Here is a 108,680-nt window from a genome sequence, read left to right on the forward strand (position 1 = left end):
GAAGCCGCGGCCGTCGCCGCCAAGTCCGCCGCCACCCAGGGCGCCTTCTACGGCGCGCTCGCCCTCATCCTGGGCGCCCTCGCTGGCTTCCTCGGTGGCCGCCTCGGCGCTCCCAAGGCCGCCACCGTCGTGGCCGGTTACGACGCCCGCCGCGTCTGAGCCCATCCCGGCCGGTCCCCGCGACCGGCCGGATCCCCGAACAGCAGGAGACCTGCCATGAACGGCGATCATTTCCGCGGCGCCTCGCGCCATCTCAAGGGCCGTGCCCAGACCGTGGTCGGCGGCCTCACCGGTGACCCGGCGCGCCAGGTGCGCGGCGCCGTGAACCAGGTGGCCGGCGGCGCCCAGTACGCCTACGGCCGCGCCCGCGACCGGGCCGAGGATCTCGTCGATGACGGCCGCCACCTCGCCCACGAAGTACGCGACCGCGCCGGCCACTGGATCGAGGAAGGCCGCGACCGCGCCGATCACCTGATCGACGAGGGCCGCGCCTTCACCCGTCACGCCCGCAAGCGCGGATCGACCTACGGCCGACGGGCCGTGCGCTACGCCGACGACAACCGCGCCTCCGCGCTCCTTGGCCTCGCCGCCGTCGCCTTCGCGGTCGGGTGGTTCGCCCGGCCCCGGCGTTGATCCGCAAGCCGATTCCCGGGCTTGGCTTGCCGGACGCGAAAGGCTCCGGGAAGCCGCCCTGGAACGGAGCGTGGGATCCGTCGGTGCCCCATCCCCGTTCTCTAACCTACGCGCGCCGCCTCGGCCGATCGCGATCCTGCCGACAGGCGAGCGATCACCCTCGGATCGTACCGTTTCTCCCAGACCTCGGACCACAGGATCGACGATGAGCAAGGGCTACCCCTCGATGACCGCGCTGCTGGGCCTTCTGGCCGTGGCCGGCTACCAGAACCGCGACAAGCTCGCCGAGCTGCTGAAGGGCCACGAGCCCACCGCACCCCAACGCACCGTCCCACCGATCCCGAACACAGCCTCCACCGGCACGGCCACCGGCAGCGGCGGCCTCGGCAATCTAGCCGGGCTTCTGGGCGGCGTCGGCACCGCCGGGGTCGGCGGCCTGATCGCCAGCGGCCTGAGCGAGCTCGTCGACCACTTCACCAAGGGCGGCCACGGCGAGACCGCGAACTCCTGGGTCAGCCATGGCCCCAACCGCGACATCCCCGAGGCGGATCTCGAGCGGGCCATCGGCTCGGACACCCTCGACCACCTCACCCAGCAGACCGGCCTGAGCCGCGGCGCGCTCCTCTCCCGGCTCTCGCGCGAGCTGCCCTCGGCCATCGACCGCTACGCCGCCGACGGCCGTCGCCCGGCCTGAGGTCCAGCAGGGATACGGCCGGCGTCGCCCGAGGGCGCCGGTCGCCCCATCGGTGCGGGGTGGGGCGAGGATCGGTGTGCCGGTTCCTCCGCCGGGTCAGCTGTCGGCGCGGCCTTTCGCACCCTTGCCCCGGCTCGGCGTCGCAGACCGCCCGCCACCGGTCCGGCGCCTCACCACCTGGCGCAGGATGGCGGAGACCTGATCAGCCGAGTAGGGCTTCTGCAGCAACGCGAATCCATGCGCGCCTTCCTCGGCCAGCACGTGGCTGTAGCCGGAGGCCAGGACCACGGGCAGGTGCGGCAGACGCCGCCGCAACAGCTTGGCGAGCTCTATCCCGCCCATGCCCGGCATGACCACGTCGGAGAACACAACGTCGAAACCGCCGCCATCCGGCCCGATGCGGTCCAACGCCTCCTCCGCGTTGGCCGCCCAGGTCGTCGCGTAGCCGAGGTCCTGCAGGATCTGGGTCGCGAACCGCCCGACCTCGATATTGTCCTCGACCACCAGGACGCGCTGGCCGGCGCCGCCCGGCTCCAGAGCCGCCGTTTCGGAACCGTCCTCGGCCACGACGAAGTCCATCTCCGCCTCGGGCAGGTAGAGTGTGAACGTCGTGCCCCGGCCCGGCTCGCTCGCGACGGCCACGTCGCCACCCGACTGCTTGGCGAAGCCGAACACCTGGGACAAGCCGAGGCCCGTACCCTTACCGACCGCCTTCGTGGTGAAGAACGGCTCGAAGATCCGGGTGAGGACGTCGGCGGCGATGCCCGTGCCCGTGTCGGTGAGCGAGACCGCTGCGAAGGGCCCGGGGGCCCCGGCATGGCCGCGAATAGACGGGAGCGGCACGCCGCAATCCAGCCGCAGGGTCAGGGTTCCTTCGCCCTCCATCGCGTCCCGGGCGTTGACCGCCATGTTCACGAGGGCGGTCTCGAACTGACTGACGTCCACCCGCACGCAGCAGGGATGGTCGGGCAGCTCCGTCCGGACCGCGATGCGCGCCCCCGTCACGGTATCGAGCAGGTCCGCGACGCTGCGCAGCCGGCTGCCGACGTCCACCGTCTCCGGCTTCAGGGTCTGGCGCCGCGCGAAGGCGAGGAGCTGTCCCGTCAGCTTGGCCGCTCGGTCCACCGTGTCGGATACTGCGTTGAGGTAGCGGGCCCTGCGCGCCTCCGCGAGATCCGGCCGGCGCAGGAAGTCGACCGAGGACCGGATGATGGTCAGCAGGTTGTTGAAATCGTGCGCGACCCCTCCGGTCAATTGCCCGATTGCCTCCAGCTTCTGGGACTGGCGCAAGGCTTCCTCGGCCTGCTGCAGCGCCTGGCCCTGGGTCTTCTCCGCGGTGACGTCCCGCCCATAGGCGTAGACGAGCCCCCCCTCCACGGAGGTCCGCCAAGAGATCCAGCGCGCGGTGCCGTCCGCGTGGCGGTAGCGATTCTCGAAGTTGTTGAGGTGGTCGGCAGCCGCGGTCTGAGACAAAGCCGCCTCGGTAAAGACCGCATCCTCCGGCCAGACGAACGCCAGGAAGCTGCGCCCGACCACGTCCGACGGATGCTGGCCCAGGATCGCCTCCCAGGCCGGGTTCACCGCCCAGAAGACACCGTCGGACCCGATGACGACGAGGAGGTCGCGCGAGTTGCGCCAGACCCGGTCGCGCTCGGCAGTGCGTTCGGCGACCCGCTGCTCCAGGGCCTCGTTGAAGCCGACGAGTTCGGCCATCACCCGCTTCTGGTCGTCGATGTCGGTGCTGGTGCCGACCCAGCGCAGGACGGTGCCGTCGCCGGCCAGCACCGGCTGCGCCCGCGCCAGGAACCAGCGATAGGCCCTGTCCCCGCGCCGGAGACGATATTCGCACTGGTATTCCGACAGAGAGGCGACGGTCTCGCCCCATCGCTTGGCCACGCGGGCCTGGTCGTCTGGATGGATGATGGCGAGCCATCCCGCCGCGTCGAGGGTTCCGGGCCGCAACGCGCTGTAGGCGACCCGCTCGTTGAACCAGTCGGCGGCGCCGGCCGCATCGGTGGTCCAGACGAGGTTGGGCAGCACCTGCGACAGGACGCGAAACTGCTCTTCGCTGGCGCGCAGGGCCTCCTCGGACCGCTTGCGGGCGGTGATCTCGAGGGCGGTCCCGAGCACGCGCACGCAGCGGTCGCCCTCGAAGAGGCCGCGCCCCTTGGCGGCGACCCAGCGGACCAGTCCGTCCGCCTGGCCCACGGTCCGGTACTCGACATCGTAGACGGCGCGGCGCGCAGGATCGAGCGCAGCGGTGAAGGCCGCCATCGTCGCCTCGCGGTCGTCGGGATGCAGGCCGGCGAGAAACTCCGCGCCCGAGACCGGGGCGTCGGACGACATGCCGAACATCGCCTTCACCCGCTGCGGCCAGAAGGCCGTGTCGTTCACGACGTCCACGTCCCAGAAGCCGATGTGGGAAGCCTCGCTCGCAAGGCGCAGGCGCGCTTCCGTCTCGCCGAGGTCCGCCTGCGCCGCGATCTGCGCCGTCGTCTCGGCGCAGGCGCAGAACACACCGACGACCCTGTCCGCGTCGTCCCGCAGGGGCGAGTAGGAGACCGTGAAGGACGCCGACTCCGCGTCGCCGCCCCGCTCGATCACGAACGGCATGTTCTCGGACAAGGTCGCTTCGCCGGCGAGGGCGCGCGCGACCATGGGCTCAACCTCGCTCCACACACCCGAAAAGACCTCGCGAAAAGACCGGCCGAGGGCGGCCGGATGCCGGAGCCCGAGAATCTCGGCAAAGGCGTCGTTGTAGAGGACGGCAAGTTCGGTCCCGACGGCCGCGAACATCGGAAAGCGCGAGCCCAGCATCAGGCTCACGGTCGCGCGCAGACCGGCCGGCCAGGTCTCCTGTCGTCCGAGGGAGGAACCGGACCAGTCGTGCGTGCGCAGCCTCGCCGCCATCTCGCCGCCCCCGGCGAGACAGGCCGGTGCCGCCTCGGGCCCTGCGGCGGGCCCGTCCTCCTCCGATCCGCCCTGCACGACCCACACCTCTCCGCGACGCCTTTGCCCACCCGCTTCCGAAGAGTCCTCCGCGCGCCGTGCCGCAGGCACCGCTGGACGGCACCGGTCCGCGCGCGACGAACGCTTGCCGGCCTACGCGGCGATGGAAACGGCGCGCCACCGCTTCGGGGGCTCTTCATGCCAGGTTTCGTCCTGCGTATCCGGCACGTCGTCGTCGCACCGCCCCGTACGCACAAGCGGGTTCGCGACGCGGCGTCCGCCAGGGATCAACGCGCGAGACCGGTCGGACGGCTATGCCGCTCACCCGGATCGGCATGCCCCGGTGGCGGGTCCGCAGGACACGAGGGCGCGCCGAAGTTCCCGTCCTCAGGCCGTCCGGCCGACGCCCGACGCGTTGCCGACCCGCTCCGCCGCGAAGCGCTCGCGCAGCCAGGCCGCGGCCGGTCCGCAGGGGCGCTGCTTGTGCCAGACCAGTTCCAGGGCGATGGGCCAGTCGCCCTGATCGAATTGCAGATCCGGCGTGACGAGATCGGGCGCCGTCTGCGATGCGGCGATGACGTGGTCCGTGACGAAGGCCCAACCGATCCCGTGCTTGACCATCTCGAGGATGACCCAGTGGCTCTCCACCCACCACACCTCGGCGGCCACCCGCAGGCGGCGCTTTTCGGGCCCGTCGCTGCGCGCGGCGACGAGGATCTGGCGATGCCGTTTCAACTCCTCCCACGCCACCCGCGCCTTCGCCAGGGGATGGTCGCGCCCGCAGACGAGCTTGAGGGGCACCCAGCCGATGGTCTGGAAGCCGAGTTCCGTGGGCAGCACCTCCTGGCGCCACATCACGCCGAGGTCGGCCGCCCCCGATTGCACCATGCGGCTGACATCCTCCATTAGCGGGAAGAGCAGTTCCAGCTCGACGAAGGGGAAGTGCCGCGCGAAGTCCGCGAACAGCGCGCCGAGGGCGTGCTCGGGATAGAGTTCGTCGATGGCGACCACGAGCCGGTTCTCCACCCCCTGCTCCAGACTGCGCGCCACGCCGACGAGGTGCTCGCGCCGCTCGAGCACCACGCGGGCCTCCAGCAACAGCCGCTCGCCTGCCGGGGTCAATACCGGATTGCGGCCCGCTCGGCTGAACAGGACGACACCGAGATCGGCCTCCAGGTTCGCCACCTGGGTGCTGACGGCCGACTGGGCTTTCCGCAGCACGCGGGCCGCGCCCGAGAAAGATCCGGCCTCGGCCGCCGCCACGAATGCCTGAAGTTGATCGAGCGAGACCATGATCCATCCGGTTTTCCGATACGTTCTAACTTGCGGATCGGTGTATGGCAGATAGAAGACGCCGGACCAAAGGGACCGTTTTCGGGAAACATCATGCGCACGACTCGCGATCGCATCCGCCACGCCATCCTGTTCGAGGTGCTGGGGCTCGCCCTGATCATCCCGCTCGGGACGTTGCTGTTCGGGCTGCAGGCCTCGGCCATGGGCGTGATCGGCGTAGGCAGCGCCCTGGCTGCGATGGTGTGGAACTACCTCTACAACCTCGGCTTCGACCGGACGATGCAGCGCGTCGTCGGGCATACCCGCAAGAGCCTCATGCTGCGGGTGGCGCATGCGGTGCTGTTCGAGTCGGGGCTTCTCGTGATCCTGTTGCCGCCGATCGCTTGGTATCTCGGCATCGGCTTCACCGAAGCCTTCTTCATGGATCTCGCGATCGCAGCCTTCTATGTGGCCTACGCCTTCGTCTTCAACCTGGCCTACGACGTGACCTTCCCGGTGAAGACCTGGGGCGACCCGGCGCCGGCGCCGTCTCTCTGAGCGCACCGCCGCCGATGCCCTTCATCGGTTCGGCGGACAGGGGGGGCACCCTGTCCGCCGCATGGAGCCGGGGTCGATCCCGGGCGGAAACCGACGCGCGATTGGTCCGCGGTGGGGAGCGGATGCGGGCCGTTGCACCGCCCTCGGCCGGACCGCGACCCACCTCGCGCGCGAACGCTCCCGCCAAGTGCGCTCAGCGCTTGAACTTGCCGTCGTACTTGAACTCGGGGGCGGCCTTCAGGGCGTCCTTGCTGGCATTCACCGAGGCCTTCCACTTCTTCGCCCCGGCATCGTAGGTCAGCGCCACTGAGGACGGATCGACCACCACGTAGCGTTCGCCCACACCGAGGAAGCCGCCGACGGACATAATGTAGCCGGTGAGCCTGCCCTTCTCGATGACGAGATCCTTGATCTCGCCGACATTGCTGTTGGTGCCGTCGACGACGTTGAGGCCGATGAGGTTGTAGCTCAGCACGGCGTCCTGTGGGACGGGGGCAAACTTCACGGTGGCCGGCGGCGTGGGAGCCTCGTCCTTGGCGAGAACGGGACCAGTCAGCGCCGTAACGGCGGCGAGGGCGAGAACGAGGCGACGCATGGGGAACTCCTGTTTCCCGGAACGGGGACCGGAAATAGCTGGACGCGACGAAGCGTTCCGAATCGCGGATGGGATTTTGTCCTGGAACTGAATCGGATCGGCCGCTCGCCAAAACCCCGGACGCTCCGCTGGGCGGAAAGTGACCCACGCTCGAGCCGAACAGCCCTTCCCGATGTTGGGCGGCGCCGACGAAGCCGCGCCGTCCTGGTCCGGCGGCACGGTCACGACCGTGCAGGCGAGAATGTCCAACCGCCGGCCGGGCCGCAGCGTAAGTATCGGCCACCCTCGGTGAGGCCGCAACACGCCCGTTCCTCCAACGAGGGAACCCGGAGGCCCTCCGCCCCTGGGGTCCGCGTGATTCGCGCGATCATCGAACCTGCCCACGTCAGCACAAACGCTCCGGGCCGATACCGTCCACGGCGTGAACACACGTGAACACTGTGCCGCATCCGGCATCGATCGCGGATCACCGGTCCGACTCTACGGACGGTCCTGATCGGTCCAACGAATTATTGAGCGACTTCTGTCAGCATGAGGGGCCACGCCAAAAGATGAGCCTGAATACACAGACCATCAAATCGCCGTGATAGCGTGTCCGTTCTTTGCAGGCCCGCTATAATTCCTTGGGTTATTGCCTCCAATAGCGCGGAGCGCTCCGGGGGCGTTTCCGGGCAAGCGCTTTTCGAGCAGACGCTCCCGACGACGAGGAAGAGGACGCCGCGTTGACCATCGCCGATTCCAAAAATTTGAACACCAAGACCTTCGAAATGCAGGGGAAATGCCCCTTCGGCGGCGACCGGATCGGCGGCGCCCTGGGCAGTCCGCCGACGCTCTCGGATTGGTATCCCAACCGTCTGAAGGTCGAGCTCCTTCATCAGAACGGCCCGCAGGCCAATCCCCTGGGCGAGGACTTCGATTACAAGGCGGCGTTCGAGGCACTGGATCTCGATGCGGTGAAGCAGGACATCAAGGCCTTCCTCACGACATCCGTCGCGTGGTGGCCGTCCGACTACGGCAATTACGGCCCGCAGATGATCCGCATGGCCTGGCATGCGGCGGGCACCTACCGGATCGCGGACGGTCGAGGCGGAGCCGGCGAGGCGCTCCAGCGCTTCGCGCCGATCAACAGCTGGTGGGACAACGGCAACACCGACAAGTCTCGGCGCCTGATCTGGCCGATCAAGCAGAAGTACGGAAGCGCCCTGTCGTGGGGCGACCTGATGGTCCTGACCGGCAATTGCGCCCTGGAGATCATGGGCTTCCCGACCTACGGCTTTGCCGGCGGACGTCAGGACGCGTGGGAAGCCGACAACGCGACCTACTGGGGACCCGAGATCTGGGACCCGAACGACGTCGCGTCGTTCGACAGCATGGTGAGCCGCGACAAGCGCTGGCGTGGCCAGAACGGCGATACGGATTACGATCTCGAAAATCCGTTGGCCGCGTCGCACCAGGCGCTGATCTACGTCAATCCCGAAGGCCCCTACGCGAACGGAGACCCGATGGGGTCCGCGCGCGACATCCGCACGACCTTCACCCGCATGGCGATGAACGACGAGGAGACCGTGGCGCTGATCGCCGGCGGCCATGCCTTCGGGAAGAGCCACGGAATGGTGTCGGCCGATCAGGTCGGCCCACCGCCGGAAATTGCTCCGATGGAGGCGATGGGCCTGGGCTGGCACAACCCCAAGGGCACGGGTTTCGCCCAGTACACGATGACCAACGGCATCGAGGGCAGCTGGACGCCGAACCCGACCCAGTGGGACAACGCCTACTTGGAGAACCTCTTCAAGTTCGAATGGGTGCAGACCAAGAGTCCGGCCGGTGCGTCGCAATGGACGCCGGCCGATCCGGACGCGCCCAAGACCCCGGACGCGCATGTGCCGGGCCAGATGCATGGTCTGATGATGATGACCAGCGACATCGCCCTGAAGGTCGACCCGGACTACCGCAAGGTGTGCGAGAAGTTTCTCAATGACTTCGATGCGTTCACCCTGGCCTTCTCGAAGGCTTGGTACAAGCTGACCCACCGCGACATGGGTCCGAAGGAGCGCTACCTCGGCCCCGAGGTCAAGATCGAGGACGATCTGCTTTGGCAGGATCCGATCCCGCCCCGCGATCACGACCTCATCGACGACGGCGACATCGCCGCGCTGAAGCGTGAGATCCTGGCGACGGGCCTGTCGGTCTCCGATCTCGCGTTCACGGCCTTCTCGGCGGCATCGACCTATCGCGACAGCGACAAGCGCGGCGGCGCCAATGGCGGTCGGCTGGCGCTCGCCCCGCAGAAGGATTGGTCGATCAACCGTCGGACCGTGCCGGTGGTGGCCGCCCTGCGGCAGATCGCCGACGCCTTCAACGGGCATCAGGCCGGCAAGCGGGTGTCGCTGGCCGATCTCATCGTGCTCGGCGGATGTGCCGCCGTCGAGAAGGCGCTCGCCGACGGTGGCCACCCCGCGACGGTGCCGTTCACGCCGGGTCGCGTCGACACCCGGCAGGAGCTGACCGATATCGAGATGTTCACGTGGCTCAAGCCCGTCGTCGACGGCTTCCGCAACTACGTGGCGGAGGACTTCGCGGCGGTCGCACCGCGCGTCTCGCCCGAGGAGCTCTTCCTGGACAAGGCGTACCTGCTGTCCCTCACGGCCCCCGAATGGGTGGCCCTGGTGGGCGGCCTCCGGGCCCTCGGAGCCAATCACGACGGCTCGCGGCACGGCATCTTCACCGATCGGGTCGGCGTGCTGTCGAACGACTTCTTCGCGAACCTGACGAGCGTCGATCTCGAATGGCGCAAGACCGACCCGAAGGGCATGACCTTCGAGCTGGTCGACCGGGCGAGCGGAGCGGCGAAGTTCACCGCGACGCGCTGCGACTTGGTGTTCGGGTCGAACGCGCAGCTCCGCTCCGTCGCCGAGGTCTATGCGGGCAGCGACGGCGAGGCACGGTTCACGAAGGATTTCGTGAAGGTCTGGGACAAGGTGATGATGCTCGACCGCTACGACGTCCGGACGCGGTAACCCGCCCCCCCGGCGTCTCGTGAGGGGAGGAGGGGCCGGGACATCCCCGTACGGATGTCCCGGCCCCGGCCGCCGTCACGACCGCAAGGTGGACTCCCCGGACCCTCTCGGCTCGCGAACCCATCGCACGGGCGCTGGCACGACGGCATTCTGCGTCGTATCCTGCCGCGCGCGCACCGCGCCAACCCGACCCGGAGGCACTGACTGCCATGCGCCGGTCCCATGCCGAGAGCCACCTGATCGACCGGATCGGCTGGCTCCGCGCCGCGGTCCTCGGTGCCAATGACGGGCTCGTCTCCACCGCGAGCCTGATCGTCGGCGTGGCGGCCTCCACGGCCGCCACCGGCGAGATCCTGGTCGCCGGCACGGCCGGGCTGGTCGCTGGCGCGATGTCGATGGCGGCCGGCGAGTACGTCTCGGTCAGCTCCCAGTCCGACACCGAGCAGGCCGATCTCAGCCGTGAGCGCCGCGAGCTGGAGCAGGACCCTGCGGCCGAGCGCGCGGAACTGGCGGCGATCTACGTCGGCCGCGGCGTCGACCACGAACTCGCGCTGAAGGTGGCCGACCAGCTCATGGCCAAGGACGCGCTGGGCGCCCATGCCCGGGACGAGCTCGGCATCTCGGAGTTCACGACGGCGCGCCCGATCCAGGCCGCGCTGACCTCGGCGGCGACCTTCTCGGCCGGGGCGGCACTGCCGCTGCTCGTGGCTGCGATCTCGCCGGCGAACCTCGTGGTCACCCTCGTCTCCGCCGCCTCACTGATGTTCCTCGCCGTTCTCGGGGCGCTCGGCGCGAAGGTCGGCGGCGCGAAGGTCCTGCGGGCGACGGCCCGCGTGGCGTTCTGGGGCGCCCTGGCGATGGCCGTCACGGCCGGCATCGGTCACCTCGTCGGCAAGGCCGTCTGATCGGCCATCGGCTTGAACCGGCCCCTGATCCGGCGACGAAAGATCGACCGCAGGGCGTCGCTGCCAGGACCGGTTTCGGTGTCGGAAACGCCGATGCGATTCGCCCGCTTCCAGCTCCAGCCGGACTCCGACGTCACGCGGACCATCGAGGCGGCCTGCCGCGCCGCCGGCATCGCGAACGGACCGATTTCCTCCAGGGGTCGCCAGCCTGCCCACCCCGCAAGCCGGGGGGACGTCCGGCCGGCGTTCACCGAGAGAAATTTCCTCTCTCGAGGCGGAGGTGGAGAACGACGGACTGCGCGGAACGGTATGCGAAACTGAGCCGTTCCCTGAGCCCGGCCGGCGTCAGCCCCGATGCCGCGCCGGCAAAAACCCCCCTGTGAGGACGCCCATGAGGAAGTCTCTGTTCGCCGCCGCCATCCTGGCAACCCTGGGCGCCATCGCGGCCGCCCCGGCCTCTGCCGCCCCCGGCGTGATCGGAGCGGTCGACGCGCCGACCGCCGTCACCGAGGTCCGGATGGACGGCATGCATGGCCATCGCGGCCATGGTCGCATGATGGGTCACCACCACATGCGCGGCCACATGATGCGTCACCACCACCGCCATCACCGGATGGGCCACCGTCACCATCGCGGCCACATGATGGGACACCACCGCGGCCACCGGATGTAAGCGAGCCCCCTGCGGATTCCGATCGATCTGGATATGAGCGCGGACGAGAGGGTCACGGCACGCGACTGCGTGGGTGACGCTCTCGTCTCCGACGGCGGAAATGAAGCTCCCCCGGTGCTTGTTGCGCCCGTGATGCCGGGTCGGCGCTCGATGAACCGTTAAGACAGACAGCCTTGGCGGGCAAACTGGCCAATCCCAGCCTCGATCCCGACAGCTGGGCAGCCCGTGATCCGAAGGACCCGGATCGCCGGTGCCGCACCGACCCCAGTGGGGGAGGTTTTTAACGGGAGAGGTGGTGGGCCCGGCAGGACTCGAACCTGCAACCAGACCGTTATGAGCGGTCGGCTCTAACCATTGAGCTACAGGCCCCACGCCCATTTCCGTAGAGGGAAACGCCCTAGTCCGTCCAGCCCCGTCGAGGGCCATTCCCCCCGATTTCCGCCCGTTTCCGCCCACTCCGGTCCCGCATCGGTCCCGCGTTCCCGGCGCGTTCGGGACCCGTTCTAAGCCGCCCGCCCGATCCTGGCGACGTTCTCCCGCGACCGCAGCGACCGCAGCGGCAGGCCGAGCCGGGCGAGCCTCTCGACCTGCCGGGCGTGGGCGCCCTCCACGTCGTGGTCCTTGTGGTAGTGGAGCGAGAAGATGTCGTGCAGGCCCGGTGCGGCGCGCGCCTTCGCCCGGCCGCCGGCGATGCCCGCCTGGTAGTCCTGGGCATGGTGACCGTAGACGCGCTGGAGCATCGCCTCGGTCATGCCGAGGTAGTGCGCCGCGCCCCATGCGTTCGCCCCGCGCTGCATCAGCCATGTCGCGCAGGTGTGCCGGAGGACGTGCGGCGTGACGTCCGGACCGAGGCCGGCGTTGCGGGCGGCGGTGGCGAATCCCTTGTTGACCTCCTTAACCGGCTGGTTGCGCCACTCGACGACGAACTCGGGCATCGTCCCGTCCGGGCGCGGGATGGAGGCCCATCGGCGGATGTGGGCGACGAGCCTGTCCGGGAGGCGGACGGGGGGCTGGCGCTTCTTCGTCTCCGCGGCCCCGATGGCGCGCCGGTGGAACACGCCGCGCTTCAGGTCTATCCACCCGTGTCCCGGTGTCGGTTGGAACGCCGCGCCGCAGATCGCCGCCGCGCGGGTTCCGGTGTAGATCCCCACGAGCGTGAAGCGGGCGAGGTGCCTGTGGGACATCTTGCCCGTGGGCAGGACCTCCCCGGCGGCGGCGCCCCGGTGCCGGCGCTGCATCTCGCGATAGCGCCACGCCGTCCAGATCATCTGAGCCGCCTCGACGCGCTCCAAGTACCGATCCTTAGACGCCCCCTTGTCCGGCAAGGGGACCTCGATGACCTGCCGACAGTAGCCCTCATGGCGGTGATAGTTCACGGCCGCCCGCAGGTCCTCAAGCTCGCGCCGGACGCCCTGCTCGGAAACCATGCGGGGGGGCACGCCGGTGACGTCCGGCCTTGCGGACTTCCACGCCTGGCCGCAGCGCCACTTCGTGTAGGCCCGGCAGGACCGGCCATTGATCTCCGCGAGGGCCTTGCCCTCCCACCACTCCCCGAGTTGGAGGAGGCGCTGCATGGTCTTGTCGGCGCGGGCGTGCTTGGCCGCCTTGTCGGCGGCGTAGATCGCCAGGACGTCGGTGACGAGGATGTGGCGCGGGTCCTGGTCCTGGTCACGGCCGGGCTGGTGCTTGGCCGCGATGTACTCGGCTAGCTGGACCTCGGCGCCCGCGCGATCCGCCTGAGCGCATCCAGTGACGATGCGGACGCCGCCGTCGTCCTTGATGACCCAGACGGCGGCTTTGCCTGTCCTTGTTTTGCTGGGCTTCTCGGCCGGCTTGAGCCAGAGCCTCGGTCCTTGTCTGCGTGCCGGCATCGTTCGCGCCACTCCTGGATGATCCTTCGAGTGACCACGATCCGCCGCCCGTGCCGCTCCGGCCGGAGATCGCCCCGGTCAATGGCCTCGCGCATCTGGCGCACGGTGAGCGCCGGCCACCAGCCAGTCCCCTCGATTCCCCGCACGTGCCAGGGGACGAGGAGCTCGGGCAGCCACACGGCCGTCTCGACGTCGAGCGGCGTATCGTCGAGGGCCGCCGCGGCGGTTGCCTGGCGTCCTTCGAAAATGTCGACGCTGACGAGGAGTTGGAACGCGGTCATGATCTACAGTCCAGGCTCTCGCGGGACCGGTCAACGGCCGACCGCGCACGTTGACCGTCTAGGGTTAATGTCGTGGTCCTGTCGGTCCCGGGACGCCCCGATCAAACGGCCTACGGGACGGCGGCGTCGAGACGCTGGGCGAAGGTCCGAAGCCGTGCGGCGCCTGGCTCCTGCTCGGTGGCCGCCGCCTTGCCCTCGCACCATGCTGCCAGCGCCGCCGGGTCGCACCGAAGCGCAGAGCCGTAACCCTCGTGGGGGCACCCCGTCATCGTCCATGCTCGGACGGTCCAGTACGTCGCCGGCGGGCCGAGGATCTCGGCGATCTCCTGCAGCGGCAGCGACCCAGGCGTCACCGGGTCGATGGGGGCCATGCCGTCGGCGATGGCCCGCGCCCGATCTAGGAGGGCCTCACGCTCGGCATCCGATGAGACGTCGTGCATGTCGCCGAGCGCCTCGATGGCAAAATCCTCGCCGCCGATGCGGAGGGCGTGGACGAGGGTGCGCACGTGGTCTGGCCGGGCGTCCGAGGCGGTCTGCTCGGCGATGGCGGCGTTGGTCTCGGTCCGAGTCATCACAGGTCTCCCAAGGTTGCGAACGCATCGTCGTCGGCGAGGATTTGGGCCTCCAGCGCCTCGGTCTCTTCCTTCCGGACGGCGGCGCGGACTAAGGCATCCCGGCGCTCCTCCCTTACGCGCTCGACCCAGCGCGCCTGCAGGCCCCGGTCCCAGTCCCGGTGCAGATCCACGAGGATGCCCATGGCGTCCCCGATGCGGGGCCACTGCTCCCGGATGTCGGCGGGGACGTACACGCCCCACCCCTCCGGGATGCGTGCGCCGGTGTCGGCGAGGACGATGTCGGCGAGGAGTTGCCGGATTTCCGGCGCGACCTTTTCGGAATGCCGCGCATCAAGCGTCGCGTTCAACTTGGCCTGGGCCCGCAACTTCCTCTCGATGCGTGCCTGCGCCTCCGGCTCCAGGTCCCGGACTTGAACGGCGCGGCCCCCGAGGACGCCGTACCGCATCTCGCGGCTGCGCAGCGTCCATACGGGTGACCCCGCTGGGTCCTGGGTTTCCAGGAGGATGCCGAGGTGTACCCCCCAACCGATCAGGTTGCCGATGAAGTCGAGGGTGAACTCGGTGCTCCATCTCCGGGCGCCTCGGGCGACGTCTATCCCTGCGCGCAGGTCTGCCATGGAGAGGCTCGCGCGGCTGCCGTACAGGTCGAGGAGTGAGCGGTTAGCCTCGAAGGGATACAGGCGCAGACCCTGGCCGTAAGGCCGAGACCGGATCGCGCAATTCAGGATCAAATCGGGCGATGTACCGTAGAGATGCCCATACTCGGGCCGAGATTTGAACTTGTTCCAGCGACGTGCCATCCCAATCCTTCTCTCCAATCGAGTGCCACAACACGATGAGTTTGGCGCGCCCCCAAATCCGCGCGCACGCGGCCTGGTCGGTGACCCCCTCGACGGCCCGGGCCGCGGCGGGCCCGTCACCGGCGATGAGGGCGTCCGCCTGGGCGTCGACGACGCGGGTCTCCTCCCGCCAGTCAGCGAAAGCGATCACTGCCGCGTCCTCGGCTCATCCGTGAGCATGAGTGTTTGATGGGGTGGCGTCCGCTCGTAAGTAACCCTCTTTCTGAACCCGATCGCGTCGAGGACGCTCTCTCCTAGAGCGCGTCGGCCTCGGACGACGTCCGACACATATTGCGGTGATACCCCGGCGCGGCCGGCCCACACCTTCGCGTTCCCACTCTCTTTTATGGCGGCGCGCAGGTGCTCCAACACCTCGCATTCTGTCAGCTCAGCATGCCCGGTCATGTATCGCTCCTGTCGCACCACAGTAAAACGAATCTGCCGATCCGCCTCAGAACATGATGGGAAGTCACCATCCGAACGCAAGAGACATTTTTTCGGCTTGTAAGGCGTGTTCTGGCACGAGAATTGTCCAAGCGTAGTGAACTACTGTTAGGTACGCATCATTTTGCGCTGCATCATGCCGAATTAGTCTTGCAGCCTATTTTGGTCGGGGGGTATTATCTGCTTATCCGCCGACAAGCTGCAGGCTCGACGACATGATCACGCTCGCCCTCCTCCTCCTCGGCCTCGCCATCGTGGCGGCGCAGGCCTACGCCTCGGCCGGGAGGCCGCTCCCGGTCGCCGAGGCGATCCCCCTCTCCGCGCTGGGCTTGACGTGGCGCAGGGAGAAAGACGTCGTGACGAGGCGGGGCCCTCGAAGCCTCTGGTTTGGCCTCGGAGATCCGGCCGCATACCGCCGGGCATTTGAACTGTCGCGCGAGGCGATGGGCGCTGCGGGCTACTCGTGGACGGACGGCATCATTGACGGGCGGGCTGTCGGCCGGACGCCGTGCTGCTGGGCGCCCGTCCCGGCCGACGAGGCGGCCGCCGAGGCCGCTGTCGTCGTCGCCGAGGCCGCCCTCGTGCGCGACGCGGCTGAGGTTGAGGCGCTCGGCATCGAGCACGCGGCCTGCCTCGACAGGCTGCGAGTGAGCCTCGACACGCTGTACTGGGCGTGGCCCCCGAAGAAAAAGGTCATCGCCGAGGCGCTGCTGGCGGCGCCGCTGGGCTCCAACGGTTACCCCACCGCCGAAGTCTCCCAGGTGGCATGGGCCCTCTTCCGGCAAGTCAAGGAATCCGTCGAGAAGGTCCGCGAGCGGCTGGCCCGGGACCCGGCACACGATTGGGTCGCACGGGCGCAGTTGCCCGGCGTCCCGGCGGCCGTCCACGACGCCGTCCGATTGATCACCTCGCACGACGTGGATCGGGCAAGCGTTCAAAATGGCATCGGGTGGGGCAAGAGCCACACGCACACAGGGCACATCTTGGCAGCCCTGCCGGAGCTCTCCGTCATCCAGGCGAGCTCGGCCCTGTCCGCCGTCTGGAGGCACAGGAGGCAAGTACCCGCGCAGTTGCGCCAGGCGTGCTTCGGCTCGGCGGAGGCATAAGCGTGACCCAACTGTTTTTCTGGCACCTGATCGACGCCGCGGGTCCGCACCCGGACTGCATCCGGCCCCCTCACGTGCGCTGGACGGAGACGTGGCGCCCCGGTGACGTCATCCCCCCAGGAATTTCGCCCCCGGTCGACGATGGGGTGCCGTGGCGGCGCTGGGTCCACGGACCAGAGTACGACGGGCAGGTCGCCTCGGATATCTGGGAGGCCGTCTATGCGAGCCTCCCCCTGGAGACCCCTGCGATCCCGTTCCCGTTCTACGGGTTTGTAGAGACGAAGCGGCTCCCGGACGGGGCTGCGTGGGGATGCCTGGAGGCCGTGCATGACGGCGGCCTGTCGTTTGTGATGCTTCGGGATGGGGTCTTGGAGTGGGAGGACACGCCCGGAGCGGGGGCCCTGGAGTATGACGAGGGCACCGGAACTTGGACGCGCCTCCCGGCCAAGGAACGCTGGGACGAGGAGGCACAGGACTGGGTCCCGATAACTCTTGCGCCGGAGATGCCGACGCAGGAGGCCTTCCTGGCCGACCTCCGTGCCCGCCAGGTCGCGGCCCGGGCCGTCGAGATCGACTGCGAGACCGCCCTTGTCGAGGCCGGGCTGGCGACTTGGGACGCTTCCGGCACCCGGGTCGTCATCCGCGATCCGGACGCGCCCGACCTGCCTGTCGCGCTACATCATCCGGTCCGCCTACGCCGAGGCACTATCGCGACGGCGTACAGCTACAGTCTACGGCTGACGACACCGGCATGTGCCGACTTGCCATTCGTCCGGAGGGTCGAGGCCGTCACTGGCCTCCGAGCCCGGGCGAGCGCGGTCACACGCGATTCGGTCGCGCGCAGCATCGCCGTTGATCTTGCGACGGACACGCACTGGGAACGCCTCGACGAACTCCTGCCGCACACGTCCGTCGTGGCGGTCGAGAGGGTCCTGCGGCACCATATCCTGTGGGGGATAATCTCGGCGTCGAACGCCCGCAAAGTCCTGGACGGCACCGGGTGCTGGGAGCCCGAGGGCCGGAACAGGGAGGTGCTCGCCCGGATGAAGGCGGCGGCGGGAGAGGCGCCCGACGAGTTGGTGTCCTCGACGGCATGGACAGCCGTTCATGCCGTCGAGGACGGCTGGGTCGTGCCGGGGAAGGCCGACCGGTCCACCTTCCCGAAGGTGACCAGGCTCGGTCGCGCGCGGTGCTTGTTCGCCGCGACGGAGCCCTGAACGCTACACGACGGAAGGGGCAGACCCCGCGACGGGAACGAAGCGGATCTCCGCATTGAGACCCCGTAAGCGAGGCTGTGTCCTACGCCTACTGACTTGCGAGTGCCTGCGTGGCCGAGGCGCACCCGTCTGTGCGGAGTTTATCTCGCGTCGGGCCGCTTGTAGCGCCAACACATAACTCAAGCGCTTACGCCTCGACATCGCCTTCGGCTTTTCCACAAGCCCAAGTCCATTTCCGCTCGTGCACGACAAAAGTTTGTGTGTCGTGCACATTCGTGTATAGGAGGATGATGGCTGCCAGAAAACGAGCCCGTCCCACTATTTCCCTCACTCTGAACGAAAGAACCCTCACAATGCTCGACGCTTATGCCAGCAAGCATCTCGGCAATCGGAGCGAGGCAGCAGATTGCATCGTCGGCCGATACACCTACCTCACTCAAGAGGCCGATCTTTCGAGCGTCTCGTTTGATGCCTTCGTCATGTTGTGCCAGATCAATGGGGGTCTGATTACGACAAAAATGGTTGAGCCGCGCGGGACTTTACTCGCGGGTGCTTATCAGAAGCTTGCCGATCAGAATGATTTCCGTCGTACCCTTGACGCTAAGCCGCCCGGTTTCTTTCGTGACGACTCTCAAGAAAGTCGATCAGCTTTTATCGACAAGTTAAACATTGAGCGCGAGCATCTCAATTCTGTTGTAAATCTAGTAAAGTCGCTCGATCAAACTCAGAGCATGGCTTTGCTGGAGTACGTTGAGCAAGTGCTGTGCGGAGACGATGACACGCATATCCGTGAGCATTGCGCAAATGTTTACGAGCAAATGCAAATCCGTACACGCGATATTTAAATTCCGCTGGCCGCCTGTTCCCCCACGCTAGACACGCAAAACCGGCAGCGGCGCCACACTCAAGGCCTCCTTGGACAAGGCGAACGGCTTCTTCGAGCAGGCCGTCACCAGCGCATTCGAACACGTCTTCGAGTACCTGGAGCCGCTCAGTTCCCACGCATCCGTCGGTGGCCCAAACGGGGAGGACCGCCACCGGAGCCGCGTGAGACGGGAACCCTGAGGTAGGGGCGCGAGAAGCCCGGAGGTCATCGCAGTCCCCGTACCGCTTTTCTGGGGCACGGGGACTGCGCTGTCACGACGTCACCTCGTGTCGAAGCGGATGCCGAACAGGCCGCCGGTCTCGTCGTCAGACAGGCGCGGCCGGAGCACGGCCGCGTCAAGGTCGATCTCGCTTCCCAGGTCGAGGACGTCGAGCACCTCCGAGTTCAGGGCGATGATGTATTGCCCGCCCCGAGACACGGTCGTTCGGTGGCCGAGGGCGATGGCGGTGCGAACCTGGCGGGGGTCAACGCCGTCGAAAAGGTGGCTGTCGTGGACGAGGAGCCCAGGGCCTCCGTTGAACCGTTCCGCGGCGGTCTCGTAGAGCATCAGGTCGAAGCAGAAGATCTCCATGCGGTCGATCCCGCCCCGGTTCCCGTCGCCCTGGATGCTGATGCGGAACTCAGGCCCCTTGGGCGTCGCCTCGACGATGAGGTTGCCGTACCGGTCGTCGTAGAGCTCGGTGATCGAGCGGTCGATCATGAGGGTGGCCGAACGAAGGGCATCGCCCCGCTCCCGATGATCGGCCTGAAGACGTTGCAGGAGGGATGCGCGCTCCTGCAGCAAGAGGGACTTTTTGCCTTCGAGGATTTCCGCGTTCCTGAGCTTTTCGCGCAGGAGCTCGACCTCGCTGCCGAGGGTGCCGATCTCCTCGGCCATCATCGTGAAATCTTCCAGAGCGCCCTTGCCGGCTATTTCGGCCATGATCGCGCTCTGGCTCTCGTCCAGGGCGGTCATCTCGGCGTCGACCAAGGCCAAGCTCGCGCGGGTTTCCGAGATCTGCCCCCCGAGATGGACGCGTCGATTCTCGGAAACCGACCTCTGGAAGCTGGCGACGTCGTCCATCTTGGCCAGGACGATGCCGGGCAACTGGACGTCGGCGGCGCGGTAGAGGCGTTCGAGGGCGGCGTATTCCGGGGCCCTTTCCTCGGCGACCGCCGCCTCAAGGTGGGCGATGGTCTGAAGTGCGCGCATACGCTCGAAGCCGAGCGACTGGATGCGGCGTCGGGCGGTCGCGGCTTCCGCGGCGCGTTCCCGGTAATTCTCGGCGACCTCGAACGCGGCGATGGCGGCCCTGAGGCGTTCGATCCTGGCCTCGATCCTCTGGATCTCGGGCCGGATCTCCCCGACGCTTCCAAACAGCTTGCCGAAGGCGCCTTCCTTGATCGCCTTCCGTAGGTCGGCCAGGGCGGCGGTGGAAACCTTGAGCTGTTCGATGGCCCGCGGGATGCGCCAGTCCAGGCCGATGAGGTAGGACAGGTTGACTTGCCAGTCGTAGGCGTTCTGCTTCTCGTGCTGGCGTACCGGCACAGCGAACGCGCCTCCGGCGTTGCGTCGGATGAAGTAGCTTACGAGCGAGCGGAAGCCCGGCACAAAGGATTGCTCGAACTCGGTGCCCTTAGGGTCCCTGGGCAGGCCAAACCAGTAGTGGCCGAGGATCTCGCGCCACCGCTCAACGGTAAGGTAGGCCGCCTCCGACTTGTCCCGCGTCAGCGGGGCGGCGATCTTGGCGGCATCCTCCTCCAGGAGAAGCATCCGGTTTGCGTCGGCACCGCTGCGCGACACGGTGATCTCGTGAGGACCGAGCCGGAGTCTGGCGTGGAATGTGAACGCGAACAGGGCGGGCGACTGGAAGATCGACGACTTTCCGGCGGCCGAGCCAAGCAGGAAGTGCATGACCTCGATCACGCTGGTCTTGCCGGCGCTGTTGCGGGTCTGCCTTTCCGTGGACGCGTCGGTACGGTCGGCGAGGACGACGTTGAGACCTTCGTGGAAGGTGAGCCCCTTGAAGCCCGGCAGGTCGCTGGTGAGGGATAGGATCATGGCTTGCGCTCGGCCCGCACGAGCAGGCCCTCGTCGTTCAGGTCGAGGGCGCCAAGGGCCCTGAGCAGGCACATGGCCAGCACGAACCAGTCGAACGGCAGCACGGCGCTGTCGGGGCGCGACGCGCGGTTCTTCCGTACCCCGTCCCACGCCTCGGAAACGGTCATCGGTCGGGTAAGGATTTCGAGGATGTCCGCGCCGACGCCGATGAGGGCCCGATCCTGGCTGAGGTGTTTGCTCGGCAGGATCATCCGAACACCCCTTCGTCGGCAACTTTGTCTTTGAAGATGGTGCACCGGACGAAGAGGTAGGAGAGCAAGCTCCAGGCGGCCACGTCCATCTCGACCGCGACCGGACCGTGGCCGACGATGTTGCTGTAAAGCTTCATCATGATGTCATCGGGTTCGAGGCCCTGGAGGTCGAGATCGACGTACTGTCGCCTGAACTCGTTGGCGATGGTCATCGCCATAAGCGGGACCGGGTGGCCCTCGATCTCCCTCTTTACGATGCGCTCGTTCAGGCCGCCCATGGCGATCTTACGCTGGATGGCTCCCGACAAGCCGTTCGTCCGGAGCTTGCCTACCGGTACGTCGCGTCGCTCGTCGTCTTCCGGCAGTTCCTCAAGGGTACCCTGGGCGATGGCATCGATGACGGCTACCACTTCAGGAGCCTGGATATTGCGGAAGTCCTCGGCCGTAACCTCGCGTCCGAGCAGGCCGGTCACCTGGTAGGACTCCAAGGACATGATGTGGGCCTCGAAGGTCGCCCAGCCGAAGACTGCGATACGGTGATGCGGGTTGGCGGCCTGCAGCGCGTCGATCCGGGCAAGCGGCGTCGTGCCCATCCCGAGGATGAAGTTGTTGACGATGTGCCAGACCTTCATGTCGGGCCAGTGCCCTGCCGCTCCGACGTAGTCCTCGTCGATCTTGGCCGCCAGTCGGGCATTCACGGCCTTGACCTTCGCACCGCCGTTCTCAGCCCCGTAGCACTGGAAGATCTCGTGCCCGGGGCGAAGGTAACCATCGCACTTCCGATCACCGAGCGAGCCCTCAAGCGCGGGCCTCATGAAGGCGTCGGGGTGACGGAGTTCCATCATTCGACAGAAGAACTCCTGGAAGTGGTTGCCGGTCAGGCGCCGCAGCGTGAGCTCCAGCATGTCCGAGAGGGCGAGCCGTTGCTCAGGAGGGATCGGCATGGCTGCGTTCGTACAATCACGGGCGGATTCGTTGGGGGTCAAGCGTAGCAGCCGGCGTTGAAACCCGCGAGCGCCAGAAACACCGACGGGCGGGATGACGGTCATTCCCGTGGATCCCGTTGGGCGAACCCTTGCGAGGGGACGCAAGCGGTGCGATCGACACTGCGCAACAGGAGCGCCGAGCCGATGAAAACCAGGGACGTCCACCCTTCCCGCTAACTTCGGAGCGCTGCGTCCCGTACGAGGCCTCCGTCATTTCGGAGGCAAAGAATGCCAAGGACGCTCTTCTGCGCGGACACCCATTTCGGACACCGCGGGATTCTCGGTCCACGGATGGCCCGACCGCGTCCGTTCGAGACCATCGAGGCGCACGACGAGGCCCTGGTCGCCGCCTGGAACAAGGCCGTTCGACCTGACGACATCGTCTGGCTCCTCGGGGACTTCGCCTACAAGTGCAGCCTCGACTACGCCGCATCCATCCAGGCGCGACTGAACGGACGCATCCACCTCGTTCGGGGCAACCACGACCACGGCCTGGGCGAACGTCTCGAATGGGCGGGACCCGTCGTCGACGTCCAAAGGGTCTTCGTCCAGGACCCGGGCATGCCCCGGCGGGTCGCCCTGTGGGTCAGCCACTATTCGCACGTGACGTGGCCCCATGCCTGGCACGGCGACCTTCACGTCTACGGCCATTCCCACGGTGCCATTCCGGCCACCCGGACAAGCCTCGACGTCGGCGTCGATTGCTGGGAGTTGGCTCCGGTCACGTTGATCCGGATCATGGAAAGGATGGCGGAAGCCCCGGCATCCCGCCCGTCAGGCTGATGTCACGCACGAGATAGGCGGCCCATCCGTCCAACCCGGTCACGAAGGTCGTTTTACGAACCCGATGTCGACCGCCACGGCCTTGAGGCGCTCAGGCTCGCGCTCTTTCCGTTCGGAGTAGCGGTCGACGAGATAGGAGGAACGCTCGCGGGTCAGGAGCGTGAACCTGACCAGTTCCTCACAGACGTCGACCACCCGGTCGTAGAGCGGCCCCGGCTTCATCCGACCGGCGTCATCGAACTCCTTGTAGGCCATGGGCACCGAGGACTGGTTGGGGATGGTGATCATCCGCATCCAGCGCCCGAGGATGCGTAGGCCGTTGACGGCGTTGAACGACTGCGAACCGCCGGAGACCTGCATCACCGCTAGGGTCCGGCCTTGTGTCGGGCGCACCGAGCCCTCCGACAGGGGGAGCCAGTCGATCTGGCTCTTGATCACCCCGGTCATGTTGCCGTGACGCTCGGGACTGACCCAGACATGCCCCTCGGACCAGATCGAGAGGTCGCGCAGTTCCTGGACCTTGGGGTGGTCAGCGGTCGCGTCGTCCGGCAACGGCAGGCCGTGCGCGTCGTAGATCCGCACCTCGCCGCCCATCGCCTCCAGGAGGCGTGCGGCCTCGTAGGCTAGGAAGCGGCTGAACGACCGCTCCCGGAGCGAGCCATACAGGATCAGGAAGCGTGGGGCGTGGGTGAACGGTGCCTGCACCTGCAGGTCGGTCGCCGTCGGCACTACGAAGTGCCCCTCGCTGATGTTGGGCATTCCGTCGGCGAAGAGCTGTTGCGGCTTGTCCAAGACGTTTCGTTCCTCTACATTTCAATGATGGTTGAGATATTGACATCATGATGGACGAACGGCAAGCCGTCGCCGCCTTTGCAGCCCTCGGCCAGGAGCACCGCCTGCGCGTCGTACGCCAACTCGTGACCGCCGGCCCCGAAGGCATGGCGGCCGGCGCGCTGGCCGAGGCGGTCGGCGTGTCAGGGACCAACCTGTCGTTCCACCTCAAGGAGCTCTCGCATTCCGGGCTGGTCACGTCCCGGCGCGAGGGTCGCTCGATCATCTACAGCGCGGCCTACCCGGACCTGTCCGAGCTCATCCAATTCCTGATGCGCGATTGCTGCCAGGGCCGACCCGAGGTCTGCGCCCCCGCCGTCGCGGCCCTCGCCGCCTGTTGCCTGCCTACCGGAGACACCGCCCATGCCTGACCACGTCTACAACGTCCTGTTTCTCTGCACCGGCAACTCCGCTCGCTCGATCCTGGCGGAGTCCATGCTCAACAAGGAGGGCCAGGGACGCTTCCGGGCCTTCTCCGCTGGCAGCCAGCCCAAGGCGGACGTGAACCCGCTCGCCGTTCAGGTTCTGAGCGAGACGGAATACCCGACCGAGGGGCTGCGCTCGAAGTCCTGGGACGAGTTCGCCGGCCCCGATGCGCCGGTCATGGATTTCGTCTTTACGGTCTGTGACAACGCCGCCGGCGAGGCCTGCCCCTACTGGCCCGGCCAGCCGGTGACGGCTCACTGGGGCATCGAAGACCCCGCCTCGGTCGAGGGTACGGACCTGGAGCGCAAGACGGCCTTCGTGACCGCGCAGCGCTACCTCAAGAACCGCATCTCGGCCTTCGTGGCGTTGCCGCTGGCCAGCCTCGATGGGGTCGCCCTGTCCGCTAAGGTGCGCGAGATCGGCCAGCAGGCCGGCGCCACCTCGCCCCGCGCGGAGGTCGCGTGATGGACGTCGTCATCTACCACAACCCGGATTGCGGCACGTCCCGCAACACCCTGGCCTTCATCCGCAACGCCGGCATCGAGCCGCACGTGGTCGAGTACCTGAAGACGCCGCCGAACCGGCTCCTGGTGCGACAGCTTGCCGAACGCGCCGGCGTCACGGTCCGCGATCTCCTCCGCGAGAAGGGAACGCCCTACGCCGATCTCGGGCTCTCGGACCCGAGCCTGACGGACGATCAGCTTCTCGACGCCATCGCCGAGCACCCGATCCTGCTGAACCGCCCCCTGGTGGTGAGCCAGAAGGGCGTCGCCCTGTGCCGGCCCTCGGAGAAGGTCCTCGACCTCCTGCCGGCCCAGCAGGGCGAGTTCGTCAAGGAGGACGGCGAGCGCGTCGTCGACGCGCACGGGCGCCGCGTCGCCACCGCCTGATCCGCTCCACGTACCCAAGAACAAGAAACGGTCCCGATGCTCGCGCTCGCCATCTTCGTGGTCACCCTCGTCTTCGTCATCTGGCAGCCGAAGGGTTTCGGGATCGGATGGAGCGCCCTCATCGGGGCCGCTGTGGCGCTCGCCACCGGGGTCATCAGCCCCGGTGACATCCCTGTGGTCTGGCACATCGTCTGGGACGCCACCTTCACCTTCGTGGCGCTGATCATCATCTCGCTGCTCCTCGACGAAGCCGGCTTCTTCCATTGGGCGGCGCTCCACATCGCCCGCTGGGGCGGCGGCCGGGGACGCCTGCTGTTCCCACTGGTCATCCTGCTCGGGGCGGCCATCGCGGCGGTGTTCGCCAATGACGGGGCGGCCCTCTTGCTCACCCCCATCGTGCTCGCGATCCTGCTCCGGCTGGACTTCAAGCCGGCGGCGGCGCTGGCCTTCATCGTCGCCTGCGGGTTCGTGGCAGACTCGACAAGCCTACCGTTGGTGATCTCGAACCTCGTCAACATCGTCTCGGCAAACTTCTTCGACATCACCTTCAGCCGTTATGCGGCCGTGATGGTGCCTGTGAACCTGGTCTCGCTCGCCGCGACCCTGGTGGTGCTGTGGCTGTTCTACCGGCGCGACCTTCCAGCCACCTACCCGGTGGCCGAGCTCGAAGCGCCGCGCCACGCGATCAAGGACCCACTGGTCTTCCGAGCGGCCTTCCCGCTCCTTGGTCTGCTTCTGGTCGCCTACTTCGTGACGGCACCGTTCGGCGTGCCGGTCTCGGTCGTCACCTGCGCGGGGGCGCTCGTCCTCCTGGCGCTGGCCAACCGCAGCCGGGTCATCCCCATCCGCAAGGTCCTGACCGGGGCCCCCTGGCAGATCGTCCTGTTCAGCCTCGGCATGTACCTCGTGGTCTACGGCCTGAAGAATGCCGGGCTGACCGACTACCTGGCGCAGGGGCTTGTCTGGCTCTCGGGCTTTGGCCCATTCGTCGCCACCATCGGGACCGGGTTCGCCGCCGCCATCCTATCCTCAGTGATGAACAACATGCCGAGCGTGCTCGTGGGTGCGCTCTCCATCCAGCAGGCTCCAGATCTCTCGCCCCTGATGCGCGAGCTCATGGTCTACGCCAACGTCATTGGCTGCGACCTCGGCCCGAAGTTCACCCCCATCGGGAGTCTGGCGACCCTGCTCTGGCTGCACGTGCTCGACACCAAGGGCCAGCACATCACCTGGGGCCAGTACATGCGGGTGGGTCTGGTCATCACGCCACCGGTGCTACTCGTCACACTGGCCGCCCTGGCGCTCTGGCTCCCCATGCTCGGGGCTCGGTAGCGCGCCGATGGCCTCGGCTCGCCGCTGGCCCGTGATCTCGGCTCTGGGCGTCGTCCAGATCCTGACCTGGGGCTCTTCGTTCTACCTGCTTTCGGTGCTGGCCGCTCCGATGACGCAGGACACGGGATGGCCCTTTGGATGGGTCATCGGCGGCCTGTCCCTTGGGCTCCTCGTCGCGGGCTTGGTCTCGCCACGGGTCGGAGCGTTCATCGGGGAGCACGGCGGCCGGCCGGTGCTGGCCTTCGCCGCCATTGCCCTGGCGCTGGGCCTGACGGGCCTTGCACTGGCCCCGAACGTTGCGGCTTACCTGGCGGCTTGGCTTCTCGTCGGTCTGGGCATGGGCACCGGACTCTACGATCCGGCCTTCGCCACCCTCGGGCGTCTCTACGGTGCCGAGGCCAGGCCAGCCATCACCACGCTTACCCTGTGGGGCGGTTTCGCCAGTACGGTATGCTGGCCGCTCTCGGCGTTCCTGATCGAGCAGGTGGGTTGGCGGGGGACCTGCCTCGCCTATGCCGGGCTGCACCTCTCGGTCACGTTGCCCCTCGTTCTGCTCGTGATCCCCAAGCCGCCCATACGTATCGTCACACGACTGGCAGGCGCGAACCCCGCCATCCGGCTTGAGGGACGGGAGCGTCGTGCATTCCTCCTCATGGCAGGGGTGCTGACCCTCGGGGGCACGGTGATGGCCATGGTCTCGGTGCACCTCATCACCCTGCTCCAGGCCCGTGGTGTGGCTCTCACCTCGGCCGTTGCCTACGGCGCCCTGATCGGACCGGCACAGGTAGGCGCGCGCATCGTCGAGATGGCTGGCAAGGGCCGGCACCATCCCCTCTGGACCCTGACCGCCGCCATGATCCTGGTGGTCTTGGGGGTCGCGATGCTGACGGCCGGCCTACCCTTGGTCGGGCTGGCGCTGGTCCTCTACGGGGCCGGCAACGGGATCTATTCGATTGCACGGGGTACGGTCCCCCTGGCCCTGTTCGGTCCCGAGCGCTACGCCGCGCTCGTCGGCCGGCTCGCCCGTCCAGGGCTGGTGGCGCAGGCGCTGGCACCCTCCGTCGGAGCCGTGGTCCTGGCCCAAGGTGGCGCGAACGCCACCTACGCCCTGCTCAGCGTCCTCGCCGTAGCGAACGTCGCGCTTGCCCTATCCCTCTGGCGCGTCCGGCCCCGAACCTAGCAAGCCGACGGTTGCCGTGACCCAGTCCCCGATCAAATCCTTGCCTTCGAACCGGTTCATGCCTATCGACGCTTAAACGATTCCACAAAGGTTTAAGTGTCGTGCAAGAGAAGCAAGCGCTCGATGGCTTCGCCGCCATCGCGCAGGAGACCCGCCTACGCATCATCCGCCTGTTGGTCACCGCCGGCGCGGACGGCATGGCGGCCGGTGCCATCACCGAGGCCATCGCGGGCGCCTCGGCGCCGCGCATCTCGTTCCATCTCAGCCACCTTGAGAACGCCGGCCTCGTGGTCGGCCGACGGGAGGGGCGGTCGATCATCTACAGCGCGGTGTTCACGGCCCTGTCCGACCTGGTGGCCTTCCTGATGCGCGATTGCTGCGAGGGACACTGCGAGGTCTGCGACCGAGCCATCGCCCTGTTCGCCCGGTGCACGGGCCGGCCGCAAACGATGTCCGGGTCCCCCAGGATCGCTTGCGAGGAACCATGAGCAACCTGCGTGATACCCTCGAAGGCAACCAGATCGGGATCTACTTCGCGGCCATCGGCGCCGCTGCGCTGATCGCCCTGACGCTGCCCGGCACCACGGCCCTTGAGGTCGGGATCAACCCGGCGCTGGCGCTGATGCTGTTCGTCACCTTCCTTCAGGTGCCGTTGCCTGAACTCGGAAAGGCTTTTGCGCGAGTCCGTTTCCTGGCGGCGCTCCTCGCCACGAACTTCATCGTGGTGCCCTTGCTGGTGGCCGGCCTGATCCGGTTCCTGCCCGAAGCCCCCATGCTGCGGCTGGGCGTGCTCATGGTCCTCCTCACGCCGTGCATCGACTACGTCGTGACCTTCGCCCATCTTGGTCGGGCCGACGCCAAGGTGCTGCTGGCCTCCACCCCGGCGTTGCTGATCGCGCAGATGCTGCTGCTGCCGGTCTACCTGAATGTCTTCCTCGGCGAGGACGCCGCCAGGTTCGTCCAGGTCGGTCCGTTCGTGCATGCCTTCTTCTGGTTGATCGCCGTCCCTCTTGGGCTCGCCGCCGCCGTGCAGCTCTGGGCCGGACGCAGCCCTGCCGGGCAACGGATGGCTACGGGCCTCGGACTCCTGCCGGTGCCGGCGACCGCGCTGGTCCTGTTCGTGGTGATCGCGTCCGTCCTGCCCCAGCTCGGACCCGCCCTCGACGATGCCCTACGAGTGGTCCCCGTCTACGTCGCCTTCGCCGTGGCTGCCCCGCTGCTGGGTTGGGCTGTCGGGCGCGCGTTCCGCCTGGATGCCCCCACCGTCCGCACGCTGGCCTTCAGCGCCGCCACCCGAAACTCCCTGGTGGTCCTGCCGCTGGCGTTTGCGGTTCCGGGTGCCGTGCCACTCCTGCCCGCCGTCATCGTCACGCAGACGCTGGTCGAACTCCTCAGCGAACTCGCCTACGTCCGCCTGATGCCCAGGCTCGGCCCAACGGCGGCGTCGCCGGTCCCGGCCGTCTAGGTCGACCCCGATGAGACGGCGGAGCGTACCCGTGATCCCACATCGCCACCGTCTCGTGGTGATCTCGGCCCTTGGCTCGATCCAATTCCTGACCTGGGGGGCCTCGTTCTACCTGCTGTGCGTGCTCGCCAACCTGATATCGGAGGACACGCGGTGGCCTCTGAGATGGGTCATCGGGGGCCTGTCCCTCGGCTTCCTCGTCGCGGGTTTGGTCCCTCCGCGGGTGGGGCTTTCGTCAGGTAGTCCCTGTCCCTTCCGCGCCGACACGCGATGTGGCATCGTCCGTTCGTGACCTTTTGGCTCGCCCTTCGGCGGTTGCTACCGCTCCTGGCGGTACTCGGCCTCGCCCTTGCGCCGGTGACCGCATCTGCGGCCGCCGCGGGCATGCGCGCTCCGAAGGCCGATCAGCGTCACGCCATGGCGATGCCCGACGAGGCCATGGACGAGATGCCGTGCTGTCCCAAGGAGCGGTTAAACATGCCCGATTGCTCCAAGGGCTGCCCCCTGATGGCGCTCTGCCTGGCGAAGGTCGCCACCGGGCTGCCGGTCGCCGTCGGACTTCCGGGCCGCGTTGCCGGCGTCGAGGGGCCGACCTGGGGCGTCACTGCCTCCTTCGACAGCCTGTCGCAAGGGCCGCCCACCGAGCCTCCCCGAGCCTGAACCCGATGCCGCCGGCGCCTGCGCCGGCAGATCCCGCGCGCCTGAAGGCCCGGGTCCCATCGTTTTCAGGAGATCATCCACCGTGTCCAAGACATCGTTTTCGCGCGCCCTCACGGCTGCGCTGCTCGGCCTCGCCCTCACCGCCGCCGCCCGGGCCGACACCCAGGACTACGAGTTCCAACTCGTGAAGGACGAGGCGAAGCAGGGTGAGGCCATCCTCGACGTCCGCCTCGTCGACAAGCGCACGTCCAAGCCCGTGCCGAACGCCGTCATCTTCGCCAAGCGCATCGACATGGCGCCCGACAGCATGGAGGAGATGACCTCCAAGATCGAGCAGCTCCCCTCGCCGGAGCCCGGCATCTACCGGTTCAAGGCGAAGCTGACGATGGCCGGCGGCTGGCGTCTCTCGCTCGGAGCCAAGGTTCAGGGCGAGACCGGCACCGTCGAGAACAAGCTGGTGTTCAAGGCCACCAAGTGAGCCGGTCGGCATGGGCAGCCGGGACCCTCGCCGCGCTCGCGGCGGGGGTTTTGGGGTATGGCGCGGGGCATGAGGGCAGTCCCGTGCCGGCGCTCGTCCAGCAGGCGCGGACCGGGTTCGCCCATTGGCTGCCGGGAACCCGGCAGCCCTCTTCGGTGCCCGCTCGGGTCCCGGCCAGGGCGACGGGACCAGTCGTCTACTACCAGGACCCGGACGGGAAGCCGGACTACGCCGCGGAGCCCAAGCGCACGGCGGACGGTCGAGACTATCGCGCCGTCCACGCCAGCGAGGACGTGCGCTTCGACGAACCCGACGAGGCGGAGGCAATGCCCGACGCCGGGCACGGCGACATGGCCATGGCTCAGGCCACGCCCCCTGCAAGCGCCCGCAAGGTGCGCTTCTACCGGAACCCGATGGGCCTTCCGGACACCTCGCCGATTCCGAAGAAGGACTCGATGGGAATGGACTACCTCCCCGTCTACGAGGAGGAGGACACCGACGACGGCACCGTGAAAATCTCGCCCGGTAAGCTCCAGCGCACCGGGGTCCGGACGGCGGTCGCCGAGCGACGCGTCCTGTCGATGCCGGTGCGCGCGCCCGGCGCCATCGAGGAGGACGAGCGCCGGATCTCGGTGATCGCGATGCGCACCGACGCCTTCATCGAGAAGGTCGAGGCCGTCACCACGGGCGACCACGTCCGCAAGGGCCAGCCGCTCCTGCGCCTGTTCTCGCCGGAGATGAACGCGGCCGCCGCGCAGTACCTCACCGGCATCGGCTACGAGGGCGCCCGTCGGCGCCTGGAGAACCTCGGCATCCCGCCCGAGGTCATCGACGAGATCGAGCGATCCCGAAAAGTGCCCTCGACTATCACGTGGTCGGCGCCCCGCGACGGCGTCGTGGTCGAGCGCAACGTCTCGGACGGGATGCGCGCCAAGTCCGGCGACACACTGTTCAAGCTCGTCGACCATTCCCGGGTCTGGGTCCTGGCCGACGTGACCGAACGCGACCTGGCGGCCGTGGCGGAGGGCCAGACGGCGACCGTGCGCGCCCGGACGTTTCCGGATCGCGTCTTCACCGGCGCGGTGACCCGGATCTACCCGCACCTCGCCATGGGGACCCGGACCGCCCGCCTGCGCATCGAGCTGCCCAACCCGAACGGCGACCTGCGCCCGGGCATGTTCGCCGATGTGACGATCGCCACGGGCAGCGACAAGCCGGTGGTGGCGGTGCCCGACGACGCGGTCATCGACACCGGCACGAAACAAGTCGTCCTGCTCGACAGGGGCGAGGGCCGCTTCGAGCCGAGACCGGTCAGGCTCGGCACCCGTGGCGACGGCTACGTCGAGATCCGCGACGGCATCGCCGCGGGCGAGCGGGTGGTGACGTCGGCCAACTTCCTCATTGATGCCGAGAGCAACCTGAAGGCGGCCCTCCAAGGTCTTTCCGAGCCGAAGCCCGATCCCGGGCCGCAAGCCGCCGCCGAGGGGAAGGCGCCATGATCGCCCGTCTCATCGCCTGGTCGGCGAGGAATCTGGTGCTCGTCCTGATCGGGACCGTTTTTGCCGTCGGAGCGGGGCTCTACGCCCTGAAAACCCTGCCGCTCGACGCGATCCCGGACCTCTCGGACGTCCAGACCATCGTCTACACCGAGTACCCCGGGCAGGCGCCCCAGGTCATTGAGGACCAGGTCACCTACCCGCTGACCACCGCCATGCTGACGGTGCCCCGGTCGAAGGTCGTGCGCGGCTTCTCGTTCTTCGGGGTGTCGTTCGTCTACGTCATTTTCGAGGACGGCACCGACCCGTACTGGGCCCGCAGCCGGGTGCTCGAATACCTGAACACCGTGGCCAAGCGCCTTCCGGCCGGCGTGACCCCGACCCTGGGACCGGACGCGACTGGGGTCGGCTGGGTCTACCAGTACGTCGTGGTGGCTAAGGAACGGACGCTGGCCGAGCTCCGCTCGCTCCAGGACTGGGTCGTGCGCTTCGGGGCGTCGCGTGCCGAGGGCGTGGCGGAGGTCGCGGGCGTCGGCGGCTTCGTGAAACAGTACAACGTCGTCGTGGACCCGAGCCGGCTCCGGGCGCAGGGCATCACCCTGTCGAAGCTCCGGGACGCGATCCGGTCGAGCAACGCCGACGTCGGCGGCCGCACCGTCGAGCTCTCCGAGTTCGAGTTCGTTGTCCGTGGCCGCGGGTATCTCAAGACCGTCGCCGACATCGAGAGCATCGTCCTGAAGACCGAGGCGGGCACCCCGCTGCGGGTGAAGGACGTGGCTCGGGTCGAGCTCGGTCCCGACGAGCGCCGCGGCATCACCGAGATGAACGGCGACGGCGAGGTCGCCGGCGGGATCGTCCTGCAGCGGTTCGGGGCCAACGCTCTGAACGTCATCGAGAACGTGAAGGCGCGCCTTTCCGAAGTCGCCGCCAGCCTGCCCAAGGGCACGGAGATCCTGCCGGTCTACGACCGCTCGCACCTGATCGAGGCGGCCATCGAGACCCTAAAGGGCACGCTGATCGAGGAGAGCGTCATCGTCGCCCTCGTCTGCGTCGTGTTCCTGCTCCACGTCCGCAGCGCGCTGGTTGCGATCCTGATGCTGCCGGTCGGCATCCTAATGGCGTTCGCGGGCATGAAGGCCCTGGGGCTCGGGGCCAACATCATGAGCCTGGGCGGCATCGCCATCGCGGTCGGCGCCATGATCGACGCCGCCATCGTGATGATCGAGAACGCCCACAAGCACCTGGAGCGGGCGCCGCCGGACAAGCCCCGGGTCGAGATCCTGATCGAGGCCGCGGGCGAGGTGGGGCCGTCGCTGTTCTTTAGTCTCCTCATCATCACGGTGAGCTTCCTGCCGATCTTCACCCTGGAGAGCCAGGAGGGGCGCCTGTTCGGGCCGCTGGCCTTCACCAAGACGTTCGCGATGGCGGCGGCGGCGGTGCTGTCCCTGACCCTCGTCCCGGCGCTGATGGTCCTGTTCGTCCGCGGCCGGATCATCCCCGAGCGCCGCAACCCGGTGAACAGGCTCCTGATCTGGCTCTACCGGCCCCTCATCGCAGGCGTCCTGCGGGCACGGGTGCTCACCATCCTGCTGGCCGTGGTCGTCCTGGCGGCGACGGCGTGGCCGGCGAGCCGGCTCGGCTCCGAGTTCATGCCCGACCTCGACGAGGGCACCTTGATGTACATGCCCACCACGCTGCCGGGCATCTCGGTGACCAAGGCCGGTGACCTGCTCGCCACCCAGGGCCGCATCATCAAGTCCTTCCCCGAGGTGGCCTCGGTCTACGGCAAGGCCGGTCGGGCCAACACCGCGACCGACCCGGCGCCGTCCGAGATGTTCGAGACCATCGTCAACCTGAAGCCGAAGGCGGAGTGGCGACCCGGCGTCACGACGGTGAGCCTGAAGGCCGAGATGGACGCCGCGCTCCAATTTCCCGGGGTCTCGAATGCCTGGACCCAGCCCATCCGCGCCCGCATCGACATGCTCTCGACCGGCATCCGTACGCCGGTCGGGATCAAGGTGCTGGGGACGGACCTCACCGAGATGGAGAAGGTCGCCCGCCAAGTCGAGGCGGTGGTGAAGGCGGTCCCGGGCACGTCGAGCGCCTACGCCGAGCGCGTCCAGGGCGGCTACTTCCTCGACATCACCCCCGACCGCGAGGCGCTGGGCCGGTACGGCCTGACCGTCGGCGACGTGCAGGACGTGATCGGGATGGCGCTCGGCGGCGAGAGCGTGACCAACACGGTCGAGGGACGTGAGCGCTACACCGTCAACGTGCGCTACCCGCGCGCCTTCCGCTCCGACCCGCGGTCCATCGCCTCCGAGGTTCAGGTGTCGATCCCGAGCGGGGGGACGGTGCCCCTCGGCGAGGTCGCCAAGGTGCAGTTGAACCGCGGCCCGACGCAGATCCGAACCGAGAACGGGCAACTCGCGGTCTTCATCTACGTGGACGTCGCCGGTCGCGATCTCGGGGGCTACGTCGCCGAGGCGCGGGCGGCGGTGGCCAACGAGGTCAGGCTCCCCCAAGGCACCCTGGTGCAGTGGAGCGGTCAGGTCGAGTACCTCGACCGAGCGACGGCCCGGCTCAAGGTCGTGGTGCCGCTGACGCTGCTAATCGTGTTCCTGCTGCTCTACCTCAACTTCCGTCGGCTCACCGAGACGCTCATCGTCATGCTGTCGTTGCCCTTCGCCCTCGTCGGCGGGGTCTGGCTGATGTGGTGGATGGGCTTCAACCTGTCGGTGGCGGTGGCGGTGGGTTTCATCGCGCTGGCCGGCGTCGCCGCGGAGACCGGCGTGATCATGCTGGTCTACCTCGACCACGCGCTCGCCGAGGTGCGCGCCGATTGCGAACGCGACGGGCGGACGTTCACCCGCGACGACCTGCGGCGGGCGATCATGGTCGGCGCGGTCGAGCGGGTGCGCCCGAAGATGATGACGGTGGTGGCCATCATGGCCGGCCTCCTGCCCATCCTGTGGAGCATCGGCTCCGGCTCGGAGGTGATGCAGCGGATCGCGGTTCCCATGATCGGCGGCATGGTATCGTCGACCATCCTGACCCTCCTGGTGATCCCGGCGGTCTACGGGCTGGTGAAGGGATGGGGACTGCCGAGATCCGACATGCGGCCGGAATCCGTCGAAGGGCACACGATGTTCCTGGCCGCCGAATGAGAGGGGAAATCCAAATGATGAACGGGACGACGATAACATCGCGACGCGCCCTGGTGCTGGGCCTGGCGGCGTCGGTAGTCTTCGGGCGCCACGCCACGGCGCAGGACCTTCCGACCGTGGCCGTGACCAAGGACCCGACCTGCGGCTGTTGCGAGAAGTGGGTCGCCCACCTTCGCGAGAACGGTTTCACGGTGACCGTCACGGAAGGACCGGTGAACCCGCTCAAGGTCCGCCTCGGGGTGCCACGGGACCTCGCTTCCTGCCACACCGCCCAGGTCGGCGGCTATGTCGTGGAGGGGCACGTCCCGGCCGGGGCGATCAAGCGGCTCCTGGCGGAGAGGCCCCAGGGCACGGGACTGGCCGTTCCCGGCATGCCTGTCGGCTCCCCTGGGATGGAGGTCGAGGGCATGGAGCCCGATACCTACGAGGTGGTGCTGTTCGGGCCGGCAGCACGCAGCACCTTCGCGCGGTACAGCGGCGGCACTGCCATCTGAGACGCGGCTACAGCCTCTGAATGGGAAGGGGCGGCCTGATGCCGAGCCAACGATTTACGAAGATGTCGTCGACCACGTCCGCATCGACGACCATCACGCCACCCACCGCGTCGACGAGCGGCAGCATGAACACCTGACCGTCGCTGGTGAACCACCCGGAGCCGTTCACGTAGGTGTCGCCCGCGAACTCGCAGCCGACGGACATGAGGAAGGCGACGAGATCGGTCTCGCGGTAGGAGGCCATCAGCAGTGGGCGAGGCGTTCCTTGACCACGCGCATGCTTGCCCGCCGGTCCTTCATTCGCTCGATCATGTCGAGGGCGTCGGGGACGCCGGCCAGGGCCCTGTCCGGGTCGGGGTGCGAGACATGCAGTTCCGGCACGTCGGGAGAGGTGATCACGAACTCCGTCCCGACCTTCCGCTGAACGAGTTTGATGCCCTCGGCGCGCATTGCCGCTCACGCTCCCTGCTGCGTTCGTAAGATGCGCCTCAACGGCCGGTATATCAATCCGCAAAGGCCCATGCCGGTTCGCCAAGCTCCAGCAAGGTCCTAACACATCGCTTCATCTGAAACGATGAGGGGCCCGGGAGGATCCCTGGTAGTCACATGAGGGGATTCACCGCCCAAGCGACACGCCAAGCCTCGGCGCCGCTTGCCCGTTCGACTTCGCGGGCGACTTCGGTCGCTCGTCCCACATGACGTAGCCGGGCGGTGGGTCGTACTCGTGCGGGCGCAGGACGGCGGCCTGCCCCTCGACGGAGACCAACCCGGGAAACAGCGCCCGCTCGATGTGGTCCCGGTTAAGCGCGATCTTGTGCGCCGTGTGCGAGAGGATGTGCTGTGAGTGCGTCCGGCCCGGAGGGCTCACGCTGACGAGCCTCTTTCCCGGGAAACGCCTGGCGAAGAGCTGGGCGGTCGCAGCCTGGTCCGTATCCGCGGTCAGCAGGTAGGCGGTATCCATGACGTCGTGGACCGCATCGTCGTAGACGCTCAGGGCCAGGTTGATGTCCGTCGCCTTCTCGGTCGGCTTCTGCCAGGTGGAGCCGCAGTCCCTGCACCTGGCGTCCTCACGGCTGAAGTGTCCGAGGATGGTCTCGACGCCGACGAGTTTCAGGGCCTTGACCAGGCGTTCGTGGCGGACCTTCTTGCTGTGGTCCCCGGGGTAGTAGGCCGTGCAGAACACGACGCGGACGAGCGTCTCGGTCTGGCGCGGCAGGATGGTTTCCCCCAACTTCCAGAAGTTGCACCACTTCAGGAACGGCTCTCCTAAGTCATTGACGGAGTGGTATAAATTGAAACCATCGATGTAGAGTGCGGCCCGGATCTTGGATTTTTCGGCTTGACTATCCGACCCCATGCACTCATATCCGATCCGTCAACGCTGAACGGTGCGCCGCCAGCAACCCACGGGCTCCGGCCCGTGTGAAGCCCACAGGTTCCAACCTGTGGGCTTCTTTGTTCCCGATGTCTTTCTATGGTTCCTTCGCCTCTCATGGAACCTGTTTTTATCTGGCGCGTGACCGCTCCGGCGGACCAGGTTCCGAGGCTGGAACGGTCATGATCGTAGGTGCCGTCGCCATCCCGCTTCATGCGGTGGGAAGCTCCGGGGTGCCCCCCGGCTGCAGTCTCTCTTACGGACCCCTCGGCCCTGACATCGTCCCCTTGACCTTCCCACCATGGGAAGCCCCATATCGGCGTGACGTCACTCCAAAGAGGGGAACCGTCATGATCCGGCTCAAGGTCACTCGAATGAACTGCGGCGGCTGCGCCAGGTCCGTCACGCGAGCGGTCCTGGGCGTCGACCCGAATGCCACCGTCGACATCGACCTGGGCGGCGGCATCGTCTCCATCGCGTCGGCCTCGGATGCGACGCGGTTCGCCGACGCTGTCCGTTCCGCGGGCTATGGCGCCGAGCCGCTGAACGCCGCGGCTTGAACGAAGGACAAGTGGAAACAATATCGGCGCTCGGCCATTTGTGTCCCGGGGCGAGTATTCCTCGGCCCATCGAAACGGTGTAAGCAATCTTGATGAGACCCGACCGGCAACTCGTGCGCCTGATGGCGGCGATGATCGTGATGATCATCGCCTACGTCGCGCCGTCTGCCGTCCAGGCTCACGAAGGCCATCATCACGGTGGCCATGACCATGCCGCCATGACGCGGGCGGCCAAGGCGTCGGTCGCGCCGCTGGCGGCCCCCGCACCGCGCGACGTCGGTCGGTCGGCGGCTGCCGTCGATGCCACGCCCGTGCTGCTCAAGGCCGCGGTTCCCGCCCGGGTCGCCATCCTCCAGTCCGAGGACGCGGGTCGGGGTTGCTGCCCCGGTCCCTGCAAGGGCACATGCTGCGGGACGATGTCCTGCTGCGTTCCCGGCATCCTCTCAGCTCCAATGACCATGCCGACCCTTGCCTTCGGGCACGTCGTCCTGGTCACGCACGACGTCGACGGCCGCTCCGGCCTCGGCCCCGAGGCCCTGCCCAGGCCCCCACGAACCCTCGCGTAACGAACGGCGCGCCAAGGGCGCGCAACGGTCGGATTCCGTCCGCAAGCCGCGGATGTGCGTCCGGTGTTCGAACGCGAGGATGCCTCTTCCATGTCTTTTCGTATTGCCGCCGCCCTTGGCGCGGCGTGGCTGGCCGTCGCTTCGCTGGCGGGTCCCGCACGTGCCCATGAGGGGCACGACCACGGCGCACCGCCCCCGCCCGTCTCGAAGTCCATCGCCCCGCGCGGCGAGGCCGCGTCGGACGCGTTCGAGCTGACCGCCATCCCACGGGACGGGAAGGTCACGTTCTACCTCGACCACTTCCGGACCAACGAACCCGTCCGGGGTGCAGTCCTGGAGGTGGAGACGCCCGAGGGGCAGAGGACCGCCACCGAGACCGCCGAGGCGGCCTACGTGCTTCCCGCGCCCTGGCTCGCGCAGGCGGGATCGCACGACCTCCTGGTGACCGTCACCGCCGGAGAAGCGGTCGACGTCCTCACCGTCCCGCTGTCCATCCCGCAGACCCAGGCGCCCGTCGCCGCCCCGGCCGCAGCGCCGGCCGGCACCGCCATGGCCAAGGCGTCCGCCGCCGTCGCCGACCTGAAGGCCCGCCTCGTGGCCAAGGACCCCGTCCTGATGCTGACCGCGGCGGCCGCCTTCCTCCTCGGCATGCTGCTCACCGTGCTCACGCGGGGCCGGCGCAGCCTTCCCGCCGTGGCCATCATGGCGGTCGTCGTGACGCTGGCGCTCGGGAGCGTGGCCTTTGCCCATGGCGACGAGGACCACGGCGCCCCGGCCAAGGGCGAACCGGTTCAAGGCGCGGCCCTGCTCGACCCCGCGCAGCCGTCGTCCGACCTCGCCCAGCGCCTGCCCGACGGTTCGGTGTTCGTGCCCAAGCCGACCCAGCGCCTCCTGGTCCTGCGCACCACGATGACGGAGCAGGCGACGTTCCATCGGACGGTCGAGTTGCCTGGGCGCGTGATCCCGGACCCGAACGCCAGCGGCGTCGTGCAATCCTCCGTCGGCGGCCGGCTCTCGCCGCCGTCCTCGGGCCTGTTCCCGCGCCTTGGGACGACGGTGAGGAAGGGTGACGTGCTGGCCTACGTGACGCCGCCGGTGCAGGCGGTCGACGTCTCCGACATGCGCCAGCGCCAGGGCGAGCTCGACCAGCAGATCGACGTCTTCGAGCGTCGGGTGGACCGCTACCGCAAGCTCGCGACCACCGGCGCCGTCGCCCAGACGCAGCTCGACGACGCCCTCTCGGAGCTGAAGGGCCTGCAGGACCGCCGCGCAGCCCTCGACAAGGTCCGCCAGCAGCCGGAAGCCCTGGTCGCACCCGTGGACGGCGTGATCGCGCAGGCGTCCGCGGTGGCGGGCCAGATGGCCACGGCCGGCGGCATGGTCTTCCAGATCGTCGACCCGGCCCGACTCTGGGTCGAGGCCCTGAGCTTCGATGCCCTCACGCCGGCCGGGAACGCCACGGCGCGCTTCGCCGACGGGCGCACCCTGTCCCTCGTCTACCAGGGCACTGGCCTCGCCGACCGCAACCAGGCCATCCCGGTCCAGTTCGCGGTCAAGGGCAACACTTCCGGCCTGCGGGTCGGGCAGTTCCTCACCGTGCTCGCCGGCACGGACGCCGAGCAGTCCGGCCTCGCCTTGCCGCGTGCGGCCGTGGTCCGCTCCGGCAACGGGCAGGCCATCGTCTACGAGCACGTCGCCGCCGAGCGCTTCGAAGCCCGGCAGGTCCGCGTCGAGCCCCTCGACGGGACCAACGTGCTGGTCGCCGAGGGGGTGGGTGCGGGCAAGCGCATCGTCATTGAGGGCGCCGAGCTCCTCGATCAGGTCCGGTGAGGGGGCGCCGCCATGTTCAACGTCCTCGTCACGCAGTCCCTGCGCAACCGCCTGCTCGTCCTCGCGGTCGCCGCCGTCCTGATCCTGTACGGCGCCTTCACCGCCACCAAGCTGCCGGTGGACGTGTTTCCCGACCTGAACAAGCCCACGGTCACCATCATGACCGAGGCCGAGGGGCTCGCGCCGCCCGAGGTCGAGCAGCTCGTCACCTACCCCATCGAGACCCGGATGAACGGCCTGCCCGGCGTCAGCCGGGTGCGCTCGGTCTCCGGCGTCGGGCTGTCCATCGTCTACGTCGAGTTCGACTGGGGCACCGACATCTACCGGAATCGGCAGCAGATCGCCGAGCGCCTGACCCTGGTCCGCGACCAGCTTCCCCCGAACGTGACTCCGCAGATGGGTCCGATCTCCTCCATCATGGGCCAGATCCTTCTGGTGGCGGTGACCGGCGACAACGCCACCCCGATGGAGGTGCGCGAGGCCGCCGACTTCATCCTGCGGCCGCGCCTCCTCACGATCCCGGGCGTCGCCCAGGTCATTCCCATCGGCGGGGAGGTGCGCCAGTTCCGCGTCAGTCCCAACGTCGCGGCCATGCGGGCGCTGGGCGTCACGAACGCCCAGCTTGAGGCGTCGCTGACCCAGTTCGGCACCAACGCCGGCGGAGGGTTCACCGACCAGTACGCCCGCGAGTACCTCATCCGGAACATCGGCCGGACGATGAGCCTCGACGATTTGCGCAGCGTCGTGGTCGCCAACGTCGGCGACGCGCCGGTCTACCTGCGCCAGGTGGCGGACGTCTCCTTCGCCCCCAGGGTCAAGCGCGGCGACGGCGGCTACATGGGCAAGCCCGCGGTCATCGTCTCTGTCGAGAAGCAGCCCGACGTCGACACCGTCAAGCTCACGCGCGAGATCGAGGCGGCCCTGAAGGAGGTCACCGCGACCCTGCCGAACGGCATCAAGGCCGACCAGATCCTGTTCCGCCAGGCGAACTTCATCGAGACCTCCATTGCCAACGTCGAGCGCGTGCTCGTCGAGGCCATCGTGGTGGTGGCCATCGTGCTGTTCGCGTTCCTGCTGAACGTGCGCACCACGGTCATCTCGCTGACCGCCATCCCGGTCTCGATCCTGGCGACCGCCATCGCCTTCCACCTCGCCGGCCTGTCGATCAACACGATGACGCTGGGCGGGCTGGCCATCGCCATCGGCGAGCTCGTCGACGACGCCGTGGTCGACGTCGAGAACATTTTTCGACGGCTCGGCGAGAACCGGGCGGCCGGCTCGCCGCGCTCGACCTTCGAGGTCGTGGTCGCTGCGTCCTCGGAGGTGCGTTCCGGCATCGTCTACGCGACGATGATCATCGTCCTCGTGTTCGTGCCCCTGTTCGCCCTGTCCGGGATCGAGGGGCGGCTGTTCGCGCCCCTGGGGCAGGCCTACATCATCTCGATCCTGGCGAGTCTGCTGGTGTCGGTCACCTTGACGCCAGTGCTGGCCTATTACCTGCTGCCGGGGCTCAAGAGCCTTGCCGAGCACGACAGCGCCCTCCTGCGATGGTTGAAGCGTGGCAACGCCCGGCTGCTCGGGATCGCCTTCCGGCACCAGCGGGTGCTCGTTGCCACGGTGGCCATCGCGGTCGTCGCGGCCGGCATCGCCGCCTGGAACCTGCCGCGGGCCTTCCTGCCGCCCTTCAACGAGGGCTCGTTCACCGTCAACACGACGTTCAATCCGGGCATCTCGCTCGCCGAGAGCAATCGCGTCGGGTTGATCGCCGAGAAGCTGCTCCTCGACATCCCGGAGGTCGCCTCGGTCGGACGCCGCACCGGCCGGGCCGAGCTCGACGAGCACGCCGAGGGCGTCCATTCCTCCGAGATCGAGGTGGAGCTCAAGGGCGGTGGCCGGCCGAAGGACGCCGTGGTGGCCGACATCCGGCAGCGCCTGTCCCGGCTGCCGCTCTCGGTGAACGTCGGCCAGCCGATCTCGCACCGCCTCGACCACATGCTGTCCGGGGTCCGGGCGGAGCTCGCCCTGAAGATCTTCGGCGAGGACCTCGACGCCCTGCGCAGCGTGGCCAACGACCTGCGCGACCGCATGGCAAAAATCCCGGGTCTGGCCGACCTGCAGGTCGAGAAGCAGGTCCGAATCCCGCAATTGGAGATCCGGGTCGACTACACCCGGGCGGCCCTCTACGGGGTCCAGCCCTCGGCGGTGGTCGAGCAACTCAGCCGCCTCTCCAACGGGCGCGTCGTCTCGACCGTGGCCGACGGCTACAAGCGCTTCGACGTGCTCCTTCGCCTGCCGGAGCGCCAGCGCACGACGCAGGGGCTGAAGGACCTGCTGATCGAGACCCCGTCGGGGTGGGTGCCGGCACGCCAGGTCGCCGACATCCGCGAGACGGACGGGCCGAACCAGATCCTGCGGGAGAACAGCCGGCGCCGCCTCGTCGTCCAGGCCAACACCGACGGTACGAGCGACATGGCCACCATCGTGGCGGCCATCCGGCATCAGGTGTCCGAGGCCAAGCTCCCCCCGGGCTTCTTTGCAAGCCTGGAGGGGACGTTCCAGGCACAGGAGGAGGCGAGCCGGACCATCGCGGCCCTGTCCACCCTGTCCCTCGCCCTGGTCTTCGCCATCCTCTACAGCCGCTACCGCTCGGCCGTGCTGGCGCTGATCATCATGGGCAACGTGCCGCTCGCCCTCATCGGCAGCGTGCTCGCGCTGTGGCTGGTGGGGCAGCCGCTCTCGGTGGCGTCGATGATCGGGTTCATCACCCTGACGGGCATCAGCGCCCGCAACGGCATCCTGAAGATCAGCCACTACCTGAACCTGTCGCTGCACGAGGGCATGCCGTTCGGGCGCGACCTCGTGGTGCGGGGCAGCCTGGAGCGCCTGACGCCGGTGCTGATGACCGCCCTGTCGGCCGGCGTGGCCCTGGTGCCGCTGCTCTACGACGCCGCGACCCCGGGCAAGGAGATCCTGCACCCGGTCGCGGTGACCATCTTCGGCGGCCTGATCAGCGCGACCCTCCTCGACACGGTGCTGACGCCGGTCCTGTTCCTGCGCTTCGGGCGGGCGCCGTTGGAGCGCCTGCGCGCCGCGCAGGCCGAAACCCCCGATGCCCCCCGTCCGGACGGCGCGAAACCGCGTCCGGTCGAGGCGTTCTGATCCACCCCACGAAGGAGAGTACCGATGATCCCCTGGAGAATGGCCCTGATGGCCGGGGCGCTGGTCGCGATGCCGGCCTGCGCGCACGAGACGGCCGGCCAGCACGGCGGCCGCGTCACGGATGCCGGCAAGTACCACGTCGAGCTCGTCGCCAAGGGCGAGACGGTCGACGTGTTCGTGTCGGACGGAAGCCAGAAACCGGTCCCGGCGACCGGTTTCAAGGGCACCGCCATCCTCGTCGTCGGCGGCAAGCCGGCCCGCGTGCCGCTGGAGCCGACAGACGGCAACCGCCTCTCGGGCAAGGCGTCCGTGGCGCTCGGCGACAGCCCGAAGGGCGCCGTCCAGCTCACCGCCCCCGACGGCGCGACCGCCAGCGGCAAGTTCAACTGATCCACCCGTTCGATCCCGACCCAAGAAGGAAACGCACCATGGCCACCTCGACCACCACGACCCTGTTCGCCGCCCTCGTCTCCCTCGGGCTCGCCGGTCCGGCCATCGCCCAAGCCACGCACGACCACGGTTCCATGCCGGGCATGGGTGCCGGGGACTCGATGAAGCCCGACCCGAAGGACAACGCCTCGACCAAGGAATTCAAGGCTGCCGACATGACGATGATGAAGGACATGGACGTGGCCTACACGGGCGACACGGACGTCGACTTCCGCACGCACATGATCCCGCACCACAAGGGTGCGATGGCCATGGCCGAGGTGGCGCTGAGGCACGCCAAGGACCCGGCGACCAAGGCGATGGCCCAGAAAATCATCGATGACCAGAAGAAGGAGGTTGCAGATATGGAGGCATGGCTGAAGAAGAATGCCAAGTGACCGCATGCAAAAATAGGGATCAATTATCGTTGAGTTCTATTTCGACGGAATAATTGAACCTTAGTCGGAGTGCTTGGTTGTGATACTAACAAGATCAGGTGTCTAATGTGCTTGATATTGTTAGTCAATGACATCATTTTGCCAATTGATGGAGTGGATATCATGCACAACATGTCGAGCGAGATGCAGTCGTGCATCGATGAGTGCCTACGCTGTTATCAAACCTGCCTCGGGATGGCCTCAAACCACTGCCTGCCGGCCGGGGGCAAGCACGTTGAGCCGGAGCATCTTCGCCTGATGCTGGCCTGCGCGGAGATCTGTCGGACCTCCGCCCACTTCATGCTGCTCGGGACCCCCGAGCACAGGCACACCTGCCGGGCCTGCGCGGAGGTCTGCGAGGCCTGCGCGAAGAGTTGCGAGCAGGTGGGCGACATGCAGGACTGCGTCGAGCAGTGCCGCCGCTGCGCCGAGAGCTGCCGCAAGATGGCGGCCTGAGCCCCGGGGACGGCCTCCGGGGCCGTTCCTCACGTTTCCGAACCACCCAGGAGAAAACGATGAAGCAGATGATGTTGGCCGCGGCCGCGATGCTCGCCCTCTCGCTGACCCCGGCCCTGGCGGCCGGGTGCTGCGGAAAGGGCGCCAAAGGAATGTGCGCCAAGCCGATGGCCTCGATGTCGATGAAAAGCGGGAAGAAGGGCTGCTGCTGCGACGGCATGGGCAAGAAGGTGGCCATGTGATGCGGCGCGCCGGGCGTCGGGAGCGACCGATCCGTTCGCTTCAGCGCTTGGCGACGGCCTTCCTGCGAGGTGTGGGAGGCCGCGCCGGCCCCGGGGACGCGCCCGGACGGCTGGCTGAGACGTCGGCCCCGGTCTCCAGGCTGGCGATGATCGGACAATCCGGCCGACCGTCGCCGTCGCAGGCGTCGGCCAGGGACCGCAGGGCGTCGGCCATCTCGTTTAATTGGCGGGCCCGCTGTTCGAGTTCCTTCACGTGGGCCCTCGCGATGGCCTTCACGTCGGCGTTGCTGCGGTCGGGATCGCTCCAGAGTCCTAGCAGCACCCGGATGCGGTCCAGCGAGAAGCCCAGGTCCCGGGCGTGCCGGACGAAGCCGAGCCGGTGCAGGTCGGCGGTTCCGTAATCGCGATAGCCGCTGTCGCGCCGGTCCGCCGGGGGCACGAGCCCGATGCTTTCGTAGTGCCGGATCATCTTGGCCGAGACCCCGGAGGCCCGGCTCGCCTCGCCGATATTCATCGTAGGAGCCCCTCAGTTGACCTTCCCATAATGGGAAGGTGCAGGAAGGTCCGCAAGCCCAATCGGCCGCTGCCCGCACCCTGCTTCCACTTCGAAGCCCGGACGGCATCCCGGCCAGACAACCCACGGAGTTTCCGATGCAAGCCACCGCGTCCCGCAAGGCGGTCCTGTACCGCATGATGATGCCGCAGCACACGTGTCCGTACGGCCTCAAGGCGAAGGATCTCCTCGAACGCCAGGGCTTCCAGGTGGAAGACCACTGGCTGACCACCCGCGAGGAGACCGACCGCTTCAAGGCCGAGCACGGGGTCAAGTCGACGCCCCAGACCTTCATCAACGGCGAGCGCGTCGGGGGCTTCGACGATCTCAGGCGGCATTTCGGACGGGCCGCCAACGACCCGAACGCGACGACCTATACGCCGGTCGTGGCGGTGTTCTCGATGACGGCGCTGATGGCGCTCGCGGCGAGCTACGCCGTGTACGGCACGCCGCTGACCGTCCGGGCGGCCGAGTGGTTCATCGCCTTCAGCATGTGCGTGTTGGCCCTCCTCAAGCTGCAGGACGTCGAGACCTTTTCCTCAATGTTCCTCGGGTACGACCTGCTGGCCAAGCGCTGGGTGCGTTACGCCTACGCCTACCCGCTCCTGGAGGGCATCGCCGGCGTCCTGATGGTGGCCGGCGCCCTGAACTGGCTGTCGATCCCCGTGGCCCTGTTCATCGGCACCGTCGGCGCGGTCTCGGTGTTCAAGGCGGTCTACGTCGACAAACGCGAGATCAAGTGCGCCTGCGTCGGCGGGTCGAGCAAGGTGCCGCTCGGCTTCGTCTCGCTGACCGAGAACGTGATGATGGTCGCCATGGCGATCTGGATGCTGGCGATGGGGCATTGAGCGGCATGGCCACGATGTTCCCCGCCTGGCTCCATGCGCTCTCCATCCTGGCCCTGCTGCTCGGGGCCGCCTGCTCGATCCTTCTGTCGGTGCAGGTGATCCGGCATCCGCAGCACATGACCGTGATGAACGTGGTCTGGCCGGTCAGCGCCCTGTTCGGCACGGTGGTCGTGGTCTGGGCCTACTTTCGCTATGGCCGCCTCGCGACCATGGAGGCGCATCACCGCGCGATGGAGCGGGACGAGAAGCCTCCGAACATGACGCAAACGCCGTTTCCGGTGATGGTGGGCAAGGGCGCGCTCCACTGCGGCAGCGGCTGCATGCTCGGCGACGTCGCCGCCGAGTGGCTCGCCTTCCTCGTGCCGGCGGTGGCGGTCTGGTTCGGCTGGCACTCGCTCTTCGAGGAGAAGATGTACGCGGTCTGGGTGCTGGACTTCGTGTTCGCCTTCGGGCTTGGGATCGTGTTCCAGTATTACGCCATCGTGCCGATGCGCGGGCTCTCCCCGGGCCAGGGCATCGTCGCAGCCCTCAAGGCCGACACCCTGTCGCTGATCGCCTGGCAGGTCGGCATGTACGGCTTCATGGCGTTCGCCCAATTCGCCGTGTTCCCGCACCTCGCGGGGCAGCCAGCGCCGGTGAACTCGGTCGAGTTCTGGTTCGCCATGCAGGTGGCCATGGTGGCAGGGTTCCTGACCAGCTACCCGGTGAACTGGTGGCTCGTCTCCACCGGGATCAAGGAGCGGATGTGACAGGATTTCGTGCCCCTGACCGCCCTCCAGCATGTGACGCATCCCCAGGTGCCTGCCACCACAAGGGCTAGGTGCGAACGCAGCCCTTCCGTTGGGACGCCGCTTCCGAAACCCGCCCATGAGGATATGCAGGGTCATGCGCCGCTTCCCGCCCGAACGCATCGTGTGTCTGACGGAGGAGACCGTCGAGACCCTCTATCTCCTCGGCGTGGAGGACCGCATCGTCGGAGTCTCCGGCTATGCCGTCCGTCCGCCGCAGGTCCGCCGCGAGAAGCCGCGGGTTTCCGCCTTCACCAGCGCCGACATTCCGAAGGTTCTCGCCCTCGCCCCCGACCTGGTGCTCACCTTTTCGGACCTTCAGGCCGGCATCGTCGCCGACCTCGTCAGGGCCGGCGTTGCCGTGCACGCGTTCAACCACCGCGACGTCGCCGGCATCCTCGCCATGATCCGCACGGTGGGCGCCCTGGTCGACGTCCGCGACAAGGCGGAGGCACTGGTCCGTGGCTACGAGGCCAGACTCGCGCGCGTAGCGGAGCAGGCCAACGAACGGCCGCGGCCGCGGGTCTATTTCGAGGAATGGGACGAGCCCCTGATCTCGGGCATCGGCTGGGTCTCCGAGCTCGTGGCAATCGCCGGCGGCGACGACATCTTCCCGGAGCTTTCCCGGCAGGGGGCCGCCAAGGATCGCATCGTGGCGCCGGAAGCGGTGATCTCGGCTGCGCCCGAAGTCATCCTGGCGTCCTGGTGCGGGAAGAAGGTCGTGCCCTCCCGCATCGCCGGCCGGCCGGGCTGGGCCGCAATCCCCGCCGTCGCGCAGGGTCGCATCGTCGAGATCAAGTCGCCCCTGATCCTGCAGCCCGGACCTGCGGCCCTTACGGATGGCCTGGACGCCATCCTGCAGGCGCTCGGGCATCCGATCCCGCACGCCGAGGCCCCTTGGCAGGTGCCCGTCCCGGCCCCATCGCCGTGGCGCCTGACCGAACGCCATCGCGCCCAGCTTCTCAAGGTCCCGGACGACGGCTGGATCGAGGCCACGCGCCTCGACGCGCGCTCGCTGGAGGTCCTCGTCCGGCGAGGCTGGATACGGCGCGTGCATGCCGACCCGCTCGGACGACCGCGCCATGACGGCTACCGGCGAACCGATGCGGCCAGGATCGCACTGAACGGTACGGTGAGCGCAGCCTGACGCTACGGAACCGGCACGGCCGCCCCGGCGGGCAGTCCTGCCGCATCTCGGATCTACGCCTCAGAAGTGGTGATTGTGCCGACGATGGTGGTGATGATGGTGGCCCCAGTGGTGCTGATGCCGCCGGTAGTGATGATGGTGCCCCCAGCCATGATGGTGGTGTCCCCAGCCATGGTGATGATGGTGGCGCCGGTGATGGTGGTGGCCCCCATGGTGATGGTGGTGGCCCCCATGGTGATGGTGGCCCCAGTGCTGCACGGTCTGCACCGGACTTCCGATGGGGTCGACGAGGCCGGGGCTCGTCGCAAGGGGGGCTGCCTTCGCCGGGGTGAGCTGAAGGGTCACTGCCAAGATCACAGCGCCGATCATCGCAAAAAGACGTCCAACCATTGTCGCCTCCTGGATCACGGAAATGTCTCCGTATTCAGGATGCTAGGCGTCGCAAGCTGAATGTACAGTGACGAAGGGCGACCGGACCTTCAGGTCAGGGTGAAATCTCGGTCCGTCATTGCGTTGCGACCAAACTTGGCCGACGAATACAGAACAGACACACCCGGGTGAGCCGCGTCCAAAGTGAGCCGGTAACCGTCGGCCTTGCAAACCGCCCCCGCCGTCACAAACTGGATGTTGGCTTCGGCCGCGTGTGATAGAGTTCGCGACGTGATGACCCTGACCCGACAAACATGGCGCTGTCTGGCCGCGATCCTGATGATCGTGGCCTTCGTCATGCCGTCGGTGGTCCACGCTCACGTCGGCCATACGCACGGCCCGACGCTGGTGGCGGCAGTCGACGATGGCCAAACGGCGGTCTCCGAGGGCTCGCAGGTCGGCCACGATCATGCCGGGGACACCAACAAGTCCAAGGCGCATGCGGCCTGCTGTGCGGCGTGTGCCTGCCATGGCGGGTTGACGGTTACGGAAGCCGCCGCGGTCGGGCGCGTCTGGCGCTCGCTGCGCCTGGCGCTCGGACCCGCGGATCTCGCACCCCCGAGCCGAGCGCCAGAGGCGCTGCCCGAGCCCCCTCGATCCTTCGCCTGAACCTGGCGCGCTGAGGCGCGCCTGTAGCGGCATGCCGTCTTGAGGGACGGCGGCCGGTGTTTTGGTGCGAAGGAATTCCTGATGATGCGTCGTAATCCGTTGGCCGCTGCCCTGAGCGCGGCGGCGCTGCTGCTTTGCCTATGGGGCGGAGCCGCCCCTGCCCATGAGGGCCACGACCATGGAGAGGAGGCGAAGTCCGCTCCCGCGGTCACCGCTCCCCGCGGCGTATCGAGTTCGGACGCCTTCGAGGTCGTGGTCGTGGCCCGCAACGGCGCGCTGATGGTCTACGTCGACCGCACCGGCAGCAACGAGCCCGTGACCGGGGCCACCGTCCAGGCGGAAACGCCCGAGGGCGCCGTAACCGCGACCGCGACGCCGGACGGGGCCTACCTGGTCGACGCCCATTGGAGCGAGAAGCCGGGCGCCTACGACCTGACCTTCACCGTGACCCTGGCCGACGGCACGAGCGATGTTTTTCCCGTGGAGCTTGAGGTGCCCGAGCCTCCCGCCGCCACGGCAGGTCCGCCCACCGCCTGGACGAGCGGCCTCGCCATCGCCCACGATTTCCAGCACCACCTGACCCAGGCTGATCCGATGGCGTTCGTCATCGGCGGTACCGGCTTCGTGCTCGGCGTCGGCCTCACGCTCCTGCTCGGACGACGCCGCTCGGCACCGGCCGTGGCGGTCCTGGTTCTGGCGGCGGGCGTCGTGTTGGCGCCGAGGGCCAACGCCCACGAGGGCCACGACCACGGGAACGAGCCCAAGACCCTGATGGCGGCGCCGAACGGCGCCAGCCGGGACGTGGCCCAGCGCCTGCCGGACGGCAGCGTATTCATGCCCAAGCCGACCCAGCGCCTCCTGACCATCCGCACGGTGGTGACGGCCACGAGCGCCTTGGCCCGCACCACCGAGATGCCGGGCCGGGTCATCACCGACCCGAATGCGAGCGGAGTCGTGCAGTCTTCCGTCGGCGGGCGCCTGTCGCCGCCGCCCTCGGGGGTGTTCCCGCGGCTGGGCACACCTGTCGCCAAGGGCGACGTGCTCGCCTTCGTCACCCCTCCAATCCAGGCGGTGGACGCCTCGGACATGCGCCAGCGTCAGGGCGAGCTCGACCAGCAGATCGCCATCGTGCAGCGGCGCGTCGAACGCTTCCAGAAGTTGGCCCCGGGCGGTGCGGTCTCGCAGGTCCAGCTCGACGAGGCCAACGCCGAACTGTCCGGGCTTAAGGACAGGCGCACCGCCCTCGACAAGATCCGCCTTCAGCCCGAACCGTTGATCGCACCCGTCTCCGGCGTCATCGCCGAGGCCAACGCCATGGCCGGCCAGATGGCGAGCCCGGGTACGATGGTCTTCCAGATCACCGACCCTGCGAAGCTATGGGTCGAGGCCCTCAGCTTCGAGGCCCTGGCGCCGGCCCAGAACGCCTCGGCTCGGTTGGCCGACGGACGCACCCTGACCCTGAACTACCGCGGCGCCGGATTGGCCGACCGCAGCCAGGCCGTACCCGTTCAATTCGCCATCGAGGGCGAGCAACCCGACCTGCGCACCGGCCAGTTCGTGACGGTGCACGCCAGCAGCAGCGCCCCCCTGCAAGGTCTCGCGCTCCCTCGGGCAAGCGTCGTGCGCTCCGCCAACGGGCAGGCCCTCGTCTACGAACACACGCAGGCGGAACGTTTCGAGCCGCGCGAGGTGCAGGTCGAGCCCCTCGATGCCGCCCGGGTGCTGGTGGTCTCCGGCATTGGGAACGGCAAGCGGGTCGTGACCCAAGGCGCCGAACTCATCAACCAGGTTCGGTGAGGGCAGGCGTATGTTCACGTTCCTCGTCTCGCGGTCCCTCGGGAACCGCACTCTGGTCCTCGCCATCGCGGCGGTGCTGGTGCTCTACGGCGCCTTCACCGTCACCAAGCTGCCGGTCGACGTCTTCCCCGACCTGAACAGGCCCACCGTCACGGTCATGACGGAGGCCGAGGGCCTCGCCCCGCAGGAGGTGGAGCAACTCGTCTCCTTCCCCATCGAGACCCAGATGAACGGCCTTCCTGGGGTGAGCCGCGTGCGCTCGGTCTCGGGCGTCGGCCTGTCGGTGATCTACGTCGAGTTCGACTGGGGCACCGACATCTATCGCAACCGCCAGCAGGTGGGCGAGCGCCTCGCGATGGTGCGGCCCCAGCTTCCGGCCAATGTCAGCCCGATGATGGGCCCGATCTCCTCCATCATGGGGCAGATCGTGATGGTGGCCGTCACCGGCGACACCGTTTCGGCCATGGAGCTGCGCGAGATCGCGGACTTCACGATCCGCCCGCGCCTCCTCTCGATTCCCGGCGTGGCGCAGGTCATCCCGATGGGCGGCGAGGTCCGACAGTTCCGGATCGCACCCCAGCCCACCGCCATGCGGGCGCTGGGCGTCACCTACGAGCAGGTGGAGAAGGCCCTCCAGCAGTTCGGGACCAACACCGGCGGCGGCTTCACCGACCAGTACGCCCGCGAGTACCTGATCCGGAACGTCGCCCGGACCATGAACCTCGACGACCTTCGCAACATGGTCGTGGCGACCGTCGACAAGCGCCCGGTCTATCTTCGCCAGGTCGCGGACGTCTCCTTCGGGGCCAAGACCAAGCGCGGCGACAGCGGCTACATGGGCGCTCCGGCCGTGGTTGTCTCGGTGGAGAAGCAGCCCGGCGTCGACACCGTCCGCCTGACCGAGACCATCGAGGCCGCGCTCAAGGAGATCGGCACGAGCCTGCCCAAGGGCGTCCAGGCGGACCGGCTCATCTTCCGGCAGGCCAACTTCATCGAGACCTCGATCCATAACGTCGAGAAGGTGCTGCTGGAGGCCGTCGCCGTGGTGGCGGTGGTGCTCTTCGCCTTCCTCCTCAACGTGCGCACCACGGTGATCTCGCTGACCGCGATCCCAGTCTCCATCCTGACCACGGCGGTGATCTTCCACTTCCTCGGGCTGTCCATCAACACGATGACGCTCGGCGGCCTTGCCATCGCCATCGGCGAGCTCGTCGACGACGCCGTGGTGGACGTCGAGAACATCTTCCGCAGGCTTCGCGAGAACCGGGCAGTGGGGAACCCGCGTTCCGTGTTCGACGTGGTTGTGTCGGCCTCGCAGGAGGTGCGCTCGGGCATCGTCTACGCCACGATGGTCATCGTCCTGGTGTTCGTGCCGCTGTTCGCCCTGTCGGGCATCGAGGGCCGCCTCTTCGCGCCGCTGGGTCAGGCCTACATCATCTCGATCCTGGCAAGCCTCGTCGTCTCCATCACCCTCACGCCGGTGATGGCCTACTACCTGCTGCCCGGCCTCAAGCGGTTGGACGAGCACGAGAGCGGCCTGGTGCGCGTGCTCAAGCGCTTCAACGGCTGGCTCCTGCTGCGTGCCTTCGCCCATGGGCGGCTCGTGATGGCCACGGTCGCCGCCGCCGTGATCCTCGCCGGCACGGCCGCGGTGTTCCTGCCACGCGCCTTCCTGCCGCCCTTCAACGAGGGCTCGTTCACGGTCACCGCCGCCTTCAGCCCCGGGATATCGCTCTCCGAGAGCGACCGGGTCGGCCTCATCGCCGAGAAGCTGGTCCTTGAGATCCCGGAGGTCCGCTCCGTCGGCCGCCGCACCGGCCGGGCCGAGCTCGACGAACATGCCGAGGGGGTGCATTCCTCCGACCTGGAGATCGACCTTAAGCCCGGCGGCCGGCCCAAGGCCGAACTGGTGGCCGACATCCGGGAGCGCCTGAAGGTGCTGCCGGTCTCCATCAACGTCGGCCAGCCGATCTCGCACCGCCTCGACCACATGCTCTCGGGCGTCCGCGCCGAGATTGCCCTAAAAGTGTTCGGCGAGGACCTCGACACCCTGCGCAGCCTCGCCGAGGATTTGCGGCGGCGCATGGCCAATATCCCGGGCATCGCCGACCTCCAGGTCGAGAAGCTGGTCCGAATCCCGCAATTGGAAATCCGGGTCGACTACACCCGGGCGGCCCTCTACGGCGTCCAGCCGGCGGCGCTCGTCGAGCAACTCAGCCGCCTGTCCAATGGCCAGGTCGTGTCCCGCGTGGTGGACGGCTACCGCCGCTTCGACGTGGTGATGCGGCTGCCCGACACCATGCGCACTACGCAGCGCCTGGGCGACCTCCTGATCGAGACGCCCTCGGGATGGGTCCCCGCCCGCCAGATCGCCGATATCCGCGAGACTGACGGACCGAACCAGATCCTGCGCGAGAATGCCCGCCGCCGGATCGTGGTCCAGGCCAACACCGACGGCAAGACCGACATGACCGGGATCGTGGCGGCCATCCAGCGGGAGATGGCGGCGACCAAGCTACCCAACGGCTACACGACGAACCTGGAAGGGTCGTTCCAGGCGCAGTCCGAGGCGAGCCGAACCATCGGCACGCTCTCGCTCCTGTCGCTGGGGATGATCTTCGCCTTGCTCTACAGCCGGTACCGGTCGGTCGTGTTCACGCTGATCATCCTCGGCAGCATCCCCCTGGCGCTCATCGGTTCGGTGCTGGCCCTTTGGCTGGCGGGTCAGCCCTTGTCGGTCGCGTCGATGATCGGGTTCATCACGCTGACGGGCATCGCCACGCGCAACGGCATCCTGAAGATCAGCCACTACCTCAACCTCGCCCTGCACGAGGGGCTGCCGTTCGGGCGCGACCTGGTCATCCGGGGTACCCTGGAGCGCCTGACGCCGGTACTGATGACGGCGCTCTCGGCGGGCGTGGCCCTGGTCCCGCTGATGATCGGGGCCGAGGAGCCGGGCAAGGAGATCCTGCACCCCGTGGCGGTGACGATCTTCGGCGGCTTGGTCAGCGCCACCCTGCTCGACACGGTGCTGACGCCGCTCCTGTTCCTCACCTTCGGACGGAAAGCCTTGGAGCGGTTGCGAACCGCCTCCGTCCGCAGCCCCGCCGCCCCGGCCGGTATCGAGCCCCGTCCGGTCGAGGCGTTCTAGTCACCTGGCACGACTGCTTATCTGAACCCTCAAGGAGACGTCCCATGCGCAAGACCTTTCCGATCCTCGCCGCCCTCCTGATGTCCTCGACCCTGGCGACCGCCGCGGCCGCCCAGGTACCCTCGGCGGCAAAGGTCGGTCCCAACGGCGGTCAAATCACCGTGGCCGACGGCCACCCCATCGAGTTCGTCGGCACGGATAAGGAGATGGTGTTCTTCCTGAAGGACGAGGAAGGTAAGCCCCTCGACACCAAGGGGGTTAGCGCCCGTGCAGTCATCCAGTCCGGGGGCAAGACCGAGACCGTCACGCTTAACGCCTCAGCGCCCAACAAGCTGGTCGGGCCCCTGAGCGCCCCGTTAGGAGCGGGCGCCAAGGTGGTGCTGTCGACCAAGGTCCATGGCCACAGCCTGCAGGCACGCTTCTCGAAGTAGGCCTCACGCCTGGCAGTCGGGAGGGCCCGCCAAGCACACCGATGCACCCACGATGACCGCGTCGGTCGAGCGGGGCGACCCTGCATCGGCGTAAGGTTGCCGGAAACGAGAAGGGGCCCCGAAGGGCCCCTGGAAGATCACATGCGGTGGTGGCGATGGCCGTGACCGTGGCGCATCATGTGGCCGCGGTGATGGTGGTGATGGCGCATGCCGTGACCGCGATGGTGGTGATGGCGCATGCCATGGCCGCGGTGGCCGTGGCTGTCGTGCATGCGGACGTCGACGATGTTGGTCTGGGCATCGACGGCACCGACCATGCCGGGGGCGGCGGAGGCGGGGGCGGCGATGCCGATGGCGCCGAGCGCGGCCAGGGCGGCGACGGCGAACAGGGACTTCCTCATGGGGGCTTCCTCGTTGGTTGTTGGTGGCTCGTCCTGGCGCCGAGCCGGACCGGCGAACGGCCCGGCCGATCGGGAGCGACGAGGAACGGCTCCGCTTCGAAGAGGGTTCCGAGGATGCGCAGTCTCCCGATGGGCATGGATAAGGAAGGCTTGTCCCGCTAACCGCCAAATCAACGGTGTTCATCCTCAAGGCGGCCCGGGTTTGGAAGGAGTCGCCATGCGCATGCGACCGTGTTACCTATTGGGTAACGGAGTGCGGAGCATTACCTTGCAGGTAACGGATTGGTGCGATGCAGATCCGTTTCCGGTCTAAGCGCCTCGGGAAGGCGCTGTCGGACCCGAAGGAAATGGCGAAGGCCTACGGGGACAGAGCGAAACCGATACGGAGGCGGTTGGACGTTTTGGGGCAGGCAGCCTGCCTCTCGGACGTCCCGACGGAGCCACCCGACCGCCGGCATCAACTCGGCGGTAACCGGGACGGCCAACTCTCGGTCACGATCAAGGACAACTGGCGTATCGTCTTCGTGCCCGACCACGACCCGTTGCCCTGCCTGCCTGACGGCGGCCTCGACACGGGTCAGGTCACGGCGGTCGAGATCATCGAAATCGTCGACTACCATGGCAACTGAACGGCGGAGACCAAGGGGATGACGACGCAGGAAGCCTGGACGCCGCAATGGGCGACCCATCCCGGCGAACACCTCGAAGAGTACATCCAGGAGCGCGGCTGGTCCCAGGCCGAGTTCGCCCGCATTGCCGACATGACGCCCAAGCTCGTCAGCACGATCATTAACGGCTCCAACCCGGTCACTCCCGAGACTGCACTGAAGCTGGAGCACGTGCTCGGCCTCAAGGCCTACATCTGGACCGGCCTCCAGGCGAACTGGGACCTGTTTCAGGCACGGCTGCGGGAGCAGGAGGCGGCCGTGCGAGAGGCCGAATGGCTCAAGGGGTTCCCTATCCGGGAACTGAAGGCCTGCGGTCGCCTTCCCCAGACCAACGACCTCGGCAGGATCATGGACGGGCTGCTGAGCCTCCTCGGGATCGGGGGACCCCACGCCTACGAGGCGAAGCTCGGTTCCCTGGCCGTGCACCACCGCAAGGCGAGGACCGGCACCACCTCGCCTCACCACATGCTGTGCTGGCTGATGCTGGGCGAGGAGAAGGCGCGCCGGCTCAGCCTGCCTGCCTACGATCCGGGGCGGTTCAAGCAGGGATGCGCAGAGATCCGTTCGCTGACCGTGGCAAGGCCTGAGACCTTCGAGCCGCGCATGCTCGAAATCTGCCATGCGTCCGGCGTCGCCCTGGTGTTCCAGAAGCCCCTAAGCAAGACCTGCGTCTTCGGGTCGGCGCGGTGGCTGAACGACGAGCGTCCCCTGATCCAGATGTCGCTGCGCATGAAGAGCAACGACCATTTCTGGTGGACCTTTTTCCACGAGGCAGCGCACATCAGCCTGCATCGAGGAATGAATTTCGTCGACGACAAGAACGGCGAAGACAACGACGTCGAGGCCGAGGCGGATGCCTGGGCCGAGGAGATGCTGGTCGGGCGCGAGCGGATCGACGCTTTCGCCACCACGTGCCCGCGGACGAAACAGGAGGTGGTGGCCTTCGCCGACGAGGTCGGGCTTCATCCGGGCATCGTGCTCGGGATGCTGCAGCATCGTCGCGTCGTTCCCTTCAGCCACATGAACGACCTCAAGGCGCGCCTGGGATGGGCGGACGAGGTCGCCGCGGCCTGACGAACGCGGGGCATCAGCGAGGCCCCTCGGTCATGTCGTCGCCTGTCCCCGACGTTGCATCACTTCCGCCCGTCCCCAGCCGCGGCGAAGGTCTCAAGCAGGCGCCGACGTTCCGCCTCCGTCACGCCGGTCCCCGGAAGCTTGGGTGCCGCCGTGCTCCGCACTGGCTCACGCTTTCCGACGGTGGCGCCCGGCCCCTGAGCGGGCATCGCGACTTCGCGCGGCCCTGCCGCCAGGGCTTCGGGGCGGCTAACCTCGCCAAGACCGTATCCGGCCGCCATCATGGTCTCGCGGAATGCCCGGTGCTGACCGCCGTCCTCGTACACCAGGCGGACGGCCGGCGTTCCGTTCGCCACCAGGGCAGCGACCTGCCGCTCGTCGTCCGCCTGCTTCCGTGCGACCGCGTCGGCGGTGGGGCCGTCGCCGTTCACATCGAAGACGTAGCGCCCGCCCGATACCTCGACGACCGGTTCGGCCTTCGTGACCTCGAACCGGTCGGCGCCTTCCTTGATGTTCTTCCAGAAGGCCATGTTCGGGTCCACCCGGTGTCGGGCCAGGTTCTCCGGGGTCATGCGGAACGGGTAGGACTGGAACTGGACGGCACGCTGGCCGCCAGCGAACGCCTCGCGAACCACGGCATAGAGCTCCGAGATCGCCTCGTCCGTCATCGCGAAGCAGCCCTGGGACGAGCAGGAGCCGTGGACCATCAGGTGCGTACCGGTGCGTCCCAGGGAGCGGTCGTACGCGTTCGGGTAGCCGAGGTTGAACGAGAGGTAGAGGCTGGAATTCGGGTTCATGGATTCCGGCGTGATCGCGTAGAAGCCCTCCGGGGCCTGTCGGTCGCCCTCACGTGTCTTGGGCCCGAGCTGACCTGACCACCGGCACATCGGATACGTCTTCAGCAAGATGTACCTGCCGTCTGCGCCACGCTTCCAGAGCTCGATCTCGGACTCCTTCTTGTAGGCTCGCATCAGGATCGGGTCGCTGGGAGACACCCCCACCGTCGACATCAGCGCCAGGGTCGCCGGCGGGATCGGCGCGAAGTGGCGTGTGGAGCCCGCGTACCGTCCATCCTGGCAGGCGGACAGCGCCAGCAGGAGCGCCAACCCAAGCATGATCTTCTTCAGCATGTCGGCCTCGACGGTATCGGTGTCCGAGCCTGGGCCCGGGAGGGGCATGACGGGTTGCCGTGGCCACGGTTCGGCGGGATCGGGGCTATCATGAGGTCAATCCTCCGGCATCTGAATGCCGCCGGCGCGCTCGGAAGCCGTCGACGAGCAGCAGGACGACGCCCAGGGAGATCCAGGCATCCGCCAGGTTGAAGGTGAACCAGCGCATGCCGCCCGTGTGCAAGTCGAGGTAGTCGGTGACGGCCCCGTCCACGAACCGGTCGATGAGATTTCCCGCGGCGCCGCCGGCCATCATGGCGAGCCCGAGGCGTTCGAGCCCGCTTCCCGCCGCCACCGCCCAGACGGCAATGAGGCAGGTGAGCGTGCCCTGGATGCCGAGGAGAAGGGTCAGGGACGATGGATCGCGTGCCGGGAACAGGCTGAAGCTGATGCCGTGGTTGAACGACATGGTCAGGTCGACGAAGGGCAGGAAGCCCCGGACACTACCCTCGTCCAGCCAAGCCTCGGCCGCCGCCTTCGCGGCAAGGTCGATGGCAGCGGCGGCCACCATGACGGCTCCCACCACTGCGATACGGCGGGCTCGTCCGTGCGGTCGGGACCCCATCATGCCCTTAGGAGGCGGAGCGCGTTGGCCGTCACCAGGACGGTCGCGCCGGTATCCGCCAGGATGGCAGGCCAAAGCCCGGTGACGCCCGCAAGTGTGGTGACGAGGAACACCGCCTTCAGCCCAAGCGAGATGGCCACGTTCTGGTGGATGTTGCCGAGCGTCGCCCGGGATAGCGCGACGAGCGCCGCCACGTCGGCCACCCGGTCGTTGAGGACAGCGGCATCAGCCGTCTCCAGCGCCGCGTCGGTGCCGCCGCCCATGGCGATGCCGACGTTGGCAGCTGCAAGCGCGGGGGCGTCGTTGATGCCGTCGCCGACCATGGCGACGGTGCCAAGCTCCTTCAGGGCCCCAATCTCGGCGAGCTTGTCCGCAGGGAGGAGATCCGCCCGGACCGATAGCCCCAGGCCCTTGGCGATGGCCTCGCCCGTGCGCCTGTTGTCGCCCGTCAGCATCACGCATTCGACGCCGAGCCCGCGCAGGGACGCGATGCCGACGGCCGCGTCCTTACGGGGCTCGTCCCGGACCGCGATGGCACCGAGGGCCTCGCCGTCCCTGACCACGATGACGGCGGTCTTGCCCGCCTCCTCCAGGGCCTGCACCGTCGCTTCCGCTTCCGGCGAGAGGCTGGCCAGCGTCGCGGCGTGGCGCGGGGATGCCACCACGACCGTGCGACCGGCGACCGTGGCCTGGACGGCCTTGCCGGGAACCGCGCGGGCATCGCGCACTGGGCGCAGAGGGATGCCGTCCGCCTCCGTACGTTCGAGGATCGCACGAGCGATGGGGTGGCTCGACCCAGCCTCCACAGCCGCCGCCAGACCAAGCATGGCGCGGTCCGTCATGTCGGGGGCGAACGGCAGGACATCCGTGACGAGCGGCTGACCGACCGTCAGCGTCCCCGTCTTGTCGAAGGCGACCGTACGCACCCGACCGATGGTCTCCAGGGCAGCGCCGCCCTTCACCAGGAGTCCGCGGCGCGCACCGGCGGCCAGCCCCGAGGCGATGGCGGCGGGGGTCGAGAGCACCAGGGCGCAGGGGCAGGCGATGAGAAGCAGCGCCAGCCCGCGATAGATCCAGGTGCCCCAGTCGGCTCCAAGCAGCAGCGGCGGACCGAGCGCCGCCAGGGCGGCGATGGCAAAGGCGACCGGGGTGTATACGGCGCTGAAGCGGTCGATGAACCGGGCGGTTGGCGACTTCGACGCCTGCGCCTCCTCGACCATGTGGAGGATGCGGGCGACGGTGTTGTCGGACGGCATCCGGGTGACCCTGACCTGCAGGGCACCGTCAGCGTTGACGCTGCCGGCGTAGACCGCGTCACCGACCTCCTTCGGCCGAGGCACGGATTCACCCGTGATGGGGGACTCGTCGAGGCTCGATGAGCCGTCCGTGACCTCGCCGTCGGCGGGGACCCGGTCGCCGGGACGGACCAGCACGGTCTGGCCGATCAGCAAGGCGGCGGCCGGTACCTCGCGCACGACGCCGTCCTCCTCGATGAGGCGCGCCGTCTTCGGCACCAGTCCAACCAGCGCCTTGATGCCGGCCCGGGACCGGCCAGCCGCGAAGCCTTCGAGCATCTCGCCAACGGTGAAGAGGAGGACCACGACAGCGGCTTCCTCCGCGGCATGGATGGCCAGAGCTCCTACGGTCGCAACCGACATCAGCATCTCGATGGAGAACGGCGAGCCGTTGCGCGCCGCGGCGATGGCCCGGCGTCCGTAGAAGGCGAGCCCAAGGAGCGCGCCGGGCCAGTAGGCGTACTCGCCGACCAACTCCGGACGGACCCGGTCGATCAGGAAGCCCAAGGCGAACAGGATTGCGATGGCCAGGGCGAGCAGCCCCTTGCGACTTCGCCAGACCGGCGGCTCCGCCTTCTCGTCCTCAATGGCGGGGATCTCGGCCCCGGTCGCGTGCGCGCGTGCAAGGTCCGCGGCCGTGGGTAGGGTGGCGACGCCGTAACCAAGCCCGGTGATCCTCTCCTCCAGGACCGCCCGGGGCGTGGCGGCCTCGTTGAGGGTGAGGTCGAGGACCTGGGCCGTGTAGTTCACGCGTACGTCCCCGACGCCCGGCAGCCGGGTCACGGCCGTCTCGATCTTGGACGCGCAGCTTGGGCAATCCATGCCCTTCACGCGGTAGCGCAGGGCGGCTGTGGGGATATCCTCGATGGTTCCTGTCCCAGGCATGGCACGCTCCGTTGGCCCGGGCGTCGCGCCAGGCGGTGGGACGCCCTATATGCACCCTGTAGCAACTACAGGGTCAAGGCCGTGGCGAACGCATCCCCCATGACCATCGGCGACCTCGCTGCGGCGACCGATACAAGCGTCGAGACGGTTCGCTGGTACGAGAAGGTCAAGCTCCTGCCGGCCCCGGCCCGGTCGGCGGGCAACTACCGTCTTTACGGTCGTGAGCACCTACGCCGCCTGAGCTTCATCCGGCGTGGGCGGGATCTGGGCTTCACGGTCGATCAGATCCGGGAGCTCCTTGCCCTTGCCGATGACAGAGACCGATCCTGCGCCGAGGTCGACACCATCGCCCGCTCTCATCTCGCCCAGGTCGAGCGCAAGCTCTCCGACCTGACCCGGCTCGCCCAGGAATTGCGCGACGTCATCGGTCAGTGCGGGTGTGGCTCGGTCGCCGACTGTCGCATCATCGAAGCCTTGTCCCCCCATGGCGAGCCGTCCTGAGGATGGGTCGGCGCCATCGGCATCAGGTGGAAGTGCGTCTTCCCGCCGATGTTGCAGAGGCAGTAGAGCAGATAGACGCAGGCCGGGATTGCGATGAGGGCCAGTCCGAAAGTCCGGCTGGCCGCCCGCCGGACATGGGGCCTGACGCGCCGTCGGCGACGTGCGCCCCCGCCCCAGTCGGGGATGGTTCGGGCGACTTTCTTACTCATTCCGACCCTCCTACTCGGCGGCGCGGAGATGTGGTTGGACCGACATGGGCTGATCCTTTCTTTCGGGGGCGACCGCACCGGCGAACCTGGCATAGAGGGCCGGCAGGACGACGAGGGTCAGCAGGGTCGCCGAGATAAGGCCGCCGATGACTACGGTCGCCAGGGGACGCTGGATCTCGGCACCGGTTTCGGTCGCCAAAGCCATCGGCACGAACCCGAGGGACGCCACCAGGGCGGTCATCGCCACCGGACGTAGCCGGGTCATGGCGCCCTCCATGATGGCCTCGCGCCGCGGACGACCCTCGGCGATGAGTTGCTTGACGTACGTCAGCATCACCAGGCCGTTAAGCACTGCCACCCCGGACAGGGCGATGAACCCGACGGCAGCTGGCACGGAGAACGGCATCCCGCGCAGCCACAGGGCCGCGATGCCGCCGGTCAGCGCCAGGGGCACGGCGCTGAACACCAGCAGGGCGTCGCGGGCCGAGTTCAGGGCCGAGAACAGCAGCAGGAAGATCAGGAAGAAGCATACGGGAACGACCACCATCAGGCGCTGTCGGGCGGAAGCAAGGTTCTCGAACTGCCCGCCCCAGGTCACGTAATACCCGGTGGGTAGCGATATATCGGACGCGACCTTGGCCTGTGCCTCGGCGACGAGCGAGCCGATATCGCGACCGCGCACGTTGGCGGTGACCACGACCCGACGCCGCCCGTTCTCCCGCGAGATTTGGTTCGGGCCCTCCGTCACCGAGAAGCTCGCCACCTGCTTCAGGAGAACGGACGCGGTGCGCCCGTTCGGCCCGGGAGGCAACGGGACCGGGATGTTCTCCAGGGCCTCGCGGTCCTCGCGCACCTTGTCGTTCAGGCGCACTACGATGGGGAAGCGCCGGTCGCCCTCGAAGACGGCGCCGGACTCGCGGCCGCCGATGGCCGCCCCAATGACCTCCTGGATGGCCGAGGTGCTCAAGCCGAGGCGCGCGGCTTCCCGCTTGTTGATCTTGATGTCCAGGAACGGCAGTCCTGCCGTCTGCTCGACCTTCACGTCATCGGCACCCTCGACACCCCGCAGGATCGCGGCGACTTGGTTCGCGGCCGCGGTCATCGGGCCAAGCTCGTCGCCGAAGACCTTCACGGCGAGGTCGCCTCGCGTACCGGCCAAGAGTTCGTTGAAACGAAGCTGGATCGGCTGGGAGAACTCGTAGACGTTGCCTGCAAGGCCCCCCAATTCCTTCTCGATCTCCTCCTGCAGCTCGGCCTTCGGCAGGCCGGGGTCTGGCCATTCGGCCTGCGGCTTGAGGATGACGAAGGTGTCCGACGAGCTCGGCGGCATCGGGTCCGAGGCGACCTCCGCGGTGCCGGTTTTGGAGAAGACGTAGGCGACCTGGGGGAATCGTCCGATGGCTTGCTCGATCTTCAACTGCATCGCCTGGGACTGGCTCAGCGAGGTCGAGGGGATGCGCTGGGCGTTGAGCGCGATGCTCTTCTCGTCGAGCTGCGGGATGAACTCTTGGCCCAGCCCCTTGAACAGGAACCCGGCGCCCACGAGCAGGACGAGCGCGACCGCAACGAACAGCATGGGCACGCGCAGGGCGGCCCCGAGGACCGGGCGGTAAGCGGCCTTGATCGCACGGACGAAGAGGTTGTCGGTCTCAGTGACCTTGCCGGTGATGACGATGGCGATCATCGCCGGTACGAAGGTCAGCGACAGGACGAAGGCCGCGATCAGGGCGATGATGACGGTGAGCGCCATCGGCTCGAACATCTTACCCTCGACCCCTGTGAAGGTCAGGAGCGGCACGTAGACGAGGATGATGATGGCCTGCCCGTACAGGGACGGCTTGATCATTTCCTCGGCCGAGGCCCGGACGGTGGCGAGGCGCTCATTCAGGTCGAGCTTGCGCCCGAGTTGGGCCTGCCTCTCGGCTACGTGCCTCAAGGCGTTCTCCGCGATAATGACGGCGCCGTCGACGATGAGGCCGAAGTCGAGGGCGCCGAGGCTCATCAGGTTGGCGCTGATGCGCCCCTGGACCATGCCGGTCATGGTCATCAGCATCGCCACCGGGATGACCAGGGCCGTGACGATGGCCGCGCGGATGTTGCCGAGCAGCAGGAACAGTACGACGATGACGAGGGCGGCGCCCTCGGCCAGGTTCTTCGCCACCGTCCGGATGGTGGCCTCGACGAGGACGGTGCGGTTAAGGACGGTCCGGACCTCGACGCCGGGCGGTAGCGTACGCCGTATCTCGCCCATGCGGGCGTCGACGGCGGCGGCCACGGTACGGCTGTTCTCGCCGATGAGCATCAGGGCGGTGCCGATGACGACCTCCTGCCCGTCCTCGCTGCCCGAACCGGTTCGTAGGTCGCGTCCGATGCGGACCTCGGCGATGTCGGAGATGCGCACGGGCACGCCGCCGCGCGTGGTCACGACAACCGAACCGATGTCCTCCATGCTCTCAAGGCGCCCCGCGGCGCGTACGACGTAGCCCTCGCCGTTGTCCTCCAGGTAGCGCGCGCCCTGATTTGCGTTGTTGGCCTCCAGTGCCCGGCCGATGTCGACAAACGACAGGTCAAGGGCCGTCAGTCGCATCGGGTCCGGCTGGACGTGGTACTGCTTCTCGAAGCCGCCGATGCCGTCGACGCCGGCCACACCAGGGACGGTCCTCACCTGGGGACGGATGATCCAATCCTGGACCGTTCGCAGGTAGGCCGTGCGTTCGAGCTCCGTTGAGAGCCTCTGGCCCTCGGGGGTCAGGTAGCTCCCGTCGGATTGCCAACCGGGCTTGCCCACGCGGGCGAGCTTGCGCTCCCCGGGCTTCGCGTAATGCACCGACCACATGTAGATCTCGCCGAGGCCCGTGGAGATCGGCCCCATGCGCGGCTCGGTCCCGGACGGCATCGCGGCCTCGGCCTCCCGCAGGCGCTCGGCGACCTGCTGGCGAGCGAAGTAGACGTCGGTCGCCTCCGAGAAGACGGCGGTGACCTGGGAGAACCCGTTCCGGGAGAGCGAGCGGGTGTATTCCAGGCCCTTGATGCCCGCGAGCGAGGTCTCGATGGCGAACGTGACCTGCCGCTCGATGTCCGAGGGGCTCAGGGACGGCGCCGTCGTGTTGATCTGAACTTGGTTGTTGGTGATGTCGGGAACGGCGTCGATGGGCAGTTTGGTCAGCGAGAACGCGCCGAAACCGGCCGCCAGGAGCGACAGGAGCACCACGAGGTAACGTTGCCGGACGGAGAAGTTGAGTACGGAGGAAATCATGACCGTTTCTTCCGCTCAATCGTCGTCGCCGGCTTCGGCCTTGCCGAGCTCGGCCTTGAGGACGAAGGAGTTGGCCACCGCCACCTCGTCGCCGGGCTCCAGCCCGGACAGGATCTCGTAGGCGTCGTCGTCCGCCTTCCCGATGGTCACCTCCCGCTTCGAGAAGCCCTCCTCGGTCCGGACGAACACGACCTTCTCAGCCCCAATGTTCTGGATGGCTGACTTCGGCAGGCGAACCTCGACCTTGTCCTGTGCGATCTCGATCTCGGTCGTGACGAAGGTGCCCGGGCGCCAGGCCATGTCCTTGTTGGGCAGGGCGACGATGACCCGGGCCGAGCGCGTCTCGGGGTTGAGGATCGGGCTGACGAAGACGACCTTGCCCTCGGGGCGTGGGGTCTCCTCGCCGCCGACGATGGTCACCCTGGCTCCCTCGCGGACCTTCGATAGCTCGGTGGTGGGAACGGAAATCTCGATCCACAGCGAGGAGAGGTCGGCGACCGTGTAGACGTCGGCCGGGTCGCCCTCGCTGCCCACCTTCGTGCCGACGTCGACCTTGCGTTCCACGATCCGACCGGCGAGGGGCGAGCGCAGTTCGTAACGGCGCAGGGTCGACAGGTTCGGGGTGGTCTCGTCCTTCTTGGCCGCGGCGGCGACCTCGGTCGCGTTCAGCCCCAAGGCCGACAGCTTCTGGCGGGAGAGGTCGATGCGCAGGGTTGCCTCGGAGTAGGCGGCCCTCGCGTTCAGGAACGCCGATTCCGCCGAGATCCGCTTGTCCCAGAGAGCCTTCTGGCGGTCGAAGTTGGTCTTCTCCAAGTCCGCCTTGACCGTCGCGGTGAGGAAGTCGCTTTTTGCCTCGGCGACCTCGCGGCTGTCGAGGACGGCGACGACCTCGCCCTTGGCGACGTCCTCGCCGAGGCGCTTGCGCATCTCCGCAACGGTGCCGGCGACCCGCGCAGGCACGCGGGCGATGCGGTCGGCGTCCTGGGCGATGGTGCCGGGCACGAGAAGGTGACGCGAGAGGACGCCGCCCTCGACCTTGGCCAGCTTGATGTCCTGCCGCTCGGCCTGCTCGGCGGTCATCCTGATCTTGCCCTCGCCCTCCTCGTCGTGGCCGTGCGCCCCGCCCTCGGCGTGTTTGTGGCCTCCGGGCTCGGGATTGCCTTCGTCGTCCGAATGCTTCCGCTCGCCGGCAGGCTTGGGCTCGCCGGCAGGCTTGGGCTCGCCGGCAGGCTTGGGCTCGCCCTTGGCGTGCTCTTGGTCGTCGTCATCATCCGCCTTGGAGGCCGGTGGCCTGGTCAAAGCCACATGGGTCGCCGGCGTCTTGCCCGCGGTCGAGAGGCCGGCTGCGGCCAGCGCCCCCTGCACGGTCTCGGACACGCGGGGGAAAGCACCGCCGATGGCGATGCCGAGGGCCAGGAAGGCCACGGACAGGAATGCACGCATGGGAAGGAGGGCCGTTCACCTGGGACCCGGACGCCGCGTCGGGCGATCTGGTAGGTCCGTTGCTTGTCACGCTTGGTCTGCAGACCGGCCTCCGCTGGGAGGGCCGGCCGGGCACGCGCCACGGGCGTGGCGGTCCCGCCTCAGGCGCGAGGGGGCCTTGGAAGCCTGCCGGACGAAATGGAGGCGAGGGCCACGTCCACAGTGGCGTAGGATGGACGCCCGGTCGCGGCGGACGGGAGCCAGGCAGAACCTTCCGGGGTGACCGCGAGGTGGCAGCCGCAGGTGGCGTGGCAGGCTGGGCAGCCGTCGGGCTGGCCCGACGTTGCCTGTGCCGTGTAGGCCGACAGCGAGGCTTCCGTGCCGGGAAGGCGCTGGGCCTCGGCGGACGGGACGGCTCCGGGGACGACGAGCGCCAGGACCAGGACGAACGACAGCGCGCGGACGGCGGTCACCCACCAGCCGCGCATCGCCTCGTAGGCCCTGATCGGGGATACTGCGCTCATGGCCGCCTTATGAACCATTCCGGGCCACCCGTACATGCCGGATGGCCCGCGAAAGGGGGCAAGCCTCAATAGTCGTGATGGTGGTGGTGGTGGTAACGACGCTCGTAGTAGACTGGCCGCTCCTCGTAGTGGCGGCGATGGCGATGCACGACGATGTCGTCATGGTCTCCGTGGTGGTAGCGGTCGACATGGACGTCGCGGCCGCGCCTGTCGAAGTCGCCGCCGTAATACTGGGCGGACGCCGCGGCGGGGGCGAGGATCAGGGTCGCGGCGAGTAGGGCTAAAACGCGGGCTCGCATGGCTCTTTCCTCTGCAGGTGATGCCAGCAGCATGTCGTCGGCGACTTGAACGAGACCTGAAGTCTCCGTTCACCCATCAGGCGGACGGGACAGGGAAGCCCGGGTATCAAGGGGATGTCCCCGTAATGCCCGGGCTCGTCCATGGTCAGTGGCGCTCGATGACCGTGGTGCGGCGCTCACCGCCGTGGTGGTCGTCGTGATGGTCGTCGTGGTGATGATGCTCGCGCACGACCTCTCGGTGCTCATGGCGGTCGCCGTGGTGGCCGTCGCCGTGACGCTCCCCATGGCTGTCGCCATGGACGCGGACGCCGCCCGGACCGACATCGATGTGCTGTGCCACGGCAACGGCCGGCGTGAGGGCCAGGGTCGCGATGGCCGCGAATGCGAACAGTTTGCGCTTCATCTTGGTGCTCCCAGAAACATTGTATGGGCAGCAACGCATCTCCCTCGAAAACCGATCCGAGATTATTTCATGACCACAAACGTATCGACCTGTCGGGACTATGTTGGGCCCAATGGAATTGGGGGGTCATTGTAGCGTTAAGCTGGTGTTCATCATAGCGAAGGCGTCCGGTATCTAGTTTGGCGGACGAACGGGGCCGGACGGCTACTTGCCCGGCGTGCCGCCGTCATCTTCCCACTGGGCCCTGACATCGGCGGCCGTGGCCGTGAGGTGAACGCGCTCGTCGACATGGTCGACCCAGGCCAGGGGAAGCAGGTGGTGCCGACCATGGGCGGCCGGGTCCGTCCGCGTCAGCTTGATGAGCTGGTCGCCCTCCATGTGGTCGACCGTTCCAACATGGAGCCCGTCCGCGGACAGGACCTCCATGTGCGCCGTGATGTCCGTCGGCTCGACCATGCCCGCTCTCCTCCCGTGAACCAGGACCTGCAAACGAACCTTCCGGCCGATGGTTCGTAATCCGGCTGGTATCTATGGAACGTCTCAGAGCCCGTCCGATAAGGGGCTGAGGCAGGGTTGAGTGGCCGGGATGGCAGTGATTCCAAGAGGGTGCTGAAACCTGACCTGGATCTGCCATGTGGACCCCGACCACCCGGCGGCAGCATAGCCGTGCGGGCCTGCGCTATGAAACCGACCTGACAGATGCCGAGTGGGCGGTGATCGCACCTCTGATGCCGGAGCCGGCGCCATGTGGCCGCCCGCCAGTCTGGACGACGCGGGAGGTCCTGAACGCCATCTTCTACGTGCTGCGAGGCGGTATCGCCTGGCGGCTGATCCCGAAGGACCTGCCTCCACGCAGCACGACGTTCGGCTACTTCGCGCGCTGGCGCGACGACGGGTTGTTCGGCCGGATCAACCACACGCTCGTCATGGCCGACCGCGAGCGGGCTGGTCGGCATGCCTCACCCACCGCCGCGGTACTCGACAGCCAGAGCGTGAAGACCACCGAGAGCGGTGGCCCCCGGGGCTACGACGCCGGAAAGAAGATCAAAGGCCGCAAGCGTCAGGCCCTGGTCGACACGGACGGGCGCGCGCTCGTGCTCGATCCGCAGGCCGCCGACGTACAGGATCGCGATGGGGCCGGACCGGTGCTGCGCCTGTCGCGGCGGACCTTCCCGTTCATCGCCAAGGCCTTCGCCGATGCAGGCTATGCGGGCGACAGGCCCGCGACTGCAACGATCATCACCGTCCACATCGTGCGCAAACCCAAGGATCAAGTCGGCTTTGCCGTGCACCCGCGCAGATGGGTGGTCGAACGCTTCTTTGGCTGGATCAGCCGCAACCGCCGCCTTTGAAAAGACCCGGAGGCGACCCTCGCCTCGGCCCAAGCCTTCCTCTACGCCGCTGCCGTCATGATCCTCGTTCGACGGCTGGGACGCGCCTCATGACTTATCGGACGGACTCTCAGACCACTTCGGCGGGGGCCAGGGAGCAGGACGTTCCCGAGCCGGTCTCGACCTGAAGGGTGATGGGTCCGATCCCGAAGCGCTCCAGCATCCCGTTGGCGGCTTCCATCAGGAAGGCGTCGCCGGGATGCTCGCCGGCCGTGACGAGGTGCGCGGTGACGCAGACCTCCGTGGTGCTCATCTGCCAGATATGGAGGCCGTGCAGCTTTGTGACCCCTGGCAGGGCTTCGAGGTGGCTTCGTACCGCCGAGGGATCGATGCCGGTGGGCACCGCGGCCAGAGACATCGCGAGGCTCTCGTGCCGGAGTCCCTAGGTGCTCCACACGATGACTGCGGCGATGCCGAGGCTCACGACGGGGTCGAGCCAGGTCCAGCCGGTGTAGAGGATCACCAGGCCGGCGAGCACCACGCCAGCGGAAACGGCGAAGTCCGCAGCCATGCCGGGCCGTGCATGGCCCGATCTAGGTGACGGGCTGGCGGGTCAGAATGGCGCTTCCTGCGCTTCCCGGGAGGCTTGGCGAAAGGATTGATAAAGCCCATCCGTGACTCCTGGGCATGATTGCCCGCGAATGAGGCGGCCAAGTGCGAGGTTGCCTAATATTCATGCAGTTCGTTATATCGAACGGATTTTCTGGGATGGGCCGCTGGGGAGGCTCGGGACGCTATTCCGGATGCCGAATAGGTATTTGCCGTCGTCATCGACGAACGAACCGACAGGCCCCCTGGCGATGGCTGTCCATTGTTGAGTGCATCCCATCACCTAGGTCTGTCTCCTGGGGCGAAGAGGCCTTTCCGGGGCCCGTCAAAGCTTAGGTCTGGCAGATTTCCGGAGTCGGTGGGATCATTCCTGGGTCGCGTCGGGTCGTGCTGCCCCGCTGCGACGTCACTGGACCGTCGCCGCCTTGTTCCACTTCCCTACCATCGCTCCCGCACGCCTCGATCCGTTCGCACCGATGCTGCGTCCAGAGGCCGAGCTCGTTGCCATGCGCGGCGAGTACCAGACCCGAGTCAACGCCTCCCCCCGCGCAGCCCACGCCCGCGTGCTCCACCCCGACCTGCCCGGCGTCAAGGGTAAGGTCAGCCTCATGCGGGTGTCCCAGGGCAGCGACGGTGAGCATCGGTGGGAGACGCGTGTCGTCACCGTCTCCGAGCTCGCCACCTCGGACGCCCTGCTTTGGGCGACGCATCTTTCGATGCAGAGGTTCCATGGCGCCCGGGGTTCGACCTCGCTCGTCCAGTTGCAGTCACTGATCGCGGACTGCGACTGCCACGACCAGGCCGAGTTCCGTGGGCTCGACCCGGAGGAGATGGCAGGCATCCTGATCGAGCGCCTGCGCGCCGCCGGGAAGCCGCTTCCCAGCTACATCTTGTTCAGCGGACGAGGCCTGCATCTCGTGTGGCTTCATCAGCCGCTCATGGCGGCAAAGGGGGTCACCGGACGGCATCGGGCGGTCCAGCGGTGGATGCTCGGTCCCGCCGGCGGCAAGGCGGCTGAGGTCGTACGGACATCCGGCGGAACCCGTCGGCAGGACCCCGAGGTCGTGGCCCACGAGGAGCAGATGGCGGCGGTCTGGCGCGGGACCGGCCTCGACCGCGCCGCGACGGACACGGCCCGCGTCCTGCGCCTGGCCGGGAGCTACAATGGCAAGAGCGGCAAGGTCGCCCGGCTGGTCTGGCCGGCGAGTTGGGCGGACGTCGAGCGGCACGACTTCGAGGATCTCGCCTCGGCGTTCCTCCCCTTCACCCGCGATGAGATGGCCGCCCTCCAGGCCGAGCGCCAGGCGGAGTACGAGATCCGCGAGGCCGGTCGCCAGGCCCGCCGCGCCGAGGCCGAGGCCGCCGGCCTTCCCGTCGACGAGGATCGGCAGCCGACCCGCCGGATTTCCGGCGGATACTGGCCGGGCATCGTCCAGGCCCTCGACGCCGTGCGCATCATGTGGGGCGGGACCCCGGATGTCGGGAAGCGAGACCTGTGGGCGTTCCTGAGCGCCTGCGCCCTCGCCCAGGCCGAGGGCGGGACCGCCGCCTCGTGGGCGGAGCGTCTGGCCGGTCCCGCGGGCCTGCCCGAGGGCGAGCTCCGGACCAGCCTCGGCGCCCTGGAGCGGGTTCTGCGGCGCCATGAGAACGGCGAGACCCGTGACCACGAGGGTGTCGAGCGTCCGGTCATGTACGAATACTCCAAGTCGAAGATGCTGAGCCTGCTCGGCCTGTCCGACGTCTCCGATGACGTCCTGCGCGCAGCCGGTGCCGGGGCCCTTCTCCTGGGTGGCGTGGTGCGGTCGGAGAGGCAGCGTTCGGCGGATCGCCGGGCCGAGGCCGGCGCCACGCCCCTCGCCGTCACGGTATCCGCCAGACTCGCCGACGGTCGCGAGGCCCTCGCCCTGCAGGCGGCCGGCAGGTCCATGCGCGAGATCGTCCAGGCGTTCGTCGGGCGCCGGGGCGAGACAAGCCTGCGCCGGGCCATGGCCGAGGCCGCCGAGGTTCCCGCCGAGACCGTGGCCGAGACCGTGACGGAGGCCGCCGTCGAAACCGCTTGCGAGACCTCGGAGGACGGGTCCGTCTCCTCTCCTCACGGTTCGACCACTTCTATAGTGGCAGTGCCGGGGCCCTTGCCCCCCTCGGGCGAACCGACCGCCTCGGACCCCCCCCTCGACGCCATTCCGGCCCGTCCCGCTGCCATCTCGATCCTGTCCCAGACCCTCGATCCCCAGGGAAGCCCGAGAATGGCATCCGGGACAGGGATGGACGCGGGTAGCGGACCTCGCAGCGGAGGTGCCGTGGCGGCCTTCCCTGGGCTCCGTTCCGCCCCGCGCGCCTCGTCCATCCCGGTCCCGCTACCCGACTTCCTGGCCCGTCTCCTGGATGCCGGAACCTCCACCGTCGCCCTCGTATCCGCTTGAAACGCCAGGGATAACGGGAGTATAATCGCCCTCGCCGACAGGTCCTAGATGCAGCACATCTCAGGGGAGCCCCGCCCGACCGAAAGGTTTGGCGGGGCTTCGTCGTTCTGGTTCCCTCGATCAGGGACCATCGGGCCAATGACCTGCCGCCCGGTCCCTATCCGAATAGGGCCCGCTGCCTGACGCTCTCCCTGCCACCAGGGACCGTCACCGTGTCATTGAACTACCGCTCACTGTTCATCTACCTGCCCCGCGTCCGCCGCATCTGGGCCGCGTGACGCCATGGAGCAACGCCGCAATCCTACCGGCATCTTGGCTCGCGTCACCGACCACGCCGTCCGCCGGTATGCCGAGCGCGCCCTGGGCGTGACCGTCGCGGGCGACGACGACGGGGCGGCCATGACGGCGCTGCGGACGCGCTCCGTCAACGTCGGCCGCATCCGCCGGCACCTCGCCATCCTCGGCGGCCTGGGGGTCGCCAACGCGGCCGGGGCCGTCGTCGCCGAGGGGCTCAAGCTGGTCCTCGTGGACGGGGCCGTCGTCACCGTCCTCGCGACGAAGGTGCGCGTCGACATGGCGCCGGCCGGTCCCTCCTCGCCCGTCCCGCGCCGCCAGCGGACGTGCCTCGACGCGGAGTACGCGCCATGACCAACCAGCCCTTCCCCTTCGATGCCTGCAAGGATCTCCCGGCCTGCAGGGCCGGCATGGCGCCCCTGATCGCCCCGGGGATGACATGGAGCGAGGTCCACTGCGGCCGGTGCGGCAAGACCGGCATCGTCGTGCATGCCGACCATGTGCCCGTCCCGGCGCCCGAGCCCGCCCCCGAGGTCGAGGCGCCTTCCGAGCCCGAGACCGAGTCTGTGGCCGAGGCCGAGGCACCCCGGGCTTCCGGCAAGGGGAGCGGTCGATGACCCGGTACGGCTTGCCTTTCCAGGGGCACCACGAGCGGCGCGAGGCCGAGTGGGTCGGCGCCCTCGTCCTCTTCGGCGTCGCGGTCGCCCTGCTGCTGCCGGGCGCCACGTTCTTGCGTCCGACGTTCGACGCCTGGTCCGCCATCGCCCCCGAGGGCACCTGGGGCGCCACGCTCCTCGGCGTCGCCCTTATCCGGATGATCGGCCTCTGGGTGAACGGGTCGAAGCGCCACTCACCCTCGCTCCAGTTCGTCACCGCCACCGTCGGCGCCTGCGTCTGGTCCGGGATGGCATTCCTCCTGGCCCGTGACGGGTACCCCGGCTGGAACACGGGCTGCGGAGCCTACGGCATCCTCGCCCTCGTCGACACCTACTGCGCGCTCCGGGCCATCTGGGACCAGGGCCGCAACGACGCGCGCGCGCATCATTTCGAGGGCTGCCCGTGACTGAGTGGCTCACCACGTTCATCGGCCTGCCGGCCAACGCCCTCAAGGCCATCGGGACCATCGCCGTAGGCGGCCTCCTCGCGGGCGGAACGTACGTCGTCAGCCGCATCAAGGAGGCGCGCCGGCCGGTCGATCAGGTTCCCGGCCTTCCGCGCATCGCCCTCGACCCGGTCGACCGGGACCTCGGCTTCAGCCTGATCCGGACCGGCACCGACCTGACCCGGGCGCTCCACGACCACGGCGAGATCCTGCGCGCGGCATTCCCGCTCCCCCCGGCGCCTCCCCCGGCGCCGACCCGAACCCGCATCCGGAGGTCCTCGCCGTGAGGAAGCCCAAGCTCGTCTCCAACGCCAAGACCGTTGCCAAGCGGTCCTGGTCCTTCCGGCTCAACGCCGTCAGGGCCGTCCTCGGGGCGGTGGAGCTCGGCATGTCCGTATTCTCGGCAAGCCCCCCCGATCACGCCGGCGGTATTCGCGACCGTCTACGCCGCCGTCAACCTCGGCGGCATGGCCGCCCGGCTGGTCGCCCAGACCTGCCTCTCCGGAGAGGACGCCTGATGTTCGCCTGGCTCAACCGCAAGCCGGCCATCGCCGGCGCGTCCGCGATCCCGGACGTCCGCGCCGACGTCCGCAAGCCCGGACGCGGACCGTCCCGCACGAAGCGGAACGCCACCCTCGGCGCCGCCTGCATCAGCGTGGTCGGCACCTTCGAGGGCCTGCGCCAGACGGCCTATCCCGATCCGGCCACGCGCGGGAAGCCTTGGACCGTCTGCTACGGCGAGACGGCCGGGGTGAAGCCGGGCGACAGCTACTCGGTGGCCGAGTGCAAGGCGATGCTGGCGACGTCGCTGGAGAAGTACGCCGTGGCCGTCGAGGGGTGCGTCACGTCCGCGATCACGGACGGCGCGTACGCCGCCTACGTGAGCCTCGCCTACAACATCGGCACGAACGGGTTCTGCAAGAGCTCGGTCGCCCGCCTCGCGAACGCCGGCCAGCCTCGCGCCGCCTGCGACGCCATCCTCCGCTTCAACCGCGCCGGCGGCGTCGTCTCCCCGGCCTGACCCGCCGGCGCGAAGCCGAGCGCGCCCTCTGCCTGAAGGGGATCTGATCATGTCGACGTTCGCAATTGTCCTGCTCGCCGCCCTCGCCCTAATGGCATAGCTTGCCCTCCTCGAAGCCGCGAAGGAGGCGCTCGCCATCCGGGCGAAGGCCGCGGCCTGCCCGTGCCGGGACATCCACTCCCTGACGCTGACCCCGGGTTCGACCTTCGAGCTCCCGGCCGGGACGGTGCTCTCGTCGGGGACCGATGCCGACCGCAGGGGCGTGTCCATCACCGAAGTGCCGATCCAGGTCTCAGGCAATCCGAACTTCACCTACATGTTCTCCACCGAGGGCACCGTTGAGGTCAGGAAGGCATTCGCGGATGTCGCCTCCAGCCTGAACCCGAAGAAGGGGCACTGACCGTGTCCCAGACTCCCGCCACCGTCCGAGAGACCCTGACCGAGGAGCGCGTCCGCTTCATCCTCGGCGGCGACGGGACGCTGGGCGAGCCCTGGCCGACCGGGCGCACAATCCGGCTCCGGACCGTCGAGATCGCTGGCCGGCTGCCCGAGGTCCTCTCCATCGAGATCCAGGACGTCCCGGGCGGTGACTGGGCGCGCCAGGCCGTCCCGGTCGCGTCCGAATCGGGCGTTGTCCGATGATCGGCCTCGCGCTCGCCCTGGTGTGGACGGTCCCCGGCATCGCGGCGCTTGTCTCCATGGGGGCGGCCGCCCTGGCGTTCGCCTACCTGCCGCGCCTGGCGGTGCCCCTCATCTGCCTCGCGGTCATCCTCTACGGCGTCGCCTTCGTGTCCCGAATTCGGGACGAGATCGACACCGCCCGCCGGGACCTGGCGACGGCGAAGGCCACCGTCGAGACGCAGAAGCTCTCCATCGCCGCGCTGGAGCGGACCTCGGCCGCCGCGGCGACGCGGGCCAAGGCCAACGCGGCCGCCCGTGTCCGGATCGGGAACGCTCCGGCCTCGGACGACGGGCCCGTGGCACCGGTCCTCGGGCAGACGCTGCAGAGGTTCCGATGACCCGCCTCGTCCTCCTCGTGTTGATCGCCGCCTCGCTCTCCGGATGCCATGCCGGGAAGCCGAACATGTCCGGCTTCCCGGACTCGTTGCTCACATGCTCGGGCGCGCCCCGTTGGAAGGGCGGCACCCAGCGCGACGTCGCCGGGTTCGTCGAGGATCTAGGCGACGCCCACGCCGACTGCGCCGGCAAGCTCGGCGAGGTCAGGGGCATCGTCCGCGGGGGGAAGCGATGACGGTCCCCGCCGCCCCGGCGCCCCTCGTCGGTTCCGACGTCCACCGGGCCCTGAGGGGCGAACCCGTCCCCGGGGCCGTCCCGCCCCAGGCCGTCGCCGCCGCCGTCCGTGGCGCCGCGTCCCGCCATCCCCGGAGGCACCTGTGAGCGTGACCGTGGCATTCGTCGTGGGCATGCTGATCGGGCTGTGCCTGGCCGACCCGCCCCGTCGGCCGCCGTGGAGAGCGGCATGACCCCGGCCGCCCTCGCAGTCGTCGAGGCCGCCCGCGAGCTCGTCCGAACCCGGCGCTGGTTCCTTGACCTCCCGCCGGACCGGCCCCTGCCTGCCCGCCTGGAGGACACCCTCGACCGGGCCGTGCGTGCCCTCGACGCCGAGGAGGCCGACCGTGCCCGAGGCTGACCCCTGCCGCCGGGCCCTGACTCCCGTCGAGGAGGCCAACCTGTTCGCCGGGGACGCGCTGCGGGCCGCGCACGCCGTAATGTCCGGGAAACCGGACACTCGCGAGGGGACCGCCTACCTCGCCGTTTACGTGATCCTCGCCGCGGCCGCCCTCGGGCAGGGATGCGTTCCCGACCCGGCGGAAGGGGACGCGCACGGCGCGTAGCCTTGGAGGTACTCAGATTGTGAGGAGGGGCGGTTGAGGCGACACCCTTGGCGTCAATCCCCGCCGCCGATTTTTCGGCGAATTCCCTATTCGTTGGTAAACGAATCGGTACTTTGGGGTGTGACCCGCTGAAGGGTTGGCCACCGGCGAGTGCGGGAAACACCCGACGGCGGCCTAACGTCAGACCGGAGCACACCGTGTCCAACGCCGTCACGAGAGTTAACACGAGCCAGCCCCCCCGTCCCGTGGTCGCCATCATCGACGGCACGGCGAGGGCGGACACCCACGACATCGCGGCCTACTTCTCCAAGGCCCACAAGTCGGTACTGGTCGCGGTTCGCACCGCCCTGGCCCGCAGCCCCGAAATGCTTGGGCACGAAATCGTGCCGACGTTCGAGGCGGTCGCAACGGGCAACGGCGCCAAGCGGGACGTCATGTCCTACCGTCTCGACCGGGACGCATTCGCCCTCGTCGTCTTCGGGTTCACCGGCGAGCGGGCGCACCAGTGGAAGCGCGACTACATCGCCGCATTCAACGCCATGGAGAAGGAGCTCAGCCGCCGCTCCGCCTCGGCGCCGGTGCAGATCGACGTCCGGGACATCGGTCAGATGCAGACCATCGCCCTGCAGCTGCTCCAGTTGACCCAGGAGCGGGCGGCCGAGCTCGTAGTCGCCAAGGGCGAGATCGAGGCGGCCAAGCCGATGATCGACGCCTACCTCGCCTTCCTCGACGACGACGGCCTCTGCCACCTCTCGACGGCGGCTCGCGTGATCGGGGCGCCGGAGAAGCTCTTCTTCGCCTGGCTCCGCGACAAGCGGTACTGCTTCGACGCCGACGGATTCTTACAGCCCCGGGCGGACCTCAGGAAAGACGGGCACCTCAAGGTCAAGCTGAAGCCCAACGGCTACCATGGCACGAGCCCCCAGACGATGGTGACCCGGAGCGGGCTGGCTTGGCTCCGCCAGCGGTGGGCCATCGGTCCCGGTAAGACCATCGCCCTCCAGGCCGCCGTCGCCGCCAAGCAGGGCTCGTTCCCCGGCCTCTGAGGCCGTGCAAGTAAAGCGAACCTAATTCTCCCCCGCTTCCGATAGGCCGGCCCGCCCCCAGCGCGGCCGGCCCCGTGCCCCTCGATCCAGGAGGCCCGCCGTGGCCGAAGTCACCACCGACACCGACACCGACCTCATCCCCGCCCAGTCCCAGCCGTCCGGCGGGAATGGCGGCCCCGTCCTCGATGAGGCGCCTTCCTACGCCGCCCTTGCCCGCATCGGCCGGGCGATCCACGGCCAACATTGGGAAGGCAAGATCGCCGACCGCATCGGCGAGAACCCGCGTAAACTTTCACGCTGGCGCATCGGCGAGGGCGCGCCCAGCGCCGGGACGATGGCGTGGGCGAGGGAGATGGCGCTGCGCACGGCGGCCGACGTCCTGGCCGCGGCCGGCGAGCAGGATCTCGCCGACGGCGTCCGCGCCCGCCATCAGGCGATCCGCCACCGGGCCGCCGAGCAAGGCAAGGTGGCATTCGCGGCCGCAATGGCCGCCCGGGGCGCGGCCTCAGTCCCCGGTTGAGATCTGCCCCAGGCCCGAGGCGCAGCGGGCGTCCGTGAACTCGGACGTGAGGTCGAGGGCGTCGGACCCCGGTTCCTGGCCGATCAGGAAGGACAGCCTCGTCCCGTCCGGGAAGGCGGCCGCCCCGCCGATGGCCGGCATCCGCCCCCGCCCAGCGGTTCCCCTTGCGACGTGGCGCGACGTCTCCCGTCCCGTCCGGGCGTCGTGCTCCCCGCAGGCCACCGTCACCGTCCAGCCGGCATGCCCGTCCGGGACGGCGTCGACGTAGGTGTAACGCGTCCGACCCGGCCCCGCGGGAGTCTGTACGGCATAGTAGAAGCGGTCCCCGGCGCGGGGCCACTGGTCGCCCGTCGAGTAGGGAGGCGGGGCGGATCTCGGACCTGTCTGGGCTGATGCCGCTGAGAAGACCGCCAGCGCGGCCGCGAGGATGACGACCCGTCTCATGCTGCCAGGACCTCCGCCCGTGCCTGGGCCGCCTCGGCCGCCCGGGCACGCTCGGCGCCGGCCTTCGTCCTGTGTTGCTCGCCCCGCCAGTACCACCGGCTGAAAAACCAGCCGCGGATCTCGACGGGCGTCCTCAGGACCTCCGCCTCCGCCCGAACCGCATACTCCTCCCGCGTCAGGGCGCGTTCGCACAGGGGCACGCCCTCCCGCCGGGCCTTCTCGTCATGTGCCTCGTAGTAGACCCGCCGGATGCCGACCTCGGCCGTCCCGTCTCTGAAGATGCGCCCCGTCTCGGCGACGAGGGGATGCCCGGGGCAGGCCTTCTCCAGCGCCGCGACGAGCGCATGGACCTGGGCCGTCCGGCCGCGCAACGCGGCGTTCCCGATGCAGATCTGCCGGTTGCACTCCTCGATGGTCCCGGTCGCTTGAGCCTTGATCAGCCGGACGTCCCGGGCGTAGCCCATGGCCATCCCCATCGACTCGTAGTCGAGCCCCCGTCCCTGCAGCATGTCGGCCTCCTCGCGCGCGTTCTAAATACCCCGCATCCTAACTCGGACCGCCTGAACGCGAACCCCACGCCGGCCTCGACGCACCGACTTTCTTCGAGGCATGGTAATTAAATCGATCCCACTCTCTTGCACCGGATTGGGGCTGAAATTATGTTCTGATCGTTCCCGTCCGCATATCATTTGATTCCCACCATTAGAGGCACCCGACATGGCCACTAAGACTTTCATCCCCGCCGCGGACGAGTACCTCACCAGGGCCGAGGCCATCGCCCAGATCCGCCAGATGGACATCACGTGCGCTCCGCTCGGCATGGACCAGTACCGGCTCGACTATCGCAGCAACGATCCCCGCCGTGTCCTCGGTGACGAGGGGACCGCATACTTCGCGGACAGCATTCGCGAGGCCTACGACGTCGCCCTGTTCATGCGCGACCGCCCGCTTATCATCGACGCCGGCGTGCACATCGCCATGCATCGCGAGGCCCTTGCCGCGCACGTCAAGCGCTGAGCGGAACGCCGGGGCCACGCGCCTCGGCCCTCCTCCGGACGCCCCGAGGGACGTCTCGATGAGGGCCGCCACACCCGCCCGATCCCTGCGGGCACTACCAGGACCACCGCCATGTCCGCCAAGACCTACAACGTCGCCGCCCTGCGCGAGAACCTGATCGCCAACCTCGGCGAACTGGAGATGCTGACCCCCGGCCTGCCGTTCGACGCCGCGGAACTGTCTAAGGCCACCAAGGCCTGCATCAAGGCGCTCGCCGATGGCTCCGATCTGCACCTGGGCGACGCGGCCCACTGCATCGAGCTTCTGTCCCGCTACCGGGGCACCTGCGAGGTGCTGGCGGCGAGCGAGGACGGTACCCGATACGGCAGCGCGGCGACCGTCGCCAACGGCGCCATGGTCAACGCCTACCCCCTCGTCGACGCCCGTCGAGCCGCCTGATCAGGAGCCCGCGGTGCCCATCGTCTACCGCCGCTCCACCCCGCCTGCTCAGCAGCCTCTTCCCGAGGGCGCCATTCTAGTGCCCCTCGACGACCCATCCGTCACTGAGAACGGCGCGCTCCTCAACCGCGAGCGCGCCCTCGTGCAGCTACGCCGCGCCAGACTCCAGATCGGCCTCGCAACACCGAAGGGATCGACCGATGTCCTCAACTAGAGAACAGCAAGCGCGCCGGTGGCTCGTGTCCTACGTGGGGCCGCGCGCATACGGCGAGAGGTGGATCGCCCCCTTGGCGGCGGCCCTGTCACAGGCCACGGGCCGCTCGGTCCGAGGGCCTCAGATATCGCACTGGATCGCCGAGATCCGCCCGGTCCCTGAATGGGTCGAGGCCGCCCTGCTGACTGTCCTCAATGCGCGTATCTCGGAGCTCCTCGCCAATGCCGGCGAGCTTCGGAAGGTCGCCAACGGCCTCGAAAGGCGGGCCGCTGCGCGCATCGCGGCGGATGCCGAGCTCGTGCCGGATGCGGAGCCTGAGCCCGAGGAAAACAACGCCCCCTCGATGGGGATGTGACGCCGTGATCATCCCCAGGTGGCTCCCCATTCCCAAGCGCAAGCGCCTTCCGCCGCTCTTCGGACCGCCTCGCGAGCGCAAAGTCGACCCCCGGCAGGTCGACCTGGTCGCGTACTTGGAGGCGCATCCGCCGGCCGCGGCGCCCCCACCGGCCGGACTGAGGGCGCTCCGGCCGTCCCTCAATATCGATGACGTGCCGGAGCATGAGATCCCCCAGCGTCCGGCACCTCGGACGTCGGGCGCCCGATGGCGGCCGAAGATGCCCGTCATCGCGCAGATCGTGCTGCTCGCCAAAGTGACCTTCGGCCAGAACTGGATCGTACGCGCCGCTGACGCCTTGGGTGTTTCCGAGCGCACTCTCCTGCGGTGGCGTGCGCTCGGGAACCCGGAGTACAAGCCTCGGCCGTCGCCGGACCATCTCGAATACATGCGCGACGCCGCCGAAGCGCATGAGTCCGAGATGTCGGACGCCCTGCGGATCGCGGGGCGCCTGCCACCGGCGAAGGAGCCCCTAAAGGCGCCCAACGCCCCACATGTCCGTCGTGGCCAGGCCATTGCCGAGGCGCTTGCGCTCCATATCAAGGAGCGCCAGGCGGCGCTGATCGAACGCTCGAAGGCGACGCGCAAGGGCCCGCAAGTCGACGAGCCCTAGGCCCTGGAGACGACGGATCGCAGGCAGCGGATCTCCTCGCCCTGCATTTCGACCGCCGTCGTCAGGGATTGCAGGGCCTCGATCAGATCCTCCAGACCCGGCCCCTCCGGCTCCCCCGACGGAGCCAAAGCCGACAGGATCGCCTGCAGCAGTCGCTCCTGCGCGGACAGCCTTTCCATGATCTCGTCCATCGGCCTGTTCTCCTGCCTGCGTGAGGGACACGTCTTCGAGGCGCGCCCGGACGGCGGCCGCCGGAACTCTTTGGCCGTCGGCAGCCTTGCTCGCCGCTCCGATCAGCCGGGTGAGCAAGCGCGCCTGGCCAGCCTCGTCGAAGACGACAGGCCCGGATCTCCCGGCATGGAGCCGGAGGCCCCGCTCGCGCAGCGCGTCCCGGAGGCCTTCGCCATCCTCCGATGCGTGCCAGGCGGAAAGGGCGGCCGCCCGGACAGACGCCAGCGCGATGCCGGTGCGCTCCTCAATGAGGCGCTCCTGCGGGCTGAGGGGCGCCACAGGGCGCTCGATGTCGAGCATTCCGGCGGCCTCAAGCCAGTCGGCGACGTCGGCGCGTCCCTCCTCGCGGAGGGCCCGGGCGATTGCGCGGGCATGCTTGGAGGGAACGGGCGCCAGCCCGTACTCGTACTCGACGATTCGAGAGACCTTCTCCCTCCTCGCGTAGTCCCATGCCAGGTCGACGACGCCCCCGTCCCGGCGGACGAGGCCGTACACGCGGTGTTCGTGCTCCCTTCCGTATTTGACATGGACGGCCCCGCAATAGGGCTGCGACGCGAGGCGGAATTCCCTCTCGAAGAGAGCCCACCACCTCCGGCGCGCGCCCGCGTTGTCCGAGATTTCGATCTCGGGGTCCACGTGCGCGTGATAGATCGGCTGGTCGGTGCGGCCCCCCAAGCTTAAAGCGACGAGCTCTCTGATCTGGCCGATCAAGTCGGGCGAACCAAGGCCCCGCGGGGCGAGGAAGATGACCTCGTCGTTCTCGGCCTTGAGCAGGTGCTTGGCGAGGGCGTCTCCGAGCCCCTTGCCGCGCATGGCGCCGCTGATCACGCGCGCCTCCCGAAGAGGCTGTCGATGGCCCGACCGATCTCGCGTCCGGTGTTCAGGACGGCGACGGCGATGGACGCGCCCTGAAAAGCCGCACGAGTTGCCTGTGAGTCGCCAGGGAGCTCGAATGACGGGCGACCGTATCCGGCGGCTGCAAGGGCGGCCGCGAGACGCCGGGCCTCGCGACGGCGGACGTGAGCCGGAAGGCGACCGCCATGGCGAAGCTCCCGGTCCAGCGTGTTGCGCACGCTCATGGCGCCCTCCGCTCGAAGCCGATCACGACCGGAACGAGGACCTGCCGCGCCCGCTCCAAGGCCTCGACGGCCTCGGAGGTTCTCCCGGCTTGCGCCGACAGCGTGGCCTCGCCGATCTCGCGGATGACCCCTGCCAGGGCCGCCTGGTCCTCCGGTGCGACCCGGACGCGCCGGCCTGAGGCTGCATCCTCGGGGCTCTCGACGCCGAGGGCATCGAGGGCGACTTGCCGGAGCCATGCGCTGTCCGAGGAACCGGACGCCGTGGCCGCCTCGGCGACGCGGGCTCTCAGGTCTGGCGTCAGGCGGATGCCCAACACCTGCCCAAGGGCGGTCCGCACCGTCGGCGTCGGAGGAAGCCGCCTTGCCGGAGGCCTCTTGGCTGAGGGGTCCACGGGGCGGAGCCACTGGGAAGCCACCGCCGGGACGGGGGTGCTGGGGGCACACTGTTGTGCACCCATGGCTGGCTCAACTCTACTTTCCGTCTGACTGCACAACGTGTCGTGCGCAACGTCGATAGTGGTCATGGCGGAATACTTCTTCACTTGGGGCCAGCGGGGACGGACGGGGCTTCCTCCGCCTTTGCGACCTCGGCCGAGGGGAGGCGAACCACGTTCGCGCCTCCTTTCCCGGTGGCGCCCCCCGCACTCTCCGACCGCCTCTTGAGCAGGGCGGCGGCGGCGGCGGCCTTCCGGGCGATGACGGCTTCGACTTCGGCGGGGATGCGCAACGCGTCCGGCGGGGCGATCCCAGCCTCCTGAGCCTCGGCACGCTGGCGGTCTCGGGCAATAGCGGTCGATTCCCAGAGTTCGACGTCATCCAGCATCGCCCGTCTCAGGCGGACGCGGTAAACGGCGTCGTTCTGGTGTTCGAGCGCCGGGCTGATGCTTGGGAGGGGCTGCCGCTCCCGGAGGCACAGTGCGACGTACGAATGGAGATCTGGCCCGAGGGCGAGCTCGACTTCGGCGCGGGTGACGCCGGGCAGGCCGACATCGGACGGTGCGCAACAGGCCTCGTGCTGCAAGTAGCGCACGGCGCGACCCGCGGGGATCTTGCGGACCAGGCCAGTCGTCCTGACGCCCATCTGATGCGCCGTCTCGCGTGCCGCCCCGGGCTGCACAACGAGCCGGGTAGCCTGCGCAACGGGCTGCACAACGGGCTGCGCAACGCGGGGAGACGGGGTGCGGTGGATCGCATGCCTCCGTCCGCCGGGACCGGGACCAGTCGCTGTCGCACTGGTCACCTTGGGGGCTGGCAGAACGGCATGACGGCGCCCGGTCGGGCCGGGGCCGACACGGGCGGGATGGGACGTCGCCGGCGCGAAGCCGAAGAGCGCGAGGAGGGAGACGAGCAGGCTCTGGAACACGGTGTCGATCTCCATGGCGAGCGGGGGGTCGTTGCGCCGCCATTAGGATGAAAGCACTCGGCCTTCCCGCTCGCCTGGTCGCAGCGTCCTAAATCGACCGCACCGCCTGATTCATTTCGCCACAGCCAAGCTTGCCCCTCTCGAAACGCGTGCTGACGTCGTGCGCACAGGTGCTGACATCCTCGCGGGACGCGCTCAACGCCCTGTCGGGGATCACGAAATCCTCGATTATCAATGCACGGAAGGGCCGCGGCCCTGGTGGCTCGCGTCTCCGGGCGGGACGATCTCCAGGTGTTCAACAGGGGATCGATTCGGTCATGGATTACCGGCTTACGGACTGGGAGCAGTTGAAGGATCAGGACGCCGTCGTCCGGCACTTGGTGCATTCGGACGACGAGGACATGGATGAGGTCATCGCGACCTTCGCCCAGTCCGACCTCGGGGCGAGGATCGCCGACGCGGCGCTGGCGCTGGCCAACGGCGACGTCGCCCTGACGGACCGCATCCCGGCGGACGAGCGCACCATCGATCTCATCGTCAACGGGCAGCCCTTCCAAGTTTCCTGGAGATATGCCGACGACGTCGGCGCCGTCACGGCCCGCGCGTTGAGGATGGCAAAGTACCGGGCCTACCTGCCCTGGGAGGCGAAGGACGAGCATGGTGTCGTCCTCGCCGCGACGGACGGACCGGCCCGCATCCGACACATAGCTCTCAGGGCGGGGACGGCATCATGAAGGCGGAGGATCGGCTAGCCGACCTGCGCTCGATGACCGACCTCCAGGTGGTCGAGGCAGCTTTCGAGGCAAACCAGGTCAGAAACTCCTGGCCTCCGGCGCCGGCCCTGCAGGTGCTACGCGATGCCGGTTTTGCCAGGGGCGCCGACCTGGAGGCGATCTACCAGGCCGGGTTCGACGCGGCCCCGGTCGAGGGGATCTTCCGAACCGACGTCGACCCGGACCGGATGCGGGCCAACATCGCGAGTCTGGTTGGAGGCGCGTCATGAAGGCGGAGGCGGGCATGATCGAACGCCCCTACAACCCGATCCTGGACGGGGATGTCTACCTGCCGCCCTTGTTCCGCGACCTCTACCCGGGCGTATCGGAAGGTCCCGGCATCCGGATCTACACCGAGACGCGCTTCCGCCTCACGCCGTCCCGACAGGCGATGATCGTCCCCGCGGTAACGCTCCAGCCCATGCCGGTTGAACTCTTCGCGCGGTTCGTCGAACTCGCCAAGCGCCCCCCGGGGCTGTCCCGCCGGGCGCGCCGTCGGCACCGGGGAGAGCGTGCATCGATCCTGAAGGAGCTTGCCCGATGAGGGGGAGGATGACGCTCGAAGCCATCCGAGCCGCGAACAAGCTGAGGATGCTGGCCCGTCTCGAAGCGCTCCGCACCGGCGCGAAGGTGGATCAGACACCCCTGCTGCGGGTGCCCGCGAAGACCGTTCGGCACGCTCCGGGCCCGAACCGGCGCAGGGTCCCGACGGGATCGGAGGCCCACTGCTTTCACCTGCGCGACCGCCTGAACCCAGCATGAGGCGCCGGGGCGAGGATACCTCCGAGGCCGGCCTCGCCCTGGGCAAGGCCGCGTCTCAGAGCCGGGCGGCCCGTCGGAACCTGGCGGCCGCCCTCGATCTGGCGGACGATGCGCGGGCCCGGGCGGCCATCGAGGCCATGATGTCGGACGTCGAGCGCGTCGCCAGGCGGGCAGACTCGATGCGGCTGCGCCTGATCGCCAAAGCGGCGTCCGCGATCACGGACGTCAGGGACGGGGCGTAGGCGGCGGGTTCCTGATCGACCCGCCGTCCTCGGGGTGGACGCACGGGACGTCGCCCCGCCAGAAATGGCAGTGCCTCGCCAAGTTGTCGAGCATGGCCACGCACCAGTCGCGCGTCGTGCAGTTCGTCCGCGTTCCCGCGGCGACGTCCCGGCACCGCTGCTCCACGACCATGGACGAACGCCGCCCGATCGCCTTCCGACAGATGGGCCGGGCCTTCAGCGGCGAGTGCGCCTGGGCGTAGGCGCGCGCCTTCCCGTAGGCCGCCAGATATTCGGCGGTCGTGTGTTGGACGGGGTACTCGGGCGCGGCCGCGGCCGGCGTCGCGAGGAGGATGAGGATGATGGCGCTGCGCATGGCGGTCTCCAATTGATGATCGGTACCAGGTCTTCGCGGGGCGCGAATCGGGCGCCCCGCGGATTTCGGGAGACGGCTAGGCCGCCTCCGCCATCTCGGCCTGGAGGGAGGTCAGGAACCCCGCCGCCCGGGAGGCCGCGCTCGCCGCGGTGAAGATCGCCTTCGGGTCGCTCCGGAGAAGCTTGAGCCAGGATGCCAGGTAGCTGGCGTGGGTCGGGTGCGGCTCGGCCTCCAGGCCCATCTCGGCCAGCAGGAACGCGCTTCCGAGTTCGGCGATGAGTTCCTCGGCGGCGTAGGCCTGCGTCTTAAACCTTCCGGTCAGGTCCCGGTCGAGGCGGCCCTTGGCCCCGGACCAGTGGACGAGCTCGTGGGCGGCGGTGCTCGCGTACCCCTGCGAGGTGGCGAACCGTTCCCGGCGGGGGAGGACGATCCGGTCCTCGGAGGGCTGGTAGAAGGCGGCGTCCCCGCCGTGCGTGATCCGTGCGCCGGTGCGCTGGACGAACCCGTCGAACACGTCCGGGATGGTCCACTCGCTCGCCGGGTGGGGCTCTCCGGCCTCGGGCGCGCCCTCCACCTGGGAGGCGTTGAAGGCGTAGCTGGCCCGGGCCACGAACCGCTTCCGGTCCTCGCCGTCGGCGGCCTCGTACTCCTTGAAGAAGACCACCAGGGTGCTGCGCTCGCCTCGCTTCACCTGGGTCCCGAGCTCCGCCCATTGCTTGTAGGTGGCCCAGCGGTCGTCCGAATAACCGGCGGCCTGCGCGCCGACCCAGAGGCTGAGGGTGTTGATCCCGCGGTAGGCCTTCCCGGTCAGGGCGTTGCGGGGGAGGCCTCCGCCGGTGCGGTGCCAGGGGCAGGTCCACTGTCCGGCCTCGCCGGCCTCCATGGTCGCGATAATCTTGTCGGTGACTGCGTGGTGGACGTCGAAGGCCATGGTGCTCTCCCGTTGGCCGCCCAGCGCGGCCTCGTGGGGAGGCCTGGAGACGGCCGGGAGCGACCCGCACCGAAGGCGGGAACGGAGTGGACGACGGCGTAGCCGTTGCGGGGAATAGCGACGGCCCGTCGTATGACCCCCCAATCGAGAGGCCGTGCGGAGCCGACAGGGGGAGGTCCTGGCCCGTCCCGTCGCATTCGAGCGGTCCTGCTCATCGGTCGGTGACCACGCCGGCGGGTCGAGCTTGGCCGTTCGCCTCTCGGTAATCCCCGCCCGGCATCCTGCCCCAATCATCAGAATGGGAGGAGCCACCATGATCCGGATCGACGACAAGCTCACCGCCGCGGAGACCAAGGAATACATAGACCGCGCCAACGCCAGCATGGACAAGGCCATGGCGGCCAAGGCCGATCCGACGAAGTGGCTGAAGTCCGCATTCTCGGACGCGGACATGACGTACGCGGTCTGGCCGGATTCGCGGGCCAAGTTCCAGGTCGGCGTCGCCGTCGTGAACGGGAAGGCGGTGCTCGCTCAATCCCGGGACACGGGGCGGACGATTGACGCCAGGTCGACGTACGTCCGGTGCACGTCCCAAGCCGAGGCTCAGGCCATGTGCGAGGTCCACGGCGACGACAAGCGGGCCGCGGCCTGATCGAACTCAGGCGTCCGGGATCTCGGGCGCCTGCGCTGACGTGCGGTACATGCCGGTGCCTGGGAACCGCTCCTGCAGCGCGACGGGATTGGACTGGCGGATGCGGCGGTCCACGTCGACGAATGCCCGGATCGCCCTGATCTCGGCCTCCAGGGCGTTCAGTTGCCGGTTCGCTCCGGTGTACGGCACCGTGACGTCGGCGGTCCATCTCCGCATCTGAAGGAGCAAGGCCTTACGGGCCTCGTCGATGCCGGGCATCTCCAGCGCGTCTAGTGGTCCTAATCTGACGCTTGGTACCCACCTGCGAAGTCCGCAACGGGTCGGTAGCCGAATGACCGCGTTGGGTGGCAAGCAGCTTGGCTGCTTTCAGTCGCAAGACGTTCTAAAGCGGACCAAGGATGAATCACCGTCTCCGGACGGTCGGTCCAACTCATCTCAGGGTCGAATTTTGTTAAAGCCGGATGCCGACTTCATCAGAGGCGATGCCACCGGCGCGAAAGTGCTCTGCCTCGGGAGACAGCGTGATTCACGATTGCAAAGCCCCGGTCACGCGACGTCTCGTGCTGGTCCGGCATGGCCAGAGCGTAGCCAACCGATCCGGCCTGTTCACGGGATTGCTGGACTCGCCCTTGACCGAGCAGGGCCGGATGGAAGCCGAGGCAGCCGGCCGGCGTTTGGCCGAGCGCCGCTGGCGCTTTTCTGTTGCCTTCACCTCGACGCTGACGCGGGCCGTCGTGAGCGGCCGGCTTATCCTCGATGCGCTCGGGCAACCCGGATTAATCCCCCAACGCTTCGCCGCGCTCGACGAGCGAGACTACGGCGACCTCAGCGGGCTCGACAAGACCACCGCCGATGCGCGCTGGGGGGCGGTGCGGATTGAGACCTGGCGCCGCTCCTACGCTGATGCGCCGCCGAATGGTGAGAGCCTGCGCGACACTGTCGCGCGCATCGTGCCCTGCTACCTCCGATCCATCCTACCGGCGGTCATGGGCGGGGACGTGCTGGTCGTCGCCCACGGTAATTGCCTGCGGGCGCTTGTGATGGCGCTCGAAGACCTCAACCCGGCGGAGGTCGAGCACCTCGAACTCGCAACGGGCTCCGTCAGGATCTATGAGTTTGCCGCGGACACGACGATCAAGGCACGCTGGATTGACGGGTGAATGCGCTTGTCGGCCCCCAGAATGGATCTCCGCAAGCCGCGAAGGGGCCCCTTTTCATCTATTCCGTTGATGGGAAACATCTGATCATTCCGTTGGAGTGAATGAAAGGGACATGGGATTCTCTGGCATCACATCGGAGCCATCCATGTCCATGCCCAGACTTTTCTCCCACCCTCGATCGATGGGCGCCTTGGCCGGCACGAAAGCCATCCTTCCGGGACTGGGCCTCTGCGTGGCGGTCACCGCCGCAGCGGTCGGCTTCGAGGCCGTCGAGGCGCATCTGTTCGGTCGCGCATGGCTCGAAGCCCTGGTGCTGGCGATCCTGCTCGGCAGCGCGATCCGCACGGCCTGGACCCCGTCGCAACGTTTCTTTCCCGGCATCGCCTTCGGGGCCAAGACCGTACTGGAGATCGCGGTTGTTCTTCTCGGGGCCTCGCTCAGCCTCGCGACGATCTTGGCGGCCGGTCCGGGTCTGCTCTTCGGCATCGCGGGCGTCGTCACGGTGGCGATCCTGTCGAGTTACGGCATCGGTCGGGCGCTCGGGCTGCACCCGCGCATGGCGATCCTCGTCGCCTGCGGTAACTCGATCTGCGGCAACTCGGCCATCGCCGCCACGGCGCCGGTGATTGGTGCCGACGGCGAGGACGTCGCCGCCTCCATCGCCTTCACCGCGGTTCTAGGCGTGCTGGTGGTGCTCGGGCTGCCGCTACTGGTGCCCCTGCTCGGTCTCTCGCCGATGCAGTACGGGGTGCTCGCCGGCCTCACCGTCTACGCTGTTCCACAGGTTCTCGCCGCCACCGCGCCGGTCGCGGCACTCAGCGTCCAGGTCGGAACCCTGGTGAAGCTCGTCCGGGTGCTGATGCTCGGCCCGGTCGTCCTGGTGCTCTCGCTCGGCGCGAGCCGGCTGGGCGAGAAGACCGACGAGGCCGCCCCCGGCGTCACAGCCGGCGACCGCCCGGCCCGCGCCAGCCTCGCGATCCACCGCCTGGTGCCGTGGTTCATCCTCGCATTCCTCGCGCTCGCGGGACTTCGCTCGGCCGGGCTGATCCCGCAGGTCGCGCTCGCGCCGATGTCGGAGACCGCCAACGTGCTGACCGTGGTCTCGATGGCGGCGCTCGGCCTCGGGGTCGACGTGCGCAGCGTCGCCAAGGCCGGGGCGCGGGTGACGCTGGCGGTAGTCGCCTCGCTCCTCGCGCTCGGCGCCGTCAGCCTCGGCCTGATCCACGTGCTGGGCCTTGTCTGATCCGGGTGTGGATCCGGCTCCACCACCGATCCAGGTTTTCATCCGGCGCGATGCCCCGAAGAAATCCGGATTAAGCGGGAGATTGAAAATTCTCGAATCATCGCACCGGGAGATCGTTCGCATCGCGAAAGACCGTTGGAGGGAATAAATCGCTTTCCGTAGCATCTCCCTTGTCGCGAGGAATCGCCACGAGGCCCGATGCGCTCGAACGCATCGACGCCGACATTCTTCAAGGGGAGAGACCATGCACGGATTGGACAGACCGACGAACCGCCGCCTCGTCCTGGGTGGACTCGGGCTCGGCAGCCTCGGCGCCGCGTTGCCGGCCTGGGCCGCGGGCTCGGTGAAGCTGCCGCTGCCCGGCGGCCCGGACGAGCGGGCGCTGACCACCGCCTTTCCGGGCAAGGGCGAGATGATCCTCCAGCGCACCCATCCGCCGCTGCTGGAGACGCCGTTCTCGGTGTTCGACGCGGGCGTGTTCACCCCCAACGACCGCTTCTACGTGCGCTGGCACTGGGCCTCGATCCCGACCGAGGTCGATGCCGGCACCTTCCGGCTCAAGGTCCACGGCCATGTGGAGAAGGAACTCTCGCTCTCCCTCGATGCCATCGCCGGCCTGCCGCGCTTCGAGATCGCCGCGGTCAACCAGTGCTCGGGCAATTCACGCGGGCTGTTCGAGCCGCGGGTGCCCGGCGCGCAATGGGCCAACGGCTCAATGGGCAACGCCCGCTGGACCGGGGTGCGCCTCAAGGACGTGCTCGAAAAGGCCGGGGTGAAGGCCGGTGCCGTGCAGGTGCGCTTCAACGGCCTCGACGAGCCCGTGGTCGACGACGCGCCGGACTTCAAGAAGTCCCTCGATCTCGACCACGCCAACAATGGTGAGGTGATGATCGCCTACGCGATGAACGGCGAGCAGCTCCCGCTGCTCAACGGTTTCCCGCTCCGGCTCGTGGTGCCGGGCTGGTACTCAACCTACTGGGTCAAGATGCTGTCCGACATCGAGGTGCTGGACAAGCCCGACGAACAATATTGGATGAAGACCGCCTACCGTATTCCCGACGTGCCGGGTGCTAACATCAAGCCCGGGCAGACAGGGTTCAAGACAGTGCCGATTAACAGGATGGTGCCGCGCTCGTTCGTCACCAACCTGACCGACGGCGCCAAGGTGGCGGCCGGAACGCCGGTGGCCATCCGCGGCATCGCGTTCGGCGGCGATTGTGGGGTGAAGGCGGTCGAGTTCTCCGGCGACGGCGGGGCGACGTGGTTCCCGGCGCAACTCGGTGCCGACGAGGGCCCCTACAGCTTCCGCCGCTTCGACGGCAGCCTGCCGGCGCTGGCCGCCGGGACCCACACGGTCAGGGTCCGCTGCACCAATACCAAGGGCGTCGCGCAAGGCATGGACCGGGTCTGGAACGCCAACGGCTTCATGCAGAACGGCATCGAGACCGTGTCCTTCCAGGCCGCTTGAGGAGAACAGCCATGAACACAATTCGCCCTGCGGCCCTCATCGCCGCGCTCATCCTGTCTCCCCTGGTGGCGCTCGCGGCGCCTGCTCCCGAGCCGATGCGCTTCAGTTCGCAATCGATCGAATTTCCGACGTCCGACCGGATCTTTCCGGACGGGCCGGGAGCCGAGGCGGTCAATAACAATTGCCTCGCCTGCCACTCGGCCGGGATGGTGCTGACCCAGCCCAAGCTCACGAAGGCGCAGTGGACCGAGACCGTGAACAAGATGGTCCACGCCTACAAAGCGCCGGTCGATCAGGCCGATGTGCAGACCATCGTCGATTACCTCACGGCGTTGAAGCCCACGCCCTGAACCCTCGAATCCCGAGGCCGCCGTGCTTTTTTCGCCGGCCTCGGGGAATAGACCGCCCTCGCTGGCATCTCCCTAAGGCGATGCACGGCCTGACCGGTCCCGCACGACGCAATCCGATTTCGAACTCGCCCGCACGGCCGGCCCCAGGCCGTCGAACGAGGGCGCATGCCCGAGAGACACGCTTCATGACCCACGTCCGTACCAGCCTCCGCGCCCTCCTCGCCGGAGCTGCCTTGCTCCTCACCCAGAACCAACCTGGATTCGCCGCCGGCTTCGACGGCGCAATCAAGAACAACGCGCTCGCCCTGAACGCCGCCGGCACGGTCGCCGCGGTGTCGAACAGCGAGGAGAGCGCCGTCATCGTCTACGACGTCGCCAAGGGCACGGTGCTCCGCCGCCTCGACGGCTTCGTCACGCCGCGCAACATCGTGTTCGCGCCGGACGGCGCCCGCTTCTACGTCTCCGACAGCGGCACGGGCCGGATCACGGTCTACGAGACCGGCACCGGCAAAGAAGCCGGCGTTCTTGCCGCAGGCCCCGGTGCGTTCGGCACGGTGCTCTCGGCCGACGGGACAAAGCTCTACGTCAACAACGAGGCCGCGAGCACGCTGACCGTGTTCGACACCAAGACCATGCTCGCAGTCGCCGTGATCCCCGGCTTTGCGCAGCCGCGCCAAGGCGTGAAGCTGTCGCCGGACGGCAAGACCGTGTTCGTGACGAACTTCCTCGGCGACAAGATCACGTTGGTCGACACCGCCACCAACAAGATCACCAGCGAGATCGCCGGGTTCGACAAGCTGCGCGCCATCTCGATCACCAAGGACGGCAAGACGCTGTTTGCCGCCAACAGCGGCCGCAACACCGTCAGTGTGGTCGATGTCGCCGCCCGCAAGGTCACGTCAGAAGTCGCGGTGGGCAAGGACCCCTACGGTGCCGCGCTGACCCCGGACGGGCGCTTCGTCTATTCGGGCAACCTCAAGGACAACTCGCTCTCGGTGATCGACACCGACACGCTCAAGGTCGTCGCCACGGTGACCGGGCTGAACGAGCCGCGCCAGGCGATCGCATTCTCCAGTGACAACGCCCACGCGTACGTCCTCAACCGCGACCTCAGCGTGGCCGTGGTCGACCGCGCGAAGAACGCGGTGGTTTCGACGATGAAGCCGTGAAGCGTCGCGCGCCGGGTGCCTTTCGGCGCCCGGCGCGTTCTCGATCTCGACATGTCGCGAACGCAGGACAAAGACCCCATGCTCGGCCTGTTCCAGCGCAAGGACCGCCTCATCGTCCACGGAAAGACGCCCTACAACGCCGAGCCGCCGCTCGATCGCCTGCGGGCCGCCTTCCTGACTGATCAAGCCGACTTCTACGTCCGCAGCCACGGCGACATCCCGGACCTCGACGCCGACGGCTACCGCCTGACCGTCGACGGGATGGTCGCGACGCCCCTCGACCTCTCCCTCGCCGATCTCAAAGAACGCTTCGCGCCCGTCACCGTGACGGCGGTGATGCAATGCGCCGGCAACCGCCGGGCCGACATGCTGGCGGTGGCCCCGGTCTCCGGCGACCCGTGGGCGCCCGGCGCCATCGGTAATGCGGAATGGACCGGCGTGCGGCTCGCCGACGTGCTGCGCGCGGCCGGCATCAAAGCGGATGATGAGCGCCACGTCGCCTTCGAGAGCCACGACCGGATCGCGGACACGGACACGCGCTTCGGCGCCTCGATCCCGCTCGCCAAGGCGCTGGCGCCCGAGACGCTGCTTGCCTTCGCGATGAACGGCGAGCCTCTCGCCCCCGAGCACGGCCATCCGTTACGCGTGGTGGTGCCGGGCTTTGCCGGCATCCGCAGCCCGAAATGGCTCGCCCGGATCACGGTGCAGGACCGGCCCTCCGACAACCCGATGCAGGCCGACGACTACAAGCTGTTTCCGCCCGACGTGACGGCCGAGACCGCCGACCCGGCCCACGGCATCACCATCGAGGCGATGCCGTTGAACAGCGCGATCTGCGAGCCCGCCCGCGGCGCTGCGTTGAAGGCCGGCCGGCACGCGATCCGCGGCTACGCCATCGCCAGCGACCGCGCGGTCGCCCGCGTCGACGTCTCGACGGATGGCGGCCGCAGCTGGGCGCAAGCCCGGATCGAGCGCGATGCCGACGCGCCCTACGCCTGGACGTTCTGGGAGATCGAGCGCGAACTGACCGCGGGCGAGCACGAGCTCGCGGTGCGGGCCTGGGATTCCGCCGGCCAGACCCAGCCGGCCGCCCCCGACGACACCTGGAACTACAAGGGTTACCTCAGCGCCGCCTGGCACCGGGTGCGAGTGACGGTGGCCTGACCCTCACGCCCAGAGCAGGGCGGTGGCCGCGAGGCCGGAGATCGCGATGAGCAGGGCCGCAATCCCGACGGTGAGGAGGCGCGGCATCATCGGGATCTCGGAATGGGCGAGCCGTGCCCGGATCGCCCGGTCCCGCCACACGGCGCCGGCGAATGAGGCGAGCGCGCAGCCGATCAGCGTCAGCGACAATACCTTCAGCGGCCAGACCGCGAGCACCTCCCGCAGGAAGCGCTGCGCGGCGAGGCCGACGCCTAGGAACGCGAGCCCGGTGCGAAGCCACGCCACGAAGGTGCGTTCGGCCGCTAGAACCGTCCGATCCTCGGCGAGTCTCACCCGGGGATCGTCGGGGGGCACGGGTTTCGCGAGCTCGCTCATCCGGCATTCGCTGTCGCGATCAGGTCGAGAAGCGCGTCGGCGGCCCGGCTGCGGTAGCGCTCCTTGTGGCGCAGCACCCGGAACGGCCGGCTCGGTAAGTCGAACGCCGCCCGGACCAGGGTCCCGGCCCGAAGCGCGGCGGCGACCACGGTCTCGGACAGGACGGCGGCCCCGCCCCCGGCCTCGACGGCGGCGCGGACCGCCTCGTTAGAGGGCAGTTCGAGCGTGACCCGAAGCTGGGCGGCTGCGAGGCCGGCCGCACCCAGGGCCGCCTCGAAGGCCGAGCGGGTTCCCGATCCCGCCTCGCGCAGCACCCAATCGACCCCGGCGAGGTTTTCGGGTTCGAGGTGGGTCGCCTCGGCGAAGGCATGGCCAGGGGCGACCACGAGGACCAGTTGGTCCTGCGCGATGGTCGTGCTCGCGAGCGTCGGGTCGTCCAGCGCCCCCTCGACAAAGCCGAGTTCGGCCTGCCCCGCGCGCACCGCGTCGGCGGCGTCGGTGGTGTTGCCCACCGCCAACCGGATGGCGATCTCAGGGTAGGCCCGGCGGAAGGCGACGAGGTGGCGCGGCAGCCAGTCGCTGGCGATGGTCTGGCTGGCATAGAGGGCCAGCGTCCCGCGTCGCATGCCACTGAGGTCCGCGAGCACCAGTTCGGCGGCCTCGGCCCGGGCGAGTACGGCGCGGGCCTCGACGAGGAACACGCGTCCCGCCTCGGTCAGCTCGATCCCGCGGCCGACCCGGTGAAACAGCTTGGTGGCGTGCCGCCCCTCGATGTTGGCGATCGCCGTGCTGACTGCCGACTGGACGAGGTTCAGCGCCTCTGCAGCCCGGGTCACGTGCTGCCGCTCCGCCACGGCCACGAAGATGCGGAGTTGGTCGAGGGTCATGGTTGCCGCGGCGGAACCGGCAATCCACGGACCTGCGCGTCAACCGCCTGCGCGACGGTCAACAGCCGCGCCTCGTCGGTGCGACCCGTCACGACGTAGGACATGCCGCCATCGACCCAGGAGAAGGCAGCGACATCGCCCTCGCGGGCGAAGCGGAACACCGTGCGGCCATCCGCATCGCCCACGCGGCTGTAGAGCGTCAGCCGGGTGCCGTGATCGTCATCGTACATCAGCATCGCGGCGGATTCGGAACCCGCCGGCAGCAGCCGGCCGCCCATCAGGCGGAAGCCGTAGGCCGTGAGGTCGGGGGTGGTCACCGCCCGGCCGAGGCGCTTCGAGAGCCACGTCACGAGGTGCGGCTTCTCGTCGGCGCGCACCTCCACCGGATGCACCGCCTCGACCACGTAGGTGCGGAAGGCCGCCACTGCGTCGTCGGTCGCCGGCTCGGTTCGCGCGAGCGTGACCGTGGGTACCTGCCGCACGGCATGGCCGAACCAGCCGGCGGCACCGCCGACCGCGAGGCAGAGCACGGCCGCAGCCGCGACCGGAAGCCAGCGCCCGGTTATCGGGCGATGTCGCGAGCGGATATTGGCGACCCTGAGCCGCGCCGGGATCGCCTCCTCGGCGATCGGCGCGAGGCGGGCACGCAAGCGCTCGCGCAAGGCGCGATCCGCCGAGACCTCGGCCGCCCGCGCGGGATTTCCCCTGAGCCATGCCTCGACCAGCGCCTGCCGCTCCGGTTCCAGACGACCGTCGATCAGGCCGTGCAGGTCGTCCTCGCCGACCGGGCGCGGATCCCCGCTCATTTTACCCTCCTCAACAAGCCGGTTCGGCCCGTTTCCAGAAAACTTCGCATCCGCTCCCGGGCTCGGCTTAACCGCGACATCACCGTGCCGAGCGGTACTCCGAGCACCTGGGCCGCTTCCGCATAAGACAGATCCTCAACCGCGACGAGCAGCAGCACCGAGCGCTGCTCCTCGGGCAGCGCATCGAGCCCGGTGAGCACGTCACGGGCTCCCATAGCGGTCTCGGGGTCGGCACCCGGATCAGGCACCTGCTCCAAAGCCTCCGCGCCGAGATCGACGCCGCGCCGGCCCCGGCGTCGAACAGTGCCGAGGAACAGGTTGCGCTCGATCGTGAACAGCCAGGCCCGCAGGTCGCCGTCGCGGCGGCGTCCGGACCAGCCGGACAACGCCCGCTCCAAAGTGTCCTGGACGAGGTCGTCCGCCGCTTCGCGGTCCCGTAACAGCGCGACGGCGTAGCGCCGCAACGCTGGGATCTGCGGTTCGATGAGGGCAGCGATCTCGTCCACGAGGCTTTACCGATCAGGGCTTGGCGATGTGCCATGCACCGTTGAGGAATCCGTCGCCGGTGATGTCGCCGGGCTTCGTATCCTTGGCGAAGGTGTAGAGCGGCTTGCCCTTATAGGCCCACTGCATCGTGCCGTCGTCCCGCGTCACCATCGTCCAGTCGCCACTAGCAGCCGAGCCGGGCGCCGCCATCAGGGCGGGCCAGTTGGCGGCGCAGGGGCCGTTGCACATCGACTTGCCGCCCATGTCCTTGTCGAAGGTGTAGAGGGTCATGCTCTTGGCATCGACGAGCGCCGGCCCTTTGGCAGTCTCGGCCGTCATCGCAGGCGCAGCGGCCTGGGCGGCGACGGCGGAGAAGGCGAAGGCCGCAAAGGCGGCGCGGATCAGCATGGTGCGCATGAGTGAGGTCTCCGGCGGTCGACCATGACCGCATTGGGAGAGATGCCGAACGGGCGCGTCTATTCCACTGACATTTGGAAAAGATCGATCACATCGGCAGGGCCGCGAATTCGTCCCCGGCCAGGGAATAAAACCGTTTCCCCGGCATCTCTCCCCTCGACAACGAACAGGGAGGACGGCTCATGCGCGGAGCATTGGGATTTGCGCTCACGGCCGCCGTGATGGCCGGCGGCCTCGTCGGCGGCCGGATGATGATGCCCCCGACGCTGGCCGCTGCCGAGCCGCCGGCCGTCGTCTCCGCGTCCTTCGACGCGGTGATGGCGCAGTCGATGACGCGGATGCATGCCGACATGATGGTCCCGCCCTCGGGCGATCCGGACCGCGACTTCGCCGCGATGATGATCCCGCACCACGAGGGCGCGATCGCGATGGCCCAGGCGGAGCTGCTCTACGGCAAGGATCCGGTCCTGCGCCGCCTCGCGCAGGGGATCATCGTCGAACAGGGCCAGGAGATCGCGGTGATGCGCCGGGCGCTCGCCGATCTCCCTCCCGCGCCGGATTCGTCCGCCGCAGCCGCCCACCTTCACCACCATGGCACGGCCCCTGCCGCCGAGATGCCTTCGGAGATCTGCCGATGAAGACCGCCCTCACCCTCCTCGCGCTCGCGCTGCTCTCCGGCTCGGCTCTCGCCGGGCAGGCCCCGGGCGCAGCCTCCGCACCGGACGTGCCGGTCAGCGGCAGGGACCGGTTCTACACCTCGGACCAGTTCTCCAACACGGTCTCGGTGGTCGATCCCGCCGCCAACGTCCTGCTCGGCGTGATCCGGCTCGGCGACCCGACGCCGATGAACCTGAGCCCGCTCTATCGCGGCCAGCTCCTCGTCCACGGCATGGGCTTCTCGCCCGACCACAGGACGCTGCTCGCGGTCTCGATCGGTTCGAACTCCGTGAGCTTCATCGACACGGCGACCAACACGGTCCGCCACACGGCCTATGTCGGCCGCGCGCCGCACGAGGCCTTCTTCACGCCGGACGGCCGGGAGGCCTGGGTGAGCGTGCGCGGCGAGGACTACATCGCCGTACTCGATGCCGCGACCGCCAAGGAGACGCGCCGGATCACCGTGCCGAACGGGCCCGGCATGACGATCTTCTCGCCGGACGGCGCCTACGGCTATGTCTGCTCCAGCTTCAGCCCCGAGACGGTGGTGATCGACACGAAGACCCACACCATCGTCGGGCGCGTGAAGCAGGAGAGCCCGTTCTGCCCCGACATCGCCGCGACACCGGACGGCAAGCAGGTGTGGTTGACCCTCAAGGATGTCGGCCGGACCCAGGTGTTCTCTGCGACGCCGCCCTTCGCGCCGCTGAAGACCATCGAGACCGGGCCGATCACCAACCACGTCAACATCGTCTCGACCAAGGCCGGCCAGTTCGCCTACGTGACGATCGGCGGCCTGAACCAGGTCAAGGTGTTCCGCACCGACGACTTCACCCAGGTCGCCACCATCCCGACCGGCGCCCTGCCGCACGGGCTCTGGCCCTCGGGCGACGGCAGCCGCGTCTATGTCGGCCTAGAGAACGCCGACAAGGCGGCGGTGATCGACACCGCATCGAACACCGTGATCGCCGAGGTTCCGATCGGCCAGGGGCCGCAGGGCGTGGCCTACGTCCCGAACGCCGTGCCGGAGGGGGACGGAAAGCAGAACCTCCAGCCGCTGGGCGCAGCCGGCAAGACCAGCGCGCTGACGCTCGCAGGCACCGATGGCAAGCCGGCGACGCAGGTGACCCTGTTCGACCAGGGCGTGCTGCAGACCCTGCAGGCCGCGGTCACGGGACTGGCGCCGAAGACGCCGTTCGTCCTGGCGCTCGCCGCCGATCCGAAGGGGGCCGCCGGCCTGGAGCCGCTCGCCGCCTTCATGACCAACCCGGCCGGCGCGGCCATCGTCAACGCCATCGGCCCGATCCGCCAGATCACCCGCACGGATGCCGGCGCGAGCCGGCGCTACCTCGTGGTGGTCTCGGGCAAGCCCGGTGAACTCGGCGGCGTCGTCCAGATGCAGACTGTGGATTGAACGGGCGGCCTCACGAGCGCGGGAAGCGGGAATCCGAGAGCATGCGTTCGCAGCGCGCGTCCGGCTGCAACGTCTGCTTTCGAGGCCGCCGTTAGATTGCTCCTATGACCTAGTTGGGTCGGAAGCAGCCCCTCGCGGCGGGTACCAAGCGTCAGATTTCGACCACTAGGAGGAGGTCGTTGAGCCCGCGGAGGTGGCTCTCGGGAGTGTTCGTCGGGCGCATCCGTTGAGTCTGACGCGCCCGCGTTTCCGAACGGTTAAGCGGATCGCGCCTATCGGACGGGATCACCCCACGGGCAGGTCGCATCGAGCTCCCGAAACAGGTCGTCGGGCAGCACGGGAAAACCGCTGACGAGGGCCTCCACGGTGTCATGATGGCTGAACCCATCCGAGGCGCGCCAGACCCATCCCTCGGCAAGCTCGTCCTCCCAGGTGCCCTCCCAGGAAACCGGCTCGACCGTGTAGCCGAGGTGGAACGCGTAGGCCGTGAGGACGGCCTGGCGAAGGGGCGAGATCGAGTCTGACATTGGATACCTCCGCCCCGGAGGATGCCACCTCGGCCGGGCCGGTGCGATCAAGTGAGTGGATGACTCCCGAAAAATTCCGGGTGGCCCGCGTGGCCTGGAACGGGACACGGGTGCGGTGGCAGGCTGGTCCCGTGATGCCCCAAGGGCCGGCTGCGAGCCGGCATCCCGCATCGCCGACCACCCCGCCGGACCCCGTCCGAGTGGGGCCTAAACACGTCATCCGGTCCCGCAATCGGTCCCGCGAATGGCTGGAAGAGGCGTTTCCCCTAGGGCGGCGTGGATGGGGCCAGACCGTTATGAGCGGTCGGCTCTAACCATTGAGCTACAGGCCCTCTCGCTTCCGCAGCGATGGAAGAAGCGATACCCGAGTGGGAGACGCGCGTCACCCCGGATTTCGAGGCGCGACCGTGAACCGGAGCCGGCTTCGGAGCGGCCATGCGGAGCCTCGCGTCCCGACCGGATCTCACCGATCGTTCTGTCGGCGCACCGTCGTAGGCGGGTGAGCCGCCCCTTCGCTCCTTGGGAGCCGCGCGAGTCGATCGAAATCGAACGGCGCGTGCGCGCCCGCACGGGCGGGGTGCGGCAGTGGACGCCGACGTCTGGCGGTGCCCGGCGCCACGACCACATGAGGACATCGACGGGCGCGGCGAAATCCGCGCGCCGTCCGTTCGTCCTTGAAACAACGTGAGCTTCCTCCATGCCTTCCCTGTCCGACCCGATCCGCATCGGCGCGATCGACGCCAAGAATCGCGTTTTCATGGCGCCGCTGACCCGCGGCCGCGCCTCGCGCGAGCACGTGCCGACGCCGATCATGGTGGAATATTATCGCCAGCGGGCCAGCGCCGGCCTGATCCTCACGGAGGCGACCGGCATCTCGCAGGAAGGGCTGGGCTGGCCCTTCGCGCCGGGCATCTGGTCCGATGAACAGGTCGAGGCCTGGAAGCCGGTGGTGAAGGCCGTGCACGACGCCGGCGGCAAGATCGTCTGCCAGCTCTGGCACATGGGCCGCATCGTGCATCCGGACTTCCTCGGCGGCCAGAAGCCGATCTCGGCCTCGGCGACAACGGCCCCGGACGCCGCGCACACCTACGCGGGCAAGAAGCCCTACGCCGAGGCGCGGGCACTGTCCGTCGACGAAATTCCGCGCCTGCTGGCCGACTATGACCGCGCCGCGCGCAACGCCATGACGGCCGGGTTCGACGGCGTGCAAATTCATGCGGCGAACGGCTACCTGATCGACCAGTTCCTGCGCGACGGCACGAACCTCCGCACCGACGCCTACGGCGGTTCCATCGAGAACCGTCTGCGCCTGCTCACGGAGGTGACGCGCACCGTGGCCGAGGCCGTCGGCCGGGACCGCACCGGCGTGCGCCTCTCGCCCAACGGCGCGATCCAGGGCGTGGATGATTCGAACCCCGAGGCCCTGTTCGGCGCTGCGGCGGCGGCCCTCTCGAAGATCGGGATCGCCTTCCTCGAGCTGCGGGAGCCGGGCCCGAACGGCACGTTCGGGACGTCCAATCATCCCCCGATCGCCCCGGCGATGCGGGCGGCCTTCGACGGCCCCCTGATCCTGAACTCGGATTACGACGGCCCGCGGGCGCAGGCGGCACTCAACGAGGGCCAGGCCGACGCCATCGCCTTCGGACGGCCCTTCATCGCCAACCCCGACCTGCCGGAACGGTTGTTCACGAGCGCCCCGCTGAACAACGACGAAATGAAGACCTGGTACAGCCAGGGTCCGGAAGGCTACGTCGACTATCCGACCCAGGGTGCCGCCAAGGCGGCCTGAGCCGCCAACGCGAGCCGATCGGAGCCGTCTACTGTATAGTTCTATACACGAGGCGGCTCCTCGACTGTCGTGAGACCCGGACCATCGCGGATTCACCTCGATCCGCATCGAAGACCGTTAGCGCTATCGCTCGGACGGGAGACATCCTATGTGTTGCGACCGACGAGGATAGCCGCTTTTGCCATCGACCGATGCCTGCTCAGTCGCGCCGACCGGATGGACCGAGTCCGATCGGCTGGCGGAGCTCGCCAGCCTGGATCTCGCCGCGACCGGCCGGGAACCCGTCTACGACGACTTGACCCGCATCGCGGCCCTGCTCTGCAATGCGCCGATCGCGCTGGTCAGCCTCGTGGAAGCGGACCGGCAATGGTTCAAGGGACGCGTCGGGTTCGAGCTACCCGAGACACCACGGCGGATGTCGATCTGTGCGCACGCCCTCGAGGCCGAGGCGCTCCTCGTCATCCCGGACCTCACCCTCGATCCGCGCACCCGCGACAACCCCCTCGTCACGGGGGAGCGGCAGCTCCGTTTCTACGCCGGTGCGGTCATTCGCTCGCGCTCGGGCTATCCCCTCGGTACTCTCTGCGTCCTCGACGGCATCGCGCGTCCCGAGGGCATCACCCCGGTGCAGGCCGAGATGCTGGAGGCGCTGGCCCGGCAGGCCGCGACGCTGATCGAGCTGACCCGGACCCGCCGCGAAGTCGATGCGCGCGAGGCGGAGTTGGAGGCGAGCGAGCGTCGGTTCCGGGTGATGACCGGCGCGATGCCGCAGATGGTCTGGACCACCCGGCCCGACGGCTATCACGACTTCTACAACGACCGCTGGTACGCGTTCACCGGCGTCCCGCCGGGCTCGACGGACGGCGAGGCCTGGAACGGCATGTTCCATCCCGACGACCAGGACCGGGCTTGGTCGCGCTGGCGCCACAGCCTGGCCACCGGCGACCCCTACGAGGTCGAGTACCGCCTGCGCCACCATTCCGGGGCCTATCGCTGGACCCTGGGGCGGGCGATGCCGCTCTTCGATGCCGAGGGGCGGATCGAGCGCTGGTTCGGCACCTGCACCGATATCGAGGACCTGAAGCGGGCGGAGGCCGAGGCGCTGAAACTCGCCGCCATCGTCGAGCAGTCACAGGACTTCATCGGCATGGCCGACCGGGAGGGGTTCGTCCAGCACATCAACGAGGCCGGACGCCGCCTCGTCGGACTCCCCGACGTCACCGCGGTGGCCGGCACGCAGCTCCTCGACTATTTCATGCCCGAGAGTCAGGCGCTCGTCACCGGAATGGTCCTGCCCGCCGTCGAGCGGCAGGGCTGGTGGGAGGGCGAGCTCGCCTTCCGGCACTTCGGGACGGGGGAGGGGATCGCGGTCCTCTACAACATCTTCCCGGTGCGGGACGACGAGGGTCGGTTCGTCGGTTACGCCACCGTCACCCGCGACCTGCGCGAGCGCAAGCGGGCGGAGGAGGCTCAGGACCTCCTGATCAAGGAACTGTCGCACCGGATCAAGAACATCTTCGCCGTGGTCGGCGGCATCGCCGGCCTGTCGGCCCGGACCGATCCGGCCGCCCGTCCCTTCGTCTCGGCCTTCCGGGAGCGCCTCGGCGCCCTGGCGCAGGCGCACGAATACGTCCGCCCGCACTCCCCGGCGAGCGCCCCCGCGGTGAAGGGCCAGACCCTGTTCGGCCTGATGCGCCTGATCATGGCGGCCTACGTGCAGGACGGGCGCGCGCGGATCGTCGTCGACGGGGACGACGTGGCCGTAGGCGAGCGCGCCGCCACGGCGCTGGCGCTGATCATGCACGAGCAGGCCACCAACGCGATGAAGTATGGCGGCCTTTCGACCGAGACCGGCGGCGTCCGCCTCACCGGCCGGCGTGACGGCCCATCCTACATTCTGACCTGGGCGGAGAGCGGCGGCCCTACGGTGACCGGTCCGCCGACCCGGCAGGGCTTCGGCACGGTCCTGGCGCAGCGCAGCGTCGTCGGGCAGCTGGACGGTACGCTGGAGCAGGACTGGGCCCCGAGCGGTCTCGTGATGCGCCTCGTCATCCCGGTGGATCACCTCAAATCGTGAGTCTCCCTCCGTATCGCCTCGTCGTCTTCGATTTCGACGGGACCCTGGCCGACAGCTTTCCCTGGTTCGCTGGTGTCATCAACGGCGTGGCCGACCGCTACGGCTTCGCCCGCATCGCAGAGCACGAGACCGAGACGCTCCGGGGCATGGATGCGCGGGGCATCGTCCGGCATCTCGGGATTCCGGCCTGGAAGCTACCGCTGATCACCCGGCACATGCACCGGCTCGCGGCCCGGGATATTGGGGGGATCCGGCTGTTTCCCGGCGTGCCGGACCTGCTCGCCGACCTCGAGGGAGCGGGCCTGCGCCTCGGCATCGCGAGCTCGAATCGGGAGGCGACGATCCGGCGGGCGCTGGGACCGGCGGCCCGCCACTTCACTCACTACACCTGCGGTGCGTCGCTGTTCGGCAAGGCCCGGCGCCTGCGTGCCCTGATCCGTGACGCCAGCCTCGCCCCGTCCGCGGCGCTCTACGTCGGCGACGAGATCCGCGACCATCAGGCCGCGACCGAAGCGGGCTGTGCCTTCGGGGCCGTGACCTGGGGCTATACCCGCGCCGACGCACTTGCGGCGCGAACGCCGGAGCACCTCTTCGCCGACCCCGCAGCGATCGGCCGGACCGTCGTGTCGACCCCGCCACAGGGGATCCGAAAGTGCACAGCGCTCCGGCCGGCCGGATTGCCTATTGCTCCCTCCGCACGCCACGTTAACGTCCGTTAGGTGAGGCGTTCGGAGCGACGCTACACTTGGAAAGCTTGTGCATGGACAAGACGCAGCGATCGCAGCCGATCGGACCGGCCGTCTCTTCGGATCGGGAGCCGGGGGTCCGCCGGTCCCGCGCCCGCGGGGCGCGATCGCATTTCCTGGTCGCCTGCCTCGCCGGCGGCCTGCAGGCGACCTATGCCCCTCAGCCCGAATCCGAGGTCTCCGACCTGTTCGCGAGCCTGATCGCGCAGCTCGATTCCAGCGAGCCGGGAAGCCGCTGAAGCGGTCAGGGTCGATCGCGCCGTCCGCGACGACTGCGGGCCACCGCCTTCCGCAGGACCCGTGAGAGCTGCTCCACCGAATAGGGCTTGTGCAGCAGTTCGAACCCGTGGGCCCCCTCCTCGGCCAGGACATGGCTGTACCCGCTGGCCAGCACCACCGGCAGGTCGGGCCGCCGCCGGACGATCTCCTTGGCGAGCTCGATCCCATTCATGCCCGGCATGACGATGTCGGAGAACACCACCTCGAAACGGAAGGGAATCTTCTCGAGCTGCCGCAGGGCATCGGCGGCGGAGGTCGCCCAGACCGTGTGATAGCCGAGTTCGGCCAGGGTCTGGGTCGCGAAGCGGCCGACCTCCGGGTTGTCCTCGACGACGAGAACGCAGGTGCCGTGCCCCTCCGTCAGCGGCTCGGCCTCCTCGGGCGGCCTGGCGGTTTCGGATAGGCCGGACACGCGCGGCAGATAGAGGGTGAAGGTCGAGCCGCGCCCCGGCTCACTCTCGACGAGAACCTCGCCCCCCGACTGCTTGGCGAAACCGAACACCTGGCTGAGGCCAAGGCCGGTCCCCTGACCGACGCCCTTGGTGGTGTAGAACGGCTCGAAGATCCGGTGCAGGTCCCCCGCGGCGATGCCGGAGCCGGTATCGGTCAGCGATACGGCCACGAAGGCGTCCCCGCGGATGTCGAGGGGCGGGATCCCCGAGACGGCGCCGACGCGGATCGTCAGGCGGCCCTCGCCCTCCATGGCGTCGCGCGCATTGACCGCCATGTTCACCAGCGCGGTGTCGAACTGGCTCGGATCGGCATGCACGTAGCAGGGCGTCTCCGGCACCTCGACCACGATGGCGATGCGGGCCCCCGTCAGGGTGCCGACCATCTCGCTGATCGCGGCGACGCCCGCGCCCACGTTGAAGGTTTCGGGCTTCAAGGCCTGGCGCCGTGCGAAGGCGAGGAGCTGGCCCGTGAGCTTGGCGGCCCGCGCAACGGTGTCGGAGATCGCATCGACGTAGCGGCGGCGGCGATCCTCGGCGAGGCCCGGCCGCTTCAGGAGGTCGGTGGAGGACTTGATGACGGTCAGAAGGTTGTTGAAATCGTGGGCGACGCCGCCGGTGAGCTGACCGACGGCCTCCATCTTCTGCGCCTGACGCAGGGCCTCCTGGGCCTGGGCGAGGGCGGCCTCCCGCGCCTTCTCCTCGGTGATGTCGCGGCCGCTGCAGTAGGAGCGCCCGCCCTCCGGCACCGCCGTCCAGGACAGCCAGCGATAGCCGCCGTCGCGGGTGCGATAGCGATTCTCGAAACGGAAGACGGGCGTGCCGCCCGCCAGGGCTCCGACGACCTCGGCGGTGCGCTCCACGTCGTCCGGATGGATCAGGTCGAGCACGGACCGGCCGGCGATCTCGGATTCGGACCAGCCGAGCACGACCTCCCAGGCCGGGTTCAGGCGCTCGAAGTAGCCGTCCGGGTGCAGCACGCCGAGCAGGTCCGGGCTGACCAGCCAAGTCAGTCCGCGCTCGTTGGAGCGCAGGATGACCTGGCGCTCCAGATCGGCGTTGAGGAAGCGCAATTCCGCCTCGTTCCGGCGCAGGGCGATCTCGGCGAGCGCCCGGTCGGTGACGTCGACGCCCTCGACGAAGACGCCGGTAACGGCGCCGTCATCGTCGAAGATCGGCTGGTAGACGAAGTCGAGATAGAGCTCGACCTCCGCCCCGTCCGCCACGCCCTGCAGGGTGAGCTTCGAGGCCGTCGCCGTGAAGGCATCGCCGGAGCGATAGACGGTGTCGAGAAGGTCGAGATAGCCCTGGTCTACGGCGTCCGGAAGAGCCTCGGCGACGGTCCGACCCAGAAGCGGCCGGTCACCGACGAGGCGCCGGTAGGCTGGGTTGGCGAGTTCGAAGCGGTGTTCGCGCCCGCGCAGGACGGCCATGAAGCTCGGAGCCTGGGCGAACAGCTGCTCGAGGCGCTCGCGCTCGGCGCTCGCCCGCCGTTCGGCCTGCACCCGGCCCGTCGTCTCGGCGCACGCGCAGAACATACCGACGACCTGCCCGGCCTCGTCGCGCACCGGCGTGTAGCCGAAGGAGAAGTAGGTCTCCTCCGGATAACCGTTGCGGTGCATGATGAAGGCGATGCCGTCCATGTGCGTCGCCTCGCCCGCATAGGCGCGGGCCAGGATCGGCTCCACCTGATCCCAGATGTCGTGCCAGAGGTCGCGGAACGAGCCGCCGAGGGCGGCCGGATGGCGGGCGCCGCACATGGCGGCGTAGCCGTCGTTGTAGAGGGTGATGTAGTCCGGCCCCCAGACGATCAGCATCGGCTGCTGCGAGCCGAGCATCACGCCGACGAGCGTCTTCAGGGCCTGGGGCCAGCCGCCCGGCATGCCGAGCGAGGTCGCCGACCAGTCATGGCTGCGCAGGAGCGCGCCGGTCTCGCCACCCTCGACGAGAAAGGCTTCGCGAAACGGCATCCTCGGGTCCTCTGCCCGCCTGGCGTCGAGCCCGGGCGAGCCATTCACGGTCCGCGCCACACGCGCGCCCCCTCAGTCGGCCGGTCGCCCAGCCCCTCGGTTCCCGAGGGGTGGACCGCGATGCCTACAGACCGCGATTGGCGCCGGGCACGACGCTGGTGCCGGACCCGCTGCCGAACGGCTCGTACTTGGTCAGGCCGCGGAAGAGCTGGCTGAGGAAGGCGCGATCGGCGCCGCTGGTCGGCGTGGTCCGCTCGATGAAGTCGAACACCTTACCGTCCTGCAGGCCGTAGAGCGCCACGCGCTCGACCTTGAAGGCGCCGTTGAAATAGACGGCGGTGACCTTCTGGTCCTCGACCCGTTCGCCGAGGAACAGGACGGTACGGCGCGTGTTCTGGCTGATGTAGTACCACGACTTGTTGCCGACGGTAGAGACGGTGGACGGCGTGCCGAGGATCTGCAGCACCTGCTCGGCGCTCATCCCGGGCTTCACGGTGGCGAGGGCGGCCTGGTCGATCTGGTAGCCGTGGCGGATGTCCTCGCCGATGCAGCCGGACACACCGGCACCGATCACGCCGAGGACGGCGAGGCGAGCGAGCGACGAGACGAGACGGCGCGACATCGGCCACCCTTGCTGACAGTGAGAAACTGGACGCAACTTCCGGGAAGGCGTCTTCCGTGACGGTGTCTTGCGGCCCCGATCCCGACCCGACACCGAGGCAAGAAGTATCCCGATGGAGGTTGCACCTTGACCGTTCGCTGCCGTAACGCGGGGTTATGGTTTTGACAAGGCAAGCCCGGCCACACCCGCCGGCCGTCCGCGCCGGCTTCGCGCCAGGCGAGCCCGGGAGATGCGCATGATGACGGGGCTCCTCGACCGGCTCCGCGCCTGGGGCCGGTCGAGCCCGCGCGAGCGGGTGATCGAGACGCTGCACGGGCGCATCAACGAGGCGGCCCGCCAACCGGACCTCTACCTCCACCTCGGCGTACCCGACACGCTGGAGGGACGGTTCGAGTGCCTGATCCTGCACGTCATCCTGGTTCTGCGCCGCCTGAACCGCCTGCCGGAACCGGCGGCCGACGTGGCCCAGGACCTCGTGAACGCGGTGTTCCTGCAGCTCGACTCGTCCCTTCGGGAATCCGGCATCGGCGATTTCGGGGTCCCGAAGCGCATGAAGAAGCTCGGATCCGCCTTCTACGGCCGGGCCGAGGGCTACGATGCCGCCCTCGATGCCGGGGATACGGCGGCGCTGACGGCAGCGCTCGCGCGCAACGTCCTCGGGGTCGGCGCACCGGCGGCGGCGGCCGGCCTCGCCCGCTACGTCCTCGCCAGCGATGTCGCCCTGGCCCGGACCGACCTCGACGGGCTGATCGCCACCGGCCCGGCATTCCCGCCGCCGCAATCCTTCGCCGCTCCCCCGGCCGGACCGGACGGCACCACGACACGGATCGTCCCATGACCCGCCACGATACGCCCCGTCACGGAGAGACCGGACCGCTCGCGCGGATCGTCAGCGTCGACCGCCTGCGCCGCAGCGATGGGCGGCTCGTCGTCACCGCGAGCCCGGAGGAGTGTGCCGCTCTGGCCGCCGACTTCGAGATCCCGGCCATCCGGGATCTCGTGGGCACCTTCGAGACGAGCGGCCCACCCTCGGCCTTCCGGGTGCGCGGAACGGTGACGGCGCAGGTGACGCAGGTCTGCACGGTGTCCCTGGAGCCCTTCGAGGGGCCGGTCTCGGAGCCGGTGGACCTGCTGTTCACGGACACCGACCGGCTCGCGGGGACCGACGCGGAGGATGCCGACGTCCCCGACCCGATCGTGGGAGGCAAGATCGATTTCGGCGCGATCACGGGCGAGTTCCTGGCGCTCGGGCTCGACCCCTATCCGCGCAAGCCCGGCGTCGCGTTCGAGCCCCATATCGAGGATCTGGACGAGCCGCCGCTGGCGGCCCTGCGCGGGCTCAAGCCCGCCAACGATTGAGATCCGCGACCGGCACATCGGACAGGCTTTGGGCGAAACGCTCAGATTTCGTTTGCCCACCGGGCCTCAATCGCTATTTTCCGCCCCGCCGGGCAGGGGGCCGGTCGTCCGCCGCCACCCCGCCCACCGTGATGCCTCCCGCCGGGAGGCCGTTCCTTCCGCGATCAGAGGCCACCGGCCACCCACCATGTCCCAGAGAGTGTGCATCTCGCTCGACGCCATGGGCGGCGACCACGGCCCCACGACCGTGGTGCCCGGCGCCGCCATCGCCCGCGAGCGCCATCCCGAGATGACGTTCCTGATGTTCGGGGATGAGGCAATCCTCACGCCACTGGTGGCCGCCGAGCCGCGCCTGAAGGGCGCTGTCGAGATCCGCCACACGACGATGGCGATCTCCATGGACGAGAAGCCGAGCCAGGCCGTTCGCTCGGGGCGCGGCAAGTCCTCGATGTGGCGCGCGATCCAGGCGGTGAAGGACGGCGAGGCCGATGCCGCCGTCTCGGCCGGCAATACCGGCGCCCTGATGGCGATGTCGAAGATCTGCCTGAAGACCCTGGCGGGCATCGAGCGCCCGGCCATCGCCTGCCTCTGGCCGACGGTGCGCGGCGAGAGCGTGGTCCTCGATGTCGGCGCCACCATCGGCACCGATGCCGAGCACCTCGTCGAGATGGCGGTGATGGGTTCGGCCATGGCCCGGATCGTGTTCGACCTTGACCGGCCGACCGTCGGCCTCCTCAACGTCGGCACCGAGGAGATGAAGGGCAACGAGGCCGTCAAGGAAGCGGCGCGCTACCTGCGCGAGACCGACCTGCCGAACCTCGCCTATCACGGCTTCGTGGAGGGCAACGACCTCGGCAAGGGCACGGTGGACGTCGTCGTCACCGAGGGCTTCACCGGCAATATCGCCCTGAAGACCGCTGAGGGGACGGCTAAGCAGATCGGCAGCTACCTGCGCGCCGCCATGAGCCGGACCCTCTCGGCCAAGATCGGCTACTTCTTCGCCCGCCAGGCCTTCAAGGCCCTGCGGGACAAGATGAACCCGAGCCGGGCCAATGGCGGCGTGTTCCTCGGTCTCGAGGGCAT

121 protein-coding genes, 1 tRNA gene and 3 pseudogenes (1 of these 125 running past the window's edge) are annotated in these 108,680 nt (G+C 68.5%); 81 read left to right on the forward strand and 44 right to left on the reverse strand.

Annotated elements, in window-relative coordinates; all coding sequences use genetic code 11:
- Positions 1-216 precede the first annotated feature (216 nt).
- Positions 217-633: a CsbD family protein gene (locus AC6EUL_RS07325; protein WP_499869674.1), complete on the forward strand. Its 417-nt coding sequence runs from the start codon at positions 217-219 to the stop codon at positions 631-633.
- 205 nt (positions 634-838) lie between these two features.
- Entirely contained in the window at positions 839-1,327 is a 489-nt protein-coding gene (locus AC6EUL_RS07330) for a YidB family protein (protein WP_499869676.1), read from the forward strand.
- 96 nt (positions 1,328-1,423) lie between these two features.
- Here AC6EUL_RS07330 and AC6EUL_RS07335 read toward each other — a convergent pair whose 3' ends face one another.
- Positions 1,424-4,237, reverse strand: a complete 2,814-nt coding sequence (locus AC6EUL_RS07335) for a hybrid sensor histidine kinase/response regulator (protein ID WP_499869802.1) — start codon at positions 4,235-4,237, stop codon at positions 1,424-1,426.
- A 426-nt stretch (positions 4,238-4,663) separates the two neighbouring features.
- Positions 4,664-5,572: a LysR family transcriptional regulator gene (locus tag AC6EUL_RS07340; protein WP_056217871.1), complete on the reverse strand. Its 909-nt coding sequence runs from the start codon at positions 5,570-5,572 to the stop codon at positions 4,664-4,666.
- Positions 5,573-5,662: 90 nt separating this feature from the next.
- Here AC6EUL_RS07340 and AC6EUL_RS07345 point away from each other — a divergent pair, with 90 nt between their 5' ends.
- Positions 5,663-6,106, forward strand: a complete 444-nt coding sequence (locus AC6EUL_RS07345; RefSeq protein ID WP_499869677.1) for a PACE efflux transporter — start codon at positions 5,663-5,665, stop codon at positions 6,104-6,106.
- A 193-nt stretch (positions 6,107-6,299) separates the two neighbouring features.
- On the opposite strand, the gene AC6EUL_RS07350 is transcribed toward AC6EUL_RS07345, so the two are convergent.
- Complete coding sequence (locus AC6EUL_RS07350; RefSeq protein WP_499869679.1) at positions 6,300-6,701, reverse strand: PRC-barrel domain-containing protein; 402 nt, start codon at positions 6,699-6,701, stop codon at positions 6,300-6,302.
- 767 nt (positions 6,702-7,468) lie between these two features.
- Between AC6EUL_RS07350 and katG the strand changes: the two genes are divergently transcribed.
- From katG to AC6EUL_RS07365, 3 genes are all read left to right on the forward strand, one after another.
- On the forward strand, positions 7,469-9,718 hold the full coding sequence (katG, locus tag AC6EUL_RS07355; protein ID WP_499869806.1) for a catalase/peroxidase HPI: 2,250 nt from the start codon (positions 7,469-7,471) through the stop codon (positions 9,716-9,718).
- Positions 9,719-9,927: 209 nt separating this feature from the next.
- On the forward strand, positions 9,928-10,623 hold the full coding sequence (locus tag AC6EUL_RS07360; protein WP_056271196.1) for a VIT1/CCC1 transporter family protein: 696 nt from the start codon (positions 9,928-9,930) through the stop codon (positions 10,621-10,623).
- Between the two features lie 391 nt (positions 10,624-11,014).
- Complete coding sequence (locus tag AC6EUL_RS07365; RefSeq protein WP_056271201.1) at positions 11,015-11,296, forward strand: hypothetical protein; 282 nt, start codon at positions 11,015-11,017, stop codon at positions 11,294-11,296.
- Positions 11,297-11,589: 293 nt separating this feature from the next.
- Here the strand turns inward: AC6EUL_RS07365 and AC6EUL_RS07370 are convergent.
- The 4 genes from AC6EUL_RS07370 to AC6EUL_RS07385 all read right to left on the reverse strand — a co-directional run bounded on the left by AC6EUL_RS07370 (position 11,590) and on the right by AC6EUL_RS07385 (position 14,823).
- Positions 11,590-11,665: transfer RNA gene (locus AC6EUL_RS07370), tRNA-Ile, on the reverse strand.
- A 134-nt stretch (positions 11,666-11,799) separates the two neighbouring features.
- A complete protein-coding gene (locus AC6EUL_RS07375) occupies positions 11,800-13,167 on the reverse strand; it encodes a tyrosine-type recombinase/integrase (RefSeq protein ID WP_499869682.1) in 1,368 nt (455 codons plus the stop codon).
- Between the two features lie 391 nt (positions 13,168-13,558).
- Entirely contained in the window at positions 13,559-14,020 is a 462-nt protein-coding gene (locus AC6EUL_RS07380; protein WP_103711550.1) for a hypothetical protein, read from the reverse strand.
- The gene (locus tag AC6EUL_RS07385; protein WP_181017408.1) at positions 14,020-14,823 is read right to left on the reverse strand and encodes a hypothetical protein; all 804 of its coding nucleotides are present in this window, start codon (positions 14,821-14,823) and stop codon (positions 14,020-14,022) included. The genes AC6EUL_RS07380 and AC6EUL_RS07385 overlap by 1 nt, the downstream gene beginning before the upstream one ends.
- Positions 14,824-15,521: 698 nt before the next feature.
- Between AC6EUL_RS07385 and AC6EUL_RS07390 the strand changes: the two genes are divergently transcribed.
- The 3 genes from AC6EUL_RS07390 (at position 15,522) to AC6EUL_RS07400 (ending at position 18,474) form a co-directional block, all read left to right on the forward strand.
- Positions 15,522-16,412, forward strand: a complete 891-nt coding sequence (locus tag AC6EUL_RS07390; RefSeq protein ID WP_103711553.1) for a hypothetical protein — start codon at positions 15,522-15,524, stop codon at positions 16,410-16,412.
- A 2-nt stretch (positions 16,413-16,414) separates the two neighbouring features.
- Positions 16,415-17,629 (forward strand): hypothetical protein, encoded by a 1,215-nt coding sequence (locus tag AC6EUL_RS07395; protein ID WP_103711554.1) that lies wholly within the window; start codon positions 16,415-16,417, stop codon positions 17,627-17,629.
- A gap of 353 nt (positions 17,630-17,982) precedes the next feature.
- Positions 17,983-18,474: a hypothetical protein gene (locus AC6EUL_RS07400; RefSeq protein WP_103711555.1), complete on the forward strand. Its 492-nt coding sequence runs from the start codon at positions 17,983-17,985 to the stop codon at positions 18,472-18,474.
- Between the two features lie 300 nt (positions 18,475-18,774).
- On the opposite strand, the gene AC6EUL_RS07405 is transcribed toward AC6EUL_RS07400, so the two are convergent.
- Genes AC6EUL_RS07405 through AC6EUL_RS07415 form a run of 3 tightly spaced genes read right to left on the reverse strand, consistent with a single transcriptional unit; the run spans position 18,775 to position 21,856 of the window.
- Positions 18,775-20,556, reverse strand: a complete 1,782-nt coding sequence (locus tag AC6EUL_RS07405) for an ABC-three component system protein (RefSeq protein ID WP_103711556.1) — start codon at positions 20,554-20,556, stop codon at positions 18,775-18,777.
- Positions 20,553-20,807 (reverse strand): ABC-three component system middle component 6, encoded by a 255-nt coding sequence (locus tag AC6EUL_RS07410; protein WP_103711557.1) that lies wholly within the window; start codon positions 20,805-20,807, stop codon positions 20,553-20,555. Before AC6EUL_RS07410 ends, AC6EUL_RS07405 begins: the two co-directional genes overlap by 4 nt.
- The gene (locus AC6EUL_RS07415) at positions 20,804-21,856 is read right to left on the reverse strand and encodes an ABC-three component system protein (protein WP_146056442.1); all 1,053 of its coding nucleotides are present in this window, start codon (positions 21,854-21,856) and stop codon (positions 20,804-20,806) included. The genes AC6EUL_RS07410 and AC6EUL_RS07415 overlap by 4 nt, the downstream gene beginning before the upstream one ends.
- A 165-nt stretch (positions 21,857-22,021) precedes the next feature.
- Between AC6EUL_RS07415 and AC6EUL_RS07420 the strand changes: the two genes are divergently transcribed.
- On the forward strand, positions 22,022-22,576 hold the full coding sequence (locus tag AC6EUL_RS07420) for a metallophosphoesterase (RefSeq protein WP_103711559.1): 555 nt from the start codon (positions 22,022-22,024) through the stop codon (positions 22,574-22,576).
- A gap of 39 nt (positions 22,577-22,615) precedes the next feature.
- Here the strand turns inward: AC6EUL_RS07420 and arsH are convergent, their stop codons facing one another.
- The gene (gene arsH, locus AC6EUL_RS07425; RefSeq protein ID WP_103711560.1) at positions 22,616-23,368 is read right to left on the reverse strand and encodes an arsenical resistance protein ArsH; all 753 of its coding nucleotides are present in this window, start codon (positions 23,366-23,368) and stop codon (positions 22,616-22,618) included.
- Positions 23,369-23,418: 50 nt separating this feature from the next.
- Between arsH and AC6EUL_RS07430 the strand changes: the two genes are divergently transcribed.
- The 12 genes from AC6EUL_RS07430 to AC6EUL_RS07485 all read left to right on the forward strand — a co-directional run bounded on the left by AC6EUL_RS07430 (position 23,419) and on the right by AC6EUL_RS07485 (position 34,995).
- Positions 23,419-23,778: an ArsR/SmtB family transcription factor gene (locus AC6EUL_RS07430; RefSeq protein ID WP_181017412.1), complete on the forward strand. Its 360-nt coding sequence runs from the start codon at positions 23,419-23,421 to the stop codon at positions 23,776-23,778.
- A complete protein-coding gene (locus AC6EUL_RS07435; RefSeq protein WP_103711562.1) occupies positions 23,771-24,298 on the forward strand; it encodes an arsenate reductase ArsC in 528 nt (175 codons plus the stop codon). The genes AC6EUL_RS07430 and AC6EUL_RS07435 overlap by 8 nt, the downstream gene beginning before the upstream one ends.
- Complete coding sequence (gene arsC / locus AC6EUL_RS07440) at positions 24,298-24,723, forward strand: arsenate reductase (glutaredoxin) (protein ID WP_103711563.1); 426 nt, start codon at positions 24,298-24,300, stop codon at positions 24,721-24,723. The genes AC6EUL_RS07435 and arsC overlap by 1 nt, the downstream gene beginning before the upstream one ends.
- Positions 24,724-24,759: 36 nt before the next feature.
- Entirely contained in the window at positions 24,760-26,055 is a 1,296-nt protein-coding gene (locus AC6EUL_RS07445) for an arsenic transporter (protein WP_103711564.1), read from the forward strand.
- A 7-nt stretch (positions 26,056-26,062) separates the two neighbouring features.
- Positions 26,063-27,235, forward strand: a complete 1,173-nt coding sequence (locus AC6EUL_RS07450; protein ID WP_103711565.1) for an MFS transporter — start codon at positions 26,063-26,065, stop codon at positions 27,233-27,235.
- A 101-nt stretch (positions 27,236-27,336) separates the two neighbouring features.
- Complete coding sequence (locus AC6EUL_RS07455; protein WP_103711566.1) at positions 27,337-27,723, forward strand: ArsR/SmtB family transcription factor; 387 nt, start codon at positions 27,337-27,339, stop codon at positions 27,721-27,723.
- Positions 27,720-28,700 carry an arsenic resistance protein gene (locus AC6EUL_RS07460; RefSeq protein WP_103711567.1) on the forward strand — a complete coding sequence of 327 codons (981 nt, stop codon included), beginning with the start codon at positions 27,720-27,722 and terminating at the stop codon, positions 28,698-28,700. The genes AC6EUL_RS07455 and AC6EUL_RS07460 overlap by 4 nt, the downstream gene beginning before the upstream one ends.
- Before the next feature lie 288 nt (positions 28,701-28,988).
- Entirely contained in the window at positions 28,989-29,360 is a 372-nt protein-coding gene (locus AC6EUL_RS07465; RefSeq protein WP_103711596.1) for a hypothetical protein, read from the forward strand.
- A gap of 82 nt (positions 29,361-29,442) precedes the next feature.
- Positions 29,443-29,838: a FixH family protein gene (locus AC6EUL_RS07470; protein WP_103711568.1), complete on the forward strand. Its 396-nt coding sequence runs from the start codon at positions 29,443-29,445 to the stop codon at positions 29,836-29,838.
- Positions 29,835-31,337 (forward strand): efflux RND transporter periplasmic adaptor subunit, encoded by a 1,503-nt coding sequence (locus AC6EUL_RS07475; RefSeq protein WP_103711569.1) that lies wholly within the window; start codon positions 29,835-29,837, stop codon positions 31,335-31,337. The genes AC6EUL_RS07470 and AC6EUL_RS07475 overlap by 4 nt, the downstream gene beginning before the upstream one ends.
- Complete coding sequence (locus tag AC6EUL_RS07480; RefSeq protein WP_103711570.1) at positions 31,334-34,501, forward strand: efflux RND transporter permease subunit; 3,168 nt, start codon at positions 31,334-31,336, stop codon at positions 34,499-34,501. The genes AC6EUL_RS07475 and AC6EUL_RS07480 overlap by 4 nt, the downstream gene beginning before the upstream one ends.
- Before the next feature lie 17 nt (positions 34,502-34,518).
- A complete protein-coding gene (locus tag AC6EUL_RS07485) occupies positions 34,519-34,995 on the forward strand; it encodes a DUF411 domain-containing protein (protein ID WP_103711597.1) in 477 nt (158 codons plus the stop codon).
- 7 nt (positions 34,996-35,002) lie between these two features.
- Here the strand turns inward: AC6EUL_RS07485 and AC6EUL_RS07490 are convergent, their stop codons facing one another.
- The 3 genes from AC6EUL_RS07490 to AC6EUL_RS07500 form a co-directional block, all read right to left on the reverse strand.
- Positions 35,003-35,239 carry a hypothetical protein gene (locus AC6EUL_RS07490; protein ID WP_103711571.1) on the reverse strand — a complete coding sequence of 79 codons (237 nt, stop codon included), beginning with the start codon at positions 35,237-35,239 and terminating at the stop codon, positions 35,003-35,005.
- On the reverse strand, positions 35,239-35,445 hold the full coding sequence (locus AC6EUL_RS07495; RefSeq protein ID WP_103711572.1) for a hypothetical protein: 207 nt from the start codon (positions 35,443-35,445) through the stop codon (positions 35,239-35,241). Before AC6EUL_RS07495 ends, AC6EUL_RS07490 begins: the two co-directional genes overlap by 1 nt.
- A 166-nt stretch (positions 35,446-35,611) precedes the next feature.
- A complete protein-coding gene (locus AC6EUL_RS07500) occupies positions 35,612-36,352 on the reverse strand; it encodes an NYN domain-containing protein (RefSeq protein ID WP_103711573.1) in 741 nt (246 codons plus the stop codon).
- A 368-nt stretch (positions 36,353-36,720) separates the two neighbouring features.
- On the opposite strand from AC6EUL_RS07500, the gene AC6EUL_RS07505 reads away from it, so the two are divergent.
- The 8 genes from AC6EUL_RS07505 to AC6EUL_RS07540 all read left to right on the forward strand — a co-directional run bounded on the left by AC6EUL_RS07505 (position 36,721) and on the right by AC6EUL_RS07540 (position 44,049).
- Complete coding sequence (locus AC6EUL_RS07505) at positions 36,721-36,930, forward strand: heavy-metal-associated domain-containing protein (protein WP_103711574.1); 210 nt, start codon at positions 36,721-36,723, stop codon at positions 36,928-36,930.
- A 92-nt stretch (positions 36,931-37,022) separates the two neighbouring features.
- The gene (locus tag AC6EUL_RS07510; RefSeq protein WP_103711575.1) at positions 37,023-37,496 is read left to right on the forward strand and encodes a hypothetical protein; all 474 of its coding nucleotides are present in this window, start codon (positions 37,023-37,025) and stop codon (positions 37,494-37,496) included.
- Positions 37,497-37,586: 90 nt separating this feature from the next.
- Entirely contained in the window at positions 37,587-39,326 is a 1,740-nt protein-coding gene (locus AC6EUL_RS07515) for an efflux RND transporter periplasmic adaptor subunit (protein WP_103711598.1), read from the forward strand.
- 12 nt (positions 39,327-39,338) lie between these two features.
- A complete protein-coding gene (locus AC6EUL_RS07520) occupies positions 39,339-42,485 on the forward strand; it encodes an efflux RND transporter permease subunit (protein ID WP_103711576.1) in 3,147 nt (1,048 codons plus the stop codon).
- 24 nt (positions 42,486-42,509) lie between these two features.
- Positions 42,510-42,875, forward strand: a complete 366-nt coding sequence (locus tag AC6EUL_RS07525) for a hypothetical protein (protein WP_103711577.1) — start codon at positions 42,510-42,512, stop codon at positions 42,873-42,875.
- A gap of 38 nt (positions 42,876-42,913) precedes the next feature.
- Positions 42,914-43,312 carry a DUF305 domain-containing protein gene (locus tag AC6EUL_RS07530; protein WP_103711578.1) on the forward strand — a complete coding sequence of 133 codons (399 nt, stop codon included), beginning with the start codon at positions 42,914-42,916 and terminating at the stop codon, positions 43,310-43,312.
- Positions 43,313-43,474: 162 nt separating this feature from the next.
- Positions 43,475-43,807: a four-helix bundle copper-binding protein gene (locus AC6EUL_RS07535; RefSeq protein ID WP_103711599.1), complete on the forward strand. Its 333-nt coding sequence runs from the start codon at positions 43,475-43,477 to the stop codon at positions 43,805-43,807.
- A 59-nt stretch (positions 43,808-43,866) separates the two neighbouring features.
- Positions 43,867-44,049: a hypothetical protein gene (locus AC6EUL_RS07540; RefSeq protein WP_103711579.1), complete on the forward strand. Its 183-nt coding sequence runs from the start codon at positions 43,867-43,869 to the stop codon at positions 44,047-44,049.
- 40 nt (positions 44,050-44,089) lie between these two features.
- Here AC6EUL_RS07540 and cueR read toward each other — a convergent pair whose 3' ends face one another.
- Positions 44,090-44,563 (reverse strand): Cu(I)-responsive transcriptional regulator, encoded by a 474-nt coding sequence (gene cueR / locus AC6EUL_RS07545; protein WP_103711580.1) that lies wholly within the window; start codon positions 44,561-44,563, stop codon positions 44,090-44,092.
- Between the two features lie 137 nt (positions 44,564-44,700).
- On the opposite strand from cueR, the gene AC6EUL_RS07550 reads away from it, so the two are divergent.
- The 3 genes and pseudogenes from AC6EUL_RS07550 to AC6EUL_RS07560 form a co-directional block, all read left to right on the forward strand.
- Positions 44,701-45,450, forward strand: a complete 750-nt coding sequence (locus AC6EUL_RS07550; RefSeq protein WP_103711581.1) for a glutaredoxin family protein — start codon at positions 44,701-44,703, stop codon at positions 45,448-45,450.
- Between the two features lie 14 nt (positions 45,451-45,464).
- Entirely contained in the window at positions 45,465-46,199 is a 735-nt protein-coding gene (locus tag AC6EUL_RS07555) for a DUF4396 domain-containing protein (protein ID WP_103711600.1), read from the forward strand.
- 136 nt (positions 46,200-46,335) lie between these two features.
- Positions 46,336-47,109: pseudogene (locus AC6EUL_RS07560) on the forward strand (cobalamin-binding protein); the annotation flags it as partial.
- Between the two features lie 329 nt (positions 47,110-47,438).
- Here the strand turns inward: AC6EUL_RS07560 and AC6EUL_RS07565 are convergent.
- Positions 47,439-47,618, reverse strand: coding sequence for a hypothetical protein (locus AC6EUL_RS07565; RefSeq protein WP_181017409.1), 180 nt, complete (start codon positions 47,616-47,618; stop codon positions 47,439-47,441).
- A 430-nt stretch (positions 47,619-48,048) separates the two neighbouring features.
- Here AC6EUL_RS07565 and AC6EUL_RS07570 point away from each other — a divergent pair, with 430 nt between their 5' ends.
- The 4 genes from AC6EUL_RS07570 (at position 48,049) to AC6EUL_RS07585 (ending at position 53,802) form a co-directional block, all read left to right on the forward strand.
- Positions 48,049-48,423, forward strand: coding sequence for a DUF2946 family protein (locus tag AC6EUL_RS07570; RefSeq protein ID WP_103711583.1), 375 nt, complete (start codon positions 48,049-48,051; stop codon positions 48,421-48,423).
- A gap of 81 nt (positions 48,424-48,504) precedes the next feature.
- On the forward strand, positions 48,505-50,220 hold the full coding sequence (locus AC6EUL_RS07575) for an efflux RND transporter periplasmic adaptor subunit (RefSeq protein ID WP_245436443.1): 1,716 nt from the start codon (positions 48,505-48,507) through the stop codon (positions 50,218-50,220).
- Between the two features lie 10 nt (positions 50,221-50,230).
- Positions 50,231-53,371: an efflux RND transporter permease subunit gene (locus AC6EUL_RS07580; RefSeq protein ID WP_103711584.1), complete on the forward strand. Its 3,141-nt coding sequence runs from the start codon at positions 50,231-50,233 to the stop codon at positions 53,369-53,371.
- Between the two features lie 44 nt (positions 53,372-53,415).
- Positions 53,416-53,802, forward strand: a complete 387-nt coding sequence (locus tag AC6EUL_RS07585) for a hypothetical protein (RefSeq protein WP_245436445.1) — start codon at positions 53,416-53,418, stop codon at positions 53,800-53,802.
- A gap of 137 nt (positions 53,803-53,939) precedes the next feature.
- Here the strand turns inward: AC6EUL_RS07585 and AC6EUL_RS07590 are convergent, their stop codons facing one another.
- Positions 53,940-54,203, reverse strand: a complete 264-nt coding sequence (locus AC6EUL_RS07590) for a hypothetical protein (RefSeq protein WP_253370573.1) — start codon at positions 54,201-54,203, stop codon at positions 53,940-53,942.
- A gap of 290 nt (positions 54,204-54,493) precedes the next feature.
- Between AC6EUL_RS07590 and AC6EUL_RS07595 the strand changes: the two genes are divergently transcribed.
- A complete protein-coding gene (locus AC6EUL_RS07595) occupies positions 54,494-54,832 on the forward strand; it encodes a type II toxin-antitoxin system RelE/ParE family toxin (RefSeq protein ID WP_103711586.1) in 339 nt (112 codons plus the stop codon).
- Between the two features lie 18 nt (positions 54,833-54,850).
- A complete protein-coding gene (locus tag AC6EUL_RS07600; RefSeq protein ID WP_103711587.1) occupies positions 54,851-55,945 on the forward strand; it encodes a HigA family addiction module antitoxin in 1,095 nt (364 codons plus the stop codon).
- A gap of 59 nt (positions 55,946-56,004) precedes the next feature.
- On the opposite strand, the gene AC6EUL_RS07605 is transcribed toward AC6EUL_RS07600, so the two are convergent.
- The 3 genes from AC6EUL_RS07605 to AC6EUL_RS07615 all read right to left on the reverse strand — a co-directional run bounded on the left by AC6EUL_RS07605 (position 56,005) and on the right by AC6EUL_RS07615 (position 59,859).
- Entirely contained in the window at positions 56,005-57,075 is a 1,071-nt protein-coding gene (locus AC6EUL_RS07605; RefSeq protein WP_499869702.1) for a L,D-transpeptidase family protein, read from the reverse strand.
- A gap of 88 nt (positions 57,076-57,163) precedes the next feature.
- A complete protein-coding gene (lspA, locus tag AC6EUL_RS07610; RefSeq protein WP_245436449.1) occupies positions 57,164-57,625 on the reverse strand; it encodes a signal peptidase II in 462 nt (153 codons plus the stop codon).
- Between the two features lie 53 nt (positions 57,626-57,678).
- Positions 57,679-59,859 (reverse strand): heavy metal translocating P-type ATPase, encoded by a 2,181-nt coding sequence (locus AC6EUL_RS07615; protein ID WP_103711589.1) that lies wholly within the window; start codon positions 59,857-59,859, stop codon positions 57,679-57,681.
- Between the two features lie 99 nt (positions 59,860-59,958).
- Here AC6EUL_RS07615 and AC6EUL_RS07620 point away from each other — a divergent pair, with 99 nt between their 5' ends.
- The gene (locus tag AC6EUL_RS07620) at positions 59,959-60,360 is read left to right on the forward strand and encodes a MerR family transcriptional regulator (protein WP_056378774.1); all 402 of its coding nucleotides are present in this window, start codon (positions 59,959-59,961) and stop codon (positions 60,358-60,360) included.
- Between the two features lie 219 nt (positions 60,361-60,579).
- On the opposite strand, the gene AC6EUL_RS07625 is transcribed toward AC6EUL_RS07620, so the two are convergent.
- The 6 genes from AC6EUL_RS07625 to AC6EUL_RS07650 all read right to left on the reverse strand — a co-directional run bounded on the left by AC6EUL_RS07625 (position 60,580) and on the right by AC6EUL_RS07650 (position 66,929).
- Positions 60,580-63,825: an efflux RND transporter permease subunit gene (locus tag AC6EUL_RS07625; RefSeq protein WP_103711590.1), complete on the reverse strand. Its 3,246-nt coding sequence runs from the start codon at positions 63,823-63,825 to the stop codon at positions 60,580-60,582.
- A gap of 15 nt (positions 63,826-63,840) precedes the next feature.
- Entirely contained in the window at positions 63,841-65,268 is a 1,428-nt protein-coding gene (locus tag AC6EUL_RS07630; protein ID WP_103711591.1) for an efflux RND transporter periplasmic adaptor subunit, read from the reverse strand.
- Between the two features lie 140 nt (positions 65,269-65,408).
- Entirely contained in the window at positions 65,409-65,771 is a 363-nt protein-coding gene (locus AC6EUL_RS07635; RefSeq protein WP_245436450.1) for a hypothetical protein, read from the reverse strand.
- Positions 65,772-65,836: 65 nt separating this feature from the next.
- Positions 65,837-66,070 carry a hypothetical protein gene (locus tag AC6EUL_RS07640; RefSeq protein ID WP_103711592.1) on the reverse strand — a complete coding sequence of 78 codons (234 nt, stop codon included), beginning with the start codon at positions 66,068-66,070 and terminating at the stop codon, positions 65,837-65,839.
- Between the two features lie 145 nt (positions 66,071-66,215).
- Complete coding sequence (locus AC6EUL_RS07645) at positions 66,216-66,473, reverse strand: hypothetical protein (protein ID WP_103711593.1); 258 nt, start codon at positions 66,471-66,473, stop codon at positions 66,216-66,218.
- A 204-nt stretch (positions 66,474-66,677) separates the two neighbouring features.
- Positions 66,678-66,929, reverse strand: coding sequence for a DUF2171 domain-containing protein (locus tag AC6EUL_RS07650; RefSeq protein ID WP_210202096.1), 252 nt, complete (start codon positions 66,927-66,929; stop codon positions 66,678-66,680).
- Between the two features lie 176 nt (positions 66,930-67,105).
- Between AC6EUL_RS07650 and AC6EUL_RS07655 the strand changes: the two are divergent.
- Positions 67,106-67,918, forward strand: a pseudogene (locus AC6EUL_RS07655) (IS5 family transposase).
- Between the two features lie 16 nt (positions 67,919-67,934).
- On the opposite strand, the pseudogene AC6EUL_RS07660 reads toward AC6EUL_RS07655, so the two are convergent.
- Positions 67,935-68,375, reverse strand: a pseudogene (locus AC6EUL_RS07660) (cation diffusion facilitator family transporter); the annotation flags it as partial.
- Between the two features lie 463 nt (positions 68,376-68,838).
- Here AC6EUL_RS07660 and AC6EUL_RS07665 point away from each other — a divergent pair.
- The 14 genes from AC6EUL_RS07665 (at position 68,839) to AC6EUL_RS07730 (ending at position 76,675) form a co-directional block, all read left to right on the forward strand.
- Positions 68,839-70,836: a hypothetical protein gene (locus AC6EUL_RS07665; protein WP_181017417.1), complete on the forward strand. Its 1,998-nt coding sequence runs from the start codon at positions 68,839-68,841 to the stop codon at positions 70,834-70,836.
- A 312-nt stretch (positions 70,837-71,148) separates the two neighbouring features.
- Positions 71,149-71,484, forward strand: a complete 336-nt coding sequence (locus AC6EUL_RS07670) for a hypothetical protein (protein WP_499869706.1) — start codon at positions 71,149-71,151, stop codon at positions 71,482-71,484.
- The gene (locus AC6EUL_RS07675; RefSeq protein ID WP_103711668.1) at positions 71,481-71,747 is read left to right on the forward strand and encodes a hypothetical protein; all 267 of its coding nucleotides are present in this window, start codon (positions 71,481-71,483) and stop codon (positions 71,745-71,747) included. The genes AC6EUL_RS07670 and AC6EUL_RS07675 overlap by 4 nt, the downstream gene beginning before the upstream one ends.
- Complete coding sequence (locus AC6EUL_RS07680) at positions 71,744-72,193, forward strand: hypothetical protein (RefSeq protein ID WP_103711667.1); 450 nt, start codon at positions 71,744-71,746, stop codon at positions 72,191-72,193. The genes AC6EUL_RS07675 and AC6EUL_RS07680 overlap by 4 nt, the downstream gene beginning before the upstream one ends.
- The gene (locus AC6EUL_RS07685; protein ID WP_103711666.1) at positions 72,190-72,519 is read left to right on the forward strand and encodes a hypothetical protein; all 330 of its coding nucleotides are present in this window, start codon (positions 72,190-72,192) and stop codon (positions 72,517-72,519) included. The genes AC6EUL_RS07680 and AC6EUL_RS07685 overlap by 4 nt, the downstream gene beginning before the upstream one ends.
- Before the next feature lie 230 nt (positions 72,520-72,749).
- Positions 72,750-73,253 (forward strand): lysozyme, encoded by a 504-nt coding sequence (locus AC6EUL_RS07690; protein WP_437178551.1) that lies wholly within the window; start codon positions 72,750-72,752, stop codon positions 73,251-73,253.
- Positions 73,254-73,515: 262 nt separating this feature from the next.
- On the forward strand, positions 73,516-73,653 hold the full coding sequence (locus AC6EUL_RS07695) for a hypothetical protein (protein WP_181017416.1): 138 nt from the start codon (positions 73,516-73,518) through the stop codon (positions 73,651-73,653).
- Positions 73,654-73,655: 2 nt separating this feature from the next.
- Entirely contained in the window at positions 73,656-73,895 is a 240-nt protein-coding gene (locus AC6EUL_RS07700) for a hypothetical protein (protein ID WP_103711665.1), read from the forward strand.
- On the forward strand, positions 73,892-74,272 hold the full coding sequence (locus AC6EUL_RS07705; RefSeq protein ID WP_103711664.1) for a hypothetical protein: 381 nt from the start codon (positions 73,892-73,894) through the stop codon (positions 74,270-74,272). The genes AC6EUL_RS07700 and AC6EUL_RS07705 overlap by 4 nt, the downstream gene beginning before the upstream one ends.
- A complete protein-coding gene (locus AC6EUL_RS07710; protein ID WP_103711663.1) occupies positions 74,269-74,505 on the forward strand; it encodes a hypothetical protein in 237 nt (78 codons plus the stop codon). The genes AC6EUL_RS07705 and AC6EUL_RS07710 overlap by 4 nt, the downstream gene beginning before the upstream one ends.
- Positions 74,506-74,733: 228 nt before the next feature.
- A complete protein-coding gene (locus tag AC6EUL_RS07715; RefSeq protein WP_181017415.1) occupies positions 74,734-74,904 on the forward strand; it encodes a hypothetical protein in 171 nt (56 codons plus the stop codon).
- Entirely contained in the window at positions 74,891-75,109 is a 219-nt protein-coding gene (locus AC6EUL_RS07720) for a hypothetical protein (RefSeq protein ID WP_103711662.1), read from the forward strand. The genes AC6EUL_RS07715 and AC6EUL_RS07720 overlap by 14 nt, the downstream gene beginning before the upstream one ends.
- A gap of 197 nt (positions 75,110-75,306) precedes the next feature.
- Positions 75,307-76,155, forward strand: a complete 849-nt coding sequence (locus AC6EUL_RS07725; RefSeq protein ID WP_103711661.1) for a Rha family transcriptional regulator — start codon at positions 75,307-75,309, stop codon at positions 76,153-76,155.
- Between the two features lie 100 nt (positions 76,156-76,255).
- Positions 76,256-76,675: a hypothetical protein gene (locus tag AC6EUL_RS07730; protein WP_103711660.1), complete on the forward strand. Its 420-nt coding sequence runs from the start codon at positions 76,256-76,258 to the stop codon at positions 76,673-76,675.
- On the opposite strand, the gene AC6EUL_RS07735 is transcribed toward AC6EUL_RS07730, so the two are convergent.
- Positions 76,661-77,119: a hypothetical protein gene (locus AC6EUL_RS07735; protein WP_103711659.1), complete on the reverse strand. Its 459-nt coding sequence runs from the start codon at positions 77,117-77,119 to the stop codon at positions 76,661-76,663. The genes AC6EUL_RS07730 and AC6EUL_RS07735 overlap by 15 nt on opposite strands.
- The gene (locus AC6EUL_RS07740; protein WP_103711658.1) at positions 77,116-77,628 is read right to left on the reverse strand and encodes a hypothetical protein; all 513 of its coding nucleotides are present in this window, start codon (positions 77,626-77,628) and stop codon (positions 77,116-77,118) included. Before AC6EUL_RS07740 ends, AC6EUL_RS07735 begins: the two co-directional genes overlap by 4 nt.
- Before the next feature lie 208 nt (positions 77,629-77,836).
- Between AC6EUL_RS07740 and AC6EUL_RS07745 the strand changes: the two genes are divergently transcribed.
- The 5 genes from AC6EUL_RS07745 to AC6EUL_RS07765 all read left to right on the forward strand — a co-directional run bounded on the left by AC6EUL_RS07745 (position 77,837) and on the right by AC6EUL_RS07765 (position 79,795).
- Complete coding sequence (locus tag AC6EUL_RS07745) at positions 77,837-78,136, forward strand: hypothetical protein (protein ID WP_103711657.1); 300 nt, start codon at positions 77,837-77,839, stop codon at positions 78,134-78,136.
- 111 nt (positions 78,137-78,247) lie between these two features.
- A complete protein-coding gene (locus tag AC6EUL_RS07750; protein ID WP_103711656.1) occupies positions 78,248-78,574 on the forward strand; it encodes a hypothetical protein in 327 nt (108 codons plus the stop codon).
- A 13-nt stretch (positions 78,575-78,587) separates the two neighbouring features.
- Positions 78,588-78,788 carry a hypothetical protein gene (locus tag AC6EUL_RS07755; protein ID WP_146056448.1) on the forward strand — a complete coding sequence of 67 codons (201 nt, stop codon included), beginning with the start codon at positions 78,588-78,590 and terminating at the stop codon, positions 78,786-78,788.
- Between the two features lie 73 nt (positions 78,789-78,861).
- On the forward strand, positions 78,862-79,143 hold the full coding sequence (locus AC6EUL_RS07760; RefSeq protein WP_103711655.1) for a hypothetical protein: 282 nt from the start codon (positions 78,862-78,864) through the stop codon (positions 79,141-79,143).
- A 4-nt stretch (positions 79,144-79,147) separates the two neighbouring features.
- Entirely contained in the window at positions 79,148-79,795 is a 648-nt protein-coding gene (locus AC6EUL_RS07765; protein ID WP_499869715.1) for a hypothetical protein, read from the forward strand.
- Here AC6EUL_RS07765 and AC6EUL_RS07770 read toward each other — a convergent pair.
- From AC6EUL_RS07770 to AC6EUL_RS07785, 4 genes are all read right to left on the reverse strand, one after another.
- Complete coding sequence (locus AC6EUL_RS07770) at positions 79,792-79,986, reverse strand: hypothetical protein (RefSeq protein WP_103711653.1); 195 nt, start codon at positions 79,984-79,986, stop codon at positions 79,792-79,794. The two genes, AC6EUL_RS07765 and AC6EUL_RS07770, sit on opposite strands and share 4 nt — an antisense overlap.
- Before the next feature lie 864 nt (positions 79,987-80,850).
- Positions 80,851-81,105, reverse strand: a complete 255-nt coding sequence (locus tag AC6EUL_RS07775) for a hypothetical protein (protein WP_103711651.1) — start codon at positions 81,103-81,105, stop codon at positions 80,851-80,853.
- Entirely contained in the window at positions 81,102-81,443 is a 342-nt protein-coding gene (locus AC6EUL_RS07780; RefSeq protein WP_245436457.1) for a hypothetical protein, read from the reverse strand. The genes AC6EUL_RS07775 and AC6EUL_RS07780 overlap by 4 nt, the downstream gene beginning before the upstream one ends.
- Positions 81,444-81,643: 200 nt before the next feature.
- Positions 81,644-82,483 carry a hypothetical protein gene (locus AC6EUL_RS07785; RefSeq protein WP_103711649.1) on the reverse strand — a complete coding sequence of 280 codons (840 nt, stop codon included), beginning with the start codon at positions 82,481-82,483 and terminating at the stop codon, positions 81,644-81,646.
- Positions 82,484-82,785: 302 nt separating this feature from the next.
- On the opposite strand from AC6EUL_RS07785, the gene AC6EUL_RS07790 reads away from it, so the two are divergent.
- The 5 genes from AC6EUL_RS07790 to AC6EUL_RS07810 are packed head-to-tail and all read left to right on the forward strand — an operon-like array spanning position 82,786 to position 84,245.
- Entirely contained in the window at positions 82,786-83,202 is a 417-nt protein-coding gene (locus tag AC6EUL_RS07790) for a hypothetical protein (protein ID WP_103711648.1), read from the forward strand.
- On the forward strand, positions 83,199-83,471 hold the full coding sequence (locus AC6EUL_RS07795; RefSeq protein ID WP_103711647.1) for a hypothetical protein: 273 nt from the start codon (positions 83,199-83,201) through the stop codon (positions 83,469-83,471). Before AC6EUL_RS07790 ends, AC6EUL_RS07795 begins: the two co-directional genes overlap by 4 nt.
- Before the next feature lie 14 nt (positions 83,472-83,485).
- Positions 83,486-83,785 (forward strand): hypothetical protein, encoded by a 300-nt coding sequence (locus AC6EUL_RS07800; protein WP_146056446.1) that lies wholly within the window; start codon positions 83,486-83,488, stop codon positions 83,783-83,785.
- An 8-nt stretch (positions 83,786-83,793) separates the two neighbouring features.
- Positions 83,794-84,003 (forward strand): hypothetical protein, encoded by a 210-nt coding sequence (locus tag AC6EUL_RS07805; RefSeq protein WP_103711645.1) that lies wholly within the window; start codon positions 83,794-83,796, stop codon positions 84,001-84,003.
- The gene (locus AC6EUL_RS07810) at positions 84,000-84,245 is read left to right on the forward strand and encodes a hypothetical protein (protein ID WP_103711644.1); all 246 of its coding nucleotides are present in this window, start codon (positions 84,000-84,002) and stop codon (positions 84,243-84,245) included. Before AC6EUL_RS07805 ends, AC6EUL_RS07810 begins: the two co-directional genes overlap by 4 nt.
- Here the strand turns inward: AC6EUL_RS07810 and AC6EUL_RS07815 are convergent.
- The gene (locus AC6EUL_RS07815) at positions 84,229-84,600 is read right to left on the reverse strand and encodes a hypothetical protein (RefSeq protein ID WP_146056445.1); all 372 of its coding nucleotides are present in this window, start codon (positions 84,598-84,600) and stop codon (positions 84,229-84,231) included. The genes AC6EUL_RS07810 and AC6EUL_RS07815 overlap by 17 nt on opposite strands.
- 76 nt (positions 84,601-84,676) lie before the next feature.
- Positions 84,677-85,531 (reverse strand): ArdC family protein, encoded by an 855-nt coding sequence (locus AC6EUL_RS07820; protein ID WP_103711642.1) that lies wholly within the window; start codon positions 85,529-85,531, stop codon positions 84,677-84,679.
- Positions 85,532-85,844: 313 nt separating this feature from the next.
- Between AC6EUL_RS07820 and AC6EUL_RS07825 the strand changes: the two genes are divergently transcribed.
- Positions 85,845-86,183, forward strand: coding sequence for a hypothetical protein (locus AC6EUL_RS07825; RefSeq protein ID WP_103711641.1), 339 nt, complete (start codon positions 85,845-85,847; stop codon positions 86,181-86,183).
- A 6-nt stretch (positions 86,184-86,189) separates the two neighbouring features.
- On the opposite strand, the gene AC6EUL_RS07830 is transcribed toward AC6EUL_RS07825, so the two are convergent.
- A complete protein-coding gene (locus tag AC6EUL_RS07830) occupies positions 86,190-86,441 on the reverse strand; it encodes a hypothetical protein (RefSeq protein ID WP_103711640.1) in 252 nt (83 codons plus the stop codon).
- A 263-nt stretch (positions 86,442-86,704) separates the two neighbouring features.
- Here AC6EUL_RS07830 and AC6EUL_RS07835 point away from each other — a divergent pair, with 263 nt between their 5' ends.
- The 6 genes from AC6EUL_RS07835 to AC6EUL_RS07860 all read left to right on the forward strand — a co-directional run bounded on the left by AC6EUL_RS07835 (position 86,705) and on the right by AC6EUL_RS07860 (position 92,737).
- Positions 86,705-87,343: a 2,3-bisphosphoglycerate-dependent phosphoglycerate mutase gene (locus AC6EUL_RS07835; protein WP_055958948.1), complete on the forward strand. Its 639-nt coding sequence runs from the start codon at positions 86,705-86,707 to the stop codon at positions 87,341-87,343.
- Positions 87,344-87,524: 181 nt separating this feature from the next.
- Positions 87,525-88,586, forward strand: a complete 1,062-nt coding sequence (locus AC6EUL_RS07840) for a YeiH family protein (RefSeq protein WP_055958946.1) — start codon at positions 87,525-87,527, stop codon at positions 88,584-88,586.
- 244 nt (positions 88,587-88,830) lie between these two features.
- Positions 88,831-90,054, forward strand: a complete 1,224-nt coding sequence (locus AC6EUL_RS07845) for a molybdopterin-dependent oxidoreductase (RefSeq protein WP_055958942.1) — start codon at positions 88,831-88,833, stop codon at positions 90,052-90,054.
- Positions 90,055-90,065: 11 nt separating this feature from the next.
- Entirely contained in the window at positions 90,066-90,404 is a 339-nt protein-coding gene (locus AC6EUL_RS07850; RefSeq protein WP_253400009.1) for a c-type cytochrome, read from the forward strand.
- Positions 90,405-90,589: 185 nt separating this feature from the next.
- The gene (locus tag AC6EUL_RS07855; protein WP_055958936.1) at positions 90,590-91,573 is read left to right on the forward strand and encodes a beta-propeller fold lactonase family protein; all 984 of its coding nucleotides are present in this window, start codon (positions 90,590-90,592) and stop codon (positions 91,571-91,573) included.
- A 78-nt stretch (positions 91,574-91,651) separates the two neighbouring features.
- Entirely contained in the window at positions 91,652-92,737 is a 1,086-nt protein-coding gene (locus tag AC6EUL_RS07860) for a molybdopterin-dependent oxidoreductase (RefSeq protein ID WP_056096995.1), read from the forward strand.
- Positions 92,738-92,740: 3 nt separating this feature from the next.
- On the opposite strand, the gene AC6EUL_RS07865 is transcribed toward AC6EUL_RS07860, so the two are convergent.
- The 5 genes from AC6EUL_RS07865 to AC6EUL_RS07885 are packed head-to-tail and all read right to left on the reverse strand — an operon-like array spanning position 92,741 to position 95,708.
- A complete protein-coding gene (locus AC6EUL_RS07865) occupies positions 92,741-93,112 on the reverse strand; it encodes a YidH family protein (RefSeq protein ID WP_055958930.1) in 372 nt (123 codons plus the stop codon).
- Positions 93,109-93,999 (reverse strand): LysR family transcriptional regulator, encoded by an 891-nt coding sequence (locus tag AC6EUL_RS07870; protein ID WP_055958927.1) that lies wholly within the window; start codon positions 93,997-93,999, stop codon positions 93,109-93,111. Before AC6EUL_RS07870 ends, AC6EUL_RS07865 begins: the two co-directional genes overlap by 4 nt.
- The gene (locus tag AC6EUL_RS07875) at positions 93,996-94,805 is read right to left on the reverse strand and encodes an anti-sigma factor family protein (RefSeq protein WP_055958925.1); all 810 of its coding nucleotides are present in this window, start codon (positions 94,803-94,805) and stop codon (positions 93,996-93,998) included. Before AC6EUL_RS07875 ends, AC6EUL_RS07870 begins: the two co-directional genes overlap by 4 nt.
- Positions 94,802-95,311 carry an RNA polymerase sigma factor gene (locus AC6EUL_RS07880; protein ID WP_055958922.1) on the reverse strand — a complete coding sequence of 170 codons (510 nt, stop codon included), beginning with the start codon at positions 95,309-95,311 and terminating at the stop codon, positions 94,802-94,804. Before AC6EUL_RS07880 ends, AC6EUL_RS07875 begins: the two co-directional genes overlap by 4 nt.
- 13 nt (positions 95,312-95,324) lie before the next feature.
- Complete coding sequence (locus AC6EUL_RS07885) at positions 95,325-95,708, reverse strand: COG4315 family predicted lipoprotein (RefSeq protein WP_055958920.1); 384 nt, start codon at positions 95,706-95,708, stop codon at positions 95,325-95,327.
- Positions 95,709-95,890: 182 nt separating this feature from the next.
- On the opposite strand from AC6EUL_RS07885, the gene copM reads away from it, so the two are divergent.
- Complete coding sequence (gene copM / locus AC6EUL_RS07890; RefSeq protein ID WP_055958917.1) at positions 95,891-96,346, forward strand: CopM family metallochaperone; 456 nt, start codon at positions 95,891-95,893, stop codon at positions 96,344-96,346.
- On the forward strand, positions 96,343-97,779 hold the full coding sequence (locus AC6EUL_RS07895) for a YncE family protein (protein WP_055958914.1): 1,437 nt from the start codon (positions 96,343-96,345) through the stop codon (positions 97,777-97,779). Before copM ends, AC6EUL_RS07895 begins: the two co-directional genes overlap by 4 nt.
- A gap of 272 nt (positions 97,780-98,051) precedes the next feature.
- Here the strand turns inward: AC6EUL_RS07895 and AC6EUL_RS07900 are convergent, their stop codons facing one another.
- Complete coding sequence (locus tag AC6EUL_RS07900) at positions 98,052-98,306, reverse strand: hypothetical protein (protein ID WP_103711628.1); 255 nt, start codon at positions 98,304-98,306, stop codon at positions 98,052-98,054.
- A gap of 697 nt (positions 98,307-99,003) precedes the next feature.
- On the opposite strand from AC6EUL_RS07900, the gene AC6EUL_RS07905 reads away from it, so the two are divergent.
- From AC6EUL_RS07905 to AC6EUL_RS07920, 4 genes are all read left to right on the forward strand, one after another.
- Positions 99,004-100,095, forward strand: a complete 1,092-nt coding sequence (locus tag AC6EUL_RS07905) for an alkene reductase (protein ID WP_056379361.1) — start codon at positions 99,004-99,006, stop codon at positions 100,093-100,095.
- A 178-nt stretch (positions 100,096-100,273) separates the two neighbouring features.
- The gene (locus AC6EUL_RS07910) at positions 100,274-102,172 is read left to right on the forward strand and encodes a PAS domain S-box protein (protein WP_499869727.1); all 1,899 of its coding nucleotides are present in this window, start codon (positions 100,274-100,276) and stop codon (positions 102,170-102,172) included.
- On the forward strand, positions 102,169-102,891 hold the full coding sequence (locus AC6EUL_RS07915) for an HAD-IA family hydrolase (protein ID WP_499869729.1): 723 nt from the start codon (positions 102,169-102,171) through the stop codon (positions 102,889-102,891). The genes AC6EUL_RS07910 and AC6EUL_RS07915 overlap by 4 nt, the downstream gene beginning before the upstream one ends.
- 41 nt (positions 102,892-102,932) lie before the next feature.
- Positions 102,933-103,157, forward strand: a complete 225-nt coding sequence (locus AC6EUL_RS07920) for a hypothetical protein (RefSeq protein ID WP_056220943.1) — start codon at positions 102,933-102,935, stop codon at positions 103,155-103,157.
- Between the two features lie 5 nt (positions 103,158-103,162).
- Here the strand turns inward: AC6EUL_RS07920 and AC6EUL_RS07925 are convergent, their stop codons facing one another.
- Positions 103,163-105,616 carry a PAS domain-containing protein gene (locus tag AC6EUL_RS07925; protein ID WP_499869732.1) on the reverse strand — a complete coding sequence of 818 codons (2,454 nt, stop codon included), beginning with the start codon at positions 105,614-105,616 and terminating at the stop codon, positions 103,163-103,165.
- 124 nt (positions 105,617-105,740) lie between these two features.
- Positions 105,741-106,238, reverse strand: coding sequence for an outer membrane protein assembly factor BamE (locus tag AC6EUL_RS07930; protein ID WP_056220949.1), 498 nt, complete (start codon positions 106,236-106,238; stop codon positions 105,741-105,743).
- 238 nt (positions 106,239-106,476) lie between these two features.
- On the opposite strand from AC6EUL_RS07930, the gene AC6EUL_RS07935 reads away from it, so the two are divergent.
- The 3 genes from AC6EUL_RS07935 to plsX form a co-directional block, all read left to right on the forward strand.
- Positions 106,477-107,076: a ubiquinol-cytochrome C chaperone family protein gene (locus tag AC6EUL_RS07935; protein WP_156394300.1), complete on the forward strand. Its 600-nt coding sequence runs from the start codon at positions 106,477-106,479 to the stop codon at positions 107,074-107,076.
- Positions 107,073-107,597: a YceD family protein gene (locus AC6EUL_RS07940; protein ID WP_056220951.1), complete on the forward strand. Its 525-nt coding sequence runs from the start codon at positions 107,073-107,075 to the stop codon at positions 107,595-107,597. Before AC6EUL_RS07935 ends, AC6EUL_RS07940 begins: the two co-directional genes overlap by 4 nt.
- A gap of 187 nt (positions 107,598-107,784) precedes the next feature.
- Positions 107,785-108,680: the 5' portion of a phosphate acyltransferase PlsX gene (gene plsX / locus AC6EUL_RS07945; protein ID WP_056220954.1), read on the forward strand. The gene runs 139 nt beyond the window's last position; only the first 896 of its 1,035 coding nucleotides appear in the window; its start codon is at positions 107,785-107,787; its stop codon lies off the right edge, out of view.

The sequence above is a fragment of the Methylobacterium sp. 001424705 genome (genome assembly GCF_059816145.1).

Coding starts and splice junctions, on each gene's coding strand:
- AC6EUL_RS07855 (WP_055958936.1), top strand. CDS start 90,590: ATGACCCACGTCCGTACCAGCCTCCGCGCCCTCCTCGCCGGAGCTGCC.
- AC6EUL_RS07630 (WP_103711591.1), bottom strand. CDS start 65,268: ATGCGTGCATTCCTGTCCGTGGCCTTCCTGGCCCTCGGCATCGCCATC.
- AC6EUL_RS07935 (WP_156394300.1), top strand. CDS start 106,477: ATGACGGGGCTCCTCGACCGGCTCCGCGCCTGGGGCCGGTCGAGCCCG.
- AC6EUL_RS07500 (WP_103711573.1), bottom strand. CDS start 36,352: ATGGGGTCGGATAGTCAAGCCGAAAAATCCAAGATCCGGGCCGCACTC.
- AC6EUL_RS07690 (WP_437178551.1), top strand. CDS start 72,750: ATGTTCGCCTGGCTCAACCGCAAGCCGGCCATCGCCGGCGCGTCCGCG.
- AC6EUL_RS07770 (WP_103711653.1), bottom strand. CDS start 79,986: ATGGACGAGATCATGGAAAGGCTGTCCGCGCAGGAGCGACTGCTGCAG.
- AC6EUL_RS07650 (WP_210202096.1), bottom strand. CDS start 66,929: ATGGTCGAGCCGACGGACATCACGGCGCACATGGAGGTCCTGTCCGCG.
- AC6EUL_RS07820 (WP_103711642.1), bottom strand. CDS start 85,531: ATGGCCTTCGACGTCCACCACGCAGTCACCGACAAGATTATCGCGACC.
- AC6EUL_RS07505 (WP_103711574.1), top strand. CDS start 36,721: ATGATCCGGCTCAAGGTCACTCGAATGAACTGCGGCGGCTGCGCCAGG.
- AC6EUL_RS07385 (WP_181017408.1), bottom strand. CDS start 14,823: ATGGCACGTCGCTGGAACAAGTTCAAATCTCGGCCCGAGTATGGGCAT.
- AC6EUL_RS07705 (WP_103711664.1), top strand. CDS start 73,892: ATGATCGGCCTCGCGCTCGCCCTGGTGTGGACGGTCCCCGGCATCGCG.
- AC6EUL_RS07335 (WP_499869802.1), bottom strand. CDS start 4,237: ATGGCGGCGAGGCTGCGCACGCACGACTGGTCCGGTTCCTCCCTCGGA.
- AC6EUL_RS07580 (WP_103711584.1), top strand. CDS start 50,231: ATGTTCACGTTCCTCGTCTCGCGGTCCCTCGGGAACCGCACTCTGGTC.
- katG (WP_499869806.1), top strand. CDS start 7,469: ATGCAGGGGAAATGCCCCTTCGGCGGCGACCGGATCGGCGGCGCCCTG.
- AC6EUL_RS07795 (WP_103711647.1), top strand. CDS start 83,199: ATGAAGGCGGAGGATCGGCTAGCCGACCTGCGCTCGATGACCGACCTC.
- AC6EUL_RS07345 (WP_499869677.1), top strand. CDS start 5,663: ATGCGCACGACTCGCGATCGCATCCGCCACGCCATCCTGTTCGAGGTG.
- AC6EUL_RS07595 (WP_103711586.1), top strand. CDS start 54,494: ATGCAGATCCGTTTCCGGTCTAAGCGCCTCGGGAAGGCGCTGTCGGAC.
- AC6EUL_RS07635 (WP_245436450.1), bottom strand. CDS start 65,771: ATGAGCGCAGTATCCCCGATCAGGGCCTACGAGGCGATGCGCGGCTGG.
- AC6EUL_RS07495 (WP_103711572.1), bottom strand. CDS start 35,445: ATGCGCGCCGAGGGCATCAAACTCGTTCAGCGGAAGGTCGGGACGGAG.
- AC6EUL_RS07420 (WP_103711559.1), top strand. CDS start 22,022: ATGCCAAGGACGCTCTTCTGCGCGGACACCCATTTCGGACACCGCGGG.
- AC6EUL_RS07605 (WP_499869702.1), bottom strand. CDS start 57,075: ATGCTGAAGAAGATCATGCTTGGGTTGGCGCTCCTGCTGGCGCTGTCC.
- AC6EUL_RS07625 (WP_103711590.1), bottom strand. CDS start 63,825: ATGATTTCCTCCGTACTCAACTTCTCCGTCCGGCAACGTTACCTCGTG.
- AC6EUL_RS07490 (WP_103711571.1), bottom strand. CDS start 35,239: ATGGCCTCCTACCGCGAGACCGATCTCGTCGCCTTCCTCATGTCCGTC.
- AC6EUL_RS07555 (WP_103711600.1), top strand. CDS start 45,465: ATGTTCCCCGCCTGGCTCCATGCGCTCTCCATCCTGGCCCTGCTGCTC.
- AC6EUL_RS07740 (WP_103711658.1), bottom strand. CDS start 77,628: ATGCTGCAGGGACGGGGGCTCGACTACGAGTCGATGGGGATGGCCATG.
- AC6EUL_RS07775 (WP_103711651.1), bottom strand. CDS start 81,105: ATGAGCGTGCGCAACACGCTGGACCGGGAGCTTCGCCATGGCGGTCGC.
- AC6EUL_RS07925 (WP_499869732.1), bottom strand. CDS start 105,616: ATGCCGTTTCGCGAAGCCTTTCTCGTCGAGGGTGGCGAGACCGGCGCG.
- AC6EUL_RS07375 (WP_499869682.1), bottom strand. CDS start 13,167: ATGCCGGCACGCAGACAAGGACCGAGGCTCTGGCTCAAGCCGGCCGAG.
- AC6EUL_RS07640 (WP_103711592.1), bottom strand. CDS start 66,070: ATGCGAGCCCGCGTTTTAGCCCTACTCGCCGCGACCCTGATCCTCGCC.
- AC6EUL_RS07620 (WP_056378774.1), top strand. CDS start 59,959: ATGACCATCGGCGACCTCGCTGCGGCGACCGATACAAGCGTCGAGACG.
- AC6EUL_RS07870 (WP_055958927.1), bottom strand. CDS start 93,999: ATGACCCTCGACCAACTCCGCATCTTCGTGGCCGTGGCGGAGCGGCAG.
- AC6EUL_RS07540 (WP_103711579.1), top strand. CDS start 43,867: ATGAAGCAGATGATGTTGGCCGCGGCCGCGATGCTCGCCCTCTCGCTG.
- AC6EUL_RS07415 (WP_146056442.1), bottom strand. CDS start 21,856: ATGACCGTCATCCCGCCCGTCGGTGTTTCTGGCGCTCGCGGGTTTCAA.
- AC6EUL_RS07920 (WP_056220943.1), top strand. CDS start 102,933: ATGGACAAGACGCAGCGATCGCAGCCGATCGGACCGGCCGTCTCTTCG.
- AC6EUL_RS07750 (WP_103711656.1), top strand. CDS start 78,248: ATGTCCGCCAAGACCTACAACGTCGCCGCCCTGCGCGAGAACCTGATC.
- AC6EUL_RS07715 (WP_181017415.1), top strand. CDS start 74,734: ATGACCCCGGCCGCCCTCGCAGTCGTCGAGGCCGCCCGCGAGCTCGTC.
- AC6EUL_RS07350 (WP_499869679.1), bottom strand. CDS start 6,701: ATGCGTCGCCTCGTTCTCGCCCTCGCCGCCGTTACGGCGCTGACTGGT.
- AC6EUL_RS07445 (WP_103711564.1), top strand. CDS start 24,760: ATGCTCGCGCTCGCCATCTTCGTGGTCACCCTCGTCTTCGTCATCTGG.
- AC6EUL_RS07400 (WP_103711555.1), top strand. CDS start 17,983: ATGCTCGACGCTTATGCCAGCAAGCATCTCGGCAATCGGAGCGAGGCA.
- AC6EUL_RS07680 (WP_103711667.1), top strand. CDS start 71,744: ATGACCCGGTACGGCTTGCCTTTCCAGGGGCACCACGAGCGGCGCGAG.
- AC6EUL_RS07825 (WP_103711641.1), top strand. CDS start 85,845: ATGATCCGGATCGACGACAAGCTCACCGCCGCGGAGACCAAGGAATAC.
- AC6EUL_RS07410 (WP_103711557.1), bottom strand. CDS start 20,807: ATGATCCTGCCGAGCAAACACCTCAGCCAGGATCGGGCCCTCATCGGC.
- AC6EUL_RS07550 (WP_103711581.1), top strand. CDS start 44,701: ATGCAAGCCACCGCGTCCCGCAAGGCGGTCCTGTACCGCATGATGATG.
- AC6EUL_RS07485 (WP_103711597.1), top strand. CDS start 34,519: ATGAACGGGACGACGATAACATCGCGACGCGCCCTGGTGCTGGGCCTG.
- AC6EUL_RS07675 (WP_103711668.1), top strand. CDS start 71,481: ATGACCAACCAGCCCTTCCCCTTCGATGCCTGCAAGGATCTCCCGGCC.
- AC6EUL_RS07450 (WP_103711565.1), top strand. CDS start 26,063: ATGGCCTCGGCTCGCCGCTGGCCCGTGATCTCGGCTCTGGGCGTCGTC.
- AC6EUL_RS07510 (WP_103711575.1), top strand. CDS start 37,023: ATGAGACCCGACCGGCAACTCGTGCGCCTGATGGCGGCGATGATCGTG.
- AC6EUL_RS07930 (WP_056220949.1), bottom strand. CDS start 106,238: ATGTCGCGCCGTCTCGTCTCGTCGCTCGCTCGCCTCGCCGTCCTCGGC.
- cueR (WP_103711580.1), bottom strand. CDS start 44,563: ATGAATATCGGCGAGGCGAGCCGGGCCTCCGGGGTCTCGGCCAAGATG.
- AC6EUL_RS07480 (WP_103711570.1), top strand. CDS start 31,334: ATGATCGCCCGTCTCATCGCCTGGTCGGCGAGGAATCTGGTGCTCGTC.
- AC6EUL_RS07525 (WP_103711577.1), top strand. CDS start 42,510: ATGATCCCCTGGAGAATGGCCCTGATGGCCGGGGCGCTGGTCGCGATG.
- AC6EUL_RS07645 (WP_103711593.1), bottom strand. CDS start 66,473: ATGAAGCGCAAACTGTTCGCATTCGCGGCCATCGCGACCCTGGCCCTC.
- AC6EUL_RS07900 (WP_103711628.1), bottom strand. CDS start 98,306: ATGTCAGACTCGATCTCGCCCCTTCGCCAGGCCGTCCTCACGGCCTAC.
- AC6EUL_RS07380 (WP_103711550.1), bottom strand. CDS start 14,020: ATGACTCGGACCGAGACCAACGCCGCCATCGCCGAGCAGACCGCCTCG.
- AC6EUL_RS07575 (WP_245436443.1), top strand. CDS start 48,505: ATGATGCGTCGTAATCCGTTGGCCGCTGCCCTGAGCGCGGCGGCGCTG.
- AC6EUL_RS07940 (WP_056220951.1), top strand. CDS start 107,073: ATGACCCGCCACGATACGCCCCGTCACGGAGAGACCGGACCGCTCGCG.
- copM (WP_055958917.1), top strand. CDS start 95,891: ATGCGCGGAGCATTGGGATTTGCGCTCACGGCCGCCGTGATGGCCGGC.
- AC6EUL_RS07865 (WP_055958930.1), bottom strand. CDS start 93,112: ATGAGCGAGCTCGCGAAACCCGTGCCCCCCGACGATCCCCGGGTGAGA.
- AC6EUL_RS07360 (WP_056271196.1), top strand. CDS start 9,928: ATGCGCCGGTCCCATGCCGAGAGCCACCTGATCGACCGGATCGGCTGG.
- AC6EUL_RS07895 (WP_055958914.1), top strand. CDS start 96,343: ATGAAGACCGCCCTCACCCTCCTCGCGCTCGCGCTGCTCTCCGGCTCG.
- AC6EUL_RS07405 (WP_103711556.1), bottom strand. CDS start 20,556: ATGATCCTATCCCTCACCAGCGACCTGCCGGGCTTCAAGGGGCTCACC.
- AC6EUL_RS07875 (WP_055958925.1), bottom strand. CDS start 94,805: ATGAGCGGGGATCCGCGCCCGGTCGGCGAGGACGACCTGCACGGCCTG.
- AC6EUL_RS07565 (WP_181017409.1), bottom strand. CDS start 47,618: ATGGGGGCCACCACCATCACCATGGGGGCCACCACCATCACCGGCGCC.
- AC6EUL_RS07790 (WP_103711648.1), top strand. CDS start 82,786: ATGGATTACCGGCTTACGGACTGGGAGCAGTTGAAGGATCAGGACGCC.
- AC6EUL_RS07570 (WP_103711583.1), top strand. CDS start 48,049: ATGACCCTGACCCGACAAACATGGCGCTGTCTGGCCGCGATCCTGATG.
- AC6EUL_RS07710 (WP_103711663.1), top strand. CDS start 74,269: ATGACCCGCCTCGTCCTCCTCGTGTTGATCGCCGCCTCGCTCTCCGGA.
- AC6EUL_RS07860 (WP_056096995.1), top strand. CDS start 91,652: ATGCTCGGCCTGTTCCAGCGCAAGGACCGCCTCATCGTCCACGGAAAG.
- AC6EUL_RS07785 (WP_103711649.1), bottom strand. CDS start 82,483: ATGGAGATCGACACCGTGTTCCAGAGCCTGCTCGTCTCCCTCCTCGCG.
- AC6EUL_RS07530 (WP_103711578.1), top strand. CDS start 42,914: ATGGCCACCTCGACCACCACGACCCTGTTCGCCGCCCTCGTCTCCCTC.
- AC6EUL_RS07885 (WP_055958920.1), bottom strand. CDS start 95,708: ATGCGCACCATGCTGATCCGCGCCGCCTTTGCGGCCTTCGCCTTCTCC.
- lspA (WP_245436449.1), bottom strand. CDS start 57,625: ATGGTGGCCGCCGCTGCCATCGACCTTGCCGCGAAGGCGGCGGCCGAG.
- AC6EUL_RS07905 (WP_056379361.1), top strand. CDS start 99,004: ATGCCTTCCCTGTCCGACCCGATCCGCATCGGCGCGATCGACGCCAAG.
- AC6EUL_RS07850 (WP_253400009.1), top strand. CDS start 90,066: ATGAACACAATTCGCCCTGCGGCCCTCATCGCCGCGCTCATCCTGTCT.
- AC6EUL_RS07585 (WP_245436445.1), top strand. CDS start 53,416: ATGCGCAAGACCTTTCCGATCCTCGCCGCCCTCCTGATGTCCTCGACC.
- AC6EUL_RS07810 (WP_103711644.1), top strand. CDS start 84,000: ATGAGGCGCCGGGGCGAGGATACCTCCGAGGCCGGCCTCGCCCTGGGC.
- AC6EUL_RS07615 (WP_103711589.1), bottom strand. CDS start 59,859: ATGCCTGGGACAGGAACCATCGAGGATATCCCCACAGCCGCCCTGCGC.
- AC6EUL_RS07830 (WP_103711640.1), bottom strand. CDS start 86,441: ATGCCCGGCATCGACGAGGCCCGTAAGGCCTTGCTCCTTCAGATGCGG.
- AC6EUL_RS07800 (WP_146056446.1), top strand. CDS start 83,486: ATGATCGAACGCCCCTACAACCCGATCCTGGACGGGGATGTCTACCTG.
- AC6EUL_RS07840 (WP_055958946.1), top strand. CDS start 87,525: ATGGGCGCCTTGGCCGGCACGAAAGCCATCCTTCCGGGACTGGGCCTC.
- AC6EUL_RS07520 (WP_103711576.1), top strand. CDS start 39,339: ATGTTCAACGTCCTCGTCACGCAGTCCCTGCGCAACCGCCTGCTCGTC.
- AC6EUL_RS07390 (WP_103711553.1), top strand. CDS start 15,522: ATGATCACGCTCGCCCTCCTCCTCCTCGGCCTCGCCATCGTGGCGGCG.
- AC6EUL_RS07735 (WP_103711659.1), bottom strand. CDS start 77,119: ATGAGACGGGTCGTCATCCTCGCGGCCGCGCTGGCGGTCTTCTCAGCG.
- AC6EUL_RS07815 (WP_146056445.1), bottom strand. CDS start 84,600: ATGCGCAGCGCCATCATCCTCATCCTCCTCGCGACGCCGGCCGCGGCC.
- AC6EUL_RS07435 (WP_103711562.1), top strand. CDS start 23,771: ATGCCTGACCACGTCTACAACGTCCTGTTTCTCTGCACCGGCAACTCC.
- AC6EUL_RS07805 (WP_103711645.1), top strand. CDS start 83,794: ATGACGCTCGAAGCCATCCGAGCCGCGAACAAGCTGAGGATGCTGGCC.
- AC6EUL_RS07325 (WP_499869674.1), top strand. CDS start 217: ATGAACGGCGATCATTTCCGCGGCGCCTCGCGCCATCTCAAGGGCCGT.
- AC6EUL_RS07460 (WP_103711567.1), top strand. CDS start 27,720: ATGAGCAACCTGCGTGATACCCTCGAAGGCAACCAGATCGGGATCTAC.
- arsC (WP_103711563.1), top strand. CDS start 24,298: ATGGACGTCGTCATCTACCACAACCCGGATTGCGGCACGTCCCGCAAC.
- AC6EUL_RS07365 (WP_056271201.1), top strand. CDS start 11,015: ATGAGGAAGTCTCTGTTCGCCGCCGCCATCCTGGCAACCCTGGGCGCC.
- AC6EUL_RS07600 (WP_103711587.1), top strand. CDS start 54,851: ATGACGACGCAGGAAGCCTGGACGCCGCAATGGGCGACCCATCCCGGC.
- AC6EUL_RS07745 (WP_103711657.1), top strand. CDS start 77,837: ATGGCCACTAAGACTTTCATCCCCGCCGCGGACGAGTACCTCACCAGG.
- AC6EUL_RS07535 (WP_103711599.1), top strand. CDS start 43,475: ATGCACAACATGTCGAGCGAGATGCAGTCGTGCATCGATGAGTGCCTA.
- AC6EUL_RS07515 (WP_103711598.1), top strand. CDS start 37,587: ATGTCTTTTCGTATTGCCGCCGCCCTTGGCGCGGCGTGGCTGGCCGTC.
- AC6EUL_RS07590 (WP_253370573.1), bottom strand. CDS start 54,203: ATGAGGAAGTCCCTGTTCGCCGTCGCCGCCCTGGCCGCGCTCGGCGCC.
- AC6EUL_RS07430 (WP_181017412.1), top strand. CDS start 23,419: ATGGACGAACGGCAAGCCGTCGCCGCCTTTGCAGCCCTCGGCCAGGAG.
- AC6EUL_RS07330 (WP_499869676.1), top strand. CDS start 839: ATGAGCAAGGGCTACCCCTCGATGACCGCGCTGCTGGGCCTTCTGGCC.
- AC6EUL_RS07845 (WP_055958942.1), top strand. CDS start 88,831: ATGCACGGATTGGACAGACCGACGAACCGCCGCCTCGTCCTGGGTGGA.